Consider the following 113,440-nt stretch of genomic DNA (forward strand, 5'->3'; position numbering starts at 1 on the left):
GGTCAGCCCCCGCGACGGCGGTGTGCCCGTGATCCTCGCGGAGGCCGGCGAGGCCGAGGCCGTTCTGCCGCTGTCGCAGCTCGACCGGCTGCTCGCCCGCACCGCCGAGGCGGCCCGGGCCACGAAGGCGTACCGACGGGCCCCGCGCGTCGAGAACTACTACGAGCCGGAGAACCGGGGTTCCTACGGCATCGCCGAGGACCTCCTGTTCCTGGCACGCACGGCATAGCGCACGGCGTAGCGCACGAGGCGGTACGCGGCCCAGCGCACCACGCAGCCCGCGGCGCAGCCCGCGACGCGCCCACACGACGCAGCGCACCACGCAGCACGCGATGCCGCACGCGACGTCGCAGACGACGACGTAAACGAGAAGGTGAAGGCCACCCACCCATGCCCCCGACACAAATGAAGACCGCCATCGCACCCCCCGGCTCACTGATCACCCACGACGGGCAGATCCAGTGGGCCGGACTGCTGTTCGGCCCCGGCACCGACTACGAGATCGCCGACACCGGACTCACCGGCTGGGCCGACCTCCCCGGCCTCGACAGCGGCGACGTCCTCCGCCCCGACCAGCACGGCGCCTGGCCGGGTTCCCAGTGGTCCCAGGCCCGTACCGTCACCGCCCCCATCTGGCTGCTGCCCGCCCAGCCCGCCCAGGCGGCGGCCGTCGCCGCGCAGTTCCGCGCCGCCACCGCCGTGCACAGCGGCGAGCAGTGGCTGGCCGTACGGCTGCACGGCGAGACCCTCGCCTGCCGGGCCCGGGTCAGCCAGCGGTCCATCCCCCAGGACCGGATGTTCCTGACGCAGGGCGCGGCGAAGGCCACCGTGCAGTGGGTCTGCGCCGACCCGCGCCGCTTCTCCATCGACGAGCAGACCGTCTCCACGGGGCTGCCGACCCCGGAGAACGGCCTGAACTGGCAGACCGGCGGCCTGAGCTGGCCCCTCGACTGGGGCGCGCCCGGCGCGACCGGCCTGGTCACCGCCGTCAACGCCGGTGACGCCCCGGCCAATCCGGTGATCGAGTTCCACGGGCCCGTACGCCGCCCGTCGCTGACCCGGCTCAGCGACGGCCTGCGGATCGAGTACGACATCGCGCTCGCTCCCTCGGACGTCCTGACCGTCGACACCGGCGCGGGCACGGTCGTCCTCAACGGCACCACCTCCCGCATGCACACCGCCACCGCGTGGTCGACGCCCGAGCTGCTCTTCCAACTGGACCCGGGGACCTCGTCCTTCGCGTTCCGCTGCGAGCCCGGCTCCTTCACCGGCGGCGCCGGCAAACCGCAGCCCGCGGCCTCCATGACCTGGCGCGACGCGCACTGGTAGGCCGCGCACCGACGCAGACATGACGGCGCCGGCAGCCGTCCACACCCACACCCGCACACCACCCTGGAGAACGGTATGAACATCCGCAGCGCCTGGCTGCTCAACGGCACCCCCGACGGCGACGGCGGCCAGTCCCGCATCGACACCCGGCTCGCCCCCCTCGGCACCATGACCCCCTCCGGCGCCCTGACCTCGCGCGACGGCGTGATCCCGGGCTCGCCCAACGGAGACGAGACGGTCTCCGGCCTCCAGGTCTCCGGCGGCGCCGCAGGCATGAGCGCGACGGTCTCCCCGGGCCGCGCGGTCATCCAGAGCACCGAGTTCGCCGGCGCCTACCCCGTGTACGTACCGGAGTTCACGAGCATCACCTTCGCCGACGGCGACCCCGGCAACCCGCGCGTGGACCTCGTCGTCGTGCGCATCTACGACAACGACCAGGACGCCTCCGACAAGACGGCCGCCGTCATCGAGATCGTCCAGGGCACCCCGTCGGCCGACCCGGCCGCCCCGCCGACGCCGTCGGGTTCGCTCGCCCTGGCCGAGGTGTCGATCCCGGCGGGCGCCTCGACGGGTGCCGGCGGCATCGACTGGAAGTCCGCGGTCAAGGACCGGCGCCGGGTGACCGTCGCCGTCGGCGGCATCATCCCGCGCGGCTGGGGCCTGGGCTTCAACGGCGCCTACCCCGGCCAGTACCGCGACACCGGGGTGGGCCTGGAGCGCTGGGACGGCTCGGTGTGGAAGCCGTACCCGGACCCGGTCCCGACCTGGCAGGCCTACACGCCGAAGTGGGGCGCGGAGAACGGGCCGCAGCCCAAGACCGGCAACGGCTCGCTGACCGGCCGGTACATCAAGGTCGGCTCCGAGGTCCGCTTCTACGCCTCGCTCCGCATCGGCACCACCAGCGACTGGGGCGGGCCCAACCGCAACGGCAACTGGTACGTGACCCTGCCCGTCCCCCCGACGGTCGCCATCAGCGCGCACTTCCGCGGCCGCATCGGTCCCATCAACAACGGCGCCTACTACTTCGGCGGCTGTCAGGTCTACCGGTCGGGCCCGAACAACCGGATCAACGGCGTCGCGGACGGTACGGGCGTGGTCCGCGGCTGGTGCTGCAACGACTCGAACGGCCGCCCGTCCTCCGCGTGGGCGGACGCCGACCACCCGATCGCACCGACCCCCGACAACTGGTACGAGGTCTGGGGCACCTACGAGGTCAACGCATGAGGCGGATGACGCCGACGGCGGAGGTCGCCTACCGCGCCCTCTTCTGCGATCTGCTCACCGACCGGGTCATCGATTCGCTGCCCCTCACCGAGGTCGAGTTCGACGACTTCATCGGCAAGCCGGGGCAGTTGCGCGCCACGGTCCCGCTGCCCGACACGGCCCTCGCGCAGCGGGCCCGTACCGCGCTCCAGCCCGGCCGCACCGCGGTCTGGCTGGAGCGCGGCTCCGACATCTGGTGGGGCGGCATCCTGTGGACCTGCACCCCGGCGGGCGACGAGCGGGGCCGGCTGACCGTACAGATCCAGGCGGGCACCTTCGACTCCTACCTCGACCACCGCATCCTGGCCGAGGACCAGACGTTCTCGGCCGTCGACCAGTTCGAGATCGTCCGTGCCCTCGTCCGGCACGTCCAGTCACAGCCGGGCGGCGACCTCGGCATCACCTACGGGGACGACCTCTCCGGCGTGGTGTGGAACCGCGGCTACGGCTATACGGACCTGGCGCGGGTGCGCGAGCTGATCGACCAACTGGCCGCCATGCAGAACGGTTTCGAGTGGCGCGTCCAGTGCTTCCGGGACCCCGAGACGGGCGCACGGGTCAAGAAGCTCCAGCTCGGCCATCCGAAGATCGCGACCAGTGACGCGGACATCGTCCTCGACCGGCCCGGCCAGGTCCTCACCTACAGCCTGCCGGCCGACTCGACCGTGCAGGCCAACGTATGGGTCGCCCGGGGCGAGTCCGCCAACCGCAACCAGGCCTCCGACTCGCTCCCGGAGGTGTCCCGGCCCGCCGTCTCGACCGAGGACCTCGACGCGGGCTGGCCGCGCCTGGAGAACTCCTCGGACCACAGCGGTGTCTCGGACCAGGCGGTCCTGAACAGCGCGGCACGGGCCGAACTGGCCCGGGCCCGCAGGCCGCAGATCATCCCCGAGGTGACCATCCGCGTGGACGGGCGCATCACCCCCGCCCTCATCGGCGCGCCCGTCCGGCTGCGCATCCGCGACGGCTGGCACATGGACGGCCCGGACCTGCGCTACCGCGTCGTGGGCCTGACCGTCACCCCGCCCGCGCGCGGCAAGAGCGAGACCGCGAAGCTCTATCTGGAAGAGGCATAGATGGCCGCGATCCCCACCGACCTCCTCGACCGCATCCGCTCGCTGGAGCGGCAGGTACGGGCGCTCATGGGCAGCGCGAACACCCGCCCCGCCATGGACCGGGTCAGCGGCGGCAACGTCGTCATCAGCGACGGCGGGCAGTTGGCCGTCCGCAACCGCGACGAGCAGAAGGGCGCGGAGCTCCTCTACATCGGCCAGGTCTCCCCCGCCCGGCCCGACGGGGAGCAGCAGGGCTTCTTCGTCCGCCGCGACGACGGCTCGAAGGCGCTGTCGGTGCACGCCGAGGCCCCCGACCTCCAGCCGAGCCAGTCGGTGAAGGTCTTCGACCGCAAGGGCAACGCCCTCTTCGCGGACGACACCACGGGGGAAGGGCTCGCCCGGCCGTACATCCCGTACCCGATGCCGACTCCGGAGAACACCGGCCGCTGGGAGTCCACCGGCGCCCCGGAGTGGACGACTCTCTACAGCGGCGAAGCCATCGCCCAGCACCCGAACCTCTACTGCCTGATCGCCGCCACGGCGGGCGGCGAGGTCCGGCTGCTGGTCAACGACGCCCAGGTCGGTCCGGCCGGCCCGGGACCGCTGGAGTTCACCGTTCCCATCGGGGTCCCGTTCAACAGCCGAGTGACCTTCCAGATCCAGGCCCGCGCGGCAGCCGCCGGCGGCTCCGTCTCCTGCAGGCCGCGCGCGCTGTACGGCGTCCAGTCCTGACCTCGTCCTCAACACCCTTGGAGTTGCGCACATGTTGCCCGACAACATCCCCACCGTGACCGTCACCGCCCACTACCTCACCCCGGACGGCCTCCCCCTCACCGGGAACGTCACCTTCCAGGCGCCGACGCTGCTGACGCACCCCGACACCGACCTCATCCTCGGCGGCCCGATCGTCGCCCCGCTCGACGCGGACGGCCGGATCAAGGCCGTCCTGCCCGCCACGGACGCCCCGGGGATGAATCCGGTGAAATGGCAGTACACCGTCATCGAGCAGCTGTCCGGGCTGTCGGTGAACCGCACGTACAACATCGTGCTGCCGGCCTCCCAGCGGACCGTCGACCTCGCCGACATCGCCCCGGTCAACCCCGAAGCCCCCGAGTACGTCGCCGTCCCGGGCCCGCCCGGACCGGCCGGCGCCCCGGGCCCCGCGGGTCCGGCGGGCGCGCCGGGGCTCGTCCAGTCCGTCAACGGCAAGAGCACCGCGGAGATCACCCTCGCGGCCGCCGACGTGCAGGCGGTCCCGGCCTCCTCGGTCGGCGCAGCGAGCGGTGTCGCGGCCCTCGACGAGACCGGCAAGGTCCCGGCCGCGCAGCTGCCGCCGGGCGCGGTCGCCCCGGTGTCGTCCGTCAACGGCAAGAAGGGCGCGGTCGTCCTGAGCGCCATGGACGTGGGCGCCCTGGACCAGGCCGCCGGCGACCTGCGGTATGTGAAGCCGGCCGACGTCCCGGTCCAGTCGGTGAACGACAAGACCGGCAAGGTTGTCCTGGACGCCACGGCCGTCGGCGCGGTGCCGGAGGGCACGGCCGTCCTGCTGTCCGGTCCGCAGACGATCGACAACGCGAAGATCTTCACCTCCCCGCCCTTCTCCACCGCCGCCCCGACCAACCCCCACCACCTCACGCGCAAGGAGTACGTCGACTCGGTCTCCACCCCGGGGACCTGGTCCCCCGGCGACCTCGGCTTCAAGGCCTGGACCTTCGACCCGGCCGCCTCCTCGGGCAACCGCTCGCAGTACTGCACCGCGGGGTCCGTCTATGTGATAGGCATCCGCCTCAACACCCCCACGACCATCAACCACGTCGTCTTCTACTGCACGGGCTACACCGTTGCGACGCTCAGCGCGGCCACCTACGCGGGCCTGTACGACGCTACGGGCACCCGGGTCGGCGTGACCAACTCCCTCAAGGACGTCGTCAAGGGCGGCTCGACCGTGGTCTGCCCGCTGACCACGGCGTACGAGGCGCAGCCCGGCAACTACTGGGTCGCGCTGCTCGTCAACGGCCCCAGCGAAGTGGGCAAGGGCCCCGGCTTCGCCCTCGGTGCGGGCGACGGCGTCCGCCCGGCCGGCTCGGCCCGTATGGGCGACGCCTTCGTCCGCTACGGCCGTCTCCCCGCGACCGGCCAGGGCTCCCTCCCAGCATCCTTCGCCCCGAAGACCCTCATCATCGACGCCAACGCCACGTGGGCAGCCGTCGCCTGACCCCGTTCCGCCACACATAGGAGACCTCAATGACCACCCGATCCCTCTTCACCGGCGCCATCAAGACCATCGAGGCGCTCACGCAGACCTTTACGCTCACCAGCCCCTTTGAGCACGGCCCGTTCTCCGTGCGCATCCCCGAAGGCGGTCTGCTCCTCGGCGCAGGCCAGCGCATCACGTTGCTGACCGCAGGGGCGCACCTCGAAGGGAGCCACTGGGTCGAGGGCCAGTTGGCCGCCGACGGCCAGGGCTGGGACGTGACAGTCCCCGGCCTCGTCGTCCGCACCGACGAGCCCGGTGCCGCGTGGCAGGTCGACCTCACCGTCACCGTCACCTACGCCGTCCCCGCCTGACCCCAGCGCCACCTCCCACCCCACCCACGCGAACGCCCCGGACCGCCACGCGGTCCGGGGCGTTCGCGTCCCCCTTCCCCTGGAGCGATCCACATGGCAACCCCCCTCTCCGCAGACCAGTTCGTCGCCGCCCTGCGCGCCGAAGGCGTCACCGTTGTCGAGGTCGGCGACTGGCGCGACCACAACCGCAACCACAAGGGCGCCTGGGGCCCGGTCAACGGGGTGATCATCCACCACACCGTCACCAGCGGCACCCAGAGCAGCGTCGACCTCTGCTACGACGGGTACGACGAGCTCCCCGGCCCGCTGTGCCACGGCGTCATCGACAAGGCCGGCACCGTCCACCTCGTCGGCAACGGCCGCGCCAACCACGCCGGCAGCGGTGACAGCAGCGTCCTGAACGCCGTCGTCCGCGAGTCCGGCCTGCCGCGCCCCACCAAGAACGACACCGACGGCAACGTGCGCTTCTACGGCTTCGAGTGCATCAACCTCGGAGACGGCGACGACCCGTGGCCCGCCGCCCAGTTGGAGGCCATCGAGCGGGTCTCCGCCGCCATCTGCCGCGCGCACGGCTGGGGCTCCGGGTCCGTCATCGGCCACAAGGAGTGGACCAACACCAAGATCGACCCGGTCGGCTTCTCCATGGACGGCATGCGCGGAAAGGTCGCGAGCCGGCTCGGCTCCGCCCCCAGCAAGCCGCCCCAGCCGGCCTACGAGCCCTTCCCCGGCGCCGCCTTCTTCAAGAGCGGGCCGAATTCCTCCATCGTCACCGCCATGGGCCGCCGCCTCGTCGCGGAAGGCTGCTCCGCGTACGCCGAGGGCCCGGGCTCCCGGTGGAGCGACGCCGACCGGAACTCCTACGCGAAGTGGCAGCGCAAGCTCGGCTTCAGCGGCTCCGACGCCGACGGCTGGCCGGGCCGGAGCTCCTGGGACGCGCTCAAGGTCCCGCGCTCCTGACCGTCCAGCCCCACGCAGAAAGGCCGTCTCTTGTCCGACGCCCTTAAGCGGACTCTCCGCACCGTTCTCCAGACCGCCGTCGGCCTCGCGGTCGTCCTTCCCACGATCGTCGACGCCTCCGGCATCCCCGCGACCCTCCCCTGGGTCGCGGGGGCGCTGGCCGCCGCGGGCGGCCTCGCCCGCGTCATGGCGCTGCCGGCCGTGCAGGCCCTGCTCCCCGTCTGGCTCCGTACCGAGGGCCCGCCCTCGAACGGCGACGCCGCCCTGCGCGCCCTCGCCGCCGAGGATGACCGGGGCCGCGTATGAACGACACCGACACGGAAGCGTCCGGCACCACCGCCACCGTCGCCCTGGAGCTGGAACGGCTCCGCGGCACGATGGAGGCCGGGTTCGCCCGGGTCGACGGCGCGCTCGCGCTGCTCGTCCAGCGCAGTGATCAGACCGACAAGCAGCTCGCCGACCACGAGTCCCGGCTCTACGCCCTGGAGCGGGCCCGCTGGCCGCTGGCCAGCATCGCCGCGCTCACGGCCCTCGCGGGCCTGGTGCTCTCCGCGTGGGGGCTGACCGGCCGGTAGGGCTGTCGGCGTCATACCCCGGCCCCGCGGGCCGGGCACGCCGAAGGGCGGCCACCCCCGAACCGGGGTGACCGCCCTTCAGAACAACCGCTTTACAACCGCTTTACAACCGCTCTACAACCGCTTACTGGTTGTACGGACCGTAGTCGTAGTCCTCCAGCGGCACGGCCTGGCCCGACCCCGTCCCGAAGGGCGAGTAGTCGATGTCGTCGTAGCCGACGGCCGAGTACATCGCGGCCTTGGCCTCCTCGGTGGGCTCCACCCGGATGTTGCGGTACCGGGACAGGCCCGTACCGGCCGGGATGAGCTTACCGATGATGACGTTCTCCTTGAGGCCGATCAGGGAGTCCGACTTGGCGTTGATCGCCGCGTCGGTGAGCACCCGGGTCGTCTCCTGGAAGGACGCCGCCGACAGCCAGGACTCCGTCGCCAGCGAGGCCTTGGTGATACCCATCAGCTGCGGACGGCCGGAGGCCGGGTGGCCGCCTTCCGTCACGACGCGACGGTTCTCGCCCTCGAAGCGGGTGCGCTCCACGAGCTCGCCCGGCAGCAGCTCCGCGTCGCCGGACTCGATGATCGTCACGCGGCGCAGCATCTGCCGGATGATGATCTCGATGTGCTTGTCGTGGATCGACACGCCCTGCGAGTTGTAGACCTTCTGGACCTCGCCGACCAGGTGCACCTGGACCGCGCGCTGGCCGAGGATGCGCAGCACGTCGTGCGGGTTGGTGGCGCCCACGGTGAGCTTCTGGCCCACCTCGACGTGGTCGCCCTCGCCCACCAGCAGACGGGCGCGCTTCGAGATCGGGAAGGCCGTCTCGTCGCTGCCGTCGTCCGGGGTGACGACGATCTTCTTGGTCTTCTCGGTCTCCTCAATCCGGACGCGGCCGGCCGCCTCCGAGATCGGCGCGACGCCCTTGGGCGTACGGGCCTCGAAGAGCTCGACGACACGCGGCAGACCCTGGGTGATGTCGTCACCGGCCACACCACCGGTGTGGAAGGTACGCATCGTCAGCTGGGTGCCGGGCTCACCGATCGACTGGGCGGCGATGATGCCGACCGCCTCGCCGATGTCCACCAGCTTGCCGGTCGCCAGCGAGCGGCCGTAGCAGAAGGCACAGGTGCCGACCGCGGACTCGCAGGTGAGGACCGAGCGGGTCTTGACCGTCTGGACGCCGTGCGCGACGAGCTGCTCGATGAGCACATCGCCGAGGTCGACGTTGGCGGGCGCGATGACCTTGCCGTCGACGACGACGTCCTCGGCGAGCATGCGCGCGTACACGCTGGTCTCGACGTCCTCCGTCTTGCGGAGCACGCCGTCGGCGCCCTTGGTCGCGATGTCCAGCTTGAGGCCGCGCTCGGTGCCGCAGTCCTCCTCGCGGATGATCACGTCCTGCGAGACGTCCACCAGACGACGGGTCAGGTAACCCGAGTCGGCGGTACGCAGGGCGGTGTCCGCGAGACCCTTACGGGCGCCGTGCGTGGAGATGAAGTACTCCAGCACGGTGAGGCCCTCACGGAACGACGCCTTAATGGGTCGCGGGATGGTCTCGTTCTTCGCGTTGGACACCAGACCACGCATACCGGCGATCTGACGCATCTGCATCATGTTTCCTCGGGCGCCCGAGTCAACCATCATGAAGATGGGGTTCGTCTTGGGGAAGTTCGCGTTCATCGCCTCGGCGACCTCGTTGGTCGCCTTGGTCCAGATCGCGATGAGCTCCTGCGTGCGCTCGTCCTTGGTGATCAGACCGCGCTCGTACTGCTTCTGGACCTTCTCGTCCTGGGCCTCGTAGCCCTTGACGATGGCCTTCTTGGCCTCCGGGACGACGATGTCCGAGACGGCGACGGTGACGCCGGACCGGGTCGCCCAGTGGAAGCCGGCCGCCTTCAGGTTGTCGAGCGTCGCCGCCACGATGACCTTGGGGTAGCGCTCGGCCAGGTCGTTGACGATCTCGGAGAGCTGCTTCTTGCCCACCGAGTAGTCGACGAACGGGTAGTCCTCGGGCAGCAGCTCGTTGAAGAGCGCGCGGCCCAGGGTCGTACGCAGCCGGAAGCTGTCGCCCTGCTGCCACTCGCCGCCGTGCTCGTCGCCCTCCTCCGGGGTCGGCGGGGTCCAGCCGCGGGGCGGGACGGTGCCGATCGGGAAGCGGATGTCGACCTTCGCCTGGAGCGACAGCTCGCGGGCGTCGAACGCCATCGTGGCCTCGGCGGTCGAGCCGAACGCGCGGCCCTCGCCCTTGACCTTGCGCTCCTTCTCATCGGTCGTGAGGAAGAAGAGCCCCAGCACCATGTCCTGGGTCGGCATGGTGACCGGACGGCCGTCGGCCGGCTTGAGGATGTTGTTCGAGGACAGCATCAGGATGCGGGCCTCGGCCTGCGCCTCCGCGGAGAGCGGCAGGTGCACGGCCATCTGGTCACCGTCGAAGTCCGCGTTGAACGCGGTGCACACGAGCGGGTGGATCTGAATGGCCTTGCCCTCGACGAGCTGCGGCTCGAAGGCCTGGATGCCGAGGCGGTGCAGGGTCGGCGCACGGTTCAGCAGCACCGGGTGCTCGGCGATGACCTCTTCCAGCACGTCGTACACGACCGTGCGGCCGCGCTCGACCATGCGCTTCGCCGACTTGATGTTCTGCGCGTGGTTCAGGTCCACCAGGCGCTTCATCACGAACGGCTTGAAGAGCTCCAGCGCCATGGCCTTCGGCAGACCGCACTGGTGCAGCTTGAGCTGCGGGCCGACGACGATCACGGAACGCGCCGAGTAGTCGACTCGCTTGCCGAGCAGGTTCTGACGGAAACGGCCCTGCTTGCCCTTGAGCATGTCGCTCAGGGACTTCAGCGGACGGTTGCCGGGGCCCGTCACCGGGCGGCCGCGGCGGCCGTTGTCGAAGAGGGCGTCCACGGCCTCCTGGAGCATGCGCTTCTCGTTGTTCACGATGATCTCGGGCGCGCCGAGGTCGAGAAGCCGCTTCAGGCGGTTGTTGCGGTTGATCACACGGCGGTACAGGTCGTTCAGGTCGGAGGTCGCGAAGCGGCCACCGTCCAGCTGCACCATCGGACGCAGGTCCGGCGGGATCACCGGGATGCAGTCCAGCACCATGCCCTTGGGGCTGTTGCTGGTCTGCAGGAAGGCGGAGACGACCTTGAGGCGCTTGAGCGCACGGGTCTTCTTCTGGCCCTTGCCGGTCCGGATGATCTCGCGGAGGCGCTCGGCCTCCTCGTCGAGGTCGAAGGTCTCCAGCCGCTTCTGCAGCGCGGCGGCGCCCATCGAACCGTCGAAGTACGTGCCGAAGCGGTCGCGCAGCTCGCGGTAGAGCAGCTCGTCGCCCTCCAGGTCCTGGACCTTGAGGTTCTTGAAGCGGCTCCACACCTCGTCGAGGCGGTCGATCTCGCGCTGCGCGCGGTCGCGCAGCTGCTTCATCTCACGCTCGGCGCCCTCGCGCACCTTGCGGCGCACATCGGCCTTGGCGCCCTCGGCCTCCAGCTCGGCCAGGTCGGACTCGAGCTTCTTGGCGCGGGCCTCCAGGTCGGCGTCGCGGCGCTGCTCGATCTGCTGGCGCTCGACGGAGACGTGCGCCTCCAGCGACGGCAGGTCGCGCGTACGGCGCTCCTCGTCCACCCACGTGATCATGTAGGCGGCGAAGTAGATGACCTTCTCAAGGTCCTTCGGGGCGAGGTCGAGCAGGTAGCCCAGCCGCGACGGGACGCCCTTGAAGTACCAGATGTGGGTGACGGGAGCGGCCAGCTCGATGTGGCCCATCCGCTCACGGCGCACCTTGGCACGAGTGACCTCGACGCCGCAGCGCTCGCAGATGATGCCCTTGAAGCGGACACGCTTGTACTTGCCGCAGTAGCACTCCCAGTCCCGCGTCGGACCGAAGATCTTCTCGCAGAAGAGTCCGTCCTTCTCGGGCTTGAGGGTGCGGTAGTTGATGGTCTCCGGCTTCTTGACCTCGCCGTGGGACCAGGTCCGAATGTCGTCCGCGGTGGCCAGGCCGATCCGCAGCTCGTCGAAGAAGTTGACGTCGAGCACTGGTCGTCAATCCCTCTTTCAGGGTCGTGTCTTCATCGTGGTCTGGGGGTCCTGGGACGGCCGGGGCTCCTGGAGTGGAGCCCCGGCCAGACCCGTCAGACCTCTTCGACGCTGCTCGGCTCGCGCCGGGACAGGTCGATGCCGAGCTCCTCCGCCGCGCGGAAGACGTCCTCGTCGGTGTCGCGCATCTCGATGGACATGCCGTCCGAGGACAGCACCTCCACGTTGAGGCAGAGGGACTGCATCTCCTTGATGAGCACCTTGAAGGACTCGGGGATGCCGGGCTCAGGGATGTTCTCGCCCTTGACGATGGCCTCGTAGACCTTCACGCGGCCGGTCACGTCGTCGGACTTGATGGTCAGCAGCTCCTGGAGGGCGTACGCGGCGCCGTACGCCTCCAGCGCCCACACCTCCATCTCGCCGAAGCGCTGGCCACCGAACTGGGCCTTACCACCCAGCGGCTGCTGGGTGATCATCGAGTACGGGCCGGTCGACCGGGCGTGCAGCTTGTCGTCGACCAGGTGGTGCAGCTTGAGGATGTACATGTACCCGACCGAGATCGGGTCCGGGAACGGCTCGCCGGAGCGGCCGTCGAACATCCGGGCCTTGCCGGACGGGAGCACCATGCGCTCGCCGTCGCGGTTGGGGATCGTGGACTCGAAGAGACCGGCGATCTCGTCCTCGCGGGCGCCGTCGAAGACCGGGGTCGCGACGTTGGTGCCCGGCGCGACGTCGTCGGCGCCGATGGACTGGAGGCGCTGCATCCACTCCTCGCTGCCCTCGACCTTCCAGCCCCGGCTGGCGAGCCAGCCCAGGTGGATTTCGAGGACCTGTCCCGGGTTCATTCGGGACGGCACGCCGAGGGGGTTGAGGATGATGTCGACCGGGGTGCCGTCCTCCAGGAACGGCATGTCCTCGACCGGCAGGATCTTGGAGATGACGCCCTTGTTGCCGTGGCGGCCGGCGAGCTTGTCACCGTCGGTGATCTTGCGCTTCTGCGCGACGTAGACGCGGACCAGCTGGTTCACGCCGGGCGGCAGCTCGTCGCCCTCCTCGCGGTCGAAGACGCGGACGCCGATGACCTTGCCGATCTCGCCGTGCGGCACCTTCAGCGAGGTGTCGCGCACCTCGCGCGCCTTCTCGCCGAAGATCGCGCGGAGCAGGCGCTCCTCCGGGGTCAGCTCGGTCTCGCCCTTGGGCGTGACCTTGCCGACCAGGATGTCGCCGGCCACGACCTCGGCGCCGATGCGGATGATGCCGCGCTCGTCGAGGTCGGCGAGGACCTCCTCGGAGACGTTCGGGATGTCCCGGGTGATCTCCTCCGGGCCGAGCTTGGTGTCACGGGCGTCGACCTCGTGCTCCTCGATGTGGATCGAGGAGAGGACGTCGTCCTGCACGAGGCGCTGCGACAGGATGATCGCGTCCTCGTAGTTGTGGCCCTCCCACGGCATGAACGCCACGAGGAGGTTCTTGCCGAGCGCCATCTCGCCCTCGTCCGTGGACGGGCCGTCGGCGAGCACCTGACCGGTGATCACGCGGGCGCCCTCGTCCACGACGACCTTCTGGTTGAAGGACGTGCCCTGGTTCGAGCGGGAGAACTTCGCGACCCGGTACGTGTTGTACGTGCCGTCGTCGTTGGCGACGGTGACGTAGTCCGCGGAGACCTCCTGGACCACACCGTCCTTCTCGGCCTTGATGACGTCGCCGGCGTCGACCGCGCAGCGGTACTCCATGCCGGTGCCGACCAGCGGGGCCTCCGCCTTGATGAGCGGCACGGCCTGGCGCATCATGTTCGATCCCATGAGCGCGCGGTTGGCGTCGTCGTGCTCCAGGAAGGGGATCATGGCGGTCGCGACCGACACCATCTGGCGCGGCGAGACGTCCATGTAGTCGATGTCCGCGCCGGGGACGTAGTCGATCTCGCCGCCGCGGCGGCGGACGAGGACGCGGTCCTCGGCGTAGGTGTTCTCGTTCGTCAGCGGGGCGTTCGCCTGCGCGATGACGAAGCGGTCCTCCTCGTCGGCGGTGAGGAAGTCCACCTGGTCGGTGACGATGCCGTCGGTGACCTTGCGGTACGGGGTCTCGACGAAGCCGAACGCGTTGACCCGGCCGTACGAGGCGAGGGAGCCGATCAGGCCGATGTTCGGGCCTTCCGGCGTCTCGATCGGGCACATGCGGCCGTAGTGCGAGGGGTGCACGTCACGGACCTCGAAGCCCGCCCGCTCACGGCTCAGACCACCGGGGCCCAGCGCCGACAGGCGGCGCTTGTGGGTCAGGCCCGACAGCGGGTTGGTCTGGTCCATGAACTGGGACAGCTGGCTGGTGCCGAAGAACTCCTTGATGGAGGCGACGACCGGCCGGATGTTGATCAGGGTCTGCGGCGTGATCGCCTCGACGTCCTGGGTGGTCATCCGCTCGCGGACGACGCGCTCCATACGGGCCAGACCCGTGCGGACCTGGTTCTGGATGAGCTCGCCGACGTTGCGCAGGCGGCGGTTGCCGAAGTGGTCGATGTCGTCGGTCTCGACGACGATCGAGGTGCCGTTCTCACCGACCGTCTCGACCTCGCCGGCGTGCAGCTTGACCAGGTACTTGATGGTCGCGATGACGTCGTCGGTGGTGAGCACGCCGGCGTCCAGCGGCTGGTCCGCGCCGAGCTTCTTGTTCACCTTGTAGCGGCCGACCTTCGCGAGGTCGTAGCGCTTCGGGTTGAAGTAGAGGTTCTCCAGCAGCGTCTGCGCGGCCTCGCGCGTCGGCGGCTCGCCCGGACGCAGCTTGCGGTAGATGTCGAGCAGCGCGTCGTCCTGGCCCTGGGTGTGGTCCTTCTCCAGGGTGGCGCGCATGGACTCGTACTCGCCGAACTCCTCCAGGATCTGCTCGGTCGTCCAGCCGAGAGCCTTCAGGAGAACGGTGACGGACTGCTTGCGCTTGCGGTCGATGCGGACACCGACCATGTCGCGCTTGTCGATCTCCAGCTCCAGCCAGGCGCCGCGGGACGGGATGACCTTGGCCGAGAAGATGTCCTTGTCGGACGTCTTGTCGATGGAGGAGTCGAAGTAGACGCCCGGCGAGCGGACGAGCTGCGAGACGACGACACGCTCGGTGCCGTTGATGCAGAAGGTGCCCTTGTTGGTCATGAGCGGGAAGTCGCCCATGAAGACCGTCTGGGACTTGATCTCGCCGGTCTCGTTGTTGGTGAACTCGGCGGTGACGAAGAGCGGGGCCGCGTACGTGAAGTCGCGGTCCTTGCACTCGTCGATGGAGTTCTTGGGAGGCTCGAAGCGGTGATCGCGGAAGGTCAGGGACATCGACCCGGAGAAGTCCTCGATCGGGGAGATCTCCTCGAAGATCTCCTCCAGACCGGACTTCGTGGGGACGTCCTGACCACTGTCCAGCGCAGCCTCGACACGACCCTTCCATGCGGCGTTGCCGAGCAGCCAATCGAAGCTCTCGGTCTGCAGCGCAAGGAGGTTCGGAACCTCAAGGGGCTCTTTGATCTTCGCAAATGAGATGCGCAGCGGGGCGGTGCTGGCGCCGTTGTTCGTATTGGCAGTCGAGGCGTTGCGCGAGGCGGCCAAGAGGGGGTCCTTCCGAGGGCTCGGACTCACTACGCGCGTACCGGTCCCACTTTCTGCACACCGAGAGAAATCCCAGGTCAGGGATGTTCAATCAGCAATGCTCGACAGTGGGCATGCCCCTGGTGACGGGCAGGGAGCAGCTAACAGGCAGCGCAAAGGGTCAGTGTAGCCACTAGCCACACTGATGTCCAGCCCGGGTTTCCGGAGACCGGCAGCGCCACCCTCTCCCTCCGGGAGGGGTCTCCCCCTCGTTGTTCTGCTGTGCGTTCTTCAACGCCTGCCGCAAGACTTCCCGCTTCGCCCTCGTTCCATGCCTCGGACCTAGGACCGATGTGACGACGCGTCCTGAGAATTGCGCGCTGTGTGCCGTTCGTCAAGGCCCCCCACCCCGTTGCGATCGTCACGAGGCCGCATTGCGGGGCAACGAAGATCACCATACTCGTCCTGACCGCGCAGGCAACGCAGCCAGGGCGGCAACGCCCAAGGGCGACCACCCACATGGGTGATCGCCCTTGAGAAACAGCTCAGGAGTCAGCGGACTCCGCGGGTCACTTGACCTCGACGGAGGCGCCGGCGGCCTTGAGGGACTCGGCAGCCTTCTCGGCGGCCTCCTTCGCGACCTTCTCCAGGACCGGCTTCGGGGTGCCGTCGACGAGGTCCTTGGCCTCCTTCAGACCCAGCGAGGTCAGCTCACGCACGACCTTGATGACCTGGATCTTCTTCTCGCCGGCGCCGGTGAGGATGACGTCGAACTCGTCCTGCTCCTCGACGGCCTCGGCGGCACCGCCGGCGGCGCCGCCCACGGCGACGGCGGCGACCGGGGCGGCAGCCTCGACGTCGAACTTCTCCTCGAAGAGCTTCACAAAGCCGGAGAGCTCAAGAAGGGTCATGTCTTCGAACTGCGCCAGCAGCTCTTCCTGGGTGAGCTTCGCCATGATGGCGTCCTTCCACTAATCGGCGGGTGCCGGATGTACATTTCGGCGGGCGTACGGGCCCGCTGCGACCGTGACGGACGCGAGTGGATCGAGCGCGGAGCTCGATTACTCGGCGGCCTCGGCCTCGACGGGAGCCGGCGTACCGGCACCGCCCTGCTCGACCTTGCTGCGAAGGGCGTCCGTGGTACGGACGAACTTCGTGAGCGGGGCCTGGAAGGTCGCCGCGGCCTTGGCCATGGACGCCTTCATGCCGCCGGCCAGCTTGGCGAGCAGCACCTCGCGGGACTCGAGGTCCGCGAGCTTCTTGAACTCATCGGCGGACAGCGCCTTACCATCAAGGACACCGCCCTTGATGATGAGGTTGGGGTTCTCCTTGGCGAAGTCACGGAGACCCTTCGCCGACGTCACCGGGTCACCGGAGACGAAGGCGACCGCCGTCGGACCGTTGAACAGGTCGTCGAGCGAGCTGATCCCGGCCTCGTTGGCCGCGATCTTGGTCAGCGTGTTCTTCACCACGGCGTACTGGGCGTTCTCACCGAGCGAACGGCGCAGCTCCTTGAGCTGTGCCACGGTGAGACCGCGGTACTCGGTCAGCACGGCGGCGTTGGAGCTGCGGAACTGATCCGCGAGCTCGGCAACCGCGGCAGCCTTGTCGGGCCTCGCCATGAGCCTCGGCCTCCTTCCGGGTGATTCGGACCGCATAGACGCGAGAAGGGACCTGGGCAAAACGAAACGCCCCGGCGCGGGCGCACGGGGCGTGACTCGACCGCACGGACCTCGCGGTCACAGCGGGAGTTCGACCTGAACACCTGCGCAGGTCGCCCGCAGCTAGCGGAATCCTTCGGCCACCACACCCCCTACGGAGGCACAGCGACGACCAGCGGTCTTTGGCTTCTTCGCAAAGGTACGCGAACGGACGGCCCGCAGGCAAATCAGCCGGCCCCCGGCCCGTCTGCTTGCAGCCCGCCCGCCGCGCGTTGCCCGTGTCTACCGCTTCGGCATGAGCTCCGCGAAGTCGACCGTCTCCGAGGCCGCCGGGGGCGCCACGGAGACCTTGGTGCCGTAGTCGGAGTAGAAGACCGTGGTGTCCGTGGAGAACTTCTTCCCCTGGGCCCGCTCCTGCCGCTTCACCAGGAGGTGGTCGCTGTCGACCCACAGGTCGACCGTCTCGGTGTCCATGCCGCTCTGCTGAAGCTGCTTCTGCAACGCGTCCAGGTCCTTCTTGGAGAGGGACTTGGACTGCAGGCCCGCGATGTCGGAGACGCTGACCTTTCCGGTGTAGTGGGTCGTCTGCTTGCCGCGGACGTCCTCCTTGCCGGCCTCCTTGACCTTGCCGGAGGCGATGAGGAGGTCCACCGAACGGGTCGGGTCGTTGTTCTTCAGCTGGTCCTTGAGGAAGGTCCCGGAGGCCCCTGCCTGCGCGGCCATCGCGTCATAGCTGTACTTCACCCAGCTCTTGCCCTGCGCCTTGGGGCCGAGCGAGCCGCCCAGGTTCATGTACATCGCGTCGGGCAGGTACCGGGCCCGCATCGGCTTGTCGGCCGTCGGCGCGGCGTCCGCCATGCCGCCCTTCTGGGTCATGGTCATGTTGGCCCGTATCCCGTCGGACCAGTCCATGTCGCCCTTCATGGAGGCGTGCATCTCGCCCATCGACATCGTGCCGTCGACCTTGGCCGAGTGCTGCTCGCCCGCCTTCTTCGACACGCTCTGGAGCGCCGCGAGCGCGCCCTGGGCCGACGCCGCGTTCCCGCCGCCGGACGCCTTGCCGCTCCCCTTGGCGCCGTCCTTGTCCCCGTCGCCGCCCCCGCAGGCCGTGAGCCCGGCCATCAGCACGACACCGACCGCGGCCGTCGCCACTCGCGTGATCCTCATCGTTCCCCCTCTTTCAACGATTTCCCAGAACGGGCACCGACTCTAGTGGAGGGCTCCGACAACGCCACGAGCCGGGTCCCGCGCCTCGGCTGAGGCGCGGGACCCGGCTCGTACGTGCGTACCGCGATCTACATCGCGCTACCCGCGGCGGGCGTCTGGATCAGACGGCCGCCGGGTCCTCCTCGACGAGGAGGTTGCGGGTGCGGTTGGGGTCCAGCGGGATGCCGGGGCCCATCGTGGTGGTCAGGGTCGCCTTCTTGATGTAGCGGCCCTTCGCGGCGGACGGCTTGAGGCGGGTGACCTCTTCGAGCGCCGCGGCGTAGTTCTCGACCAGCTTGGCCTCGTCGAACGACACCTTGCCGATGATGAAGTGCAGGTTCGAGTGCTTGTCGACGCGGAACTCGATCTTGCCGCCCTTGATGTCCGTGACTGCCTTCGCCACGTCCGGGGTGACCGTGCCGGTCTTCGGGTTCGGCATCAGACCACGCGGACCGAGCACGCGGCCGAGGCGGCCGACCTTGCCCATGAGGTCCGGGGTGGCGACGACGGCGTCGAAGTCCAGACGGCCCTTCGCGACCTCGTCGATCAGTTCGTCGGAGCCGACGATGTCGGCGCCCGCGGCTTCCGCGGCCGCAGCACGGTCGCCGGTCGCGAAGACCAGGACCCGGGCGGTCTTACCGGTGCCGTGCGGAAGGTTCACGGTGCCGCGGACCATCTGGTCGGCCTTGCGCGGGTCGACGCCCAGACGCATGGCGACCTCGACAGTCGCGTCGAACTTGGTCGCAGAGGTGTCCTTGGCGAGACGGACGGCCTCAAGCGGGGCGTACAGGCGCTCCGCATCGACCTTGGCGTCCGCGCCGCGGAGAGTCTTGCTGCGCTTCACTGCTTCTCCTCAGTGCTGAGTGTGGAGTCGTGGTACGGACCAGCGCGTGGTCCTTCCACGGGGTGCTACGGGGTGATCAGCCCTCGACCGTGATGCCCATGGAACGGGCGGTGCCGGCGATGATCTTCTCGGCGGCGTCCAGGTCGTTGGCGTTCAGGTCGGGCATCTTGGTGGTGGCGATGTCGCGGACCTGATCGCGGGAGATCTTGGCGACCTTGGTCTTGTGCGGCTCGCCGGAGCCCTTCTCCACACCCGCGGCCTTGAGGATCAGCTTGGCGGCCGGCGGAGTCTTGGTGATGAAGGTGAAGGAGCGGTCTTCGTAGACCGTGATCTCCACCGGCACGACCATGCCACGCTGCGACTCGGTCGCGGCGTTGTAGGCCTTGCAGAACTCCATGATGTTGACGCCGTGCTGGCCCAGCGCGGGGCCGACCGGCGGAGCCGGGTTGGCCGCACCGGCCGAGATCTGGAGCTTGATCAGCCCCGTGACCTTCTTCTTCTTGGGAGGCATGCTCTCTCCGGGTCCTAGTGAGAGGTGTTTCGCCCCCGAATCCGGTCATCCGGATGGAGGCATACCGCACAACGATAACGGGTATAGCCGTGCGGCAGAAAACCGAGCAGGTCAGACCGTCTCCCATCGGCGGGGGACATCCCCCGCGAGAGCCGATCTGACCTGTCCGGAAGCCGGTGTTCCAGGAAGAGCGTCAGTTCTTCTGGATCTGGTCGAAGCTGAGCTCGACCGGGGTCTCGCGGCCGAAGATCTCGACGAGGCCCTTGACCTTCTTCGAGTCGGCGTTGATCTCGTTGATGGTCGCCTGGAGCGTCGCGAACGGGCCGTCGGTGACGGTGACCGAGTCGCCCACCTCGAAGTCCAGTACCTGGACCTCGACCTTGCGGGACGGCGCGGGCTTGCCCTCGGCCTCGGCGGCCTCGCGGGCGGCCTTCTCCTCGGCCTCCGGGGCGAGCATCTTGACGATCTCGTCCAGGGTCAGCGGGTACGGGTCGTAGGCGTTGCCCACGAAGCCCGTGACGCCGGGCGTGTTGCGGACGACGCCCCACGACTCGTTCGTCAGGTCCATGCGCACCAGCACGTAGCCGGGGAGCTTGTTCTGGCGGACGGTGCGGCGGTCGCCGTTCTTGATCTGGACGACCTCTTCCTGCGGCACCTCGGCCTGGAAGATGTAGTCCTCGACGTTCAGCGAGACGGCGCGCTGTTCGAGGTTGGTCTTCACGCGGTTCTCGTAGCCCGCGTAGGTGTGGATGACGTACCACTCGCCCGGCAGGACGCGCAGCTCCTGGCGCAGCGCCTCGATCGGGTCGACATCCTCCTGCTCCGCGACGGCCTCGGCGTCGGCGGCCTCGTCCTCGGCGACCTCCGCGGCGGCCTCGGCGTCGTCCTCCACCTGGAGGGCGGCCTCCTCGGCGGGCTCGCCCGCCGCGGCCTCCTCGGCGTCCAGCTCGTCAACGCCGTCGGCGTTCTGGACGATCTGCAGCTCGGTGGCGTCGCCGACCTCGTCCGCGACAGCCGGCGCGTCCACGTCGGCCGCTGCCGCCTCGGCGGGCTCGGCGGCGTCGTTCAGGTTCGGGTCAGACACTGTGGCTGCTTCTTCCTGGCTTCAAGGGGTGGAACAGGCGAAGGGCGACGCTTCGATGTGCCGTCACCCGACGCGCGGGCTCAGCCGAAGACGTACTTGACGGCGTTGTTGAACCCATAGTCAATCACGGTCACCAGGCCGATGACGATGACAACGAAGACGATCACCACAGAGGTGTACGTCGAGAGCTGGTTCCGAGTGGGCCAGACGACCTTGCGGAGTTCAGCGACGATCTGGCGGTAGAAGAGCGCGAGGCGGCCGAAGGGGCCCTTCTTCCCGCGCTTGCCGCCGCGGCGTGCCTTCTTGGCCGCCACCTCGTCCTCGGGACGACCGCTCTCAGGCGTCGCGGTGGAGCCAAGGGCTTCCGTCACTACGTCCTCACCTGAATCCGGGTCGTGTCCGTGCCGCGCCCGGTTGAGCCGCACGGCGGTGCAATTCACTACGTACGCATGCACGCACCATGGTGAAGATGCGTGTAGCAGGGCCGGAGGGACTTGAACCCCCAACCGCTGGTTTTGGAGACCAGTGCTCTACCAATTGAGCTACGACCCTTTGTGGTTCCCCCCAACGTACCGCATCCACTCGGACGCATGGAGTGCGCACGAACGTGCCGCCGCTGAGGGCCAACGACGCCTGAGTGTACGTGCTGGAGGGACCGACGTCGAACAGGAACGTCCGATCCGCCCGCCGGAGGGCGCCCCGGTCCCGGGCCCGGACCCGCTCCCACCCGCATGATCACGGGGCCCGTGCACGTTACAGAACTCACGTGCCCGGCCTGCGGCGGGTCTGGGACGATGCATGCATGACCGCTGCTACTCCTCCCGCACAGTCCCCCACCGACCGTCGGGTGTCGGCCCGCGTCGGGTCGATCTCCGAGTCCGCGACGCTCGCCGTCGACGCCAAGGCGAAGGCCCTCAAGGCCGCCGGGCGTCCGGTGATCGGCTTCGGCGCCGGCGAGCCGGACTTCCCCACGCCCGACTACATCGTCGAGGCCGCCGTGGAAGCCTGCCGCAACCCGAAGTACCACCGCTACACGCCCGCCGGCGGCCTCCCCGAGCTCAAGGCCGCGATCGCCGCGAAGACGCTGCGCGACTCCGGCTACGAGGTCGGCGCGGACCAGGTGCTGGTGACCAACGGCGGCAAGCAGGCCATCTACCAGGCGTTCGCCGCCATCCTCGACCCGGGCGACGAGGTCATCGTGCCGGCCCCGTACTGGACCACCTACCCGGAGTCGATCCGGCTCGCGGGCGGCGTCCCGGTGCCGGTCGTCGCCGACGAGACGACCGGCTACCGCGTCTCGGTGGAGCAGCTGGAGGCGGCCCGTACGGAGCGCACCAAGGTGCTGCTCTTCGTCTCCCCCTCGAACCCGACCGGCGCGGTCTACACCCGCGCGCAGGTCGAGGAGGTCGGCCGCTGGGCCGCCGAGCACGGCCTGTGGGTGCTCACCGACGAGATCTACGAGCACCTGGTCTACGGGGACGCGGAGTTCTCCTCGCTGCCCGTGGTGGTCCCGGAGCTGGCGGACAAGTGCATCGTGGTCAACGGCGTCGCCAAGACGTACGCGATGACCGGCTGGCGGGTGGGCTGGGTCGTCGGCCCGAAGGACGTGGTGAAGGCCGCGACCAACCTCCAGTCGCACGCCACCTCCAACGTCTCCAACGTCGCGCAGGTCGCCGCGCTGGCCGCCGTCTCCGGCGACCTCGCGGCCGTCGCGACGATGCGCGAGGCGTTCGACCGCCGCCGGCGCACCATCGTGCGGATGCTCAACGAGATCGACGGCGTCGAGTGCCCGGAGCCGGAGGGCGCGTTCTACGCCTACCCCTCGGTGAAGGCGCTGCTCGGCAAGGAGATCCGCGGCAAGCGCCCGGCCACCTCGGTGGAGCTGGCGGCGCTGATCCTGGACGAGGCGGAGGTCGCGGTGGTGCCGGGCGAGGCGTTCGGCACGCCGGGCTACCTGCGCCTGTCGTACGCGCTCGGCGACGACGACCTCGTCGAGGGCGTCTCGCGGATCCAGAAGCTGCTGGCGGAGGCCGCGGCCTGACGGTCGTACGCAACGCCCGATACGGGTCCTCGGCCGCCGGCCGGGGGCCCGTATCCGCTTTCGGGCCGCCGCTCGTTCAGGGACTCATTCACGCGAAGCCCCTACCGGAGGGCGGGCGGGTGCGGCAAGATCTCTGAATGGAGAGTGTTCGTACCCGTGGCGAAGCCGCCCGCCGTGATCTGCGCCTGCTGCCGAAGGCCCATCTGCATCTGCACTTCACCGGGTCGATGCGCCCGTCGACCCTGCTCGAACTGGCCGACAAGTACGGCGTGCACCTGCCCGAGGCGCTGAGCGGCGGCGAGCCGCCGAGACTGCGGGCGACGGACGAGCGCGGCTGGTTCCGCTTCCAGCGGCTGTACGACATCGCGCGCTCCTGCCTGCGCTCCCCCGACGACATCCGCCGGCTGGTGCGCGAGGCCGCCGAGGAGGACGTCCGCGACGGCTCCCGGTGGCTGGAGATCCAGGTCGACCCCACCTCGTACGCGCCCCGGCTGGGCGGCCTCATCCCCGCCCTGGAGATCATCCTCGACGCGGCCGAGTCCGCCTCGCGGGAGACCGGCGTCGGCATCCGCGTGCTGGTCGCCGCCAACCGGATGAAGCACCCGCTGGACGCCCGTACCCTCGCCCGGCTCGCGGTGCGCTACGCCGACCGCGGCGTGGTCGGCTTCGGCCTCTCCAACGACGAACGCCGCGGCCTCGCGCGCGACTTCGACCGCGCCTTCGCCATCGCCCGCGACGGCGGCCTGCTGGCCGCGCCGCACGGCGGCGAGCTGTCGGGGCCCAGCAGCGTCCGGGACTGCCTGGACGACCTGCACGCGGCCCGCGTCGGCCACGGCGTACGGGCCGCCGAGGACCCCCGCCTGCTGCGCCGCCTCGCCGACCGCGGGGTGACGTGCGAGGTGTGCCCCGCCTCGAACGTGGCCCTCGGCGTCTACGAGAAGCAGGAGGACGTCCCCTTGCGCACCCTGTACGACGCGGGCGTCCCCATGGCCCTCGGCGCCGACGACCCCCTCCTCTTCGGCGCCCGCCTGGCGGCCCAGTACGAGATCGCCCGCGAGCACCACGGCTTCACCGACCCCGAACTCGCCGAACTGGCCCGCCAGTCCGTACGCGCCTCAGCCGCCCCGGAACCCGTCCGCACCGACCTCCTGAAAGAGATCGACGAGTGGCTGACGACCACATAAGCCCGCGCCGATTCAGCCCGCCCGACGCTTGAGGACACCGGAAGCCGGGCCGAATCAGCCCGTCCGGCGTTTGAGGACCGGGGTCCGGGGCGGAGCCCCGAAACAGAGCCCGGCCCGGTGGGCGGGTCAGAGGCGGACGCCCACCGTCACCGGCTCGTTCACCAGCGTCACCCCGAACGCCTCCCGCACCCCGTCCCGCACCTCGCGGGCCAGCGCCAGCAGGTCCTCCGTCCGCGCGGCCCCCCGGTTCGTCAGCGCCAGCGTGTGCTTGGTGGAGATGCGGGCGGGCCCGGCCCCGTACCCCTTGGCGAAGCCCGCCCGGTCGATGAGCCAGGCGGCGGACGTCTTCACGTGGCCCTCGCCCGCCGGGTAGGCCGGCGCGGCGACGTCCGGCCCGAGGCGCTCGGCGACGCGGGCGAGGAACGCGGTGTGCTCGGCCTCGGTGAGGACCGGGTTGGTGAAGAAGGACCCGGCCGACCACGTGTCGTGGTCGTCGGGGTCGAGAACCATGCCCTTGCCCGCGCGCAGGGCGAGCACGGCCGCGCGGGCGGTGGCGGCGGGGACCCGGTCGCCGGGTTCGACGCCGAGGGCGCGCGCCGTCTCGGCGTACTTGACGGGCGCGGAGAGCCCGCCCGCGTCCTCCAGCTCGAACCGCACGCGCAGCACCACATAGCGCTCGGGGTCCGCCTTGAAGCGGCTGTGGCGGTAGGCGAAGCCGCACTCGGCGTTGGGTACGGTCACGACCTCGCCGGCCCGCCGGTCGTACGCGACGACCTCGGTGATCGTGGCGGAGACGTCCTGGCCGTACGCGCCGACGTTCTGGATCGGGGTCGCGCCGGCGGAGCCGGGGATGCCCGCCAGGCACTCGATGCCGGCCAGGCCCGCCGCGACGGCGTGGGCGACGGCGTCGGACCAGTTCTCGCCCGCGGCCAGCTCCAGCCGGGTGCCGTCCAGCGTGCGGCCGGCGGTGGCGATGCGCAGGGCGGTGCCCTCGAAGCCCGCGTCCGAGATGACCAGGTTGCTGCCGCCGCCGATGATCAGCAGCGGGGTGCCGGCGGCGTCGGCCTCCCGTACGGCGGCGACGACCTCGTCGTCGGTGACGGCGGTGATCAGGCGGGTCGCGGGGCCGCCGAGCCGGAAGGTGGTCAGCGGGGCGAGGGGGGCGTCATGGAGTTCCTGCACCCGCCCAAGAGTACGGGGGCGCCGCCGCGGGCCCTCGGCGGTGGTCGCCGGGGCCCGCGACGGTGCGGACCGGCCCGGGCTCAGGCGGCGACCGGGGACTTCCGCTCCGCCGGGGCCCGGCCGCCCTGCCCGTCCGGCCCCTGGCCCGTACGGCGGCGGGCGGGTATCAGGAACGCCGCCACGGCCGCGAGCGCGACGGCTCCGGCGCCCGCCCAGAGGGCCGGCTCCAGCCCGTCCACGAATCGCTGTCCGCTCTCGTAGCCGCCCTGGGAGGAGAAGACCGTGGCGAGCACGGCCACGCCGAGCGCGCCGCCCACCTCGCGCATCGCGTTGTTGGCCCCGGAGGCGATGCCCTGCTCGCTGGGGCTGACGCTGGACATCGCCAGATTGGCGGCCGGCGCGAAGTACATCCCCATGCCGATGCCGCTGACGATCAGGCCGGGCAGCTGCTCCGCGTACGAGATGTCGGGGCTGAGCACCAGCGCGAACAGGGCGAGGCCGAGGGCCTGGAGCGCGAGGCCCACGCCGACGACGGGGCGGCCGCCGATGCGGTCCGAGAGGTAGCCGGCGAGGGGCGCGACGATCATCGGCATGCCGGTCCACGGGAGCATGCGCAGCCCGGCCTCGGTGGGCGAGTAGCCGAGGACGTTCTGGAGGAACTGGCTGAGCAAGAAGATCGAGCCGAACATCCCCACGAACATCAGCATGCTGGCCGCGTTGATCGCCGAGAAGCCGCGGATGCGGAAGAGGCGCATGGGGAGCATGGGGTGGGCGGCGCGCAGTTCGTACGCGACGAAGGCGACGAGCAGCGCCGCGCCCGCTATCAGTCCGGTGAGGACCGGACCGCTGGTCCAGCCGTCCGGGTTGGCGCGGACCAGGGCGTAGACGATGCCGAACAGACCGGCGCTGGCGAGCGCGGTGCCGGGGATGTCGAGCCGGGCGTCGGCGCGGCGGCTCTCGTTCAGGCGCAGCCGGGCGAGCGGGAGCAGGGCGACGCCGATCGGGACGTTCAGCCAGAAGATCCACTGCCAGGAGATGTGTTCGGTGAGGGTGCCGCCGATGAGCGGGCCGGAGGCGACGGCGAGCCCGTTGACCGCGCCCCAGATGCCGTACGCCATGCCGCGGCGGGCGGCGGGCACGGCGGCGGTGAGCAGGGTCAGCGTGAGCGGCATCATGACGGCGGCGCCGACGCCCTGCACGGCGCGGGCGGCGATCAGGCCGTCGATGCCGGGGGCGAGGGCCGCGGCGGCGGAGGCGGCGGTGAAGAGGGCGGTGCCGGCGATGAAGAGGCGGCGGCGGCCGAAGCGGTCGCCGAGCGCGGCGCCGGACATGAGCAGGACGGCGAAGGTGAGGGTGTAGGCGCTGACGGTCCATTCGAGGTCGGCCAGCTCGCCTCCGAGGTCCTCGCGGATGGAGGGCAGGGCGGTGGTGACGACGAGGTTGTCGAGGGCCGCCATGAAGCCGGCGGCGCTGGTGATGATCAGGGCCCAGACGGTGATGGAGCGGCTGCTCCGGGCCGGTTTCGCTGGATGGGTCACTTCTCTCCCCCAGTTGATTAGTTATTGATTACTAAGTTTCGCGGGCATAAAAAAGCGGACGCGGAAAAGGACACCGGCCCCCGGGGCCCGCTCAGGCTCGCGGCTTGCAGGGCACCGTCTCGTGAATGCCCTCCCACAGGCGGTGTTCCGGCGGGAAGCCCAGCGACACAAAGACGTTGATGAGCATCCCGTGCGCCAGGAACGACGTGGTCTCCGCCACGTCTCCCCCGACAGCCAGCCGGATCGCGTCCCACAGCTCCTGCCAGCCGGCCCGCACCGAGTCGCCGAACTCGCGGTCGCCCGCGGCCTCGGCCGAGGCCACCGCGACGTACACCTGCATCTGTAGGAGCAGCTTGTCCGGGTCGCTGCCGATGAGCTCCTGGTACGCCGAGCCCATGGCGCTCAGCGCCTCGTCCCCCTCCAGCCCTTCGGCCGCCTTCCGGAAGACCTCGATGTTCTCCTGGATGCAGCGGTCGGCGGCGGCGAGGAAGATGGCCTGCTTGTTCGGGAAGAGGCGGAAGAGATACGGCTGCGAGACGCCCACACGCTTGGCGATGGCCTCGGTGGACGTCCCCTTGTAACCGCCGCGCGCGAATTCCGCCATCGCCGCGCGGATGACGCTCTCGCGCCGCTCCTCCGCACTCATCCTGACCATGCGGTTAAGTTAGTGCTCGATCACTAACCAGGTCAAGCCCGGGGGCGAGACGCGAAAAGTAAGGGGCGACCGCCATGGACGGTCGCCCCTTACACCCGCCGCGGTCCGCACGGCTCAGGCGAGCCGTACCACCGCGCGGGACATCCCCAGCACCTTCTGGCCCGCGCTCATCGCGGTGAGGTCGACCCGGACCGTACGGGCCTCGTCGTCGAGCTTGGCCGCGACCTTGGCACTGACCTCGATGACCGCACCTTCGTCGTCATCGGCGACCACGACGGGCTTGGTGAACCGCACGCCGTACTCGACGACCGCCGCCGGGTCGCCGGCCCAGTCGGTGACCACGCGGATCGCCTCGGCCATGGTGAACATGCCGTGCGCGATGACGTCCGGCAGCCCGACCTCCTTGGCGAACCTCTCGTTCCAGTGGATCGGGTTGAAGTCGCCGGAGGCGCCCGCGTACCGCACGAGCGTGGCGCGGGTCACCGGGAAGGACTGGGCCGGGAGTTCGGCGCCCACCTCGACGGCGTCGTACGAGACCTTCGCTGCCATCTGCCTCACTCCCCCTCGGCGGCGCGCGCCACCAGCATCGTGTGCGCGGTCACCACGTGCTCGCCGTCCGCGTCGTGCACCTCGCCGCGCACGGACAGGACGTCATTGCCGGCCAGCGACTTGACCGACTCGATGGTCGAGGTGACGGTGAGCCGGTCCCCCGCCCGTACGGGCCGCGTGTAGGCGAACTTCTGGTCGCCGTGCACCACCCGGCTGTAGTCCAGGCCCAGCTGAGGGTCCTCGATGACCTGCCCGGCGGCCTTGAAGGTGATCGCGAAGACGAAGGTCGGCGGGGCGATCACATCGGGGTGCCCGAGGGCCCGAGCGGCCTCGGCATCGACGTACGCCGGATTCGCGTCGCCGACCGCCTCGGCGAACTCACGGATCTTCTCCCGGCCGACCTCGTACGGTGCGGTGGGCGGATAGGTCCGTCCGACGAAGGACTGGTCGAGCGCCATCGGCTCGGCACCTCCTGTTGTTTGCGTGCGGATGGGTACAGGTACCACAGGCGCGTACAGGTATCTCGGACAGGTGCGGGTAACCCGGGCGGATCTCCCGGGCCGCCATCTCACCCGCCGCCTCGCCCGGCCGCCTCGGGCAGCCGTCCCGGACGGCCGCCGCGAACGCGTCCCGCGCACAGCCGCGCATACCAACGCCGCGAGGCCGCCCCCAAAAATGGGGACGGCCTCGCAGACGAGCCTTTGTTATCGCGTTTCGCGGTGCGCGGTGTGCGCGTTGCAACGCGGGCAGTGCTTCTTCATCTCAAGACGGTCCGGGTTGTTACGCCGGTTCTTCTTGGTGATGTAGTTCCGCTCCTTGCACTCCACGCAGGCCAGCGTGATCTTCGGGCGGACGTCGGTGGCAGCCACGTGAGTGCTCCTTGACGGATGGAAGGGTTAACGCATAAAAGAGTAGCCGACCGGAGGACCGACCCCACAATCGGCTACTGTGTGTAGCGGTGACCGGACTTGAACCGGTGACACAGCGATTATGAGCCGCTTGCTCTACCGACTGAGCTACACCGCTGTGATGCGAGAGAGACCCTCGCCCGAAGGCGAGGAACTTCACACACCAGAGCCCCAATACGGAATCGAACCGTAGACCTTCTCCTTACCATGGAGACGCTCTGCCGACTGAGCTATTGGGGCGAGCGATGAAGACATTACACGCTCGGCCGCCGATCGTGAAATCCGTATCCGTGCCCCGTCGCCCTCCGCCCCAATCGCCTCTCGAACCACACCGGTACGACTATTCGGCGCTTGCTCGAAGCCGCCCCGGCCGCGCCCTAGGCTCGGACCACGCTGCGTGATCATGCACGCCCCGGCCCTTCGAGGAGCGCGATGCCCGACAGCCAGTCGCAGCCCCCCAAGAACCCCGACGGCGAGGCTGCCGACGCCACCGCCGGGCCCGCCGCCCCCGACTGGACCGCCCTCGTCCTGTGCGGCGCCCGGCTCGCCGACGGCCGCACCGTGGACGTACGGCTGAGCGGCGGGACCATCGAGGCCGTCGGCACCCCGGGCAGCCTCGTCCCCGGCACCCGCGTCGACCTGCACGGCTATCTGCTGCTGCCCGCCCCCGCCGAGCCGCACGCGCACACCGACACCGCCCTCACCGCCGACGCGGACGCCGCCGGCCCCGTCCCGCACACCCTGGAAGACGTGCAGCGCCGCACCACCGAGGCCGCCCTCCTGCACCTGGGCCACGGCGCCACGGCGCTCCGCAGCCATGTGCGGATCGGCGACGTACAGGGGCTGCGCTCGCTGGAGGCCGTGCTGCTGGCCCGGCGGGCGCTGCGCGGGCTCACCGACCTCACCGCCGTCGCCGTGCCCCGGCTGCTGACCGGCGCGGCCGGGGCGGACGGCCTCGCCATGCTGCGGGACGCCGTGAAGATGGGCGCGACCGTGATCGGCGGCTGCCCGGACCTCGACCCCGACCCGACCGGGTACACCGAGGCCGTCCTGGAGATCGCCGCCGAGCACGGCTGCGCCGTGGACCTGCATACGGACGGTGACGACCCGGCGCGGCTGGCGCGGCTCGCGGCGATGGCCGGCCGGCTGCGGCCCGGCGTCACCCTGGGCCCGTGCGGCGGTCTCGCCCGGCTCCCGCACGACCTGGCCGTACGGGCGGCCGAGCAGCTGGCGGCGGCGGGCGTCGGCGTGGTCTGTCTGCCGCAGGGCGACTGCTGCGCGCTGGAGCAGCGCGAGGCGCGCGTCTCGCGGTGCGCGCCGGTGCGGCTGCTGCGCGCGGCCGGCGTCGCGGTGGCGGCCGGGAGCGGCGCGCTGCGGGACGCGGCCAACCCGGTGGGGCGCGGCGATCCGCTGGAGGCCGCCTATCTGCTGGCGTCGCGCGGTGAACTGCGGCCGCACGAGGCGTACGAGGCGGTGAGCACGGCGGCGCGGGCCGCGCTGGGGCTGCCGCTGGTCCGGGTGGAGGCGGGGTTCCCGGCGGAGCTGCTGGCCGTGCGCGGCGAGAGCGTCGCGGGCGTCCTGTCGCTCGCGTACAGCCGGACGGTGGTGCACCGGGGGCGGGTGGTGGCCCGTACGAGCGCGGTGCGGGAGTACTGCGACTCGGCGGCGGTGATCGCCCTCGACCTGCCCCGGCAGTCGGCGCGCGGCGGCGGGGGCGGGACTGCGTAAGGGGCGGGCCTCATAGTGGCCTGCCCCTTACGCGGGGTTGTCAGCCCGTGTAGAGGGAGCTGTTGGCGCCGTGGGCGCCGCCGCCACCGACGGTGCCGCGGGCGTTCGCGGCCATGGACATCATTCCGGCGATCATCTTCTCGGGGTCGACCGCCGTGGCGTTCTCGGGGGCGGTGACCTTGGCGTCGCCGTCGCCGAACGTCATCCGCAGCGGCACCTCACCCTTGACCTTCGCCTTCTCCGCGAGCGGCGCGAGGTCCACGGAGGCGGCGGAGAGCTTGCCCTTCTTGAGGGCGAAGTCGACGGACACCTTCGTGTTCGGGATGTCCTTGAAGTCCTTCTCCTTGGGCATGTTGGCGGCGCCGCCGGGCGACATCTCGTCGGCGAACGGCCGCAGCTTGTCGAAGACGCTCTTGAGGACCGTACGGAAGGGCGCGGTGGCGACCACGTGGTCGGCGCCGTCGCGCTTGCCGCCGTCCTTGACCGTGACCTCGTTCTTCACGACGCCCTTGATCTCGTCCAGGATCTTCTTCTGCGTCTTCTCGCTGAGCGTGGGCTCCGCGGAGGGCTTCTTGCCGCCCTTGGCCTCCGACTGCTTCTCGGCGACCTTCTTCAGTTCCTTGGTGTTGACCTTGACCCACTGGCCGTCGAGGACCTTGTCGACGAATTCGAGGCCCTTGGGGAGCTTCGCGTGGAGCTCCTCCTTGGACGGCGCGGGCGAACCGGTCATCTTCGCGAAGGCCTTCACGTCGACGCGGTAGTACACGTTGTCGCCGACGAAGCGGCCCTCCACCAGGTCGCCCTCGGCGCCCGAGACCTTCATCAGGGAACCGGTGACGTCCCCCTCCTCCGAGTCCGCCAGGGCCTTCTTCGACTCGGCGGAGAAGGTGACCTTCAGCTTGGACAACGCCTTGGCCATGGCCGGCGGCATCGGTTCGTCGCCGCCCTTGGTCAGCGCGACGAGCTGATCCGGGGCGGCGTCGAAGCCCATCTCGACCGAGAGCGAGTGCTGCTTGCCCATCGTGTCGAAGGCGTTCGACAGCTGCTTCCCCGGGGACAGCTGCTGCTCCGTACCGCAGGCGACGGCGCCGGCGGTCAGGGCCGCGACGCAGCCGACAGCGGTCATGGTCTTGCGTATGGCGGTGATGACTGACTCCCTCGTATCCAGCGCGCGGCAGATTTTCAGCCACGTGTTGATCAACAACAGAGACTCTTGAGTGGCAAAGAAGGTTGCACGGCGTACGGTCGGAAATATGCGCATTGTCATCGCTGGTGGACACGGTCAGATCGCACTCCGTCTCGAACGCCTGCTCGCCGAGCGCGGCGACGAGGTCGCGGGCATCATCCGCAGGCCCGAGCAGGCCGGAGACCTCCTCGCCGCGGGCGCGGAACCGGTCGTCTGCGACCTGGAATCGGCGTCCGTAGAGGACGTCACCCGACACCTGGAGGGCGCGGACGCCGCCGTCTTCGCGGCGGGCGCGGGACCGGGCAGCGGCGCGGACCGCAAGGACACCGTGGACCGGGGCGCGGCCGCCCTCTTCGCCGACGCCGCCGAGCGCGCGGGCGTACGCCGCTTCCTGATCGTCTCCTCCATGGGCGCCTCCGACAGCCCGCCGCCCGGCACGGACCCCGTCTTCGCCGCCTACCTCCGCGCCAAGGGCGCCGCGGACGACGACGTACGGGCCCGCTTCGGCCTCGACTGGACCGTCCTGCGACCGGGCCGGCTGACCGACGACGCGGGAACGGGCCTGGTGACCCTCGCCGAGTCCACCGGGCGGTCCGACGTCACCCGCGACGACGTGGCGGCGACCCTGGCCGCCCTCCTGTACGCACCGGCCACTGCGGGCCGCACCCTGGAACTGATCGGGGGCGACACGCCGGTGGCGGAGGCGGTCGAGGCGGTCGCCGGGGGCTGACGCGAGGCGGGGGCCGGCTGCCCGTACCCCGCTGCCGCCGCCGCTGTCACTGTCATACGAAAACGGCCCCCGATCTGCGCTTCGCAGATCGGGGGCCGTTCCTTTAACCGTGGCGGCGCCAGGGTTCGAACCTGGGTAGGCTGAGCCGGCAGATTTACAGTCTGCTCCCTTTGGCCACTCGGGCACACCGCCAAGGATTGCTGCCCGCGACCGCTGGCTCGCAGCGCTCTGTGGCAACGACGTAAACCATACCCGATGACCAGGGGTGGTCCGCCACTCGATTCGACGCCGCCGGATCGGGCGGGGGTGACTAGGCTGGCAGGGCGGTCCGTGGGCCGTACCCCCTGATGGATCTACGTACGAGGAGCCAACTCAATATGGCCGACTCCAGTTTCGACATCGTCTCGAAGGTCGAGCGGCAGGAGGTCGACAACGCCCTCAACCAGGCGGCGAAGGAGATCTCGCAGCGTTACGACTTCAAGGGCGTCGGCGCTTCGATCGACTGGTCCGGCGAGAAGATCGAGATGCGCGCCAACTCCGAGGAGCGCGTGAAGGCGGTCCTCGACATCTTCCAGTCCAAGCTGGTCAAGCGGGGCATCTCGCTGAAGTCGCTGGACGCGGGCGAGCCGCAGGCGTCCGGCAAGGAGTACAAGATCTTCGCCTCGGTCGAGGAGGGGATCTCGCAGGAGAACGCGAAGAAGGTCGCCAAGATCATCCGTGACGAGGGCCCCAAGGGCGTCAAGGCGCAGGTGCAGGGCGACGAGCTGCGGGTGACCTCGAAGAGCAGGGACGACCTCCAGTCCGTCCAGCAGCTGCTCAAGGGCAAGGACCTGGACTTCGCGATCCAGTTCGTGAACTACCGCTGACCTTCCGATCGAGCCCGCGCTGAGCGCCGGGCCGGGCGAGCGGGGCGCAAGGGGGCACGTCGGCGAGGACCGTCTCGACGACTGCCCTCGCCGCGTCGCTCCGGCCGGCCCTGCCGTAGGCACGGCCAGGCGCCGAGCGTGATCGACGACTCGGCGTCACCGAACTGTTGCCGCGCCGTCTTGGTGCGCCGCGGGTGCTCGACCAGCGGCGACGCGCGGGAGCGCAAAGGGAACAAGCGCCATCCACCGCAAGCAGGTGCCGCGCGCCCACCCGCCTCGTTCACGCTCTGTACGCCACCGCCGCCCAGCAGTAGCGTCCAGGCCATGAGGGGGATTTGGACGTACTGGGGTTATGTGGCGGCAGCTGCCCTGATCGTGGCGTGGGGAAGCGGAGCCGCGTCCGCGGTCATCGTGGTGTTGTCCCTGGCCGTCGCCGCATACGCCGCCTTCCAGATTCCGGTGTGGTGCGGGGCCGTGAACCGCAACGGCACATACTGTCGGCGCAACGCCATGGGCATCTTGATGGGGTGCGGCCTTCGTCAGCACCGGTGGCAGAAGATGAAGATGATCGTCCTGCGCAGCAAGGCGGGGGATTTCTCGAGAGCGGTCTTCCCCACGGCGAAGGAGAAGTTCGGCGCGTTCATCGCGGTCGCCAGTCTCGCGTCTGCCATCGCCGCCGTAGTGGCACCCCTGGTAGCCGGTTCGGGCTGAGAATCCCGTCTTCGATTCCCCTCCTCCGCCTCCGCTTCGCCCCCCACAACCGTCGGTCAGCGCGTTCACCAAGTGGGCTCGCTCGGCCGGGGAGCGTTCCTGGAGGGCGGGGTCTCGACGATGAGGAGGGCGGTGGGGGCGGCGGGGCTCCATGCTCCTGGCAGCCGGGGGTCTGCCGGGGGTCTGCCGGGGGTCAGGGTACGAGCACGATGCGGGTGCCGGTGGGGGTGTTGGTGTCCCAGGCGGTTTCCGCGTCGTGCAAGGGCATGGTGACGGTGTCGATGGTGAGGCCGGCGGTGGGCAGGCGGTCGGCGAGTTCCTGGTGGGCGGTGCGCATGTCGGCGGGCGAGACGGAGCCCTGGCCGCTGCCGCGGAAGTCGACGTCGGTCTTGCGCAGGGTGGCGCCGGGCAGGGTGATGTCGGGACCGGCCATGGCGCCGACGTGCACCCAGCGCAGCCGGTGGGCGGCGTCGGCGCGGGCCGCGGTGATCGCGGCGAGCGCGACTTCGGTGGGGTGGCCCCACAGGTAGTCGACGACGACGTCGACGTTCGCGGCCGCCTCGCCCAGGCGCCGGGCGACCGTGTCGTCGTCGGCGTCGAGGGAGACGGTGTGGTCGGCGCCGAGGCCGGGGAGCTTGGCCAGGGCCTGCGGGTCGCGTCCGGCGGCGGTGATGGCCGTGGCGCCGAGGAGGCGGGCGAGCTGGACGGCCATCTGTCCGGCGTTGCCGGTGGCGCCCAGGACCAGCACGCTCTCGCCGGGCTGGATCCGCGCGCGGTGGGTCAGGGCGAGCCAGGCCGACATCGCCGGGTTCATGGCTCCGGCCACGGTGACGTCGTCGACGCCGTCCGGCAGTTCGACCAGGGTCTTGGCCGGGACGGCGACGTAGTCGGCCATGCTGCCGTTCGGGGCCTTGAGGCCGCCGAAGAAGACGCGGGTTCCGTCCGGGGTGCGGCCCACGCCGTCGAAGCCGGGGACCAGCGGCAGGGTGTCGTCGCTGGTGTAGTGGGTGCCGGCCGCGCCGGAACGGACCCGGGGGTGCAGCCCCGCGGCCAGGACCTTCACGAGGACCTCCCCCGCGGCCGGGACGGGGTCGGGGAAGGACTGGTAGCGGGGCGGGCGGCCGAAGGCGGTGACAACTGCTGCGTACATGGAGGCCCTCCTGATGGTGGGGGTGGTCTGGTCTTGGATGGTCTGGCTCGGACCATAATACTTCGTGGCCCATAATATATGTGCCGCTAACCATTCGCCACGGAGCCGCCGGGCGCGCCGCACTAAGGAGGACCCCATGGGCAAGGGCAAGGGCGAGGTCGGAGACGAGAGCCAGAGCCTGCCGCTGACGGACGCGCTGGTGCAGCTGTCCTTCCTGGTGCAGTCCGTCGTCGAGGACGCGTGCGCCGAGCACGACACCTCCCCGGGGCAGGCCCGTCTCCTCGGCGCGCTGGAGGGCCGCAGCCCCGCCATGACCGAGCTGGCCGCCCTGCTCGGCGTCGAACGCGCCAGCGTGACCGGCCTGGTGGACCGGGCCGAGCGGCGCGGCCTGGTGCGGCGCGCCCCGGACCCCGGCGACCGGCGCGCCTCCCGCGTCCACCTCACCGACCAGGGCCGACAGACCGAGGCGGCCTTCCGCACGTCGGTGGCCCGCCGGATCGAGGGCCTGGCCTCGGGCCTGCCGCAGACCGAGCGGGCCCGCCTCGCCCACTCCGCGACCCGTCTCCTCGGTGTGAACGAGCAGGTGGACGAGGAGAAGGAAACGCCGCCGGGGGCCTCCGGCTCTGCCTCCGACGCGAGCTGACGCGCAAAGGGGCCCCGCCGCGCGTACGAGAACCGCGTCACCCCGCCCGCGACCGGCCCACGGCGCCGAAGGGCTGCCGGGGCCGGGGCCGAAGCCGGAGCACTACGCCGCGGGGCTACTCGCCGCCCGGCCGCGGCCGCACCGGAACAGCGCCCAGGTGGGTGCGGTACCAAGGGGCCGCGGAGGCGAAGGACTCGGGGAAAGGCGGGCCCGGGGGCAGGGACAGGCGGCGCCAGATCGGGGTGCTGTCGAACCAGTGGTCCACGCCGAAGACGGACAGGGCGTGGAGGTCCTTCGGGGAGTCGGCCAGGCGCGCTCGGGCCTGCTCGTAGGTGAGGTCCGTACGTGCGCGAGGCAGGCCCAGGTGGGTGACGAGGGCGGCGGTCAGGTCGGCGCCGGAGACCGGGTCGGGGTGGTTGACCGCGTAGGCGCCCGGGATCGGGTGCGGGGTCAGGGCCGTGGCGAGGATGACGTCGGCCAGGGCGTCGGCGTGGATGGCGGACTGCTGTACGCGACCGCCGGCCACCCCGGCGCGGAGCGCGGTGTACAGGCTCAGCAGGGCGGGCACGACCCAGCGGTCCCCCGCCCCGTACACGAGGTGCGGGCGGAGCACGGTGCCGCCGGCGGCGAGGACGGCGCGTTCGGCGTCGGCGCGGCTGCGGCTGGTGGCCGAGGCCGGGGCGATGGGCAGGCGCGCGCTGTCCGCCCGCGAGAACGGGCCGCGGCCGTGCACCGCCGCCGTGCTCAGGCAGACGATGCGCCCTACGCCCGCCCGTACCGCCTCCTCCACCAGCGCCTCGGTGCCGCGGGCGTTGACCAGTCGGCTCTCCGCCTCGTCGGCTCCGATCCGCGACGCGCAGTGGATGACCGTGTCGATGCCCTCGCAGGAATCGCGGAGGGTGGCCCTGTCCGCCAGGTCGGCCCGCCAGTGTTCGGCCCGGCGGCCGGCCCGTTGGTCGCGGGGGGCGGTCCCGGTTTCGGGTGGGCGCCTCGTCAGCAGGCGTACGCGCAGGTCCGGCACGGCCATGGCCGACTCCGCCACCCGGCCGCCTATGAAGCCGTTCGCGCCGGTGATCAGTACGGCGCGGCCGGCCCCGGAGCCTTGCGATGCGTGAACTCCTTGCATCTTCTTCCCCCTGTCTCCCCTGTCTCCCCCGCCGCAGCCTAGAGAGCCGCCGCGGCCTCCGCGACCTCCCCGCAGTGGAGCCGGTCGCGTACCGGCTCCGTGGCGAGCCGGGGCAGGAGCAGCGACCAGAACGCGGTGAGGGACGGGGCCGAGAGCCATCTGCGGTCGTACCGCCCGAGGAGCTCGAAGCCGGTGGTGGCCGCCACGATCGCCTGGCCCGCCTCGCGGGCGCTGACCGTGTGCGCGAGGGAGCCCTCCGCGTCGGCGCGTTCGAGCATCCGGGCGACGAACCGCTCCCACTGCGCGTACGGGCCCTCGGCCGGGGGGTGGGTCCGTTCGCAGCAGAGGCGGAATCCCGCTCGTACGACCACGTCCTCGCGGAGCAGCGCGGCGAGCGCGTGGGTGGCGTCGACCAGGCGCTGGAGCGTGGGCGGCGCGCCGGTCAGGGCCTTGCCGGTGATGGCCCGCAGGACCGTCGCGGCCTCCTTCTCCACCGCCTTGGCCAGGCCGGCCTTGTTGGTGAAGTGGAAGTGCAGCGCGCCCTTGCTGACCCCCGCCCGGTCGCTGATCCCGGTGAGCGCCGACGGTATGAACCCCTCCCGGTCGAACGTCTCGGCGGCCGCCCGGAGCAGCGCCTCCCGAGTGCGCGCCGCCCGTTCCTGCTGCACCATCTCTTCTCCTGACGTCGGCCCCGTGAGACGAACCTTAGCAATTAACAAACCGCCTACCAGGTTTGTTTTTAGCCTTGGAGAGGAACCCTGGCGATGGGGCTGAAGCCCTACCCAGGGCGCTGCTTACACCTCATCCCCGACGGCAAACACCCGTTAAAAACAAACCGGGCAGTTTGATTGTTACTGAACTCCGCACTACCGTCGGGGACATGACCGCCGCAGCGGTGGCCGTGCGGTGGCCTTACCGAAGGCGAAGGTAGGAGCTGCGATGCTGTACGTAGACGACAGTCCCCACACGCAAGACCGGCGCACCCTGGCACGCGAAGTGCACGACCGCATCGGCAGCGGCCTGTGCCTGGCCCTGCGTCAGCTGGAACTGCTGGAGGCCGACTCCGCGCCGATGGGCGAGCGGCCGGCCCGCCGCCTGGACGCGGCCCGCACCGCCCTGCTGAGCACTCTCACCGCCACCCGCGCGCTCGCCAGCGGCCTGCGCGCCCCGGCCCCCGCCGTCGCCCCGGCCCCCGCCGTCGGCCCGGCCCCCGCCGCCGGTCCGGACTTCCCCTCCGGTCCGGACTTCCCCTCCGATACGGCCTTCCCCGGCGGCCCGGTCCTCTCCGGCGGCTCGCTGGAATCCGCCCTGCGCTCCTTCGTACGGTCCATGCGCATCCCCGGCCCCCGCGACGCGCACGTACGCGTCCAAGTGCTCGGCGACGCCTCGCGGCTGCCGCCCGCCACCGTCGACGAACTCTTCGTCATCGTCCGGGAGTCGCTGCGCAACGCGCTCGCCCACGCGCACGCCCGCCGCGTGACGGCCGTCCTGCGGCTCACGCCGTACGCGGCCCACGCCAGCGTCGCCGACGACGGCCGGGGGTTCGACCTCGCCGCCACGCTCGCCGGCGGCCGGACCAACGGGCTGCTCGCCATGGCCGAACGCGCCCAGGCGCTGGGCGGCGCGGCCGAGGTCGCCACCGCGCCCGGCGAGGGCACCACCGTCTCCGTACGCATCCCCGTACGCGCACCCGCCGGCACGACCGCCGGCACGACTGTCAGCACGCCCGTCCGCACGCCCCTCCGAGAACGGAGCGATCGCCATGACCACGCCTGAGCCCGCAGCCGTCGCCCGGCCGATCCGCATCCTCGTCGCCGACGACCACGTGCTGTTACGCGAGGCGCTGTGCGATCTGCTGCGCGCGGAGGCCGACTTCGAGGTCTGCGGCGAGGCGGGCGACGGCGAGGAGGTGCTGCGGCTGGCCGCCCGGCACCGGCCCGACGCCGTCCTCCTCGACATCGAGATGCCGCGCAACGAGGACCCCGCCGCCACTGTTCGCGGGCTGCTCCGGCATCAGCCGGATCTGCGCGTCGTCGTGCTGTCCATGCACGACGACGCGCGGCTGATCCAGGAGCTCCTCGCCGAGGGGGCCAGCGGCTATCTGCACAAGGGCTCCGACCGCGAGACGCTCACCGCCGCGCTCCGGTCCCGTTCCGACCTCGGCCGCCGCGTCGTGACGATCTCGGTGTCCGACCGCACGCTGTACGCGGGCGAGGCCGCCGAGGCGGGCCCGGCCGCGCGGCTGTCGCCGCGCGAACGCGAGGTCCTGGACCTGGTCGCCACCGCGCTCAGCAACCGGCAGATCGGGGCGCGGCTCGGCATCACCGAAGGCACCATCAAGCGCCACCTGCGCAACATCTTCGACAAGCTCGACGCGGTGTCCCGGCTGGACGCCGTGAACAAGGCGCTGGGTGGAGCCGGAGCCGGCGCCGGGATCGGGGCCGGGAGCGGGACTGGTGCTCGACCGTGGGCGTCCTCGCCGGAAGCCGCTTCGCGAACCGTCGCGCGCCCGGCCCCGGCCCCGGCCCCGATCCTGGCCCGACGCCACGCACCGGCCCCGGCCGCAGCCGCAGCCCCACACCGTACGGACCCGTCGGCCCGTTCCCCTTACGTCCCCTATTCCCCGGCGCGCTTCCCCGCGAACGCGGCGGCCCGACGCGGCGGCGACACGCGGCGCGAGTACACCGGGCACGCCGAGTACACCGAGCACGCCGAGTACGCGGAGCACTCCAAGTACGCCGACAGAGAGCGGTGATGGGGGAAGGCCACGGGGAGCGGCGGGCCGGGTTCGGGCGCGGGCCCGGGAAGGCCGCGGGTCCTGGCCCGCGGAGGGCTCCACCGGCCCGGTTCGCCGGCCGGGCGGGTTTACGGCATGCGCAGGTCACCGGGGTGCCCCGCCGAGCGGCAGCACCCCCATGCCTGTCATGTGGCAGACGACGAACAGCGGGCGGGCCCGCGGGTCGGCCGCGGATCAGCCGTGCGTCAGCCGCACATCTCAACGGAGACCGTGGCCTCGAAGACCGTCTCCCCGTTCTGCTCCGCCCGGACCCGTACCTGCGCGTCCCTCCCCCGCCCGACCGGCGTGCGCGTGGCCGTGATCCAGCAGGGGGCGGCCAGTTCCACGTACTTGTAGTACTTACTGTCGACGCCGACCGGCAGCACGCGGCCCGGCGACAGCGCCTGAGCGGCCTGGCGGGCGGCTTCCAGGAGCGCCATGCCCGGTACGTGGTCCACGGGGTGGTCGAAGAGGACCGGGTGGCCGCGGTCGATTCGGAGCTGCCAACTCCCGTACGCCCATTCGCCGTTGAGCCCCTCGGCGCCGACCGGTCTCTCCTCGCCGGGCGTGCCGAGGACCACGTCGCGCGGGTCGCGCCGGCCGACGAGGCGGGCCGGAACGGCGGCGGGGCGGGGCGGGAGTTCGTCGGGCGGGGTCGCGTACGGGCCGCGCAGCCGCCGGTAGACGGCCGGGGACATGATCTGGAGCGGCATCCGGCCGGTCCCCATGAGCCTGCCGTCCCGCAGCAGGGCCGCGTCCAGACACATGGCGGCCAGGTGCCGGCCGCGCCGCTGGACGTCGCGGCACTCGATCCGCAGCTCGACGTCGGCCGGGCCGGGCCCCACCACCAACGGCGCGGGCGCCGTCTGGAAGTCGAGGGCGCTCATGAGGGAGGGATGGCCGGCCGGTACGCCGTAGAACTCGTGCCCCAGCAGTACCGACGCCTGCCGTACGGTCTCGGCGATGAGCAGCGGATCGTGCCAGACGCGGCCCACCGGGCCGTAGAAGCTGTGCCCGCGGGGCCACTGGGCCGCGAGGTGGAACGTGTCCTCGCCCAGCTGCCGCCAGTCGGTGAGCAGGACCTCGGCGACCGCGGTGCGGTGCACGAGGTGGCGGGGGGCCGTACGGGTGTAGCTCAGCGCGGCCGGGTCGGTCTGCTTGGTCCGTTCGGTCCGTTCAGCCCGTTCAGCCCGTTCGGTTCGTTCAACCCGCTCGGTTCGTTCCGTCCGTTCGGTCCGGTCGGTCCGTTCGGTCCGCTGCTGCGGCACGGTCGCGGGAAGCACATCGATGACATCGATCAGAGACACTCGCCGTCGCCCTTCGTGGGGTTGGTCGTAGCTTCCGACGTGAGTAAAATACGGACCACCCGGTTTTATTCTCAAGCAAGATCACCACTTTTACCCCGCTCTTTACCCTGCGCCCCAGGGATACGGGCATCGAACGGGACGAACCGAGTTGGAGGACCCCTTGGCGAAGCAGGAGCGCGCGGTACGGACCCGGCGCAAGGTGCTGGAGGCCGCCGCCACGGTCTTCGACGAGCACGGATACGCCGCGGCCAACATCTCGGACATCCTCAAGGCGGCCGGCGTGACGAAGGGCGCCCTCTACTTCCACTTCGCCTCGAAGGAGGAGCTCGCCCGCGGGGTGATGGCCTCCCAGATGGAGGAGACCGCCGTCCCCGAGTCGGGCTCACCGCTCCAGGACATCATCGACCTCACCCAGCAGCTGGCCGTACGGCTGCGACTGGGCAACGACCCGCTGCTGCGCGCCAGCATCCGGCTCACCATCGAGCACGGCTCCTTCGACGCCAGGGACACCGCCCCCTACGAGTGGTGGCTGGAGATCTTCACCCGCCGCTTCATCCTCGCCATGGGCGCCGACGAACTGCGCGAGGGAACCGTCCCCGAGGACGCCGCCGCCACCGTCGTCGGCTCCTTCTCCGGCATCCAGCTCCTCTCCCACGTCACCACCGACCGCGAGGACATCACCCGCCGGATCACCACCTGGTGGCAGCAACTGCTGCCGGGCTTGGCCGCCCCCGACGTCCTCCCCCGGCTCCACCCGGAGGGGTCCGCGCCGCACGCGCGGGAGTGACCCCCGACCCGGAGCCGTACGTACCGCGGCACGCCCCCGAGCTCCCCGAAAGTGGCAGGCCGCAGCGGCCGTTGGGCACATACGCCCACCTCGTACGGGCGGCTAGGGTCCCCCCGAGAGCGCCATCGCGCCATTCATCCACTGTCTGTTGGGGGTAGCGGCAGAAGATGACCAGTCACATACATTTCTCGGTGCTCGGCACGCTGCGGATGACCGTGAACGGCACCGTCCACGTCCCGCGCGGCCCGAAGGTCAGCAAGCTGCTGGCCCTCCTGCTGCTGCGGGCCGGGCACGTCGTCGAAACCGGCACGCTGGTCGACGAGTTGTGGGCCGAGAGGCCGCCGCGCGGCGCGGTCAGCACGGTGCGTACGCACATCTACCACCTGCGCCGCCAACTGGAGGAGCGGCTCGGCGCACCGGCCGGCCCGCTGCTGGCCACCCGTCCGCCCGGCTATCTGATGCAGCTCGGCCCCGACCACCAGCTGGACGCCACCCTGTTCGCCCGGCTCACCGCCGAGGGGCGCGCCCTGCTGGCGCGGGGCCTGCCCGCCGAGGCGGCCGCGGCGTGCCGCACGGGGCTCCGGCTGTGGGAGGGGCGCGCGCTGACCGGTGTGCACGCCGGCCAGCATCTGGAAGTCCACCTCCAGCGCCTCGACGAGCTGCGCATCCAGGCGGTCGGCACGCGCGTCGAGGCCGAGATGCGGCTCGGTATGCACGCCGAACTCATGCCGGAGCTACGGTCGTTGGTGGCCGCCTACCCATACCACGAGCGGTTCCACGCCTGCCTCATCGAGGCGCTGCGCCTGTCGGGCCGGCGCCGGGAGGCGCTCGACGCGTACGACGACCTGCGCAGGGTGCTCACCGACGAACTGGGGCTGGGGCCTTCGGCGCACCCGCACGCCCTGCTGCGGAGCATCCTCACGGACGCGCCGCCGCCGGAGCCCTCTCGTATGCCTGCTCTCGCCGGGGCGGCGGCTGCGACAGCGACGGCGGCTTTCGCAAATGCGAGTGCGGCTGTGGCTGCGGCGACAGCAGCTCAGACGCCCATGCCGATGCCGCCGCCCACCGGCAGCACCGTGCCCGTGATGTAACCCGCCTCCTCACTCGCCAGGAAGCGGACCGCCGCCGCCACTTCGGCCACGGTGCCCGGCCGGCCGAGCGGCGTCATCTTCATGGTGTCCCGCATCCGGCGGTCCGTCAGCTGCTTGGTCATGTCGGTGTCGATGATGCCGGGGGCCACCAGGTTGACGGTGATGTCCCGCGAACCCAGCTCCCAGGCCAGCGACCGGGCCAGGCCGACCAGCGCCGTCTTGGTGGCGGCGTAGTTGGTCTGCCCCGGAGCGCCGAGGAACGCCAGGGCCGAGGAGAGCAGCACGATCCGGCCCCGGCGCGCGGCCAGCATCGGCCCGGCCGCCGCCCGTACGGTCCGGAACACCCCGCGCAGATTGGTGTCCAGCACCTCGTCGAACACCTTCTCCGACATCCGCGGCAGGAGGGTGTCGCGGGTGATGCCGGCGTTGGCGACCAGCACCTCGGCGGGCCCCTGTTCCCGCGCGACCGTGTCGAATGCCGCCTCGACCGAGGCCGCGTCGGTCACCTCGCAGCGCACCCCGAACAGCCCCTCGGGCGGCTCGCCGGACCGGTAGCCGACCGCCACGCGGTCGCCGTCGGCGGCCAGCGCGCGGGCCGTCGCCAGGCCGATGCCCCGGTTTCCTCCGGTGATGAACACGGACCTCGACATGTCTTTCCGCCTTCCCTTCGATGGTGTGCTGCGTTTGGCCGTGCGCCTGGTCGTGCGTTTGGCCGTGCCCTTGGTCTTGCGCTCGGTCGCGCCCTTGGTCTTGCGCTCGGTCGCGCGCTTGGTCTTGCGCTCGTTCAGGCGTTCCGGACCGGTGCCTGGACCAGCAGGCAGGACCAGGTGAAACCCGCCCCCGCGCTGAACACCAGGGCCGACTCCCCGGGCGCCAGCGCGCGCCGCCGCACCAGGTCCGCCAGGCCGGCCGCTGCGTCTCCCGCGCCCAGGTGGCCCGTCGTACGGCCGAAGTCCACGGGTTCGGCGCGGGTGTGCCCGGCGAGCTCCGCGACCCACGACTCGGCGAGGGTCTTGGCGCCGAATCGGGGCAGCACCGCGTATCGCAGCCGGGGGTCCCAGGGGTCCAGGCCGGTGCCGTCCAGCGCCTCGGCCACGACCGCGCCGATCGCGTGCCGGTTGGCGCGCGCGAACGGCTCGTTCCCGTGTTCGTGCAGGTAGGCCCGTTTGGTGGCGCGCATGTCCACGCACGGCCGGTGGCCGCGCGGTACGGGCGCGAAGGGGTCGGCGCCGCGGTGCATGACCTCCAGTTCCGGGGCGGCGACGCTCGCCACGGACCGGAGCAGCAGGGCGTCCGAGGGGGCGGCGGGCAGGCGCAGCAGTACGGCCGTACCGGCGTCCGCGTAGGCGACGCCGTAGTCGCTCGCCCACCGGTCGAAGCCCGGTTCGGCGAAGCGGTCGGCCGTGGTGACCAGGGCCCAGTCGGGGGTGGGGGTGGGGTCGGTCGCGGGGACGGGGCCTGTCGCGGTCGCGGAGGCGAAGGTGTCGCGGGGCGGCTTCGCGACCGCGCCCGCGGCGAGCCGGGCCGCCGCCAGTTCGACGGCGGCGCTGCCGCCGTTGCACACCTGCTGGACGCCGACCGGCACGGCCCGCAGCGCGCCGAGCCGGTGGGCGATGTAGTGGGCGGGCGACCACAGGTCGTGCCCCTGGTAGTACATCCACGCATGGCACGTCAGGCCGATGTCGCCGGGCGCCACGCCGGCCGTCGCGAGGGCCGTACGGGCCGCCCGCACCGCCATGTCCGGCGGCGCCACGTCCTCGGCGACCGGGATCTCCTCGTGGCCGAGGTCCCCGGCCTGCCGCCTGCGCAACCGCCCCTCGCGTACCGCGTCATCCGCCCGGGACCGGCCCTCCGGCAGCCACAGCGCGGCGGCCGCGATTCCCGCGGGCTCCACCAGCCTCATATCCGAACCGCCTCCCGTGAGTTACCGGAAAGCACAGTGCGAGGGCGCGATGAAAGCTGGATGAAAGCCAGCTGAAAGACGACTGGAAGGCGCGAAAAAGAAGATCAGGAAGACGTCATGGACTACCGGCTATGGCCCTCTACACCCGCCCTCACCTGCACTTATATCGAAGATGCCGAATTGTGAGCAGCTACCCCTACCCCTTTGGAGAGAGTTGCCGAGGCCGCCGGCATCAGTGTTCCATTCATGCCGTCGGCCGAAAACCGGCCGCGAATTATTCCGAAGCGGATATTCCGTATCCACGACATAGCCAGGAGAATGCGATGCGCCACGACAACATTTCCGACGAGCTCCGGCAGCAGATCCGGGAGATCGTCGCCGACGTCCTGGAGGCCGAGCTCGCCGACCTCACGGACGGCAGCAGCTTCGTCGACGACTTCGACGCCGACTCCCTGCTCGTGATCGAGATCTTCTCCCGCTTCGAGCGCGACCTCGGCATCCGCATCCCGCAGGAGGACCTGACGGAGCTGGACGACCTGCCCGCCGCGTACGCCCTTGTGGCGCGCCATCACGCCCGTACGGCCGTCGGTGCGTAGGCCCGGCGCTTCGGCGCGCAAACCGGGGGAACGCAGGGTCGTCGTCACCGGCATGGGCGCGGTGAGCAGTCTGGGCACCGGCGTCCGGCCGTTCATCGAGGGCATCCGGGCGGGGCGCAGCGGCATCGGCCCCGCCGCGGAGTTCGACACCGCCGGGTTCGAGCACACCCGCGCCGGGGAGGTGCGGGACTTCTCGCCCGGCTCCCTGCTGCGGGGCACCGACCCGGCGCGGTGGGGGCGCAGCGGGCAGTTCGCGGCCGTCGCGGCGCGGCTGGCGTTCGAGGACGCGGCCATCGACCCGACCTCGCCGCACTCGCCGGCCCTGGAGCGCACCGCGGCGTGCTTCGGCACGACCAACGGCGAGTCCCAGGTGCTGGAGCGGCTGGTGGCGCAGTGGGCCACGGACGGCCTCGATGGACCTGACGGCCTCGGTAGCCCCGATGGTCTCGACACCACCGTTAGCACCGATAGCACCGACGATCTCTATGGCCTCGGCGGCATCTCGCCGCGGCTCGTCGGGCAGGCGGACGCCGGACGCATCGCGGCCGCCGCCGCGAGCGAACTCGGCCTGGGCGGCGAGGTGCTGACCTTCGGCACGGCCTGCGCGGCCGGCAACTACGCCATCGGCTACGCCTGCGACCTGATCCGCGGCGGCGCGGCGGACGCCGCGCTGTGCGGCGGGGCGGACGCCTCCAACCGGGCCACGCACGCCGGATTCCACCGGCTCGGCGCCCTCGCCGAGGGCGAGCCCCGGCCGTTCGACGCCCACCGCGACGGCATCGTCACCGCGGAGGGCGGGGCGGCCCTGCTCCTCGAACCGCTTGACGCGGCGCTCGCCCGCGGCGCCCGTATCTACGCCGAGGTGCTCGGCTACGGCGTCACCTGCGACGCGCGGCACATGACCAACCCCGACGCGTCCTCCATCGCCGACTGCGTCCGCGCCGCCCACGCCGACGCCGGGGTGAAGCCCGGCGACGTCGGCTACATCTGCGCGCACGGCACGGGCACCCGCGCCAACGAGGCGGCCGAAGTGCGCGCGGTACGGGCGGTGTTCGGGGACCGCGTCCCGCCGATCAGCTCCATCAAGTCGATGCTCGGCCACACGATGGGCGCGGCGTCGGCGTTCGGCGCGGTCGTGTCCTGCGCGGCCCTGTACGAGGGGTTCCTGCCGCCGAACGCGACGCTGCGCGAGGTCGATCCGGAACTCGGTCCCGGACTGGACTGCGTACCGGGCCGGGCCAGGGCCGCCCGGCCGGGTGTGGTGCAGAACCACGGCTTCGCCTTCGGCGGCAACAACGCCATCACGGTCTTCGGGGAGGTCACGCAGTGAGCGCCGCAGTGGTCGGCCTGCCGAACGGGCGAACGGTGCCGCCATCGCGGGTGGCGCCGCCATCGCGAGTGGTGCCGCCGTCGCGGGTGGTGCCGGTGGACATCGTCGGCTGCTCGGTGCTCAGCCCGGCCGGGTCCGGCCTGGCCGCGCTCGCCGACGCCTTAGCGAACGTTCAGGGCCCAGCAGCCGAAGACAAAGCCGGTGGGGCCAGTGCGGTCGGTGAGGCCGCAGGGGGCCTTCCGCCCCTGGCCGTACGCCCCGTGGCGGACTTCGACCCCGCCGCGGTCCTCGGCTCCAAGGGGCTGAGCCGCCTCACCCGTACCGATCGACTCGCCATGTCCGCCTGCACGACGGCGCTCGCCGAAGCGGGGGCGGGGGCCGCTCCGGAACGCACCGGCGTGGTGCTCGGCACCGCCCTGGGAAGCTCCGGCGCGCAGTCGGCGTTCCTGCGCGACACCTTCGTGCAGGACCTCCCGTACCTGGTCAACCCGTCGGCCTTTCCGGGCACCCTGATGAACTCGGCGGCCGGGAAGACGGCCATCAAACACGGGCTCACCGGCGTCAACGCGACCGTGTCCGGCGGGCCGCCGGCCGCCCTGCACGCGCTGCGCTACGCCCGTACCGCCCTCACGGACGGCCGGGCGGCCCGGCTGCTCGCGGGCGGCGTGGAAGAGGTGTCGCAGCAGAGCGCCTTGGCCTGGCGCCTCAGCGGCGCGCTGCGACCGGGAACCCCGCTCGCGGAGGGGTGCGCGGTCTTCGCCCTGCAACTGGCGGGCCAGGACGTGGAGTCGGCCCCGGAGTCGTACGCGGCCCCGGGCCCGGGTTCAGACGCGGACCCGAGCACGCACGGGGACTCGTACGGGGACTCGTACGAGGAAGCTGCTGGCCGCCGCCGGCCCCTCGGGAGGCTGCTGGCCTGCGAGACCGGTTACGCCGACCCGTTCCAGGACGTCCTGGGCGTATCCCGTCGTCTCGCCTCCTGCGTACGTACCGCCCTGGCCCGCAGCGGCCTCGCGCCCGAGGACGTGGCGGTCGTCGCCACGGGCGCGGGCGGGCGGCGCGGCTGGGCGGCCGTCGAGGAACGCGCCCTGCGCGGCGTCTTCCCGGCACCCGGCGCGCCCGCCGCGCCCCGGCGGCTCCGCGTGGACCAGGCCCTCGGCGAGACGTACGGCGCGAGCGCGGCGCTACAGCTCGCGGCCGTACTGGCGCACTGGCAGGACCCGGCGACGCCCGCCCGCGGCGACCGCGTCGCGGTGCTGACGTCCGTCGGCATGGACGGGTGCGTCGGCTGCCTCGTCGTGGTCCGCCCCTGACCCATCGGCCCCCGCCGCCCTCCATCGACCCTCATCGACCCCCATCGCCCTTGACCACCCTTCATCGCCCTTCACCGACCGGAGAAAGCATGCAATCCATCGTCTCCCCCACCACCCACGCCCCGGAGGCCGCCCCGCCGCAGGAACTGCCCCAGGGACCGCCGCAAGAACTGCCGCAGGAGTTGTCAGAAGACCTGGCAGAGGACCTGACGCGGGAGCTGTCGCGCGAACGGACCGTCCCCCGCGGCCTCGTGCACCGTTGGTCGCTGTCCGAGGTGTTCCTGACCGACTCGCGGGCCGCGGACGGCCGCGACTTCGTCGCAGCGGCCCAACTCCCGCTCTCCCACGCCTATTTCAGAGACCATCCCGGCCGCCGAGCCTTCCACGATCCCCTCCTGGTCCTGGAGGCGTGCCGCCAGTCCGTGACCTACGCCGCCCACTGCCACCAGGGCGTTCCCGAGGCCACCACCTTCATGGTCACCTCCTGGGCGCTGGAGGTGACCGGCCCGGACGCCCTCGACTGCGGCGAGCGCCCCGGCGAACTCACCGTGCACGGCACCGTCACCGACCGCGTCGAACGCGGCGGCCGGCTGCGCCGCCTGGTCTTCGCGATGCGGCTCACCCTCGACGGGCGGCCGCTGGGAACCCTCTCGATGGACGTGAGCTGCACCCCGACCGAGCAGTACCACGCGCTGCGCCGGATGCAGCGCGGCAGCGAGGTGCCGACCGCCTTCCTGCTCCCCGCCGATCCGCACGGCGAACCGGCCGACCCCGCTCGGGCCGGCCGCCTCGACCCGCTGAACGTCGTGCTCGACGACGCCCGGCACGCCTCCGGCGCCCTGGAGTCGGTCCTCAGCGCCCGTACGTTCCGCAACCGCAGCATGTACGACCACCCGTACGACCACGTGCCCGCGATGGTGTTCAGCGAGGCCGCGCGGCAGGGCGCGCTGCTGCTCACCGCGGATGACGGGGCGGCGATCGGTGCGGGCCGGGTGCTGCGGCTGCGCGGCTCCTTCGAGAAGTTCGCCGAACTCGACGACACGGTGCGCCTGACCACCCGGCCGGACCCGGAGCGCGGCCCCGGCTCGTACCTCATGACCGCGGTCCAGAGCGGCGCGACGGTCGCCGAAGTCACCGTCACCCTCGGCTGAACCCGCCCCCGCCCCCGTCGCCCCGCCCCCCGCATCCCGACTCGCCCGCCTGGAGCCCCAGATGGAACCACGCCCCGCCGGCCTCGCCTTCTTCGACGCCGACGAGACCCTCATCACCGTCAAGAGCATGTTCGACTTCTACGACTTCTTCCTCGACGCCGTCGGCCACACCCCGCAGGAACAGGAGCGCCTCCACCAGGAAGCCCGCGACCTGCTGCGTCCGGGGCTCCCCCGCGCCCAGGGCAACCGCCTCTTCTACCGGCGCTTCGCCGGATACCGGGCGGCCGACGTCGCGCGGGTCGGCCGCGCCTGGTTCGACCGGCGGCTGGCCCGTGGCGGCTTCTTCCACCAGGACGTGCTCGCGGCGCTGCGCGCGCACCGGGCGGCGGGGCGTACGACCGTGGTGCTCTCCGGCTCCTTCCCGGCCCCCCTCGACCCGGTGGTCGCGTACGCCGGCGCCGACGTCCTCGTCAGCACCCGCCTGGAGGTGCGGGACGGCGTCTATACGGGCGAGGTGCTGCGCACGATGATCGGCGACGCGAAGGCCGAGACCGCACGGCAGCTGATCGCCGACGCGGGCGCCGCCGCCGCGGACTGCCACGCGTACGGCGACCACGGCTCCGACCTGGGCCTGCTCAGCCTCGTGGGCCACCCCGTCGTGGTGGGCGCCAACCCGGAGCTGACGGCCGCGGCCAACGCGCACGGCTGGCACCGGCTGGCGGGGGTCGCCGCCGCCTGACCGGCGGCGTTTCAAGAACCCCCTGATTCGTCAGAAGAGCCGCCGCGCCACCCGGCCCGGCGGCCTTTCGCCGCGCCCCATTCCTTCTCTCCCCCGCTTACCGAAAGGCGGACCCATGAACGAACAAGTGGTGATCGTCGGAGCCGGCCCGGTCGGCATGCTGCTGGCCTGCGAACTGCTCCAACAGCACATTCCCGTACGGCTGGTGGACGCCGCCCGCGAGCACTCGGCCCACTCGCGGGCCACGATCGTGTGGCCCCGGCTCCTCGAACTCATGCGCCGTACCGATATGACCGAGCGCCTGGCGGCGAACGGCCATCGCATCGACGGCGTCGCGTACTTCTCCAGCGGCCGCAGGCTCGGCACCGCGTGGATGAACCGGCTGACGGACACCCCGTACCCCTTCGCGGTGGCCATCGCCCAGAGCGAGACGGAACGGCTCCTGGAGGACCGGCTCACGGAACTGGGCGGAAAGATCGAACGCGGGGTGCGGCTGACCGGCGTCCGGAACCCGCGCGGCCCCCGGCCTACGGCCGTCCTCACGACGGCGGACGGCGGGACGGAGGAGGTCGATACCGACTGGCTGATCGGCGCGGACGGCGCGCACAGCGTGGTGCGCGGGCTGCTCGACGCGGGCTTCGAGGGCGAGCAGTTCGACGTCAGCTTCGCCATCACGGACGCCGAGGTGCACGGCGACGCGCCCATGAACGTCGTGAGCTACTGCTACACCCCCGACGGCAGCCTCGCCCTGGGACCGCTGGGGAGCGATGTGACGCGGGTGGCGGTCAGCGTGCCGCACCCCGAGGACGACACCCCGCCCTCGCGCGAGTTCTTCCAGCGGATACTCGACGAGCGCGGGCCCGGCCGCAACGCGATAGGCGAGCTGCGCTTCAGTACGACCTTCCGCATCCACGCCCGTACCGCCGGGCGGTTCCGCTCCGGGCACTGCCTGCTGGCCGGGGACGCGGCCCACATCATGAGCCCGGCGGGCGCCCAGGGCATGAACACCGGACTCCAGGACGCGGTCAACCTCGGCTGGCGGCTGGGCGGGATCATCAACGGCCTGCTGCCCGAGTCCGCCATCACCGGCTACGACCGCGAGCGGCGGTCCGCCGCGCACGCGGTCGCCCGGAACACCTCCCGGCAGACCCGCTGGGGGCTGCTCCGCAAGGGCTCCCAGATCGCGGTGCGCGATGCCGCCCTGCGCACCGCGGCCGCCACCGGGCTCCTCCAGCGCTCCATCGCCCCGCTGGTCGCCCAGACGGCGGTGCGCTATCCGGCCGCGGACGGCCGGCCGGCCGGACACCGCCTTCCCGGCGCCCGGACCCGCACGGGCGACCGGCTGCCGGTACTCCCCACGGGGCCCATCGGGGCCAGTGGCGCCGCCAAGACCACCGGTGCCGCCGGGATCACCGACACTGCCGACAACTCCCTCCGCATCGGCGGCCGGCTGTGGGCCCGTACCGCCGACGACACCCTGACCGTCCTGCTCTGGCCCGGCAGGCGCCCCGGCGCCCGGTGGGCCGAGACCGTACGGCGGGTGACCGCCGCCGCGGCCCCGCACGCCGCGGTCGTGACGCCCGCCGCCGCGCCGGGCCCGCTGGCCGATGCGCTGGGCCACCGGGCCACGATCGCGGTCGTACGGCCGGACGGCCATCTGCTCACCGCCCTCGCCCCGGACCGCGTCGCCGAGCTGCCGGCCGTACTGGCGGCAGCGCACGCGCACCCCGACCCGGCCCCGTACCCCTCCTGAACTCTCCTGAACCACCCCGCCCGCACGCCGCTGCGCCCCGCCGGTCCCGGCCCGAGCCGAGGACCGGCGGGGCGCAGCGCTGTTCGCGTCCGCCCGCGCACACGAAACGGGGCGGAGCACGGTCGTCCGTGCTCCGCCCCTGGCGGCTCGGCGCTCAGCGACGCGCCGCTCGTACTCCTCGCGCCCGCTGACGTCCCGTCACGTCGCCTGTACGGGCACAGGCTCGGCCCCGGCCCCGGACCCGGACTCGGCTTCCGCATCGGCTGCAACGTCCGACGTGTCAGCCACATCAGGGACATCAGCCACACCGGCCTCCGCTCCCCACTCCCCTCGCCCCCGCCGCTCCCGCAGCAGTACCGCGATCAGCACCGCCGCGATCACTCCGACCACCGCGAGCACCCACAGCATCGTGTGCAGCGCCCCGGTGTACGCGGACGAGGCCGTCGCGGCGAACGCGTCGTGCGCGGCCTTCGGCCGCACGGTGTCCGCGGCGGTCGCCAGGTCGCCCTGGTTGAGCAGGTCGGCGACCCGGTCCGGCTGGTTCGCGTACGGGGTGTCGTACGAGCCGAGCCGTCCCGCCAGGCCGCTCTGGGTGAACGTCACCAGCAGCGAGCCGACCACGGCGATCGCGGCGGCCTCCCCCGCGAGCCGCATGGTGTTGAACATCCCCGCGGCCATCCCGGCGCGCTCCGCCTCCACGCTGCTCACCGCCGCGCCGTCCAGCAGGCCGAACGAGATGCCCACCGCGGCGCCGATCAGCATCAGCGGGCCGAGGATGGGCAGGGCGCCGCCGCCGGGCGCGATGACCGTCAGCCACGCGTAGCCGACCGCGGCGATCAGTACGGCCGCCACGAGCTGCACCCGGACCGGCACCCACCGCGTGAGCGCGGCGGCGATCGCCGGGAAGACGAGCGTCGGACCGGTGAGCATCATGATCGTCAGGCCCGCCTGCTGGGCGCTGAGCCCGTCGACGGCGGAGAAGTAGGAGGGCAGGTAGACGACGAGGGGGCTGAAGCCGAGCACGATGACGACCACGGTCAGGCACAGGCCCAGGAACTTCGGGCGGGCCAGCAGCCCCAGGTCGAACATCGGCTGCCGCTGCCGCCGCTCCACCTGGACGAACACGGCCAGCAGGACCACCGCCCCGGCCAGCGAACCGAGCGTGACGGGGGCGGTCCAGCCGGCCTGCGGCGCCTCGACCAGGCCGAGTACGAACAGGACCAGCGAACCCGTGAACGTCACGGTGCCGGCCTTGTCGACCCTGCCCGCGCTCTCATTGCGCGACTCGGGCACGAACGGGATCAGCAGCAGCACGGCGAAGGCCAGGGCCGCGGGGACGAGGAAGACGGACCGCCAGCCGAGGGCGGTCACGAGCACGCCCGAGACGCTCGGGCCGAGGGCCAGGCCGAGCCCGACCGTCGTGCCGAACAGGCCGAACGCCCGCGCCCGCGCCTTCCCTTCGAAGACCTGGGCGAGCAGGGCGCTGCCGCTGGGGAGAGCGGCCGCGGCCCCCACCCCCGCGACGGCGCGCGCGAGGTCGAGGAGCACGATGTTCCCGGCCAGCGCGGCGACCAGCGCGCCCGCGCCGAAGAGCGCCGTGCCCGAGAAGAACACGCGCTTGCGTCCCACCAGGTCGGCCAGCGATCCGGCGGCGAGGATGAAGCCCGCGAACGTGAGGTTGTAGCCGTTCACCGCCCATTGCAGGGCGGACAGGCCGCTGTGCAGGTCGCCGCCGATGCTGGGCAGGGCGACCGAGGTGCCGGTGATGGAGAGCGGGAACAGCACCGATGCCAGGCACACCGCGACGAGCGTGAGCACCGGTGGCCGGGGCCGGCCGGTTCGCGGCGCGGCGACGGAACGGGACATAGGAATACTTCCTCCACGGAGTGGCCGATTCCCATGGGAGAAACGCCGGACGGCGCCGGAAGGCTTGATAGGGGACGCGCACCGCGGGAATCGAGGAGTGCACGGCGATGTCGTGTGCCCGCCACGCTAGGCAGCCGCCTGACGCCCCCTCAATGATCCTGCTGCGCAGGGCACAGGGGAATGTCTCCTAAGTGGCATGCCGGCCGCTCCCGCCGGGGAATACCGGGCCGGCGGCGGGCCGATTAGCGTTCCCGGCGAAACGCCCGAGCCAGCATTCCAGCCTTATGACCTTCCAGCCTTATGGCCTTATGACCTTATGGCCGAGGCTCTCAAAGCTCTGATAATTCAGGCTCTAAGGAGAATTCCGTGCAGCTGCGCATTCACACCGAGCCCTCCGAGCGCGGCGCCCCGTACGCGACGGTGCTGCGCGCCGCGCGAGCCGCCGAGGAGCTGGGCTTCGACGCGTTCTTCCGCTCGGACCACTACCTCCAGGTGGGCGCCGACGCCGAGGAGCCGGGGCCCAGCGACGCCTGGCTCACCCTGGCCGCGCTCGCCCGCGACACCCGCCGCGTCAGGCTGGGCACCCTGGTCAGCCCCGCCACCTTCCGGTCGCCCGGCCAGCTGGCCATCCAGGTCGCCCAGGTCGACGACATGTCCGGCGGCCGGGCGGAACTCGGCCTGGGCGCGGGCTGGTTCGAGGCCGAGCACGAGGCGTACGCGATCCCGTACCCGGGGAAGCGGTTCGCTCGTCTGGAGGAGCAGCTGCGGATCGTACGCGGGCTGTGGACCACCGGCCGCGCCGAGCGCTTCGACTTCGAGGGCGAGCACTTCCGGCTCGTCGGGGCCCAGCCCACGCTGGCGCCGGTCCAGCGCCCGCATCCGCCGATCATCGTCGGCGGCACGGGCGCCGTCCGCACCCCGGCGCTGGCCGCCGCCTACGCGGACGAGTACAACGCGGCGTTCGTCTCGCCGGAGCAGGCCGGTATCCAGTACGACCGCATCCGCAAGGCGCTGGCCGAGAACGGCCGGGGCGAGGACTCGATGCGGTTCTCGGTGATCCAGACCGTGTGCTGCGGCCGTACGGACGCCGAGCTGCGGCGCCGGGAGCAGGCCCTGCGCGAGCCGCTCCCCGAACACGCCTTCCGCGGCACCCCGGACCGGATCGCGGACCTCATCGGGCAGTACGAGCGGGCCGGCGCGGACCGCGTCTATCTGCGCACCCTCGACCTCACGGACCTGGACCACCTGGAACTGGTCGCGGACCGGGTGCTGCCGCAGTGCGCTCCGGCCTGAGCGGAGCATAGGCGCTGAGCCGGGCGGGCGCTGTCGACAGCGCCCGCCCGCGGCTCATCCGGTACTACGGGCGTCCGCCGCCCGCCGCTCCCCGGCCCGTACGCCGTCGTCCGCGGTGACCAGCACCGTGGTCCACACGTACGGGCCGTCGAAGTGCGCCTGCCCCGCTATCCGGTGCCCGGCCGGGAGCAGCCCGCGCGCCGGCTCGACGCGGAGCCGGGAGCCCGCGATCCGTATCTCCACGCTGTGGAAGACCAGGTCGCGCGCGGCGGCCAGCCCGAAGAGGGCCTTGTAGGCGGCTTCCTTCGCCGAGAAGGCCACGGTGAGCAGCGCGGCGTCGGCGGGTTCGCGCAGCAGTCCGGCGCGTTCCCGGCGGGTCAGGACCAGCCCGGCCGTACGGCGGTCCAGCCGCCCCAGCCGCTCCACGTCCACCCCGACGCCGACGATCTCCGGCCCGACGCAGGCCACCGCGGCGGCCGCCCCGCCCTGGCAGTGGCTGACCGATCCCCGCACGCCCGCCGGAAACCGCGGGCGGGCGCCGTCGCGCAGCACCGGTCCCGAGCGCCCGAGCAGCCGCATCGCGTCGGCGGCGGCGTGCCGTCCGGCGATGAAGTCCCGGCGGCGGGCGCCGTCGAGCGCGTCGGCCAGCTCCCGTTCCGCCGGGTGCAGCCCGGCGGCGGCCCGCCGGTCCGCCCTGCGCAGCACTCCGGCGACGCCGGGCGCCGGACGGACGACGGACACGCTGGGCACCGGGTACGCGCTCGCCATGACGGCCCCCCATCTCGGATCACTCGGATCTCTTGGATCTCTTGGATCGCTTGGATCGCTCGGACCACTTGGATCGCTCGGATCGCTCGGGCCGCCATCGTCCGTCACCGCGCCGCGCCCATGGCGGGAAGTGCCACGGAAGAACGGGCGCGCTCCCCCTTAGGAAGACCTCCGGGGCCTCCCCTCCCCGCCCGCTATCGGCTCAGCGCGTCGCGAACGGCTGGTCCGTCGGGACGATCTCGCGGCCCAGCGGGGTCAGGGAGATCGGGATCAGCTTGAAGTTGGCGATGCCCAGCGGGATGCCGATGATCGTGACGCACAGCGCGATGCCGGTGATCACGTGGCCGAGCGCCAGCCACCAGCCGGCGAAGACGAGCCAGATGACGTTGCCGACGCAGGAGGCGGCCCCCGCGTCCCGCCGTTCGACCGTGGTCCGTCCGAAGGGCCATAGGGCGAAGCCGGCGATGCGGAAGCTGGCGATGCCGAAGGGGATGGTGACGATGAGGACGCAGCAGATGATGCCGGCGACGACGTACCCGACGGCCATCCAGAAGCCGCAGAGGACCAGCCAGATGATGTTCAGGATGAGCCTCATGGTGCGAACAGCCTCCTACGTTTTCCTGCGTGCGAACCCTCTTCCAGCAGGCAGGACGCACGCACGCCGCGGCGTGGTTGCGAGCGGCCGGGCCGCGGTCACGGGCGGTACCCCGCGAGCTGCTCCAGGCGTGCGATGCGCTCCGCCATCGGCGGGTGGGTGGAGAAGAGCTTCGACATGCCCTCGCCGGGCCGGAAGGGGTTCGCGATCATCAGATGGCTCGCGGTCTCCAGGCGGGGCTCGGGCGGCAGCGGCAGCTGCTTGGTGCCGGCGTCGAGCTTGCGCAGGGCGGCGGCGAGGGCGAGCGGGTCGCCGGTGAGCTTGGCTCCGGAGGCGTCGGCCTCGTACTCGCGGGAGCGGCTGACGGCGAGCTGGATGAGGGAGGCGGCGATGGGGCCGAGCAGCATGATCATGATCATGCCGATGAAGCCGGGCCCCTCGTCGTCGTCGGATCGGCCTATGGGAATCAGCCAGGCGAAGTTCACCAGGAACATCACGATGGAGGCGAGCGCACCGGCCACCGAGGAGATCAGGATGTCACGGTTGTAGACGTGACTGAGCTCGTGGCCGATGACGCCGCGCAGCTCGCGCTCGTCGAGGAGGCGCATGATGCCGTCGGTGCAGCAGACGGCGGCGTTGCGCGGGTTGCGGCCGGTGGCGAAGGCGTTGGGCGCGTCGGTGGGCGAGATGTAGAGCCGGGGCATGGGCTGGCGCGCGGCCGTCGAGAGCTCGCGGACCATGCGGTACAGCTGCGGGGCCTCGAACTCGCTGACCGGGCGGGCGCGCATGGCGCGCAGCGCCAGCTTGTCGCTGTTCCAGTAGGCGTACGCGTTGGTGCCGAGCGCCACGAGGACGGCCACGATCAGGCCAGTACGCCCGAAGAGGCTGCCGATGACGATGATGAGGGCCGAGAGTCCGCCGAGGAGTACGGCGGTCTTGAGCCCGTTGTGCCGGCGGTGCACGGTACGCCCTCCAAGTGGTGCGGCAGGGGAACCCTTTGCTTGGTGTCTCCACCCTCCAGTGGACCCTTCCGAACTGGTCAACGCCAGATGAAGGCCGCTAGTTCCCTTGTGCACCGAGCCGCTCGTACGTCCGTACGGGTGAGCGGCGGTGTTACAGGAGCACTCCGGAGGCGAAGCGGAGGACCAGCTGCGGCGCGCCGGACAGGGCGATGCCCAGGACCGCGGCGAGGCCGATGGCGGCGGTGAGCGTGGCCGGGATCTTCGGGTTGGCCGGTTCGGGCTCTTGCGCGGCGCCCGCTGCGGGCTCCTGATCCCCTTCTCGTACGGGCGTGGGGGCCCCTTCCGCCGCAGCTGTCCCCTCCGGCGCAGCCGCCCCCTCCGGTGCGCGGAAGAGGACCGCCGTCCACTGGAGGTAGTAGTAGAGCGCGATCACCACGTTGACGGCCATGACGGCGGCCAGCCAGCCCAGCCCGGCGTTCACGGCCGCCGAGAACACCGTGACCTTGGCGAACAGGCCGATGATCCCCGGCGGCAGCCCGGCCAGGCAGAGCAGGAAGAAGCCCAGCGCGAGGGCGGCGAGCGGGCGGCGGGCGTAGAGGCCCCGGTAGTCGGCGACGCGGTTGGCGGGGCTCGTGCGGGCGACGAGGGCGGCGACGGCGAACGCGCCGAGGTTCACGGCGGCGTACATCAGGGCGTACGCGACGGTGGAGCCGACCGCGTGGGCCGCGCCGCCGTCGGAGCCGGCGGTGTACGCGGCGGAAGCGATCGGGACCAGCAGATAGCCGGCCTGCGCCACGGAGGACCAGGCGAGCAGGCGCACGGCGCTGTGCGTACGGTCCGGGCGCTGGCGCAGCGCGGCGACGTTGCCCGCCGTCATCGTGAGGGCGGCGAGCACGGCCAGCGCCGGGCCCCAGACCCGTCCGTAGGACGGGAAGGCGACGACGGTCACCAGGATGAGCCCGGAGAAGCCGACGGCCTTCCCGACCACCGAGAGGTAGGCGGCCACGGGCAGCGGCGCGCCCACATAGGTGTCGGGCACCCAGAAGTGGAAGGGGACGGCCGCGGTCTTGAAGGCGAAGCCCACCAGGGTCAGGGCCACGCCCGCCTGCGCCAGCGTGTCGAGGCGCGGGTCCACGTGTGTGAGCCCCTCGGCGATCCGCGTCAGGTGCAGGCTGCCGGTGGCCGCGTACACGAAGCTGACGCCGAGCAGCATGACGGCGGTCGCGGTGACCGAGGACAGGAAGAACTTCAGGGCGGCCTCGGAGGAGAGCCGGTCCCCGCGCCTCAGGCCCACCAGCGCGAACGCGGGCAGCGAGGCCACTTCGAGGGCGATCACCAGGGTCGCGAGGTCACGGGCGGCGGGCAGCAGCGCCGCGCCCGCCGCGGAGGACAGCAGCAGGAACCAGAACTCGCCTGCGGGGAGTTTGAGATCGGTGATCGAGTTAATGGAGAGCAGCGCCGTCAGCAGGGCGCCGCCGAGCACCAGGAACTGGATGACGAGGGCGAAATGGTCCGCCGTATAGCTGCACGCCTCGGCGCCCGAGGTGAGGCAGAAGGTGGACCGGTCGCCGGCCAGGAGCGGCAGCAGCGACAGCCCGGCCAGCACCAGCCCGCCGATCGCGATCCAGCCGAGCGCCCCCTTCTTCCCTTCGGGAAGGAAGAGGTCGGCGACCAGGACGGCGAGCGCCACCACGGCGGTGATGACGGGCGGGGCGATGGCGAGCCAGTCGACGGACTGGACCAGGGAGCTCATCAGGCGCCTCCGCGCAGGAGCTGCTGAACGGCCGGGTCGGTGAGGCCGAGAAGGGCCGCGGGCCAGAGCCCGGCGAGGACGGTGAGGGCGACGAGCGGGGTCCAGGCCGCGAACTCGTAGGTGTGGACGTCGGGCACGGCGAGGAGCGGCGGCGCGCCCCCGGAGCCCGCCGCTGGTTCCGGCCGCCGCTCGCCCATGCACACCCGGCGCACGACGATCAGCATGTACGCGGCGGTCAGCAGGGTGCCGACGGCGGCGACGGCCATGAAGACGAGGAAGGCGGGGCGGCTGAGGCCGTCGGCGGGCCGGAAAGCGCCGAACATCGCGAGCATCTCGCCCCAGAACCCGGCCAGGCCCGGCAGCCCCAGCGAGGCGACCGCGCCGAACGCGAGCAGCCCGCCGAGCCGGGGGGCCCGCCCGTACAGCGCCGCGCCGCCCTTCCCCGCGAGCTGGTCGAGGTCGCTGGTGCCGTACCGGTCCTTGACCGCGCCGACCAGGAAGAAGAGCAGGCCGGTGATGAGTCCGTGGGCGATGTTGGCGAACAGCGCGCCGTTCACGCCGGTCGGGGTGAGGGTGGCGATGCCCAGCAGGACGAAGCCCATGTGCCCGACCGAGGAGTAGGCGATCAGCCGCTTGAGGTCGCCGCCCGCGCCCGTACGGGCCAGGGCCAGGCAGGCCAGCGATCCGTAGACGATGCCGACGACCGCGAAGGCGGCGAGGTAGGGCGCGAAGGTGCGCGCCCCGTCGGGGGCGACGGGCAGCACGATGCGGACGAACCCGTACGTGCCCATCTTCAGCAGCACCCCGGCCAGCAGCACGGAGCCCGCGGTCGGGGCGGCGGTGTGCGCGTCCGGCAGCCAGCTGTGCAGCGGCCACATCGGGGCCTTCACCGCCAGCCCGACGCCGATGGCGAGAACCGCCAGGAGCTGCGTGGTGTGGCTGAGCTTCGAGCCGTTGTCAGTGGCGAGTGCCACCATGTCGAACGTGCCGCCCTTGACCCCGATGAGGAGGAGGCCGAGCAGCATCACGACGGAGCCGAGCAGCGTGTAGAGGATGAACTTCCAGGCGGCGCGCTCCTTCTGGCCGCCGCCCCAGCGGGCGATCAGGAAGTACATCGGGATGAGCACCATCTCGAACGCCAGGAAGAACAGCACCAGGTCGAGCACGGCGAAGGTCGCCAGGGTGCCGGACTCCAGGACGAGGATCAGCGCGACGAACGCCTTCGGCGACGGGCCGGCGGGCATGTGCGAGTAGCTGTAGAGGGCGCAGAGGAAGGTCAGCAGCGCGGTCAGCACGAGAAGGGGGAGCGAGACGCCGTCCACGCCGAGGTGGAGGCGGACGCCGAGGGCCGGGATCCAGCCGACGTCGGTGGTCGCCTGCATCCGGGCGGGGCGGTCGTGGTCGAAGCCGGCGGCCAGGGCGACGGCCAGCACGAGGATCACGCCGCTGACGGTGACGCCGTGGCGGAGCACGGCCTGGTCGGGGTTGCTGCCCCTCAGTCCGGGCGGGGCGGGGAGCAGGGCGGCGACGGCTCCGAGGAGGGGGACGACGACGATCGCGGCGAGGAGGACCTGCATGACGGTGTGGCTCACGGTCAGCCTCCGGTGGCTGCGAGTACGGCGGCGACGGCCAGGATGACGGAGCCGGCGAGCAGGGCGCTGAGGTAGGTCTGCACATTGCCGGTCTGGGCGCGGCGGACGGCGGCGCCCAGCAGGCGGGGCACGCCGGACGCGCCGCTGACGTAGGCGTCGACGACCTCGCGGTCGAGGAAGCGCACGAGCCGCGCGGCGCCGCGCACGGGCCGCACGAACACGGCGGCGTACAGGGCGTCGAGGTGGAACCCGGCGGCCGCGTGGCGGTGCAGGGGGCCGAGCAGGAGGCGGCCGGGGTCGGCGGGGTCGGGCGCGCTCGCGATGGACCCGTACGCGCTCGTGTGCGTGGCGATGGCCTCCTCCTCGGAGACCGCGGGGTCGGCGCCCGGGTCGGCGGCGACGGCGCCGATGGGGACGCGCGCGGTCAGCGTGGAGGTGTGGCGCCAGGCCGCGTAGGTGACGAGGACGCCGACGAGGGCGAAACCGGTGCCGATGATGGAGGTGGACAGGGTCGGCTTGAGGGAGCGGCCGTCGAACCAGTCGGGGAGGGCCGCGACGGCGAGGCCGAGCGCCAGGGTGGGGACGAACAGCACCCACAGGACGGCGTTCATGACGACGGGGGTCCGGGCGGGGTGGCCTCCGGGCGCGGTGGCGGCAGCGGCGGCGGCGTCGGCCGACGCCGGGCCCGGCTCCACCCGGTCGGCGGCGGAGAGCGCGGGGCCCTTGCGGCCGCCGCGCAGCAGCGCGGGCGAGCCGGCGAGCAGCCACAGCCGGGTGGCGTAGCCGGCGGTGAGGAGGGCGGTGAGCAGCCCGGCGACCAGGACGGTCCAGCCCGCCGCGGCGGGGATGCCGGCCGTGTGCCCGGTGGCGGCGTGCTCGGCCGCGCCGAGCACGGCCTCCTTGGAGAAGAAGCCGCTGAACGGCGGGATGGCGGCGAGCGCCAGCAGGGCGACGGTCATGGTCCAGAAGGCGTCGGGGGCCCGCCCCCACAGGCCCTTCATCCGGGCCATGGCGGCCAGCGAGTTGGTGCCGGCGGTGTGGATGATCACGCCGGCGCAGAGGAAGAGGAGCGCCTTGAACGCGCCGTGGGACAGGAGGTGGAAGACGGCCGCGCCCCGGTCGCCGGAGGCGAGCGCCCCGGTCATATAGCCGAGCTGGCCGACGGTCGAGTAGGCGAGCACGCGCTTGATGTCGTCCTGGGCGAGCGCGGCGAGCGCCGAGCCGACCATGGTGATCGCCGCGAGCGCGGCGAGCACGACCATGGCCGCGGCGGAGGCGGCGAAGACGGGCAGCAGCCGGGCGACGAAGTAGACGCCCGCCGCGACCATCGTGGCGGCGTGGATCAGCGCCGATACGGGCGTGGGGCCGGCCATCGCGTCGGGCAGCCAGGTGTGCAGCGGGAACTGCGCGGACTTGCCCGCGACCCCGGCGATCAGGAGCAGCGCGACGAGGGTGGGGTGGTCGAGACCGCCGGACGCGGCGGCGCCGACGATGCCGCTGATCCGGAACGTGCCGGCGTCGGCGGCCAGCGCGAAGATGCCGATCAGGAAGGGGACGTCACCGGCCTTGGTGACCAGGAACGCCTTGAGGGACGCGGCGCGGGCGGCCTCGGTCTCCCAGTAGTGGCCGACCAGGAAGTACGAGCAGATGCCCATGATCTCCCAGCCGACCAGCAGCACCATCAGGTCGCCGGTGTAGACGACCAGCAGCATCGCGGCGGTGAAGAGGGAGACGAGGGCGGCGTAGGAGGGGTAGCGGGGGTCGTCGCGCAGATACCCCGTGGAGTAGAGCTGCACGCAGGACGCCACGACGGTGACGAGGACCGCGACGAGCGCCGCGAAGCCGTCGAGGTGCAGGGCGAGGTCGATGGGGACGGAGCCGGTGGGGGTCAGCCGGGTCGCCGCGTCGACGGCGTCCCCGCCGCCCTGCCGCCAGGCCACGACGGCGGCGAGCACGGCGGCGGCCACGGTCGGCAGCACGGCCAGCGGCCGTACGAAGCCGGGGGCGCGGCGCCCGAGCAGCAGCCCCGCCACGGCGCCGAGGAAGGGCAGCAGGGGGACGAGGACGGCGGTGGTCGTGATCGTCACGCGGCGGCCTCCGCCTTCTCGTCCTTCTCGTGGCGGTCTGTCGGTTGTTCGGGGCCGTCCGCCCGCTCGCCGAGGTCGCGCATCCTGTCGACGCCGGCGGTGCCGCTGTTGCGGTACACGAGCAGCACGATGGCCAGGCCGATGCCGATCTCGGCGGCGGCGACGGCGATGGTGAAGAGGGTGAGCGCCTGCCCGGCGTGCAGCTCGTCGCGGAGCCACACGTCGAAGGCGACGAGGTTGAGGTTGACCGCGTTGAGCATCAGCTCGACGGAGATCAGCACCAGGATCGCGTTGCGCCGGGCCAGCACGCCGTACAGGCCGACGCAGAAGAGGAGGACGGCGAGCACGGCGGGATAGGCGAGATGCATCAGCGCGCCCCGTTCTGTCGGCTGTCGGGGCGGTCGGGGCTCGTGCGGGCGGCGGGGCCGACGGCGTCCGCCCGGCCGTCCTTGTGCCGGGAGAGGACGATCGCGCCGACGAGGGCGGCGAGCAGCAGCACGGAGAGCGCCTCGAACGGCAGCACCCAGTGCCGGAAGAGGAACTCCCCGGAGACCTTGGTGGAGCCCTGCGCGACGCCGTCGAGGTCGATCCAGGTCGTACGGAAGGCGTCCACCACGACCCAGACGAGGGCGGCGGCGGAGGCGATCGCCACGGCGAGCGCGGCCCACCGGTTGCCGGAGTCCGCGTCCGGGGAGCGGCCGATGGGCGCCTTGGTGAGCATCAGCCCGAAGAGGAGCAGCACCACGACGGACCCGACGTAGATCAGGACCTGCACCCAGGCGATGAACTCCGCGGTCAGCAGCAGGTACTCCACGGCGAGCCCGCCGAGCGCCACGACCAGCCACAGCGCGGCGTGCACGAGCTGCTTGGTGGTGACGGCGACGAGGGCCGCGCCGAGCGTCGCGATGCCGACCAGCAGGAAGGCGATCTCCACGCCGGTCGGGGACAGGAAGCCGTGTCCGGCGGCGGCGAGCGTCACGCGTCCCCCTCGACCTGGGTTCCAGCCGCCTCAGCGGCTTCGGCCTCGGCCTTCGCCGCCTGGGCCGCGAGCTTCTCGGCCGCCTTGCGGGCCGCCGCGATCTCCTTCGGCTCCTCGGCCGCGGGGTCCAGCGCGGGCGGCGCCGGCACCGTCCACATCCACTCGCGGAGCTTGTCCCGCTCGTGGGTCAGCTCATGGATGTCGGTCTCCGCGTACTCGAACTCCGGGGACCAGAAGAGCGCGTCGAACGGGCACACCTCGATGCAGATCCCGCAGTACATGCAGAGCGAGAAGTCGATGGCGAAGCGGTCCAGGACGTTGCGGCTGCGCTCGCGCCCGCCGGGGGCGGCGGGCGGCACCGTCTCCTTGTGGGAGTCGATGTAGATGCACCAGTCCGGGCATTCGCGCGCGCACAGCATGCAGACCGTGCAGTTCTCCTCGAACAGGCCGATCACACCGCGGGTGCGGGGCGGCAGTTCGGGCTGCGCGTCCGGGTACTGCGCGGTGACCGAGCGCCGGGTCATCGTGCGCAGGGTGACGGCGAGGCCCTTGGCGAGGCCGCTGCCGGGGATGCGGGACCGGGCGGGCTGTCCGGGAGCCCCCGGCGTCACGGGCGGCTGCGGCAGGTGCGGCTGCTGCTGCGGCTCGGCCATTACTGGATCACCACCTTGACGATGCCGGTGAGCGCGATCTGCGCGAGGGCGAGCGGGATGAGCACGGTCCAGGCGAGCTTCTGCAACTGGTCCTCGCGCAGCCTCGGATAGCTGACGCGCAGCCAGATGACGACGAAGGCGAGGACGGCCGTCTTGAGCAGGGTCCACAGCCAGCCGAGGCCGTCGGCCCCGAACGGGCCGTGCCAGCCGCCGAGGAAAAGCACGGTGGTCAGGCCGCAGAGCACGACGATCCCGGCGTACTCGGAGAGCAGGAAGAGCGCGAAGCGCAGCCCCGTGTACTCGGTGTACGCGCCGAAGATGATCTCGGAGTCCGCGACCGGCATGTCGAACGGCGGCCGCTGGAGCTCCGCGAGCCCCGCCGTGAAGAAGACGAGCCCGCCGACGATCTGCCACGGCACCCACCACCAGTGGAAGGCGTCGAGGACGCCGACCAGTGAGACCGTGCCCGCCGCCATCGCCACGGAGGCGGCGGCGAGCACCATCGGGAGCTCGTACGCCAGCAGCTGCGCGGCCGTGCGCAAGCCGCCGAGCAGGGAGAACTTATTGGCGGACGCCCAGCCCGCCATCATCGAGCCGAGGACGCCGACGCCCATCACGGCGAGTACGAAGAAGATGCCCGCGTCGATGGACTGGCCGACCTGGTTGCCCGGCCCGATCGGGATCGCGACGAGCACCAGCAGATACGGGAGCAGGGCCACGGCCGGGGCGAGCTGGAAGATCCGCCGGTCCGCGCCCGCCGGGACGACGTCCTCCTTCTGCGCGAACTTCACGCCGTCCGCCACCAGCTGGGCCCAGCCGTGGAAGCCGCCGGCGTACATCGGGCCGAGGCGGCCCTGCATGTGCGCCATCACCTTGTGCTCGGTCTGGCCGACGACGAGCGGAAGCACGAGGAAGGCGACGAAGACGGCGAGCAGGCGCACGACCACGTCGAGGGTGCCGCTCACTGCTCCTCACCTCCCCCTTCATCCGGCGCCTTCGGTTCCTGTGGTTCCTTCGATTCCTGCGGTTCCTTGGGTCCCTTCGGTTCCTGGCGGCCCTTCGGTTCCTGGCGGCCCTCCGGCTCGTCGCGGTTCTCGCTCACGGGCTCCTCGAAGGCCGGGCGGGCGTTGTGCCAGGGCGCGTCGGAGGCGCTCGCGGAGGAACCTTCCGGCGCCTCGGCCGGTACGGGCGCGGCCGCCGCCTCCGCCTGCTGACTGGCCGAGCCCTCGGAAGCGGACCGCGAACGCCGTACGGGCCGCGTGGGCCGCGTGGGCCGCGCGGGCCCGTCGACAGCCGGGCTCCCGGACGCCTCCGTCGCCTCCGGCGCCTCAGCCTGCTGACTCGCCGAACCCTCCGACGCCGACCGCGCACGCCGTACGGGCCGCGCGGCCCCTTCGGCAGCCGGACTCCCGGACGCCTCCGCCGCCTCCGTCGCCGCAGCCTGCTGACTCGCCGAGCCCGCGCTCGCGCTACGGGTACGCCGGGCCGGACGCTCGGCACCGGCGCCAGCACCGGTTGCGGCACTGGCACCGGCTGCGGCACCGCCCCTCGCCCCGGCCCCGGCCGCGCGGGCGCCGCGCGCCGGGCGGGCGGGAGCGGGCGGCAGCTGACCCTTGAGGGGGCCCCACTCGTTGGGGTCGGGCACCCCCGGCGGCAGCATCTGCCGCCGCTTCGGCCCGCCGTGCTCCGACTCCCCCGGCTCCTTGGCCCCCGGCCACGCCTTCGCGACCCGCGCCGCGAGCACGAAGTCCTTGCGCAGCGGGTGCCCCTCGAAGCCGTCGGGCAGCAGCAGGGGTACGAGGTGGGGGTGGCCGGTGAAGTCCACGCCGAACATCTCGTGCGTCTCCCGCTCGTGCCACGCCGCTCCGGCGTACACACCGACAGCGGTCGGCAGCGCGGGAGCCTCATGCGGCACGGTGGTCCGTACGAGCAGCCGCCGCAACGACGGCCCTCCGGACACAGCCCCGGACCCAGCCCCGGACGCCGCCCCCAGCGCCACCACATGCGCGCAGATCCGGAAGCCCGTACCCGGTTCGTCGACCGCGCTGAGCCAGTCGAAGTACGTACAGCCGAGGGCGTTCCGCGCCGTTTCGAGCGCGGCGAGCCAGGCGGCCGACGGCACGTCGACGGTCAGCAGCCCGTACGCCTCCTCGGCGGCGGCGCCCGCGCCGAACAGCTCCTCCGCCGGCCCCGGCAGCCAGCCCACGGGCGGCGCCGCGGCCGGTTCCGCGTCCGGCTCCGGGCCGCCGTCGGAGGTGTTGTCGGGCTCGCGCTCGGGCTCGGCCTCGGGGCCTGTCATCTCTCGTCTTCCCCGGTCGGTGGAGTGGCTTCCGGACCGGCGGGGCCCGGCGGGTCGTCGGCGGGCGCGGCGGAATCCGGCGAGGCGGCGTCCGTGCCGACGGAACCCGGCGAGCCGGCCTCCGGGCCGGCGGAAGCCGACGGAGTGGCGGAAACCGCAGCAGCCCCCGGCGAGCCGGCGTCCGGCACGGCAGAGGCCGAATCGGCGCCCGGCGCGGCGGCGGCCCCCGGCGGAGCCGGCGGTGCCACAAGGCCGCTGCGGAGAGCGGCCCCGGATGGGGCGACCGCGGCCTGGGAGGGGGCGACCGCGCCGTAGCGCTCGCTCAGCGACTCCCGCGCGATCTTCTCCTGGAGCTTGAGGATGCCCTGGAGCAGCGCCTCCGGCCGCGGCGGGCAGCCCGGTACGTACACGTCGACCGGGATGATCTGGTCGACGCCCTTGGTGACGGAGTACGAGTCCCAGTACGGGCCGCCGCAGTTGGAGCAGGCGCCGAAGGAGATGACGTACTTGGGCTCGGGCATCTGCTCGTAGAGCCGCTTGACGGCCGGGGCCATCTTGTCCGTGACCGTGCCCGAGACGATCATGAGGTCGGCCTGCCGGGGGCCCGGCGCGAAGGGGATCACGCCCAGCCGGATGAAGTCGTGGCGCGCCATGGAGGCCGCGATGAACTCGATCGCGCAGCAGGCCAGCCCGAAGTTGAAGACCCACAGGCTGTAGCGGCGGCCCCAGTTGAGGACCACCTTCATGGGCTCGGGGGCGAGGCGGGACAGCGTCCCGAGCCGGCGCGGCTCGGGGAGGTCCACCGGTGCGGGTGTCACGTCCATTCGAGGACGCCCTTCTTCCATGCGTACAACAGGCCGACGGCGAGGAAGCCGAGGAAGACGAACATCTCCACGAGTGTGGTGCCGCCGTACCCCGGCGCGGCGAAGACCGTCGCCCACGGGAACAGGAAGATCGAATCGACGGCGAAGATCACATACAGGAACGCGTAAACGTAGTAGCGGACCTGGGTGTGCGCCCAGCCCTCGCCGACCGGGTCCACCCCGCACTCGTACGTCAGCATCTTCTCGCGGGTCGGCACGACGGGCCGCAGCAGCCGCCCGGACGCGAAGGCCACCGCGACGAAGAGCACGCCGACCACGGCCAGCAGACCGACGACCGAATAGCTGTGGAAGTAGCCGGCCGCGAGCCGGACCCCGGCGTCGGCGGTGCGTACGGTCGTCTCCGGCACGTCCGCCCCTCGCTCCCTTTGCTGCTGCGCATCCGCATTTCGACGATCTGTACGCACGGGATTCTAGGCCCTGGCCCCTGTACCGCGAGCCGCCCCGTCGTCGTGAAGGTGGGGTTATCCCTACTTCCGGTCGCGGATGAACCCCATGGCGCGGGGCCGGGCGGCCCGGCAGGCTTGGCGGTATGACCGCCAGTAGTAGAGCGCGTGACGCCGGGGCCCTCGACGACACCGCCTCCGAGGAGGACCGGCCGCCGCCCGCGTTCCTCGCCTTCAACCGGCAGACGTGGCGCGAAGTCGCGCATCTGCTCATCAACCTGCCCATGGCCCTCGTCGGCTTCGTCTACGTCTCCATGTGGCTGTACGCGGGCGTCGCGCTGTCCGTCACCGTGATCGGGCTGCCGCTGCTCGCACTGGGGCTGTCGGGCTCGCGCGGGCTGGGCCGCGCCGAGCGGTCGCGGGCGCGGGCGCTGCTGGGGCTGGCGATCGAGGAGCCGAGCCCGCTGCGCCGGCACCGCCGGAACCGGGGGTTCTTCACCTGGCTGTGGACGGCGCTGAAGGACCCGGTGGGCTGGCGGTCCACGCTGTATTTGTTCATACGATTGCCATGGGGGATCTTCACGTTCGCCGTCATCCTCGTCACGCTGATCATCGGCTGGCCGGTGCTGGGCTTCGTGGCGCGCGGGCTGACCAACGCGGACCGGGCGATGGTGCGGGGGCTGCTCTCCCCCTCCGGCGAGCTGGAGCAGCGGATCGAGGAGCTGGAGTCGGACCGCGGGGTGGTCTTCGACACCGCCGCCGCCGACCTGCGCCGCATCGAGCGCGATCTGCACGACGGCGCGCAGGCCCGGCTCGTGGCGCTCGCCATGGATCTCGGCCTGGCGAAGGAGAAGCTGCTGGAGGACCCGGCGGCGGCGGCCCGCATGGTCGACGAGGCCCACGGCGAGGTGAAGACCGCCCTCCAGGAGCTGCGCGATCTCGCGCGCGGCATCCATCCGGCGATCCTCACCGACCGCGGCCTCGGCCCGGCCCTGTCGTCGGTCGCGGGGCGGTGCACGGTGCCCGTGGACGTATCGGTGGATCTAGCGGCGCGCCCGGCCCCGGCCATCGAGGGCATCGCCTACTTCACCGTCTCCGAGCTGCTTCAGAACATCAGCAAGCACAGCAGCGCGCGCACCGCGGGCGTCGAGCTGTGGCGGGCGCAGAGCCGGCTGATGCTCCAGGTGCGGGACGACGGCCGGGGCGGCGCGTCCCTGGACAAGGGCAGCGGACTGGCGGGGCTCGCCGAGCGGCTGGGCTCGGTGGACGGGCTGTTCGTGGTGGAATCGCCGGTCGGCGGCCCCACGGTCGTCACGGCCGAGCTGCCCTGGCGGGAGCGCGCGGCAGGCTGAGCGACACCGGCGGCCGGCTGAGCGGGAGCGCGCGGCCGACTGAGCGGGAGCGGCGGACGGCTTCCGGGCCCGTGGTAGGGCCAGCCCCACCATCCGGACGCCGACACGCTCCATGGCCGCCGGCGCGGCGATCGGGGAGCGTGGAACCACAACGGTGAACCACGGACGGCCACCAGCGAACAGCCATGAAGACCTTGGAGATCGGACAGACAGATGGCCATCGATCACGGCGAGTACGTCGGTCAGGGCGGTCGCGGCGGCCGCGGCGGGTATCGCGACCCCGACGCCTACGGCCACGCCTACGGCCACGGCCCCGACGGCTACGGGCCTGACGGCTACGGGCCGCCGGAGCGCGCCTCCCGGGTGCCCGCCGTGCTCCGCGCGCCCCTGGAGGGCCGGACCTGGCGCGAGTTCCTCTACCTCGTGCTGAGCCTGCCGATAGCCCTCGTCGGCTTCACCTACGCGGTCGTGATGGTCAGCGCGGGCGCGGGCCTGCTGATCACCTTCATCGGCGTCCCGGTGCTCGCCGCCGGGCTCGCCGGGTGCCGGGCGCTGGGCGCCGTCGAGCGGACCCGCGCCCGCGTCCTGCTGCGCCTGGACGTCGGCTCCCCGGAGCCGGTGCGCCCGGCGCGCGGCCGCACCGGCCCGATGGCCTGGATCGGCGCCCTGTTCAAGAGCGGCGTCTCCTGGCGCCATCTGCTCTACGCGCTGCTGCACCTGCCCTGGGCCATGGCCTCGTCCTTCACGTCGCTGCTGCTGTGGTCGATGGGCTGGGCGGTCTTCCTCTACCCGGCGTACCAGTGGATGTACCCGCACTACTGGGGCCAGCCGGGCATGCAGCTGTACGGGGAGAGCGGCGGCGCCTCGTTCTACCTCGACAACCCCTTCGAGATCGCCGTCACCAGCGCCGTCGGGCTCGTCGTGGTCCTCGGCACCCCGTGGGTGATCCGCGGCCTGGCGCAGGTGGACCGGCTGCTGGTGCTGGGGCTGCTGGGCCCGTCCAGGATGGCTTCCCGCGTGACGGAACTGGAGTCGGACCGCGTCGTGGTCTTCGACACCGCCGCCGCCGACCTGCGCCGCATCGAGCGCGATCTGCACGACGGCGCGCAGGCCCGGCTCGTGGCCCTCGCCATGGACCTCGGCCTCGCCAAGGAGAAGCTGGAGGAGGACCCGGAGGCGGCGGCCCGAATGGTCGACGACGCCCACGGCGAGGTGAAGATCGCCCTCCAGGAGCTGCGCGACCTGGCCCGCGGCATCCATCCGGCGATCCTGACCGACCGCGGCCTGGGCCCGGCTCTCTCGGCGCTGGCCGCGCGGTGCACGGTGCCGGTGGCCGTCGACGTGGACCTGGACTCCCGGCCCGCGGCGGCCATCGAGGGCAGCGCGTACTTCACCGTCTCCGAGCTGCTCCAGAACATCAGCAAGCACAGCGGCGCACACACCGCGACCGTGGACGTGTGGCGCTCGGAGAGCCGGCTGATGCTCCAGGTGCGGGACGACGGCCGGGGTGGCGCGTCCCTGGACAAGGGCAGCGGACTGGCGGGGCTCGCCGAGCGGCTCGACGCGGTGGACGGCCTGCTGGTGGTGGACTCGCCGGTCGGCGGCCCCACGACCGTCACGGCCGAACTGCCCTGGCGCGGCTGACACCGGCCGCCGGGCGCCGCTGGGCGCCGGGCCCGCCTCCCCTTGCGCGCCCATGCCCTCACTTCCCCGGATTCCGCCCCGGAGCGTCCCGTTCCGGGACGGAATCCTGAGATGCTTGAGGGGTCATGCCAAGCGTGGGGGGACGTACATCGTGGAGGACAGGGTGCGGGTGGTCATCGCCGAGGATTCGGTGCTGCTTCGGGAGGGCCTGACCCGGTTGCTGACCGACCGCGGGCATGACGTCGTAGCCGGGGTGGGCGACGCGGAGGCGCTGCTCAAGGCCATCGCGGAGTTCGCGGCCGACGGCGAGCTGCCGGATGTCGTGGTCGCCGACGTCCGGATGCCGCCCACCCACACCGACGAGGGCGTACGGGCCGCGGTGCGGCTGCGCCGGGACCATCCGGGCTTGGGCGTGCTGGTGCTGTCGCAGTACGTCGAGGAGCAGTACGCGACGGAGTTGCTGGCCGGATCCAGCCGCGGCGTCGGCTACCTCCTCAAGGACCGGGTAGCCGAAGTACGTGAGTTCGTGGACGCGGTGGTGCGGGTGGCGGAGGGCGGCACCGCGCTGGACCCGGAGGTCGTCGCGCAGTTGCTGGGCCGCAGCCGGAAGCAGGACGTGCTGGCCGGGCTCACGCCGCGGGAGCGCGAGGTGCTGGGTCTGATGGCCGAGGGGCGTACGAACTCGGCCATAGCCCGCCAGTTGGTGGTCAGCGACGGCGCGGTGGAGAAGCACGTCTCCAACATCTTCCTGAAGCTGGGGCTGTCGCCGAGTGACGGGGATCACCGCCGGGTGCTGGCGGTGCTGACCTATCTCAAGAACTGACGCCCCGGCAGCCGCCCGCGGGCCGCGGCGGGCGGCGGGCCGGCGGCGCGCGGGCCGAGGACCAAGGTCGTAGAACCAAAGACCGAGCGGGGAGCGTCTCTAGGGAAGGGGCCGGGGGGGCGAGCAGAGCATGGCAAACCATGACAGAGCGGTATCTCGCACCGGTAATCAGCAGGTGATCCGTCCAGGGAAGGTCACCCTTACGCCCGTACGATGGCAGTGGGAACACCGGTCGACACCACCGCGTGCAGCCGCCGCCTCTAGGGAGGTCCGAAGCAGTGACCAGCCAGGTCAGTAGCCCGGCCGAGCAGGCCGAACCAGCCGAACAGCAGAGCGAGTCGCAGTACGTCTCCGGGCAGCGCAAACCCGGCGGTCCAGGCGACAAAGAGGTGCGCCGACTCGACCGAGTGATCATCCGGTTCGCGGGGGACTCGGGTGACGGCATGCAGCTCACGGGCGACCGGTTCACCTCCGAGACCGCGTCGTTCGGCAACGACCTGTCCACGCTGCCGAACTTCCCCGCCGAGATCCGGGCGCCCGCCGGCACCCTGCCCGGCGTCTCCAGCTTCCAGCTGCACTTCGCGGACCACGACATCCTCACGCCGGGCGACGCGCCCAACGTGCTGGTGGCCATGAACCCGGCCGCGCTGAAGGCCAACCTCGCGGACGTGCCGCGCGGCTCCGAGATCATCGTCAACACCGACGAGTTCACCAAGCGCCCGATGGCGAAGGTCGGGTACGAGACCAGTCCGCTGGAGGACGGCTCGCTGGAGGCGTACAACGTCCACCCGGTGCCGCTGACGACGCTGACGATCGAGGCGCTCAAGGAGTTCGGGCTCTCCCGCAAGGAGGCGGAGCGCTCGAAGAACATGTTCGCGCTCGGCCTGCTCTCGTGGATGTACCACCGGCCGACCGAGGGCACCGAATCCTTCCTCCGCAAGAAGTTCGCGAAGAAGCCGCAGATCGCGGAGGCCAACGTCGCCGCGTATCGGGCGGGCTGGAACTTCGGCGAGACCACCGAGGACTTCGCCGTCTCCTACGAGGTGGCCCCCGCCACCTCTGCCTTCCCGGCCGGCACCTACCGCAACATCTCCGGCAACCTGGCGCTCGCCTACGGGCTGATCGCCGCGTCCCGCCAGGCGGACCTGCCGCTCTACCTCGGCTCGTACCCGATCACCCCGGCCTCGGACATCCTGCACGAGCTGTCCCGGCACAAGAACTTCGGCGTGCGCACCTTCCAGGCCGAGGACGAGATCGCCGGCATCGGCGCGGCGCTCGGCGCGGCCTTCGGCGGCTCGCTGGCCGTCACCACCACCTCCGGCCCCGGAGTGGCGCTCAAGTCCGAGACCATCGGGCTCGCCGTCTCCCTCGAACTGCCGCTGCTGGTCGTCGACATCCAGCGCGGCGGCCCGTCCACCGGGCTGCCCACCAAGACCGAGCAGGCCGACCTGCTCCAGGCGATGTACGGGCGCAACGGCGAGGCCCCGGTGCCGATCGTGGCCCCGAAGACCCCGGCGGACTGCTTCGACGCGGCGCTCGACGCGGCCCGTATCGCGCTCGCCTACCGCACCCCCGTCTTCCTGCTCTCCGACGGCTACCTGGCCAACGGCTCCGAGCCGTGGCGGGTGCCGGACGTCGGCGAACTGCCGGACCTGCGGGTGCGGTTCGCGCACGGGCCCAACCACGAGCTGGCGGACGGCACCGAGGTCTTCTGGCCGTACAAGCGCGACCCCGAGACGCTGGCCCGGCCGTGGGCCGTGCCCGGCACGCCCGGCCTCGAACACCGCATCGGCGGCATCGAGAAGCAGGACGGCACCGGCAACATCTCCTACGACCCCGCCAACCACGACTTCATGGTCCGCACCCGGCAGGCCAAGATCGACGGCGTCGTGGTCGCGGACCTCGACGTGGACGACCCGACCGGCGACGCCGACACCCTGGTGCTCGGCTGGGGCTCCACGTACGGGCCGATCACCGCGGCGGTCCGGCGGGTGCGCGGCGAGGGCCACGCCATCGCCCAGGCCCATCTGCGCCACCTCAACCCCTTCCCGGCCAACCTCGGCGAGGTGCTGAAGCGCTACGACAAGGTCGTCGTGCCGGAGATGAACCTCGGCCAGCTCGCCACCCTGCTGCGAGCGAGGTTCCTGATCGAAACCCGTTCCTTCACCCAGGTCAGCGGGATGCCCTTCAAGGCCGAGCAGCTCGCCGATGTGTTCAAGGAGGCCATCAATGACTGAGACGCTGTCGGAGGGCTCAACGACGACGGACGCGCTCACCCTGGTGCCCAAGGCCGAGGCCAAGCAGTCCATGAAGGACTTCAAGTCCGACCAGGAAGTGCGCTGGTGCCCCGGCTGCGGCGACTACGCGATCCTCGCCGCTGTGCAGGGCTTCATGCCCGAGCTCGGCCTGGCGAAGGAGAACATCGTCTTCGTCTCGGGCATCGGCTGCTCCTCCCGCTTCCCGTACTACATGAACACCTACGGGATGCACTCCATCCACGGGCGCGCCCCGGCCATCGCCACGGGCCTCGCCTCCTCCCGCCGCGACCTCTCCGTCTGGGTCGTCACCGGTGACGGGGACGCGCTGTCCATCGGCGGCAACCACCTCATCCACGCGCTGCGCCGCAATGTGAACCTCAAGATCCTGCTCTTCAACAACCGGATCTACGGGCTCACCAAGGGCCAGTACAGCCCGACCTCCGAGGTCGGCAAGATCACCAAGTCGACGCCGATGGGCTCCCTCGACGCGCCCTTCAACCCGGTCTCGCTGGCGATCGGCGCCGAAGCGTCCTTCGTGGCCCGTACGGTCGACTCGGACCGCAAGCACCTCACCTCGGTACTGCGCGAGGCCGCCGCCCACCCCGGCACCGCGCTGGTGGAGATCTACCAGAACTGCAACATCTTCAACGACGGCGCCTTCGAGGTGCTCAAGGACAAGCAGCAGGCCGAGGAGGCCGTGATCCGGCTGGAGCACGGGCAGCCGATCCGCTTCGGCGCCGACGGCGCCAAGGGCGTCGTCCGCGACCCGGCCACCGGCGACCTGAAGGTCGTCGAGGTCACGCCGGAGAACGAGTTCCAGGTCCTGGTCCACGACGCACACGCCGCGTCCCCGACCACCGCCTTCGCCCTCTCCCGCCTCGCCGACCCCGACACCCTGCACCACACGCCGATCGGCGTACTGCGCAGCGTCGACCGGCCGGTCTACGACACCCAGATGTCCGACCAGCTGGAGGCCGCCGTCGTACAGAACGGCAAGGGCGACCTGGCCACCCTCCTCGCCGGCAACGACACCTGGACGGTCGTCGGCTGACAGCCGCCCACTGACCGTACGGGCTCTCACGGGTGCCGGTGCGGGACGTCCCTCGACGCCCCGCACCGGCACCCGCTTGTCATGGGGGCGGACCGCCCACCCGCGGTAACGGCTGTGACACAGAACGCACCTGACAGGCGATCTCCGCGGCGCTACCGTCGACAGGTCACCACGTCCACGGGGAGGACCTCTTGACGTCGCGTTCCACCACCAGCACCGGCCTCGTCTACGGCCTCGCCGCCTACGGCATGTGGGGGCTGCTGCCGCTCTACTGGCATCTGCTCCAGTCCTCCGGCGCGATCGAGATCCTCGCCCACCGCATGGCCTGGTCGATGGTCGCCGTGGGGCTGGGCCTGCTCGCGCTGCGCCGCTGGTCCTGGGTGCGCCCGTTGCTGCGCCGGCCGAAGAAGCTCGCGCTCATCACGGTCGCGGCGGCCGTCATCTCCGTGAACTGGGGGCTGTACATCTGGAGCGTCAACAGCGGCCATGTCGTCGAGGCGGCCCTCGGCTACTTCATCAACCCGCTGGTCTCCATAGCCTTCGGCGTGCTCGTGCTGCGCGAGCGGCTGCGGCGCGCGCAGTGGGCGGCCGTCGGCGTCGGCGTGCTCGCCGTCGCGGTGCTGACCGCCGGCTACGGCAAGCTGCCCTGGATCGCGCTCACGCTGGCGCTCTCCTTCGGTACGTACAGCCTGGTCAAGAAGCAGATCGGGCTGGACGGGCTGGAGTCGCTGGCCGCCGAGTCCACCATCCAGTTCCTGCCCGCGCTCGGCTTCCTGGTCTTCCTGGGCGCGCGCGGCGAGTCGACCTTCGCCTCCGACGGGGTCGGGCACGCGCTGCTCCTGGCGGGGTGCGGCATCGCGACCGCGCTGCCGCTGATCTGCTTCGGGGCGTCGGCGGTGCGGCTGCCGCTGTCCACGCTGGGGATGCTCCAGTACCTGGCGCCGACGCTTCAGTTCCTGCTCGGGCTCTTCGTCTTCCACGAGTCGATGCCGCCCGAGCGGTGGGCCGGGTTCGCGCTGGTCTGGCTGGCGCTGGCACTGCTGAGCTGGGATGCGTTGCGTACGGCCCGCACGGCGCGGGCGGAGCTGGCGGCGGCGCGGGCGGGGCATGCCGCGCGCACCGCTACCGAGGGGCTCTCGGACGGACCCTCGGCCAAACCTTCCGACGGGCCTTCCGGCGGCCCCTCCGGTGGACCCTCCGACGGGCCCGATATCCGGGAATCACTGTCCGAATCCCGCCCTTGACGGTGGCATGGGGCGCCCCCAGCATCATGCCCACGTCAAACGAGTTGGGAGCCCCCCATGCCTCACCGCACCGGACAGCCCCTGCACCGAAGATGCCGCAGCCTCGCCCTGTTCACCGCCGGGGCCGCGGCGACCGCGGCCCTCCTCGGCACCGCCCCCGCATCGGCCGTCGGCCCGTCGGCGCCCGCGACGCCCACCGTCGCGGCCCCCGACATCCCGGTCGCCAACGTCAAGGCGCACCTGTCCCAGCTCCAGTCGATAGCGACCTCCAACGGCGGCAACCGCGCCCACGGCCGGCCCGGCTACCGGGCGTCCCTCGACTATGTGAAGGGCAAGCTGGACGCCGCCGGATTCACCACCACCGTGCAGCAGTTCTCCTCCAGCGGCGCCACCGGCTACAACCTCATCGCCGACTGGCCCGGCGGCGACGCCAACCACGTGATCTTCGCGGGCTCGCACCTGGACTCCGTGAACGCGGGCCCCGGCATCAACGACAACGGCTCCGGCTCGGCGGCCATACTCGAAGTCGCCCTCGCCGCCGCCCGCGAGGGCTACAAGCCCGACAAGCACCTGCGGTTCGCCTGGTGGGGCGCCGAGGAGCTGGGCATGGTCGGCTCCCGGTACTACGTCAACAACCTGCCGGGCGCCGAGCGCTCCAAGATCGACGGCTATCTGAACTTCGACATGGTCGGCTCGCCCAACCCCGGCTACTTCGTCTACGACGACGACGCGCAGCTGGAGAAGGTCTTCAAGGACTTCTACGCGAGCAAGAACATCCCCACCGAGATCGAGACCGAGGGCGACGGCCGCTCCGACCACGCGCCCTTCAAGAACGCGGGCATCCGCGTCGGCGGCCTGTTCAGCGGCGCCGACTACATCAAGACCGCGGCCCAGGCCCAGAAGTGGGGCGGCACCTCCGGCCGCGCCTTCGACGCCTGCTACCACCGGTCCTGCGACACCTCGGCGAACATCAACGACGCCGCCCTGAACAACAACAGCGACGCCATCGCGAGCGCCATATGGTCCCTGAGCGGCGGCTCCACCAACCCGCCCGACGGCAAGAGCTTCGAGAACGCCGCCGACGTCCAGATCCCCGACGCCGGCCCGGCCGTGGAATCGCCCGTCACCGTGACCGGCGTCGCCGGCAACGCGCCCGCCGCCCTCAAGGTCGGCGTCGACATCAAGCACACCTGGCGCGGCGACCTCACCGTCGCCCTGGTCGGCCCGAGCGGCCGTACGTTCAGCCTCAAGACCGCCAGCGGCAACGACTCCGCGGACAACGTCATCGCCACCTACACCGTCGACGCCTCGTCCGAGACGGCGAACGGCACCTGGAAACTCCGCGTACAGGACACCGGCGCCCAGGACACCGGCTATATCGACAGCTGGAAGCTGACCTTCTAGAACCACCGGGGCCGGAGGCTGCTCGCCCCCGGCCCCTCCGCGAAAGCGCTACACCGTGATGTCGCGCGTCGTGAAGCGCGCCCAGGCCGCCGACCCGAAGACCGCCGCGTACAGGGCCTGGAGCCCCAGGTTCCGCCGCAGCTCGTCCCAGTAGACGGGGTCCCGCAGGAGGTCGGCGAAGGAGAGCCAGTAGTGCGGGAAGAGATAGGGCTGCACGGCGTGCAGCTGGGGGATCTGATCGAGGATCTGGACGGTGATCAGCAGCCCCACGGTGGCCGCCATCGCCGCGATGCCGCTGTTGGTGAGGGTGGAGATGAACAGGCCGACGGCCGCGACGCCCACCAGTGACGCCGCCACGACGACCGCGATCACCCCGGCCCGCAGCAGGCCGTCCGCGAAGGAGACCGTCGTCCCGGAGATCAGGGTGACGTCGCCCAGCGGGAACAGCAGCGCCCCCACCACGAGCGCCGAGACGGCCACCACCAGGGTCGCGGCCAGGCAGAACGTGATCACGGTCGCGTACTTGGCGAGCAGCAGGCGCGTCCGGCCGGCCGGGGCGACCAGCAGATAGCGCAGCGTGCCGGAGCTCGCCTCGCCCGCGATCGCGTCGCCCGCCACCACGCCGATCGCCATCGGCAGGAAGAACGGCAGGGTCGCGGCGAGCGAGGTGAAGACCAGGAAGAGCCCGTTGTTGGTGACCTGCGCGATGAACGCGGGCCCGCCCGCGCCGCCCCCGCCCGACGAGCCGTCGTCCGTCTGGATCTTCACGGCGATGCCGACCAGGACCGGTACGGCCGCGAGCACGGCCAGCAGCGCCAGCGTCCGCCAGCGGCGGAAGGTCGTACCGATCTCGCTGCGTACGAGCCCCAGCCGCCACAGCGGGCTGGGCGCGCGCGCCGCCCCGGCCCGTTCCCGCGCGTCAACCCGCGACATCGAAGCCCTCCCCCGTGAGCGCGACGAAGGCGTCCTCCAGCGAGGCCCGCTCCGTGCCGAAGCCGCGCACCCGCACGTCGGCCCGTACGAGCGCGGCGTTGAGGTCGGCGAGGTCGAGAGGGCCGCTGGGGCCGAGGGGGCCACCGGGATCGAGAGGGCCGCCGGGATCGAGGGGGCCACCGGGGTCGAGAGGGTCGCCGAGGCCGAGGGGGTCGCCGGGGCCGAGGGGGTCGCCGGGGCCGAGGGGGCCGCCGGGATCCGCCGTCGGCAGTTCGCCGGTGATCCGGTCCTCGGCGACGACGAGGTCGCTCACGCCGTGCTCCTTGAGGACGCGCACCGCGTCCGCCGTGTCGGGGGTGGTGACGACCAGCCGGCCGCGGGCGGCCCCGGCCAGCTCGGCGACCGTGCCCTGGGTGAGCAGCCGGCCCCGCGCCATGACCGCGGTGTGCGTGCAGACCTGCTCGATCTCGTCGAGGAGGTGGGAGGAGAGGAAGACGGTGGTGCCCTCGGCGGCCAGCTCGCGCACCAGGGTGCGGATCTCGCGCATGCCCTGCGGGTCGAGGCCGTTGGTCGGCTCGTCGAGTACGAGCAGTTCGCGCGGCTGGAGCAGGGCCGCGGCCAGCCCGAGCCGCTGCTTCATGCCGAGCGAGTACGCACGCGCCTTCTTGCCCGCGGCGGCGGCCAGGCCGACGCGCTCCAGGGCGGCGGAGACCCGCGCGGAGCGGGTGCGGGGGTCGGCGGCCGGGTCGGCGGCGTCGTACCGGGCGAGGTTGTCGCGGCCGCTCAGGAACGCGTAGAGGGCGGGGCCCTCGATGAGCGCCCCCACCCTCGGCAGCACCCGCCGCCCCGCCCGCGGCATGGGCTCGCCCAGGACGCGGGCGACGCCGGACGTCGGCTCGATCAGCCCGACGAGCATCCGGATCGTGGTCGTCTTCCCGGAGCCGTTGGGCCCGAGGAAGCCGAAGACGCTGCCGCGCGGCACGGTGAGGTCCAGCCCGTCGACGGCGAGCTGCCCGCCGCGGTACCGCTTGCTGAGCCCGCGCGTCGCGATGACGGCGTCATCGTCACGGGGCGCCGGGCCCGCGGCCGGTCGGGGCGCGTCGTTCACCGGATCCACCTTCACCTCCCGGCCGGGCGGCCGACGGGTCTGCCTGAGCACGTCTGCCCCGGCCGACGGACGGCCGGGGCAGGGTGGCGAGTACTCGCCTACTTGGCGTTGTTCGCCGCGTCGACCAGCGCTTCCTTGTCGACCGCGCCGACGTAGAGCTTGCCGTCGTCCGTCAGCAGGGCGTTGACCAGCCGGGTGCTGAAGACATGGCCGGAGCCGAACTTCCCGGACACCTTCTTGCCGAAGGAGTCCATCAGGCCCGACGCGTCGTCGCCGCTGCCCTTGCCGCCCTTCGCGGTCGCGCCGTCCTTGCCGCCGGGCACGCTGCCCTTGGGCATCGAGATCTCGGCGATCGAGGCCCAGCCCTTGCCGGTGACGTTGACCTCGGAGCCGTCCTTGGCGCCGCCGAAGTCCTTGGCCCAGTCCTCGGCCTTGTCCGCGCCCTTGCCGGTGAAGAGGCCGGAACCGCCCTTGCGCCCGGCGTCGGCCTTGGCGTCCTTGGCGTCCTTCGCCTCCGTGACCTTCGTGCCCTTCGGCGGCGTGAAGTCGAACGTACTGGCGGCCGGCTTGCCGAAGTCCACCTTCGTGAAGCCCGCGTCGACGACCGGCTTGCCGCCGCCCTTCGGGTTGACCGTGACCTTCAGCGGCACGCCGTTCTTCGCGTCCACCGAGATCCGGACCGACTCGACCGTCGAACCACTCTGCTTGGGCTTGATCGACAGCTGGTACGCGTCCCGCCCGGCGACCTTGGCGGTGCCGTCCACGGAGACCGAGGTGGAGTCGTCCACGGCGGCCAGCGCCTGCTTGGCGAGCTCCTGCGGGGAGGCGCTGCGCAGCCCCTTCGCCGCGTCGGAGCCCTTGCCCTTGCCGGAGGCGTCCTTCGGGACGGTCGCGTGGTAGGCGGAGTTGCTGGCGCTGTCGTAGCCCCAGAGCTGGTCGCCGTTGTGGATGAGGCTGTACTCGGCGGCCTTCTCCTCGATCGACAGCCGCTGCTTGCCGGGCCCGTCGGCGGCCACCCGCAGCGTGTGCGTACCGGCGGCGAGCTCGGTGAGCTTGGACTGCGGGGAGGCGTCGGAGCCGCCGCCCTTGCCGCTGTTCCCGCCGCCCCCGCCGCTCCCGCCGAACGACATGCCGGACGGCAGCGAGGGCAGCCCCAGGTCGGTCGAGATCTTCACCGAACCGGACAGTTGCTGGGTGTCGGAGGCAGCGACCTTGGCTATCAGGTCCTGGGCGGTGATCGTCGGAAGGTCGGGGTCGCCGCTGCTGGCGAGCGCCGGGACCAGCCCGATCGTCGCTGCCGCCACCCCCGCCACCGCGACCGGTACCCCGTACCGGACGGCCTTGCGACGGCCCGGACGGCGGCCCTCGGGCTCACCCGCGTCGTCGGCCTCGTATGTCGGTCGGATCAGTGGCATCTGCTCTACCTCCGTCGTCGGCGGCGGTCTTTCGCGTCCTGCACTCGTCCACCCTCGGGCCATTGTCGCCCGACCGCCCTGTGGTGGCGCTAGCAATCCCACCAAAACGGCCGGTAAGAAACGTCAGCCCCGGGGATCAACTCCATGTCAGCCTCCGGTATGACGGCCGCTCGCCGCCGGACCGCCGGGATACGCCTGGCAGCGCACTGTCCGCGCCCGATCCCTTAGGGGGCGCCCCGGCTCCGCTGCGGCGCGTACAAGCGCGGATACGACGCCCCGCCACGTACGACCGAACGGGGCGGCGGCCCGTACGACCACGGAGGCCCGTACGACCGCGGCGGCTGAAGTCCGGGCCCCAGCCGAGGGGCCGGAGGACACGGACCGGAGGACGCGGGCCGGAGGACACAGGCCGACGCGCCCGCGCCGTCAGCCCGCCCGGTGCACCACCGCGTCGCAGAGCTCCTCAAGAGCCGACTTCGCGAACCCGTCCGGCAGCGGGGCCAGGCACGTACGGGCGTCTTGCGCGTAGCGGACCGTGTCGCGGCGGGCCTGCTCCAGGGCCGGGTGGACCCGGAGCCGGCCGAGTACGTGCGCGAGCCGGGCGTCGTCCGTGAGGTCGCCCTTGAGGAGCTCGACCAGTTCGCGGTCGTCCGCCGAGCCGCTCGCCGCGGCCTGCTCGCGCAGCCGCAGCACCGGCAGCGTGGGGATGCCCTCGCGCAGGTCCGTACCCGGCGTCTTGCCCGATTCGTGGCCCTCGCTCGCGATGTCGAGGACGTCGTCGGCGAGCTGGAAGGCGATGCCGAGCCGCTCGCAGTACTGGGTGAGGATGTCGACGGTGCCCTCGTCCGCCCCGGCCATCATCGCGCCGAACCGCCCCGCGACGGCGATCAGCGAGCCGGTCTTGCCCGCCAGGACGTCGAGGTAGTGCTCGACCTCGTCGCGGCCGTCGCTCGGGCCGGCGGTCTCCAGGATCTGGCCGGTGACCAGCCGCTCGAACGCCTCGGCCTGGATACGGACCGCCTCCGGGCCCAGGTCGGCCAGTATGTGCGAGGCGCGCGCGAAGAGGAAGTCGCCGGTCAGGACGGCGACGGAGTTGCCCCAGCGGGCGTTGGCGCTGTCCACGCCGCGCCGCACCTCGGCCTCGTCCATGACGTCGTCGTGGTAGAGCGTCGCGAGGTGGGTGAGCTCCACGACGACGGCCGACGGCACGACGCCCGGCGCGTACGGGTCGCCGAACTGGGCGGCGAGCATCACCAGCAGCGGCCGGAACCGCTTGCCGCCCGCCCGCACCAGATGCTGCGCGGCCTCGGTGATGAACGGCACTTCGCTTTTGGTGGCCTCCAGGAGGCCCTCCTCGACGGCGGCCAGCCCGGCCTGGACATCGGCTTCAAGAGCCTGGTCCCGCACGCTCAGCCCGAAGGGCCCTACGACGGTCACGAGGGTTACTCCTGTCTGCCTGCGATCACGAGGTTTGTCGATGTATCGCTGTCTCCACCGAAAGTCAGCGTATCCGGTCCCGTATGGATCACCGTGGCCGCCCGCCCGGCGAAGTGCCGGGGCGACCCCCGGGTGACCCCGGGGCGACCGCTCCACACGGCATCCGGTCGGCGACCGTTCGGCGTCCACGCTCGGCGACCGTTCGGCGTCCACGCGCCGTCCGGGCGACATCCGGTCGCCGTCGGAACGGCATCCGGTCGCCGTTCGGGCGGCAGCCCGTCGGCGTTCGGCCGGTGCCCGGGCGGCAGCCCGTCGGCGTCCGCCGCCGCGCAGCCCGCTTTTCGGCCCGGTATGTTCTTGATCACCCGGAGCATCGGGTTTTGCCCGGAAAGGAAGGGGCAGCAGCGGCAGTCGGACCACTGATGACCTTGGAGCCAGCACCTTGACCGAGACCGCGCCGGTCGACGAGAGACCCCCGACCGCAGCCGACCACTCCTTCTTCGGGCACCCCCGCGGCCTGCTCACGCTCTTCGGCCTGGAGATGTGGGAGCGGTTCTCGTTCCTCGGCATGCAGGCGATCCTCGTCCTGTACTTCGCGGACACCCTGGCCCACGGCGGCCTCGACATGCCCTCGAACACGGCCGCCTCCGTCACCGCCGCCTACGGCACCCTGGTCTATCTCGTCTCGGTCGCGGGCGGCTGGCTCGCGGACCGCGTCCTCGGCACGTACCGCGCCGTCCTGTGGGGCGGCGTCCTCATCGCCTGCGGGCACTATTCGATGGCCGTGCCCGCCGGCGCCATGACCTGGGTCGGCCTAGGGCTGATCATCGCCGGTACGGGGCTGCTCAAACCCAATGTCTCCACCATGGTCGGCAAGCTCTACGCGACCGACGACGAGCGGCGCGACGCCGGGTTCGCGCTGTACTACATGGGCATCAACATCGGCGCGTTCCTCGGCCCGCTGATCACCGGCTGGCTCGGCCAGAAGGTCGGCTGGCACTGGGGGTTCTCCGCCGCCGCGATCGGCATGACCTTCGGCCTCGCCCAGTACGTGCTCGGCCGCCGCGGACTGGCGGGCCGCAAGCACAGCGCCGAGTTCGCGCTGCCGCCCACGGCCATGCGCCGCGCCGGGCTGCTGATCGCCGGGGGCCTGGTCGCGCTCGTCGCCGTCGCGCTCGCGCTGCACGCCGCGGGCTGGCTGACCATGGACCGTACGGTCGACGCCGTCACCGTCATCTCCGTGGTCGCGCCGGTCGTCTACTTCACCGTCATGTTCCGCAGCCCGCGGGTGACCGCGCCCGAACGCGGCAGGCTGCGCCCGTACATGGTGCTGTTCGCGGCGTCCGTGGTCTTCAACTTCATCCTCTTCCAGTCGTATTCGACGATGACGCTGCTGGCCGCGGACCACGCGCGGACCTCCGTCCTCGGCTTCGACTTCCCCTCCACCTGGTACAACTCCGTGCTCGGCGTGGTGGAGGTGGTGCTCGCGCCGTTCGTCGCCGCGCTCTGGGTCAGGATGGGCCGCCGCCAGCCGCACGCCTCCCACAAGATCGCCTACGGGGTGATCCTCGGCGGCCTGTCCTTCCTCGTGATGGTGCCCGCCACCACCGGCCGCGCCGGCGACTGGAAGATGGCTGCCTGGTGGCTGGTCGTCTCGTACGTACTCCTCGGCCTCGGCGACATCCTGCTGGAGACCACCGGCATGTCCGCGACCACCAAGCTCGCCCCGGCCGCCTTCGCCAGCCAGACGATGGCCCTGTGGTTCCTCTCGCTGGCCCTCGCCAACGGCATCCAGGCGCAGACCGTGAAGCTCTTCGGCGAGATCTCCAACGCGCTGTACTTCGGCGCGAACGGGGCCGTCGCCGTCATCGCGGGCGTCGCGGTGATCGCCGTCGGCCCCTGGCTGCGCCGCACCATGCACCCCGTCCACTGAGGCTGTTGGGATCACGCCATGCAGAACACCCCGCACATCCGCACCGACTTCCCGCACCGCACGTTCCGCGAGGACGTCCGCATCCCCATGGCGGACGGCACCGAGCTGTACGCCCGGATCTGGCGCCCGTACGGCTCCGAGCCCGTACCCGCCCTCCTGGAGTACCTGCCCTACCGGCTCGGCGACTGGACCGCGCCGCGCGACGAGCAGAGACACCCCTGGTACGCGGGGCACGGCTACGCCTCCGTACGGGTCGACGTGCGCGGCCACGGCAACTCGCAGGGCATGCCGGGCGACGAGTACGACGAGCAGGAGCTCGCCGACGGCGTCGCGGTGGTGGAGTGGCTCGCCGCCCAGCCCTGGTGCAGCGGGCGGGTCGGGATGTTCGGCATCTCCTGGGGCGGCTTCAACAGCCTCCAGATCGCCGCCCGCGCCCCCGAGGCGCTCAAGGCGATCATCACGGTCTGCTCGGCGGACGACCGCTACGACAACGACGTGCACTACATGGGCGGCTCCGTGCTCGCCGTCGACATGCACGCCTGGGCCGCCACCATGCTGGCCTTCGTCTCCCGGCCGCCGGACCCCGCCCATGTGGGGGACGCCTGGCGGCAGATGTGGCTGGACCGGCTGGAGACCGTCGCCCCCTTCATCCACACCTGGCTGGCCCACCAGTCGCGCGACGACTACTGGCGGCACGGCAGCGTCAGCGAGGACTACACGGCGATCAATGCGGCCGTGCTCGCGGTCGGCGGCTGGCACGACCCGTACCGGGACACCGTGCTGCGCCTCGTCGAACACCTCTCGGGCGACGGCGGCGCGCCCGTACGCGGCCTGATCGGACCCTGGTCCCACCAGTACCCGGACCGCGGCCTGCCGCCCGGCCCGGCCATCGGCTTCCTCCAGGAGACCCTGCGCTGGTGGGACCACTGGCTCAAGGACGCCGACACCGGGGTCATGGACGACCCGCTGCTACGGGCCTGGATCAGCGAATCCCACCCGCCGGCCACGGTCTACACCGAGCTGCCCGGCCGCTGGGTCGGCGAGGACGCCTGGCCCTCCCCCGCGATCCGCACGACCGCCTACGCGCTCCCCGGCGACGCCCCGGTCGAGGTCGCCTCCCCGCAGCACACGGGCGTGGACGCGGGCCGCTTCTTCCCGTTCGGCAACGACGCGGACCTCCCGCCCGACCAGCGCGAGGAGGACGGCCGCTCGGTCTCCTTCGACTCCGCCCCCCTCACCGACCGCGTCGAGATCCTCGGCCGCCCCCGCGTCCGGCTCCGCCTCACCTCGCAGGCGCGGCGCGGCCAGGTCATCGCACGCATCTGCGACGTGGCCCCGGACGGCTCCTCCACGCTGGTCACCCGAGGCGTCCTCAACCTGGCGTCGAGGCACGGCCGCGACCGCAGCGTGGAATGGGAACCGGGCGCCACGGAAGACGTGGCCTTCGACCTGAACGGCATCGGCCACGCCTTCCCGCCCGGCCACCGCATCCGGCTCTCGCTCTCCTCGGCGTACTGGCCGTGGATCTGGCCCCAGCCGGACGGCGACGGCTGGACGGTGCACCCGTCGCACAGCACGATGGACCTGCCGGTAAGAGACGCGTCGGGGGACGCCGCCAGGCCCTCGATCGCCTTCGAGGAGCCGGAGCAGTCGGAACCGCTGGCAGTCGACTACCCCGATGCGGAATCCCCCCGCCCGGAACGCCGGGTCATCCGCGACGTGGCCACCGCCGACTGGACCCTGGAAGTCGACCCCCGTTACGGCGGCACGCGCGTCTATCCCGACGGCCTCCAGTTCACCGAAGACGCCCTGGAGACCTACCGCATCCGCACCTACGACCCCCTCAGCGCCCGCACCCGCTCCGACTGGCACATCCGCCTGCACCGCCCGGACATCGGCTGGGACGTGAAGGTCGACACGGAATCGGAGATCACGGCGGACGAGACCGACTTCCTCACGTACAACAAGGTGACGTGCCGGGAAGGCGAAAACATCGTCTTCGAACGCGAATGGCGAAACCGTCTGCCCCGCACGGCGGGCTGAGCCCTTCAGACAGGCCAGGCGGCAGCCTGGGCCCCGTCCAACCAGGCGGCGGCCGGGCCCTCCGAGCGGACGGTGAGACCGAACCGCTCGGGGCCGGGCCGCCCGTGCCGGTCCCACCAGCGGAAAGCGCCCTCCACCTCGTCCCAGAGCCGCCGGGGCCCGGCCTGGTACACCTTGGCGCGCTCGGGGCCGTCCCGGAAAACCACGACAGCCCAGGACCGGTCCGTCAGCCCGTAGAACCAGACGGCGCGCCGGCCGTCGCGCTCACGGTCGGCGTTATGGGCGAGGTGCCGCACCCGGAGCCCGATGGCGAACCCGGCGCTCCGGAAGGGGGCTTCCGGCACGTCGGTGAACGAGATCTCCGCGGCATCCATGGCCTCGGGCCCCGGCACGTACGAGTCGTGCCGGGGCCATACGAACCGCTGCGACCGCATCCGCATGAACGCCACGGGGCGCGTGAAAGCTCCGGAGGCGCTCAGCCCGTCACGGTCGACGACAAGCCGGGCGGTGGCCTCGTCCGCGCCGTAGTAGGTCCCCCAGGGCAGCAGGACGATCCCGCCGGGACGGGTCTGCTCAATCCACGCGCCAGGGATCTGACGCACCCCGCAGGTGACGATGACCCGATCGAACGGGGCCAGCTCCGGACACCCCAGGGCCCCGTCCCCGTGCACCACCTCCACGGGCAGCCCGAACCGCTCCAGACCGGCCCGCCCCCGCGCGGCCACCGCCCCGTCGACTTCCACCGTGACGACGTTCGCGGCCCCGAGCCGATACGCCAGCAGCGCGGCGTTCCACCCCGTGCCCGTACCGATCTCCAACACGCGCTGCCCTGGCCGTACATCGAGATCCCGAAGCATCGAGAACACCAGGCTCGGCATGGAGGAGGACGAACTGAACGAGGCTCCCGGCCGGGTCCCCTCATGCGCCCCGTCATCCCACTGCGTGACGATGGGATCGTCCGACGCCGCCCACCGCTCCCAGCCCCCCGGGTCCAGCTCCCTGTCGACCGCGACACTCCGCCCGGTGCCCATGTCATGCGGCCACATCACCCCGGGCAGAAAAGCCGCCCGAGGCACAGCCTCGTAAGCCGAAACCCAATCGGGAGACAGCGCCCCGGAATCCAGAAGCGACCGCTTCAGCTCACCGGAGCCCGTCACTTACGGTGCGTTCCGTCCCCTGGGGGTGTGGAGCCGTCAGGGGTGGGCTCATCAGTCGGCGTCCAAGGCTGCCCGGGATGCCCGTCCCCCTGCTCGTCGTCCCGCCCGTTCCCGCCGCCGCTCACATGGGCGCTCTGTCGCATGTCCACCGCTTCCCCCTCAACTCAACGAGATCAGGGCTCCATCGTGGCCTCAGCCGCCCTCCGGGGGAACACCATTACTACGACGCAACCCGAACGAGCGACTCACGCCGCTACCGCGATCAGGGCGGGGCCGTCGGCCCTGAGCGGAATTCACGCGGGCGGCGTCACAGTTGGGTGCCGCCGCCGTCCACCGTGAGTTCGGCGCCGGTGGTGAATGTCGCGTCGAAGGCGAGGAAAGCGGCGGCGCGTGCGACTTCCTCCGGGATTCCTACGCGTCGCATGGGAATCAGGGCGGCGAATTCCTCTCGCATTGCGTCCACTACCTCGGCGGGCAGGGACTTGTACAGAATTCCCGTATCGATCGGCCCCGGGCTCACCGCGTTGACCCGTACGCCGCGCGGTTGCAGCTCGCGGGCCCAGCTGCGGGCCATCGAGCGGAGGGCCGCCTTGCTCGCCGAGTAGACGCTGTGGTCCGGCAGGCCCAGTTCGTTCGCGATGGAGGTGGTCAGCACCACGCCGCTGCCCTCGGCGAGCAGCGGGAGCAGCCGCTGCAATGTGAAGTAGGGGCCCTTGGTGTTGGCGGTGAAGACGGTGTCGTACATGTCCTCGGTCACCGCGTCGAACGGCGCCTGGCTGCTGACGCCGGAATTCAGGAATACCGCGTCCAGCCGGCCGAACGCCTCCTCTGCTTTCCCGGCCAGGGCATCCCGGTCGGCCTGTGAGGTGGCGTCGCTGCGGACCGCGAGCAGGCCCTCATTCCTCGCCTTTTCCAGTGCGGCTTCCTTGCGCCCCGTGATCATTACCTGAGCGCCCTCGGCCGCCAGCAGGCGTGCGATCGACAGACCTATTCCCTCGCTGCCGCCGGTGACAAGGGCGCGCTTTCCTTCGTACTTTCCCATGCCTCGATGAAATACCGGCCCCGCGAACGGCGTCCAAGACCTGAATGGCAACCCGTCATGCGCGCACCGCATGGAGGTAGGCTCGCAGCGTGCGCGTTCCCGGCTCGGACCTCGATCTTCGGCTCGTCGGCTACTTCACGGCGGTCGCGGAACACGCCAACTTCGGCCGGGCCGCCGCGGTGCTGCACGTCGCGCAGCCGTCCCTGAGCCGCCAGATCCAGCGCCTTGAGGAGCACCTGGGCGTGCGCCTCTTCGACCGCACGCCGCAGGGCAGCCGGCTCACGGAAGCCGGGCGCGCCTTTCTGCCGCAGGCCCAGGCGCTGCTCCAGGCCGCGCACCGGGCCGAGCTCACCGCGCGCGACGCCGGCGCCCCGCGCGAGTTCACCATCGGGTACGTCGAGGACCTGGTCATCACGCACGCCGTGCGGCGGCTGCGGCAGCAGCACCCCGCGGCCCGCATCCGCACGCGTTACCTGGAGTGGAACGACGCCCGCGCCCTGACCGACCGCCGCGTGGACGCCCTGGTCGCCCGCGCCCCGCTGCCCTTCCCCACCGACCGCCTGCGCCTCGCCGAGCTGTGGTCCGAGCCGCGGGTCCTGGTCGTCCCCGCGGACCACCGCCTGGCGGGCCGGGGATCGGTGACCGTCGACGACCTCGGCGAAGAGGTCTTCCCCCAGTGCCCGAACGCCGTCCCGCAGTGGAGCGACTTCGCCCGCCTGGAGCCCCGGCCGGACGGGGCCCCGGCGCGCAGCGCTCCGATCGACTACGAGGCGTTCGAGGACAAACTCGACCTGGCCGCCGAGGGCCGGATGGTGCTGATTCTGGCCGCCGGCGACCGGCGGCCCCAACTGCGCCCCGGCCTGACCACCGTGCCCATCGAGGGCATCGACCCGATCCGCGTCGTCCTGGCGACCCGCGCCGCCGACACCAATCCCCTGATCGGGGATTTCCTGAGCACCTGGCCGTCCGGCGGTGCCGCTCCCCGCAGTCGCTGAGCGGCCCGCCCCGCCCCTACCGGCCCCCCGGCCCCGTCACAGCCCGAGCCGGCTAACCGTGCCGCTCAGCGGCGAAATCCACGAACGCGGCCCACGCGGCAGGGGCCAGGACGAGCACTGGCCCGTGTGGAACCTTGCTGTCCCGGACAGCTACAACGCCGTACGTCGCCACAGCGGAAGGCGACCACTCGACGCAGTTGCCGCCGTCTTGGTTGCTGTAGCTCGACTTGACCCATTGGACGTGCGGGATCAGAGTCACGTTTCCTCCATGAGCTCGCGGATCATACGTGCGGACGCCTCAGGGGAGAGAGCTGCGGCGGTGACGACATCGTATGACCGGGAGAGGTGCCTGACCGCTGCTGATTCACTGATGATCGCACCGGACTTGATGCCCTCCGTATAGACCACCGTTGCCCCATCCGTGCCGGTGAGAATCGACATGGAGCCGTCCACGAGGCCGTGCGTCTCCGCGGTGAACGGCAGCACCTGCAAGACATTGGTGTGCTGGGCACCGGCTGCCAGCAGGGACGCCAACTGATCGCGCATCACGGCGCGTCCGCCGATGTTTCGCCTGATGACCGACTCGCACATGATGGCCGAGAAGTCCGGTGGCGAGCTCCCCCGCAACACGTCCTGCCGCGCCAGTCGGGCGCCCACCTTCAGCGCCAGTTCTTGATCACTCGCCCTTGGAGCGCCGGCCCTGAACAGGGCGTGGGCGTACCCCGCCGTCTGGAGGAGCCCCGGTACAACTGTCGGCGACCATTCGGCGATGGCAACGGCTTTGGGCTCGGCTTCCATGCGCTGCCTGTACTGCACCGGGAAGGCGTCCGCGCGAATCTCGTCGTACAGCCGCTTGAACGTGCCATCCGTCCCGAAGATTTCATCCAGCAAGGCCGGCAGACCGCTGGGAATCGGCGGCACCGCCCGTTCAATACGCGAGATGGCGGACTTCGACATGCGCGTCCTGCGCGCCAAGTCGCTCTGCGTCATCCGGCACTCCGGCCACAGCTCGCGGTGTTCGCGTACGGCGTCACCGAATCGCTCCCTCGGTGTACGGCCGTCAACTTCACGTTCCTCAGCCATAAGCGCGCCCCTTGACCAACCGTCTGAGACTTCAGCTGCGCATTTCTGTCTGCACAGCTCAGAGACTCGTGCATATGCCGCCGCAGCCAGACCGCAGGTTGGACGACGAAGCTCTTCCCACCCTATCCAGCCTCATCGCAGTCTGAGTCCACTCACTTACGGAGAGTGGGCAGGAGAATTCGCGATGCCCCACCCGTCCCAGGAAAAACACCCACCAACCAACGGTGCAGCCGTAGTTGAGTGCTCCCACAGCACCGGAGGCTGCTACGGCATGGCGTCTGTGAGCTGGCCACACCAGTACGTGAATACGAAGGACGCGGCGCTGCATGGACGGCGCGGGCTGATGCGGCTCAGGTGGTTGTGCTCATGAGGAGTACTGCGCGGGCGCAATTGGCCTGGCTCATCGCGGAGATGGGAGTGGACGGAGTCCTCCTCCTTCTCAAAGGCGTACGCGGCGACGTGCCCAAAAAAGCGGCGGGCGGCGATCCGCGCATCCCGTTCGGTTCTCCCGCCTACCCGCCCTGCCAGTGCGCGCAGCACCGGGCCGGGGAAGGTCGGCCGGACTCGTCCGTGCGCCTGAGCGTTCATGACGTGCCGCCGCCCCGCCCGCCCGGGCCAGTCGGTGCACCACCCGCCAACGCCCCCGACGAACCCTGAAGCCCCTGAGCGCCACGAGGAGGTGGAACCACTCAACCGGCGGTGTGAGGGCGTGGCCGGGCCGGAGCGGGCCCCCGCCCAGCCCTGGCCCTACCTCCCCGCCACCGCCCGCGCCACCCGCGGCGACGCGTACTCCGTCCCGCATACGAATCGCATCACCGGGCCGAAGCTCGCCGCCGCCGGGAGGCCCGTGAAGTGCAGGCCCGGTATCGAGGAGCCGTAGCCGGCGTCCAGGCGGGGGCCGCCCGCGGAGACCGCCAGGCGGGCGCGGAGGCCGTGTCCGAGGAAGCCCAGGGCGGCCAGGTCCACGCGGTAGCCCGTGGCGGCCAGGACGTGGTCGGCGGTCAGTTCGGACGTGAGGCCGCCGGCGCCGACGAGGGTCAGGACCGGGCGGCCGTCCGCGACCCGCGCCCGTACGACCCGCTTGCCCTCGGTGACCTGCACCCGGCCGATGAAGCGGTCCCGCAGCCACCACGCGCCGAGCGGCCCCAGCACCCGCTTGACCAGGAACTTCCGCGTCGGCGGCGGAAGGTGGCGGAAGCCTTCGGCGTAGTACGACAGGGCGTACAGCGACCAGGCGCGGCCGAACGGCGTCTCCGGGCGCAGCGGCGGCTGGCCGTCCGGGGCCGTGCCGAACCGCACCGCGCCCCGGCCGCGCGCCACCACCCGCACCGACGCGGCCCCGGCGTCGGCGAGCAGCACGGCGCTCTCCAGCGCCGACTGGCCGGCCCCGACCACGACGACATGGGCCCCGGCGAACCGGGACAGGTCGCGGTGCTGGGAGCTGTGCGAGAGCAGGCCGGTCGCGGAGGGTCCGTCCGGCGCGGCGGGGGCCAGCTCGGGCGGCAGGTACGCGAGCCCGGACAGCCCGGTGGCCACGACCACGGCGCGCGCCGTGAACTGTTCTCCGGAGTCGAGCTTCAGCTCGAAACCGGAGCCTTGGGCACCGCCGGGTCGGTCCTTCGCCCGCCGGTCGACGGACACCACCCGCACCTGCTCCAACTCCGGCACCAGCCGTTTCTGGAACCACTCCCCGTACCGGGCGAAGGTCTCGACGGGGATGATGTCCCAGTCCGACTCGTACCGCCGTTCCCCCGCCTCCTGGCAGTAGTCGAGCAGCGTATGGCCCGGCTGCGGAGCGTCGATGTTCGAGGCGGCCGGCGTCGATTTGAGCAGCATCCCGGCGGGCATGTGCTCCCGCCAGCTCACCATCGGCGCGCCGAACACGCGGACGGGCACTCCGCGCGCCCGCAGATGGGCGGCGGTCGAGAGACCGTACGGACCGGCCCCGATGACTGCTACCGGATGTGTCACGAGTCCCCTCCCCAGGGCATTACTCAGCGATGGCGCGGCGGCGCGAGCGACGCGTGCGCCACAGTTGCAGCAGGTGCCGCGCGCCCGGCCGGACGAAGCGGACGAGCATCGTGAAGAACGGCTTCATGTCGTCGCGAGCGATCCAGGCCAGCTCCGTGGAGCTGGCCCGCGCGGGCGCGTGCGGCGTGGTGTACCCGCTGCGGCGGTACGCGGCGTACGCGGGCAGGTCGATGTTCTCGACGATGAAGCGGCGCCCCGCGAGCTGCTCGCCCTCGGGGACCTTGCGGCCGGTGAGGTCGAGGTGCTGGGCGCGTACGACGTCGATCCCCCACTCGTTCTCGAACAGCCGGAACTGGGCGCCCATCCGGGGGTTGAAGTCCAGCAGCTTGTACAGGCCGTCGCGCCGGTCGTACCGCCAGTCGAGGTCGACGATCCCGGAGAAGCCGATCCGCTTGATGAACTGCGCGGTCATCTCGGCGAGTTCGGGGTTGTCGACGACGTACGCGTTGGCCGTCATCCCGGCGTGCGGCGGCCAGGAGCGGACCTTGACGCCCGTGAACATGGAGAGCGCGGTGGACTCCGCGTCGAAGTAGGCGTGGACGATCCAGTCCTCGGCCTCCTCGCGCGGCAGGTACTCCTGGATGATCACGCCGGGCCGCGGGCCCCATTCCCGCGCCAGTTGCAGCAGTTCGCGGGGGCCGGAGATACGCGTCGTGCCGTGCACGACCGGCTTGCGGCGCCGCTCGAACGCCTCGCGGTTCTTGGCGACCACGGGAAAGCGCGCGGCGGCCGCGAACCGCGCGATCTCCTCGTACGAGTCGGGGAACGCGGCGGCTGGGGAGGGCACGCCGTGCTCCACGCAGAGCTGGTGCAGGCCCTGCTTGCTGGCGAGGCGGCGGGGTAACTCCGGCTCCACGCGAGGGAAGAGGAAGCGCTCGCGGAGCGCGTCCGCCTGCTCGGCGATCAGCACGGCCGCCTCCTCGTCGGTGGGGATCAGCAGCGTCGGCCGGCCGATCCGGCGGCCGATCCCCAGCAGCCCCTCGACGAGGCGCTCGGGGCGCTCGGTGCCGGTCGTCGGCCAGACGAAGCCGCGGCTGAGGTAGCGGGAGGCGGCTGCGGGGGTCCAGCGGTCCTCCGTGACGGCGAACATGGGGACGCCGAGCCGGCCGAGGCTGCGGATCGCGCCGACCCCGCCGTGGTGCAGCGGGTAGTCGCCGAACTTCACGATCAATCCGGGAACGGACCGGTCCGCCGCGATGGGCGTGCTTCTGCTCGCCACCAGCTCCCCCTCGGCCACCGCAGCGCAGCGGCCCCCCCACTGTGCGTGACCCGACTTGGAACGCTACTTCGGAATCATCCGTTCCAGCAAGGCGTTTCGGGACATTGCGAACGCTTTAAGGATCGTCTCAAGGCCGCGCCGCGGGCCGCTTCCGGATCACTCGGAAAGACCCTTCGGCGGCCGGTGCGAGGGTCGGCCGGAATGGTCCCCACCGGGGCGGCTGCGACCGGTTGCCCCGCGGGCGACAGGCCGTAATCTGGTCCGAGCCAATCGGCGACGAGGAAGGCGAGGCAGCACCCCATGCCCCAGCAAGACCCCTTCGGTCCGGACACCCTCCCGTACGGCGTGTTCACCACCGCCGACGCCCCCGAACAGCGGCGGATCGGCGTCCGTTACGGCGAGCGCGTACTGGACGCCGGCGCGATCGCCACCGTACGCGGCTCCGCCCACGCCGAGCTGCTGGTCGCCCCCGACCTGGGCCCGCTGCTGGCCGCGGGCCGCCCCGTCTGGCAGGCGGTACGGGCCGAGGTACGCGACTGGATCAGCGAGGAACCGTTCCTCCTGCCGCTGGCCGACGTCACCCTCCACCTCCCCTTCGAGGTGGCCGACTACGTCGACTTCTACGCGAGCGAGCACCACGCCACCAACGTCGGCCGGATCTTCCGCCCCGACGGCGACGCGCTCACCCCGAACTGGAAGCACCTGCCCATCGGCTACCACGGCCGCGCGGGCACCGTCGTCGTCACCGGCACCGAGGTCGTACGCCCCAGCGGCCAGCGCAAGACCCCCGCCGACGACGCCCCGACCTTCGGGCCGTCCCGCCGCCTGGACATCGAGGCCGAGGTCGGCTTCGTCGTCGGAACCCCCTCCTCCGCCCCCGTGCCGCTGGACGGCTTCCGCGACCACGTCTTCGGCGTCTGCCTCGTCAACGACTGGTCCGCGCGCGACCTCCAGGCGTGGGAGTACGTGCCGCTCGGCCCGTTCCTCGGCAAGTCCTTCGCGACCTCCGTCTCCGCCTGGATCACCCCACTCGACGCCTTCGACGACGCCCGTACGGCCCCGCCGGAGCGCACCCACCCCCTCCTCCCCTACCTCGACGACTCGGCCGCCGAGCCCGCCGGGCTCGACATCCGCATCGACGTCGCCCTCAACGGCGAGCCGCTCACCTCCCCACCCTTCTCCACCATGTACTGGACGGCCGCGCAGCAGCTCGCGCACATGACGGTCAACGGCGCGACGCTGCGCACCGGCGACCTCTTCGCCTCCGGCACGGTCAGCGGCCCCGAGGAGCACCAGCTCGGCTGCCTCCTCGAACTCACCAAGGGGAAGGGCCCGTTCCTCCAGGACGGCGACGAGGTCACCATCACCGCCTGGGCCCCGGGACCGGACGGCTCGCGCATCGGACTCGGCGAGGTCACCGGCCGCATCGCCCCCGCGGCCCCGGCAGCGGACACCGCCACGGACGCCGGCGCGCCATGACGTTCGCCGCGCCCGACCTCACGCTCCCCGAGGAACTGCTGCTCCTCGCCCACCACCCCACCGCGGGGCGGCGGCTGTGCCGGTCGCGGTTCCTCCAGTACGGCGTGGCCGGCGCCGTACTCGCCGAACTCCAGCTCTCCGGGCACATCGTGGAGCAGGGCGGCCGCATCACGGTGGTCAAGCCGCTGCGGCCCGAGGACCCGCTGCTGGCCGCCGCGATGGCCACCCTGCCCGCGCCGGGCAAGGGCCGCGGCGACCGCGGCCCCCGCCCCCGCGGCTGGGTGCGCCGCTCGGGCCGGCACCTCCAGGGGCCGTGGCTGGCGCGGCTGGTGGAGCGCGGCGCGCTGCGGCCGGAGGAGCGCCGCTTCCTCGGCCTGATCCGCTACCGCCTCTACCCCGCGGGCAGCGTCGACTGGACCACCCCGGCCCGGCACCGCTTCGAGGCGGCGCTGCGCGCCGGCTTCCCCGGCCAGCGCGCCCGCGCCCTGGGCTCGCTGGCCACCGCCACGGGCGTCACCAGCCATCTCGTACCGGGCTTCGCCGCCCGCCACCTGCGGCGTTCCGCGCGCCGCCTGGTACGGGAGGAGTGGCCGGCGCTCGCCGTGCACCGCAATGTGCAGCGGGACAAGTCCGCGGAATCCAGCGGCTGACCGCCCTCGGGCACCGGGCCCCGTACACACGCCGCCGCCCGCCCCCTCCTGATCTCCGAGGGGGCGGGCGGCGGCCGTGATCCGGAAGAGCGCTACCTGATGAACGTCCCCGCCTGTCCCGCGAGGTCCAGGAAGTACTGCGGCGCGACGCCCAGCCCGATGGTGACGACCACGCCCACCGCGATGGCCGCCGACGTCAGCGCGCTCGGCACCGCCACCGTCGGCCCCTCCGGCGTCGGCTCGCTGAAGAACATCAGCACGATCACCCGGATGTAGAAGAACGCCGCGATCGCCGAGGACAGCACGCCGACGACGACCAGCGCGCCCGCGCCGCCCTCCGCCGCCGCCTTGAAGACCGCGAACTTCCCCGCGAAGCCGCTGGTCAGCGGGATGCCCGCGAAGGCCAGCAGGAAGACCGCGAAGACCGCCGCGACCAGCGGCGAACGCCGCCCCAGCCCGGCCCACTTGGCCAGCGCCGTCGCCTCGCCGCCCGCGTCCCGCACCAGGGTGACGACCGCGAAGGCCCCGAGCGTCACGAAGGAGTACGCGGCCAGGTAGAAGAGGACGGAGGAGACGCCGTCCGGGGTGACCGCGATGACGCCCGCGAGGATGAAGCCCGCGTGCGCGATGGACGAGTACGCCAGCAGCCGCTTCACGTCGGTCTGGGTGACCGCGACGATCGCGCCGATCAGCATCGTGACGATCGCGACGCCCCACATCACCGGCCGCCAGTCCCAGCGCAGCCCCGGCAGCACCACATACAGCAGCCGCAGCAGCGCGCCGAAGCCCGCGACCTTGGTGGCCGCCGCCATGAACCCGGTGACCGGCGTGGGCGCGCCCTGGTACACGTCCGGGGTCCACATATGGAACGGCACCGCGCCCACCTTGAACAGCAGCCCCATCAGCACCATCGCGCCGCCGATCAGCAGCAGCGCGTCATTGCCCATGGTCCCGGCCAGCGCCGGGTCCACCGTCTTGACCGTGCCGTCGACGACGTCGGCGATCCCGGAGTACGTGACCGTGCCCGCGTACCCGTACAGCAGCGCCACCCCGAAGAGCAGGAACGCCGACGAGAACGCGCCCAGCAGGAAGTACTTGACGGCCGACTCCTGCGAGAGCAGCCGCTGCCGGCGGGCCAGCGCGCACAGCACGTACAGCGGGAGGGAGAAGACCTCCAGCGCGATGAAGAGCGTCAGCAGGTCGTTGGCGGCGGGGAAGACGAGCATGCCCGCCACCGCGAAGAGCACGATCGGGAAGACCTCGGTGGTGGTGAACCCGGCCTTCACGGCCGCCTGCTCGGACTCGCTGCCCGGCACGGACGCGGCCTGCGCGGCGAAGGAGTCCACCCGGTTGCCGTGCGCCGCCGGGTCGAGCCGCCGCTCGGCGAAGGTGAAGACGGCGACCAGCGAGACCAGCAGGATCGTGCCCTGGAGGAAGAGCGCGGGGCCGTCGACGGCGATGGCGCCCATCGCCGCGATATGCGCCTTGTCGGTGCCGTATCCCCCGGCGGCGAGGCCGATGACGGCGGCGAAGGCCGCCGCCAACCCCACGACAGTGAGCATGAGTTGGGCGTAGTAGCGGCTGCGGCGCGGCAGGAACGCCTCGACCAGCACGCCCAGCACCGCCGCGCCCAGCACGATCAGCGTCGGCGACAGCTGCCCGTACTCGATATGGGGCGCGGGGATCTTGTCCTCCACGCCGGCCGCCATTGTCCACAGGGTGTGGACAGTTGCCACGTCAGTCACTTCGCGGCCTCCGCCTCTTCATGGGACGCGTCCTTGTCGGTCGCGGCCCGGACCGGCACATCGGGCTTGGGATCGGTCTTGTCCACCTGGCTCATCGTGTGCTTCACCGCCGGGTTCACGATCTCGGTGAGCGGCTTCGGATAGACCCCGAGGAAGACCAGCAGCGCGATCAGCGGCACGACGACGACCAGTTCACGGACCTTGAGGTCCGGCATGGCCCGCACCTCGGCCTTCACCGGCCCCGTCATCGTGCGCTGATAGAGCACCAGGACGTACAGCGCGGCGAGCACGATGCCGACCGTCGCGATGATCCCGAGCGCCGGATACCGGCTGAACGTGCCGACCAGGACCAGGAATTCGCTGACGAACGGCGCCAGCCCCGGCAGCGACAGGGTGGCGAGCCCGCCGATCAGGAAGGTGCCGGCGAGCACCGGGGCGACCTTCTGCACCCCGCCGTAGTCGGCGATGAGCCGCGACCCGCGCCGCGAGATCAGGAACCCGGCCACCAGCATCAGCGCCGCCGTGGAGATGCCGTGGTTGACCATGTAGAGCGTCGCGCCGCTCTGGCCCTGGGTGGTCATCGCGAAGATGCCCAGGATGATGAAGCCGAAGTGCGAGATCGAGGCGTACGCGACCAGCCGCTTGATGTCCCGCTGGGCGACGGCGAGCAGCGCCCCGTACAGGATGCTGACCACCGCCAGCACCATGATCACCGGGGTCGCCCACTTCGACGCCTCCGGGAAGAGCTGGATGCAGAAGCGGAGCATCGCGAACGTGCCGACCTTGTCGACGACCGCGGTGATCAGCACGGCGACGGGCGCGGTGGACTCGCCCATCGCGTTCGGCAGCCAGGTGTGCAGCGGCCACAGCGGGGCCTTCACCGCGAAGGCGAAGAAGAACCCCAGGAACAGCAGGCGCTCCGTGCTCGCCGCCATGTCCAGCTTGCCGGCCGCCCGCGCCTGGATGATCTCCTGGAGGGAGAACGTGCCGTCGCCCGTCTGGTGCGCGGTGACCACATACAGCCCGATCACCGCGGCCAGCATGATCAACCCGCCGGCCAGGTTGTAGAGCAGGAACTTCACCGCGGCGTTCGATCGCTGGGCGGCCGTCCGCTCCTCCCCGTGCTCCCCGGCCCGGTCGCCGAAGCCGCCGATGAGGAAGTACATCGGGATCAGCATGGCTTCGAAGAAGATGTAGAACAGGAAGACGTCGGTGGCCTCGAAGGAGATCACCACCATCGCCTCGACCATCAGGATCAGCGCGAAGAACCCCTGGGTCGGCCGCCAGCGGCGGTTGGGCCGCTCCTCCTCCAGAGGGTCGGCGTCATGCCACCCCGCCAGGATCACGAAGGGGATCAGCAGGGCGGTCAGCGCGATGAGCACCACCGCGATGCCGTCCACGCCGAGTTCGTACCGCACCCCGAAGTCCTTGATCCAGGCGTGCGACTCGGTGAGCTGGAACGGGCCGGACGCGTCGGGGTCGAAGCGCACCAGCTGGACGGCGGCGAGCGCCAGCGTCACGAGCGAGAAGAGCAGGGCGAGCCACTTGGCGACCGTGCGCTGCGCGGCCGGGACCGCGGCGGTCGCCACCGCGCCGAGCGCGGGCACCGCGGCCGTGACTGTCAGCAGAGGAAATGACATCGATCAGACCGCCCTCATCAGCAGGGTCGCGGCGATGAGGACCGCCGCGCCGCCGAACATCGAGACCGCGTACGAGCGGGCGTAGCCGTTCTGGAACCTGCGCAGCCGCCCGGAGAGGCCGCCGACCGAGGCCGCCGTGCCGTTCACCGCCCCGTCGACCACGGAGTCGTCGATGCGGACGAGGCCGCGGGTCAGCTGCTCGCCGCCCCGGACGAGCACGACGTGGTTGAAGTCGTCCTGGAGCAGGTCGCGCCGGGCCGCCCGGGTCAGCAGCGAGCCGCGCGGCGCGACGGCGGGCACCGGCCGGCGCCCGTACTGGGACCAGGCGATCGCGACGCCGACGACCAGCACGACCATCGTGGAGATGGTGACGGTCAGGGCGCTGACGGGCGAGTGCCCCTCGGCGTGCCCGGTGACCGGCTCCAGCCACTTCAGGAAGGTGTCGTTGATGCTGAAGACCGCGCCGGCGCCGAGCGAGCCGAGGGCGAGGATGATCATCGGGATGGTCATCGTCTTGGGCGACTCGTGCGGGTGCGGTTCGTTGCCGTCCGCGTCGGGGACCCAGCGCTTCTCGCCGAAGAACGTCATCAGCATCACGCGCGTCATGTAGTACGCGGTGATGGCCGCGCCCAGCAGCGCCGCGCCGCCCAGGATCCACCCCTCGGTCCCGCCCTTGGCGAACGCCGCCTCGATGATCTTGTCCTTGGAGAAGAAGCCGGACAGCCCGGGGAAGCCGATGATCGCCAGATAGCCGAGCCCGAAGGTGACGAAGGTGACCGGCATGTACTTCCGCAGGCCGCCGTACTTCCTCATGTCCACCTCGTCGTTCATGCCGTGCATGACCGAACCGGCCCCGAGGAAGAGCCCGGCCTTGAAGAAGCCGTGCGTCACCAGGTGCATGATCGCGAAGACGTAGCCGATCGGGCCGAGCCCGGCGGCCAGGATCATGTAGCCGATCTGCGACATCGTCGACCCGGCCAGGGCCTTCTTGATGTCGTCCTTCGCGCAACCGACGATGGCGCCGAAGAGCAGCGTCACCGCGCCGACCGTGACCACGGCCGTCTGCGCGTCCGGCGCGGCGTTGAAGATCGCGCCGGACCGGGTGATCAGATACACGCCGGCCGTCACCATCGTCGCCGCGTGGATCAGGGCCGATACCGGGGTCGGGCCCTCCATCGCGTCGCCGAGCCAGCTCTGCAGCGGCACCTGCGCGGACTTGCCGCACGCGGCGAGCAGCAGCATCAGCCCGATCGCCGTCAGCTTGCCCTGGCTCGCGTCCCCGGCCGTGGCGAGCACCGGCCCGAACGCGAACGTCCCGAACGTCGTGAACATCAGCATGATCGCGATCGACAGCCCCATGTCGCCGACGCGGTTGACGATGAACGCCTTCTTCGCGGCCGTGGCGGCGCTGGGCCTGTCCTGCCAGAACCCGATCAGGAGGTACGAGGCGAGGCCCACGCCCTCCCAGCCCACGTACAGCAGCAGGTAGTTGTCGGCGATCACCAGCAGCACCATCGCCGCCAGGAACAGGTTCAGATATCCGAAGAAGCGCCGCCGCCGCTCGTCGTGCTCCATATAGCCGACCGAGTAGAGGTGGATCAGCGTGCCGACACCCGTGATCAGCAGGACGAAGGTCATCGACAGCTGGTCGAGCTGGAAGGCCACGTCGGCGCGGAAGGCGCCGACCGGCACCCAGCTGAACAGGTGCGAGTGCAGGGCGCGGTGCTCCCCGCTCCTGCCGAGCATGTCGGCGAAGAGCACCGCGCCGATGACGAAGGACGCCGCGGCGAGGAGCGTGCCGAGCCAGTGCCCGACACGGTCCAGCCGCTTGCCGCCGCACAACAGCACGGCGGCGCCCAGCAGCGGGGCCGCGACGAGCAATCCGATGAGGTTCTCCACGTCAGCGTCCCCTTACAGCTTCAGCAGGCTGGCGTCGTCGACCGAGGCCGAGTGGCGGGAGCGGAAGATCGTCACGATGATGGCGAGGCCCACCACGACCTCGGCAGCGGCCACGACCATCGTGAAGAAGGCGATGATCTGGCCGTCGAGATTGCCGTGCAGCCGGGAGAAGGCGACGAACGCCAGGTTGCAGGCGTTCAGCATCAGCTCGACGCACATGAAGACGACGATCGCGTTCCGCCGGATCAGGACTCCGGCGGCGCCGATGGTGAACAACAGGGCGGCCAGATAGAGGTAGTTGACGGGGTTCATTTCTTGGCCTCCTCCTCGGTGCGCTCCAGCCAGTCCTGCGAGCGCTGCTCCAGCGCCTTCAGCTCGCCGAGCGCCTCGCCCGAGACGTCCCGGATCTGGCCGCGGGCCCGCAGCGTCGGGTTGACGGTCAGCTCGGACGGCGTGCCGTCGGGCAGCAGCCCCGGGATGTCCACCGCGTTGTGCCGGGCGTAGACGCCGGGGGCGGGCAGCGGCGGGAGCTGCTTGCCGCCGCGCACCCGCGCCTCGGCCAGCTCGCGCTGGGTGGCCGCCCGCTCGGTGCGCTCGCGGTGCGTGAGCACCATCGCGCCGACCGCCGCGGTGATCAGCAGCGCGCCGGTGATCTCGAAGGCGAAGACGTACTTGGTGAAGATGAGGGCCGCCAGCCCCTGTACGTTGCCGCCGGAGTTGGCCTTGCCGAGCCCGTTGAAGTGCTTCAGGGAGGCGTTGCCGATGCCCGCGATGAGCAGGATGCCGAAGCCGAGGCCGCAGGCCGCCGCGAGCCACCGCTGGCCCTTGATCGTCTCCTTCAGGGAGTCGGCCGCGGTGACGCCGACCAGCATGACGACGAAGAGGAAGAGCATCATGATCGCGCCGGTGTAGACGACGACCTGGACGATGCCGAGGAAGTACGCGCCGTTGGCGAGGTAGAAGACCGCCAGGATGATCATCGTGCCCGCCAGGCACAGCGCGCTGTGGACGGCCCTGCGCAGCAGGATCGTGCCCAGCGCGCCGAGCACGGCGACCGTGCCGAGCACCCAGAACTGGACCGCCTCGCCCGTGGAGGTCGCGGACGCGGCGGCGGCGAGCTGGCTCATGCCCGCACCTCCTCGTCCGCCGCGGCGTCCGCCGGCCCCGAAGTGCCCGCCGGTTCGGCCGACTCGCCCTTGGAGAGCGCCACTTGGCGCACGGTGCCGGGCGCGGCCTCCGTGACCAGCCCCCGGTAGTAGTCCTGCTCGTCCGTGCCCGGGAAGATCGAGTGCGGCGAGTCGACCATGCCCTCCTCCAGGCCCGCGAGCAGCTCCTCCTTGGTGTAGATCAGCGATGTGCGGCTGGTGTTGGCCAGCTCGTACTCATTGGTCATGGTCAGCGCCCGCGTCGGGCACGCCTCGACGCACAGCCCGCACAGGATGCAGCGCAGGTAGTTGATCTGGTAGACGCGGCCGTACCGCTCGCCCGGGGAGTACCGCTCCTCCTCGGTGTTCTCCGCGCCCTCCACATAGATGGCGTCGGCCGGGCAGGCCCACGCGCACAGCTCGCAGCCGATGCACTTCTCCAGCCCGTCCGGGTGCCGGTTGAGCTGGTGACGGCCGTGGAAGCGGGGGGCCGTGGGCTTCTTCTGCTCGGGGTACTGCTCGGTGAGCCGCTTCTTGAACATGGCCTTGAAGGTCACGCCGAAGCCGGCCACGGGGTTCTGGAACTCAGACACCACCAGCCTCCTTTCCGTCACTGTCAGTATCGACCCCACCACTGACAATCAGCTCGCGCTCGCGGCGCGGCCGTCGCCGGGGCACGGGCGGCAGGCTCTGTCCGGGCAGCGGCGGCACGGGGAATCCGCCCGCCATCGGGTCGAAGGCGGGCTCTGCGGCCTCCTCCTTCGCGCCGCGCCGGTCCCGGAAGATGTCGGCGACGAACGACAGCAGCAGGATCACCAGGACCGCGCCGCCGACGTAGAGCACCACGTCCTGGAAGCCGTAGTTCTCGTTGCGCAGCGCCCGTACGGTCGCGACCAGCATCAGCCAGACCATCGAGACCGGGATGAGGACCTTCCAGCCCAGCTTCATGAACTGGTCGTAGCGCAGCCGCGGCAGCGTGCCGCGCAGCCAGATGAAGAAGAAGAGCAGCAGCTGGAGCTTGATGACGAACCAGAGCATCGGCCACCAGCCGTGGTTCGCGCCCTCCCAGAACGCCGAGATCGGGTACGGGGCCCGCCAGCCGCCCAGGAAGAGGGTGACCGCGACCGCCGAGACCGTGACCATGTTGACGTACTCGGCCAGCATGAACATCGCGAACTTGATGGACGAGTACTCGGTGTTGAAGCCGCCGACCAGGTCGCCCTCGGACTCCGGCAGGTCGAACGGCGCCCGGTTGGTCTCGCCGACCATCGCCACGATGTAGATGAGGAAGGAGACCGGCAGCAGCAGCGCGAACCACCGGTCGTGCTGCGACTCGACGATCGAGGACGTCGACATCGACCCCGAGTAGAGGAAGACGGCGGCGAAGGAGACGCCCATCGCGATCTCGTACGAGATCATCTGCGCGCACGAGCGCAACCCGCCGAGCAGCGGATACGTCGACCCGGACGACCAGCCCGCCAGCACGATGCCGTAGATGCCGACGGAGGCGGTGGCGAGGATGTAGAGGACGCCGATCGGCAGGTCGGTAAGTTGCATCGTGGTGCGCTGGCCGAAGATCGAGACCTCGTTGCCGGACGGGCCGAACGGGATCACCGCGATCGCCATGAAGGCCGGCACGGCCGCGACGATCGGCGCGAGGATGTACACCGCCTTGTCCGCGCGCTTGACGACCACGTCCTCCTTCAGCATCAGCTTGATGCCGTCGGCGAGGGACTGGAGCATCCCCCAGGGGCCGTGCCGGTTGGGGCCGATGCGCAGCTGCATCCACGCGACGACCTTGCGCTCCCAGACGATCGAGAAGAGCACGGTGAGCATCACGAAGGCGAAGCAGAAGACCGCCTTGACGACGACGAGCCACCATGTGTCGCGGCCGAACACGGAGAGGTTCTCCGCGGCGAGCGAGCCGGCGAGGGAGTTCATGCCGTCACCTCCGCTTCAGGGGCGTCCGGCGCGGGCGCGCCGACCTTCACCAACTGGCCGGGCACCGCGCCCAGATCCGCGTGGACGCCGCCGCCCACGGAGTTCAGCGGCAGCCATACGACCCGGTCCGGCATGTCCGTGACGCGCAGCGGCAGCCGCACCGACCCGGCCGGGCCGGACACCGCCAGCTCCGCGCCGTCCGCGACCCCCGCCTCCGCGGCGGTGGCCGCCGACAGCAGCGCCACGGCCGCGTGCCGGGTGCCGGCCAGCGCCTCGTCGCCGTCCTGGAGCCGCCCCTGGTCGAGCAGCAGCCGGTGACCGGCGAGCACCGCCTCGCCGGGCTCCGGCCGGGGCAGCGGCCGGGCCGCCTCCTGCGGCTCCGCCGCGTGCGCCCCCTCCCACGGCCCGAGCCGGTCCAGCTCGGCCCGTACGGCCCGTACGTCCGGCAGCGCGAAGTGCACGTCCATGGCGTCGGCCAGCATGTGCAGCACCCGCGCGTCCGGCAGCAGATGACGGCGCGCCATCTGGTCGGGTTTGAGCGCGGCTTCGAAGGGGCGGGCCCGGCCTTCCCAGTCGAGGAACGTCCCGGACTTCTCGGGCGCCGCCGCGACGGGCAGCACCACGTCCGCCCGCTCGGTCACCGCCGAGGGCCGCTGCTCCAGGCTCACCAGGAACCCGATCTCCTCCAGCGCCCGTTCGGCCCGCGCCGGGTCGGGCAGGTCGCGCACCTCGACCCCGGCGACGAGCAGCGCGCCCAGCTCGCCGGTGGCCGCGGCCGCGGCTTCGATGATCTGCCCCGTGTCGCGCCCCGGGCTGCGCGGCAGTTGCGCCACGCCCCACACGGCGGCGGTCTCCTCGCGGGCCCGCGGGTCGGTGGCCGGCCGCCCGCCGGGCAGCAGCCCCGGCAGCGCGCCCGCCTCGACGGCTCCCCGCTCCCCGGCCCGGCGCGGAATCCACACCAGGTGCGCGCCGGTCGCGGCGGCGGTCCGTACGGCCGCGGTGAGCGCGCCCGGCACCGCGGCCAGCCGCTCGCCGACGATGATCACCGCGTCGTCGGCGCGCAGCGCGTCGTACGCCTCCCGGCCGCCGCCGCTCACCTCCGTGCCGGACGTCAGCGCGTTCAGCCACTCCGTCTCGGTGCCGGGCGCGGCCGGCAGCAGCGTGCCGCCCGCCTTCAGAAGCCCCCGGCTCGCGTGGGTGGCCAGCGCGAACGTCCGCTGGCCGCGGTTGCGGTGCGCCTTGCGCAGCCGCAGGAAGACGCCGGGCGCCTCCTCCTCGGCCTCGAACCCGGCGAGCAGCACCGCCGGCGCCTTCTCCAGCGCCGCGTAGTCGATGCCGCTGCCGTCCAGGTCGCGGCCGCGCCCCGCGACCCGCGCCGCGAGGAAGTCGGCCTCCTCCGCGCTGTGCACGCGGGCCCGGAAGTCGATGTCGTTGGTGTCCAGGGCGACGCGCGCGAACTTGGCGTAGGCGTACGCGTCCTCGACGGTCAGCCGGCCGCCGGTCAGCACGCCCGTACGGCCGCGGGCCGCCGCCAGTCCGCGGGCCGCGGCCTCCAGTGCCTCGGGCCAGCTCGCCGCCTTCAGCTCACCGCTGTCGGCGTCCCGTACGAGCGGGGTGGTGAGCCGGTCCGGCCGCTGCGCGTAGCGGAAGCCGAACCGCCCCTTGTCGCAGATCCACTCCTCGTTGACCTCGGGGTCGTCCGCCGCGAGCCGCCGCATGACCTTGCCGCGCCGGTGGTCGGTGCGGGTCGCGCAGCCGCCCGCGCAGTGCTCGCACACGGTCGGCGAGGAGACCAGGTCGAAGGGGCGGGAGCGGAATCGGTACGCCGCCGAGGTGAGCGCGCCCACCGGGCAGATCTGGATGGTGTTGCCGGAGAAGTACGACTCGAAGGGGTCGCCCTCGCCCGTGCCGACCTGCTGGAGCGCGCCGCGCTCGATCAGCTCGATCATCGGGTCGCCCGCGATCTGGTTCGAGAAGCGGGTGCAGCGTGCGCACAGCACGCACCGCTCGCGGTCCAGCAGCACCTGCGCGGAGATCGGCACGGGCTTCGCGTAGGTCCGCTTCTGCCCCTCGAACCGCGAGTCGGGGTCGCCGACCTGCATGGCCTGGTTCTGCAGCGGGCACTCGCCGCCCTTGTCGCAGACCGGGCAGTCCAGCGGGTGGTTGATGAGCAGCAGCTCCATCACGCCGCGCTGGGCCTTCTCGGCGACGGGCGAGGTGAGCTGCGACTTGACGACCATGCCGTCGGTGCAGGTGATGGTGCAGGACGCCATCGGCTTGCGCTGGCCCTCGACCTCGACGATGCACTGCCGGCAGGCGCCGGCCGGGTCGAGGAGCGGGTGGTCGCAGAACCGCGGGATCTCGATGCCGAGCAGTTCGGCGGCCCGGATGACCAGCGTGCCCTTGGGCACGGAGATCTCGATGCCGTCGATGGTCAGCGAGACGAGGTCTTCGGGCGGCACCGCCGCCGCTCCACCACCGCCGGGGCCGGTAGTTGTGACGGTCACGCGTTCACCCCCAGGTGAGCGTTCTTCGGGCCGTCGGCCCATACGGTCGACTTGGCCGGGTCGAAGGGGCAGCCCCGCCCGGTGATGTGCTGCTCGTACTCCGCGCGGAAGTACTTGAGCGAGGAGAAGATCGGGGCCGCCGCGCCGTCCCCGAGCGCGCAGAACGACTTGCCGTTGATGTTGTCGGCGATGTCGTTCAGCTTCTCCAGGTCGGCCATCCGCCCCTTGCCCGCCTCGATGTCGCGGAGCAACTGGACGAGCCAGTACGTGCCTTCGCGGCAGGGGGTGCACTTGCCGCAGGACTCGTGCGCGTAGAACTCGGTCCAGCGGGTGACGGCCCGCACCACGCAGGTCGTCTCGTCGAAGCACTGGAGCGCCTTCGTGCCGAGCATCGAGCCGGCCGCGCCCACGCCCTCGTAGTCGAGGGGCACGTCGAGGTGCTCGTCGGTGAACATCGGCGTGGAGGAGCCGCCCGGCGTCCAGAACTTGAGCCGGTGGCCGGGGCGCATGCCGCCGCTCATCTCCAGGAGCTGGCGCAGCGTGATGCCGAGCGGGGCCTCGTACTGGCCGGGGCCCGCGACATGGCCGCTCAGCGAGTACAGCGTGAAGCCCGGGGACTTCTCGCTGCCCATCGAGCGGAACCAGTCCTTGCCCTTGTTCATGATGGCGGGAACCGAGGCGATGGACTCGACGTTGTTCACCACAGTGGGGCACGCGTACAGGCCCGCGACGGCGGGGAAGGGGGGCCGCAGCCGGGGCTGGCCGCGGCGCCCTTCGAGCGAGTCGAGCAGCGCGGTCTCCTCGCCGCAGATGTACGCGCCGGCCCCCGCGTGCACGGTGATGTCGAGGTCGAGGCCGCTGCCGAGGATGTCCGTGCCGAGGTAGCCCGCCGCGTACGCCTCGCGCACGGCCTCGTGCAGCCGGCGCAGCACGGGGACGGCCTCGCCGCGCAGATAGATGAAGGCGTGGCTGGAGCGGATCGCGTGACAGGCGATCAGCATGCCCTCGATGAGCGCGTGCGGATTGGCGAAGAGGAGGGGGATGTCCTTGCAGGTGCCGGGCTCGGACTCGTCGGCGTTGACGACGAGGTAGTGCGGCTTGCCGTCGCCCTGCGGGATGAACTGCCACTTCATGCCGGTGGGGAAGCCCGCGCCGCCGCGGCCGCGCAGCCCCGAGTCCTTGACGTACGCGATGACGTCGTCCGGGGCCATCGCGAGGGCCTTGCGCGCGCCCTCGTACCCCTCGTGCCGGTGGTAGGTCTCCAGCGTCCAGGAACCGGGCTGGTCCCAGAAGGCGGACAGCACAGGCGCCAGCACCTTCTCGGGACTGGTCTCGTCGACTTCTGCTGCCAAGGTCATCACTCCCCCTCCTCGGCGACCGGTCCGGCCGGGTTGCTGGGGTCGGAGGCCGAGGTCTGCTGCGGCGCGTCATGCGAACTCGGGTGGGTCGCGGGCGCCTCGTCGGTGGTGGGACGGCCGCCGGCCGCGGGCCGGGCGGCGGCGCGCGGGGCCACGACGCGGCCGGGCGCGCTCTCGCCCTTGGCCAGCCGCAGCCCGGCGAGCGAGGCCGGCCCGGCCCCGCCGGTGGCCTCGACGGCGCCGGGGCGCTCGTCGGGGAACCCCGCGAGGATGCGGGCCGTCTCCTTATATGTGCACAGGGGCGCGCCGCGCGTCGGCTCCACGGCGCGGCCGGCCCGCAGGTCGTCGACGAGGGCGGTGGCGCTCTCGACGGTCTGGTTGTCGAAGAACTCCCAGTTGACCATCACGACGGGCGCGAAGTCGCAGGCCGCGTTGCACTCGATGTGTTCGAGGGTGACCTTGCCGTCGGGCGTCGTCTCGCTGTTGCCGACGCCGAGGTGCTCCTTGAGCGCGTCGAAGATCGCGTCGCCGCCCATGACCGCGCACAGGGTGTTGGTGCAGACCCCGACCTGGTAGTCGCCGGAGGGTTTGCGCCGGTACATGGTGTAGAAGGTGGCCACGGCGGTTACCTCGGCGGTGGTCAGGCCGAGCTGTTCGGCGCAGAACCGGACGCCGGTGCGGGTGACGTGCCCCTCCTCGGACTGCACGAGGTGGAGCAGCGGCAGCAGCGCGGAGCGCGAATCGGGGTAGCGGGAGATCACCTCCCGCGCGTCCGCGTCGAGCCGCTCCCGTACGTCGGCGGGGTAGTCGGGCGCGGGGAGCTGAGGCATCCCCAGCTGGACGTCGCTCACCGGTCGACGCCTCCCATCACGGGGTCGATGGACGCGACGGCGACGATGACGTCGGCGACCTGGCCGCCCTCGCACATCGCCGCCATGGCCTGGAGGTTGGTGAAGGACGGGTCGCGGAAGTGGACCCGGTAGGGGCGGGTGCCCCCGTCGCTGACGAGGTGCACGCCGAGTTCGCCCTTGGGCGACTCCACGGCCGCGTACGCCTGGCCGGGCGGGACCCGGAACCCCTCGGTCACCAGCTTGAAGTGGTGGATCAGGGCCTCCATCGAGGTGCCCATGATCTTCTTGATGTGGTCGAGGGAGTTGCCGAGGCCGTCCGGGCCGAGCGCCAGCTGCGCGGGCCAGGCGATCTTCTTGTCGGCGACCATGACCGGGCCGGGCTCCAGCCGGTCGAGGCACTGCTCGACGATGCGCAGCGACTGCCGCATCTCCTCCAGCCGGATCAGGAAGCGGCCGTAGCTGTCGCAGGTCTCGGCGGTGGGGATGTCGAAGTCGTAGTTCTCGTAGCCGCAGTAGGGCTGCGCCTTGCGCAGGTCGTGCGGGAGTCCGGCGGAGCGCAGCACCGGGCCGGTCGCGCCGAGCGCCATGCAGCCGGACAGGTCCAGATAGCCGACGTCCTGCATGCGGCCCTTGAAGATCGGGTTGCCGGTGGCGAGCTTGTCGTACTCGGGCAGGTTCTTGCGCATCTTCTTCACGTACGCGCGGACCTGGTCGACGGCGCCGGGCGGCAGGTCCTGGGCGAGCCCGCCGGGGCGTACGTACGCGTGGTTCATCCGGAGCCCGGTGATCAGCTCGTACAGGTCCAGGACCAGCTCGCGGTCGCGGAAGCCGTAGATCATGATCGTGGTGGCGCCGAGCTCCATGCCGCCGGTGGCGATGGCCACCAGGTGCGAGGAGATGCGGTTCAGCTCCATCAGCATCACGCGGATGACGGAGGCGCGGTCCGGGATGTGCTCCTCGATGCCGAGCAGCTTCTCGACGCCCAGGCAGTACGCCGTCTCGTTGAAGAACGGCGTCAGGTAGTCCATGCGCGTCACGAACGTGGTGCCCTGGGTCCACGTCCGGAATTCGAGGTTCTTCTCGATCCCCGTGTGCAGATAGCCGATGCCGCAGCGGGCCTCGGTGACCGTCTCGCCGTCGATCTCCAGGATCAGCCGGAGCACGCCGTGGGTGGACGGGTGCTGGGGGCCCATGTTGACGATGATCCGCTCGTCGTCGGCCCGCTTGGCGGCCTCGGCGATCTCGTCCCAGTCGCCGCCGGTGACGGTGTAGACGGTGCCTTCGGTGGTCTCGCGCGCGGCGCTCGCGTGGGAGGCGCTCGCATTCGACGTGCTCATCAGGTGTACGACCTCCGCTGGTCCGGAGCCGGGATCTGGGCGCCCTTGTACTCGACGGGGATGCCGCCGAGCGGGTAGTCCTTGCGCTGCGGGAAGCCCTGCCAGTCGTCCGGCATCATGATTCGGGTGAGCGCCGGGTGGCCGTCGAAGACCAGGCCGAAGAAGTCGTACGTCTCGCGCTCGTGCCAGTCGTTGGTCGGATAGACGTCCACGAGGGAGGGCACGCGGGGGTCGCTGTCGGGCGCGGAGACCTCCAGCCGGATCAGCCGGTTGTGGGTGATCGAGCGCAGGTGGTAGACCGCGTGCAGCTCGCGCCCCTTGTCCTCCAGGAAGTGCACGCCGCTGACGCCGGTGCACAGCTCGAAGCGGAGCGCCGGGTCGTCGCGGAGCGTGCGGGCGACGCGCGGCAGGTGCTCCCGCTCGATGTGGAAGGTCAGCTCGTCGCGGTCGACGACGGTCTTCTCGATGACGTTCTCCGGGACCAGCCCCTGTTCGTCGAGGGCCCCCTCCAGCTCGTCGGCGACCTCGTCGAACCACCCGCCGTACGGGCGCGAGGACGCGCCGGGCAGCCGTACGGTCCGTACGAGGCCGCCGTAGCCGGAGGTGTCGGAGCCGTCCGCGGCGCCGAACATGCCGCGGCGGGTGGCGATCGCCTCGCCCTGGTCGCCGCGCTGGCCGGGCAGGTTGGCGGCGTCGATGTCCCGGTCGGGGTTGACCCCGTCCGCCTGGGCGTCGCTCATCGCAGCAGCCCCTTCATCTCGATCAGCGGGAGGGCGCCGAGCGCCGCTTCCTCCGCCTCGCGGGCCGCTTCCTCGCGATTGACCCCGAGCTTCTCGTTCTGGATCTTGTGGTGCAGCTTGAGGATCGCGTCGAGGAGCATCTCGGGGCGGGGCGGGCAGCCGGGCAAATAGATATCTACCGGGACAATGTGATCAACACCCTGCACGATCGCGTAGTTGTTGAACATCCCGCCGGAGGACGCGCAGACGCCCATGGAGATGACCCACTTCGGGTTCGGCATCTGGTCGTAGACCTGCCGCAGCACCGGGGCCATCTTCTGGCTCACCCGGCCCGCCACGATCATCAGGTCCGCCTGCCGGGGCGAGCCGCGGAAGACCTCCATCCCGAAGCGGGCGAGGTCGTAGCGGCCCGCGCCGGTCGTCATCATCTCGATGGCGCAGCAGGCGAGGCCGAAGGTGGCCGGGAAGACGGACGATTTGCGGACCCAGCCCGCGGCCTGCTCGACGGTGGTGAGCAGAAATCCGCTCGGCAGCTTCTCTTCAAGTCCCATTGGTTGGCCCCTAGTCCCATTCCAGGCCGCCACGACGCCATACATAGGCGTAGGCGACGAAGACGGTCAGCACGAAGAGGAGCATCTCGACGAGCCCGAACAGCCCCAGGGAGTCGAAGGTGACCGCCCAGGGATAGAGGAAGACGATCTCGATATCGAAGACGATGAAGAGCATCGCCGTGAGGTAGTACTTGATGGGAAAGCGCCCGCCGCCGGCCGGCTGCGGGGTCGGCTCGATGCCGCACTCGTATGCCTCTAGCTTGGCGCGGTTGTAGCGCTTGGGGCCGATGATCGAGGCCATGACCACGGAGAAGATCGCGAAGCCTGCCCCGAGGGCTCCCAGTACGAGGATGGGCGCGTAAGCGTTCACCGCTCCTCGCTCCTTCCAGTCGACGATGACTGCTGGCAGACGGGACCGGGTGTGTGGACCGCCCCGCGAAATCCCCCACGCATTCCGTGCGAGTTCCACACGACCCCCAGGAAGATCGCGCGTATGTGAGGCAGTTCACAAGCCCGAGTCGCCTGCATCTTATGCCCGCCGGTCTGTGATCTGCGACACGGGGTACGACAACGCCTTTGTGATCTCCACCACCTGACGAAGGATCATGAAGTCGGATGAGCGGTGATCTTCATACGCGAAGCGGCAGAGTGATCACGAGAGGTGACATTCGAGGGCTGCATCGCTGGTGGGATGGGTAGTTGCACTATCAAGCGATGGCCGATGCAAGCAAATTGGCACTGGACGGGGTCAACTGCTAGTGCACGATCCCCCGGAGGAGGCACGCGCCCGCCGAAAGATCGCCCGCCGACGACGCCCCCACTCCGCCGACCCGCCCGCACCTCCGCCCCGAGGGGTGCATTTCGACCACGGCGGGCGTGAGCTATCCCACGCGGTTGCACGTTCAAGGATCACTTTTTCCGGGCAGCCTCGACTCGGGAGCCACAGAAGTGATAGGCGACCCCGGGGGTCTCATCCGGCGTCAAATGCCATGCGTATCCGCATGATCGCGCAAATCGGACACCCCGGCCGCGGCTCACCTGAAGATCGACAACTCCGAATTCTCGGCGTGTACACGGCAGGTGTGGCGCATGCCACTTTTGTTGATCTCGGGCATCGGCGCTTGATAGCCGTTAGTGCCATGTCCCCTGTCGCTCACATACCCAGCCGCCGGAAGCCCCGCCGTACCGCCTCTTCGTGGGCGCTGCGCACGGGAGTTGCCGGCGGCGTTCTCAGCACCCTCGCGGTGACCGGCGCGGCCGCCCCGGCGAGCGCCGCCGAGAAGCCCGCGGAGTCCACTCTCGAGATGCCGACGGTCGACGCGACCCTCGCCGCCTCCATCACGCAGAGCGTGGACGCCACCCAGCAGACGGCCCACGACTACCAGGTCCGGGCCGAGCAGGACGCGGCCGCGCACCAGGCCAAGGTCCAGGCCAAGAAGGTCAAGGACGAGGCCGACCGCAAGGCCGAGGCCGAGAAGAAGGCCGAAGCGGCGAAGAAGGCCAAGGCCGAGAAGGAGGCCAAGGCCGCCGACGAGGCCGCCCGCGCCTCCCGGTCCGCCGAGCGCACCCAGCTCTCGACCGCCTCCGCCCCCTCGTCGTCCACGTCGTCCGCCCCCTCGTCGTCCCACGCCACGGGCAGCGCCGCGACGCTGATCTCGTTCCTCCAGGCGCAGATCGGCAAGCCGTACGTGATGGGCGCGACCGGCTCCTCCTCGTACGACTGCT

At 71.5% G+C, this 113,440-nt stretch carries 101 protein-coding genes and 4 tRNA genes (2 of these 105 only partly in view); 41 read left to right on the forward strand and 64 right to left on the reverse strand.

The window, feature by feature from the left end; all coding sequences use genetic code 11:
• The 10 genes from AB0I49_RS06090 to AB0I49_RS06135 form a co-directional block, all read left to right on the forward strand.
• Positions 1–229, forward strand: the final stretch of a protein-coding gene (locus AB0I49_RS06090) for a hypothetical protein (protein ID WP_363225616.1). 950 nt of this gene lie to the left of the window's left edge; only the last 229 of its 1,179 coding nucleotides appear in the window; the start codon falls outside the window, past its left edge; its stop codon occupies positions 227–229.
• 161 nt (positions 230–390) lie between these two features.
• Positions 391–1,329 (forward strand): phage tail protein, encoded by a 939-nt coding sequence (locus tag AB0I49_RS06095; RefSeq protein WP_363225617.1) that lies wholly within the window; start codon positions 391–393, stop codon positions 1,327–1,329.
• 75 nt (positions 1,330–1,404) lie between these two features.
• Positions 1,405–2,553, forward strand: a complete 1,149-nt coding sequence (locus AB0I49_RS06100) for a hypothetical protein (RefSeq protein WP_363225618.1) — start codon at positions 1,405–1,407, stop codon at positions 2,551–2,553.
• Positions 2,550–3,668, forward strand: a complete 1,119-nt coding sequence (locus AB0I49_RS06105) for a hypothetical protein (protein ID WP_363225619.1) — start codon at positions 2,550–2,552, stop codon at positions 3,666–3,668. The genes AB0I49_RS06100 and AB0I49_RS06105 overlap by 4 nt, the downstream gene beginning before the upstream one ends.
• On the forward strand, positions 3,669–4,379 hold the full coding sequence (locus tag AB0I49_RS06110; protein WP_363225620.1) for a hypothetical protein: 711 nt from the start codon (positions 3,669–3,671) through the stop codon (positions 4,377–4,379). It abuts the gene before it with no gap.
• Positions 4,380–4,410: 31 nt separating this feature from the next.
• The gene (locus AB0I49_RS06115; protein ID WP_363225621.1) at positions 4,411–5,862 is read left to right on the forward strand and encodes a phage tail protein; all 1,452 of its coding nucleotides are present in this window, start codon (positions 4,411–4,413) and stop codon (positions 5,860–5,862) included.
• Positions 5,863–5,891: 29 nt separating this feature from the next.
• Positions 5,892–6,215 (forward strand): hypothetical protein, encoded by a 324-nt coding sequence (locus AB0I49_RS06120; RefSeq protein WP_363134884.1) that lies wholly within the window; start codon positions 5,892–5,894, stop codon positions 6,213–6,215.
• Between the two features lie 93 nt (positions 6,216–6,308).
• Entirely contained in the window at positions 6,309–7,172 is an 864-nt protein-coding gene (locus tag AB0I49_RS06125) for a peptidoglycan-binding protein (protein WP_363225622.1), read from the forward strand.
• 30 nt (positions 7,173–7,202) lie between these two features.
• Entirely contained in the window at positions 7,203–7,478 is a 276-nt protein-coding gene (locus AB0I49_RS06130) for a hypothetical protein (RefSeq protein WP_363225623.1), read from the forward strand.
• Positions 7,475–7,747, forward strand: a complete 273-nt coding sequence (locus AB0I49_RS06135) for a hypothetical protein (RefSeq protein WP_363225624.1) — start codon at positions 7,475–7,477, stop codon at positions 7,745–7,747. Before AB0I49_RS06130 ends, AB0I49_RS06135 begins: the two co-directional genes overlap by 4 nt.
• 124 nt (positions 7,748–7,871) lie before the next feature.
• On the opposite strand, the gene AB0I49_RS06140 is transcribed toward AB0I49_RS06135, so the two are convergent.
• The 10 genes from AB0I49_RS06140 to AB0I49_RS06185 form a co-directional block, all read right to left on the reverse strand.
• The gene (locus tag AB0I49_RS06140) at positions 7,872–11,780 is read right to left on the reverse strand and encodes a DNA-directed RNA polymerase subunit beta' (RefSeq protein WP_363225625.1); all 3,909 of its coding nucleotides are present in this window, start codon (positions 11,778–11,780) and stop codon (positions 7,872–7,874) included.
• 95 nt (positions 11,781–11,875) lie between these two features.
• Positions 11,876–15,358, reverse strand: coding sequence for a DNA-directed RNA polymerase subunit beta (rpoB, locus tag AB0I49_RS06145; protein ID WP_363225626.1), 3,483 nt, complete (start codon positions 15,356–15,358; stop codon positions 11,876–11,878).
• A gap of 548 nt (positions 15,359–15,906) precedes the next feature.
• A complete protein-coding gene (rplL, locus tag AB0I49_RS06150; RefSeq protein ID WP_363134878.1) occupies positions 15,907–16,293 on the reverse strand; it encodes a 50S ribosomal protein L7/L12 in 387 nt (128 codons plus the stop codon).
• 105 nt (positions 16,294–16,398) lie between these two features.
• A complete protein-coding gene (gene rplJ, locus AB0I49_RS06155) occupies positions 16,399–16,959 on the reverse strand; it encodes a 50S ribosomal protein L10 (RefSeq protein WP_363225627.1) in 561 nt (186 codons plus the stop codon).
• A 321-nt stretch (positions 16,960–17,280) separates the two neighbouring features.
• Positions 17,281–18,165 carry a hypothetical protein gene (locus AB0I49_RS06160; protein ID WP_363225628.1) on the reverse strand — a complete coding sequence of 295 codons (885 nt, stop codon included), beginning with the start codon at positions 18,163–18,165 and terminating at the stop codon, positions 17,281–17,283.
• A 160-nt stretch (positions 18,166–18,325) separates the two neighbouring features.
• Positions 18,326–19,048, reverse strand: a complete 723-nt coding sequence (rplA, locus tag AB0I49_RS06165; RefSeq protein WP_363225629.1) for a 50S ribosomal protein L1 — start codon at positions 19,046–19,048, stop codon at positions 18,326–18,328.
• A 76-nt stretch (positions 19,049–19,124) separates the two neighbouring features.
• Positions 19,125–19,559, reverse strand: coding sequence for a 50S ribosomal protein L11 (gene rplK / locus AB0I49_RS06170; RefSeq protein WP_030883153.1), 435 nt, complete (start codon positions 19,557–19,559; stop codon positions 19,125–19,127).
• Positions 19,560–19,752: 193 nt separating this feature from the next.
• Positions 19,753–20,643, reverse strand: a complete 891-nt coding sequence (gene nusG, locus AB0I49_RS06175; protein ID WP_363225630.1) for a transcription termination/antitermination protein NusG — start codon at positions 20,641–20,643, stop codon at positions 19,753–19,755.
• Between the two features lie 80 nt (positions 20,644–20,723).
• On the reverse strand, positions 20,724–21,014 hold the full coding sequence (secE, locus tag AB0I49_RS06180; RefSeq protein WP_030883158.1) for a preprotein translocase subunit SecE: 291 nt from the start codon (positions 21,012–21,014) through the stop codon (positions 20,724–20,726).
• Positions 21,015–21,122: 108 nt separating this feature from the next.
• Positions 21,123–21,195: transfer RNA gene (locus AB0I49_RS06185), tRNA-Trp, on the reverse strand.
• Positions 21,196–21,445: 250 nt separating this feature from the next.
• On the opposite strand from AB0I49_RS06185, the gene AB0I49_RS06190 reads away from it, so the two are divergent.
• Both AB0I49_RS06190 and AB0I49_RS06195 read left to right on the forward strand, forming a co-directional pair.
• Entirely contained in the window at positions 21,446–22,684 is a 1,239-nt protein-coding gene (locus AB0I49_RS06190) for a pyridoxal phosphate-dependent aminotransferase (protein ID WP_363225631.1), read from the forward strand.
• 137 nt (positions 22,685–22,821) lie between these two features.
• Positions 22,822–23,868, forward strand: coding sequence for an adenosine deaminase (locus tag AB0I49_RS06195; RefSeq protein WP_363225632.1), 1,047 nt, complete (start codon positions 22,822–22,824; stop codon positions 23,866–23,868).
• A 126-nt stretch (positions 23,869–23,994) separates the two neighbouring features.
• Here AB0I49_RS06195 and AB0I49_RS06200 read toward each other — a convergent pair whose 3' ends face one another.
• The 8 genes from AB0I49_RS06200 to AB0I49_RS06235 form a co-directional block, all read right to left on the reverse strand.
• Positions 23,995–25,050: a UDP-N-acetylmuramate dehydrogenase gene (locus AB0I49_RS06200; protein WP_363225633.1), complete on the reverse strand. Its 1,056-nt coding sequence runs from the start codon at positions 25,048–25,050 to the stop codon at positions 23,995–23,997.
• Positions 25,051–25,130: 80 nt separating this feature from the next.
• Complete coding sequence (locus tag AB0I49_RS06205) at positions 25,131–26,588, reverse strand: DHA2 family efflux MFS transporter permease subunit (RefSeq protein WP_363225634.1); 1,458 nt, start codon at positions 26,586–26,588, stop codon at positions 25,131–25,133.
• Between the two features lie 91 nt (positions 26,589–26,679).
• Positions 26,680–27,243 carry a TetR/AcrR family transcriptional regulator gene (locus tag AB0I49_RS06210; protein ID WP_363225635.1) on the reverse strand — a complete coding sequence of 188 codons (564 nt, stop codon included), beginning with the start codon at positions 27,241–27,243 and terminating at the stop codon, positions 26,680–26,682.
• 114 nt (positions 27,244–27,357) lie between these two features.
• Positions 27,358–27,792 (reverse strand): MaoC family dehydratase, encoded by a 435-nt coding sequence (locus tag AB0I49_RS06215; protein WP_363225636.1) that lies wholly within the window; start codon positions 27,790–27,792, stop codon positions 27,358–27,360.
• Positions 27,793–27,797: 5 nt separating this feature from the next.
• On the reverse strand, positions 27,798–28,250 hold the full coding sequence (locus tag AB0I49_RS06220; RefSeq protein WP_363225637.1) for a MaoC family dehydratase N-terminal domain-containing protein: 453 nt from the start codon (positions 28,248–28,250) through the stop codon (positions 27,798–27,800).
• 246 nt (positions 28,251–28,496) lie between these two features.
• Positions 28,497–28,661: a 50S ribosomal protein L33 gene (gene rpmG, locus AB0I49_RS06225; RefSeq protein ID WP_003948671.1), complete on the reverse strand. Its 165-nt coding sequence runs from the start codon at positions 28,659–28,661 to the stop codon at positions 28,497–28,499.
• Between the two features lie 84 nt (positions 28,662–28,745).
• Positions 28,746–28,818: transfer RNA gene (locus tag AB0I49_RS06230), tRNA-Met, on the reverse strand.
• A 49-nt stretch (positions 28,819–28,867) separates the two neighbouring features.
• Positions 28,868–28,940, reverse strand: a tRNA-Thr gene (locus AB0I49_RS06235).
• A 192-nt stretch (positions 28,941–29,132) separates the two neighbouring features.
• On the opposite strand from AB0I49_RS06235, the gene AB0I49_RS06240 reads away from it, so the two are divergent.
• Positions 29,133–30,428, forward strand: coding sequence for an amidohydrolase family protein (locus AB0I49_RS06240; protein WP_363225638.1), 1,296 nt, complete (start codon positions 29,133–29,135; stop codon positions 30,426–30,428).
• Positions 30,429–30,468: 40 nt separating this feature from the next.
• Here the strand turns inward: AB0I49_RS06240 and AB0I49_RS06245 are convergent, their stop codons facing one another.
• Complete coding sequence (locus AB0I49_RS06245) at positions 30,469–31,554, reverse strand: hypothetical protein (protein ID WP_363225639.1); 1,086 nt, start codon at positions 31,552–31,554, stop codon at positions 30,469–30,471.
• A gap of 127 nt (positions 31,555–31,681) precedes the next feature.
• Between AB0I49_RS06245 and AB0I49_RS06250 the strand changes: the two genes are divergently transcribed.
• Positions 31,682–32,344 (forward strand): NAD(P)H-binding protein, encoded by a 663-nt coding sequence (locus tag AB0I49_RS06250; RefSeq protein ID WP_363225640.1) that lies wholly within the window; start codon positions 31,682–31,684, stop codon positions 32,342–32,344.
• Between the two features lie 110 nt (positions 32,345–32,454).
• Here the strand turns inward: AB0I49_RS06250 and AB0I49_RS06255 are convergent.
• Positions 32,455–32,536 (reverse strand) — tRNA-Tyr (locus tag AB0I49_RS06255).
• Positions 32,537–32,721: 185 nt separating this feature from the next.
• Here AB0I49_RS06255 and AB0I49_RS06260 point away from each other — a divergent pair.
• Positions 32,722–33,210, forward strand: a complete 489-nt coding sequence (locus tag AB0I49_RS06260; RefSeq protein ID WP_363225641.1) for a YajQ family cyclic di-GMP-binding protein — start codon at positions 32,722–32,724, stop codon at positions 33,208–33,210.
• Positions 33,211–33,534: 324 nt separating this feature from the next.
• Positions 33,535–33,921 carry a hypothetical protein gene (locus AB0I49_RS06265; RefSeq protein WP_363225642.1) on the forward strand — a complete coding sequence of 129 codons (387 nt, stop codon included), beginning with the start codon at positions 33,535–33,537 and terminating at the stop codon, positions 33,919–33,921.
• A gap of 193 nt (positions 33,922–34,114) precedes the next feature.
• On the opposite strand, the gene AB0I49_RS06270 is transcribed toward AB0I49_RS06265, so the two are convergent.
• A complete protein-coding gene (locus tag AB0I49_RS06270; protein WP_363225643.1) occupies positions 34,115–35,071 on the reverse strand; it encodes a zinc-binding alcohol dehydrogenase family protein in 957 nt (318 codons plus the stop codon).
• Between the two features lie 136 nt (positions 35,072–35,207).
• On the opposite strand from AB0I49_RS06270, the gene AB0I49_RS06275 reads away from it, so the two are divergent.
• The gene (locus tag AB0I49_RS06275; RefSeq protein ID WP_363225644.1) at positions 35,208–35,714 is read left to right on the forward strand and encodes a MarR family transcriptional regulator; all 507 of its coding nucleotides are present in this window, start codon (positions 35,208–35,210) and stop codon (positions 35,712–35,714) included.
• 115 nt (positions 35,715–35,829) lie between these two features.
• On the opposite strand, the gene AB0I49_RS06280 is transcribed toward AB0I49_RS06275, so the two are convergent.
• Entirely contained in the window at positions 35,830–36,840 is a 1,011-nt protein-coding gene (locus AB0I49_RS06280; RefSeq protein WP_363225645.1) for an NAD-dependent epimerase/dehydratase family protein, read from the reverse strand.
• Positions 36,841–36,878: 38 nt separating this feature from the next.
• Positions 36,879–37,511, reverse strand: a complete 633-nt coding sequence (locus tag AB0I49_RS06285; protein WP_363225646.1) for a ScbR family autoregulator-binding transcription factor — start codon at positions 37,509–37,511, stop codon at positions 36,879–36,881.
• Between the two features lie 268 nt (positions 37,512–37,779).
• Between AB0I49_RS06285 and AB0I49_RS06290 the strand changes: the two genes are divergently transcribed.
• Complete coding sequence (locus AB0I49_RS06290) at positions 37,780–38,616, forward strand: ATP-binding protein (RefSeq protein ID WP_363225647.1); 837 nt, start codon at positions 37,780–37,782, stop codon at positions 38,614–38,616.
• Positions 38,603–39,595: a response regulator transcription factor gene (locus tag AB0I49_RS06295; RefSeq protein WP_363225648.1), complete on the forward strand. Its 993-nt coding sequence runs from the start codon at positions 38,603–38,605 to the stop codon at positions 39,593–39,595. Before AB0I49_RS06290 ends, AB0I49_RS06295 begins: the two co-directional genes overlap by 14 nt.
• 227 nt (positions 39,596–39,822) lie before the next feature.
• On the opposite strand, the gene AB0I49_RS06300 is transcribed toward AB0I49_RS06295, so the two are convergent.
• On the reverse strand, positions 39,823–40,923 hold the full coding sequence (locus tag AB0I49_RS06300; protein WP_363225649.1) for a ScbA/BarX family gamma-butyrolactone biosynthesis protein: 1,101 nt from the start codon (positions 40,921–40,923) through the stop codon (positions 39,823–39,825).
• 160 nt (positions 40,924–41,083) lie between these two features.
• Between AB0I49_RS06300 and AB0I49_RS06305 the strand changes: the two genes are divergently transcribed.
• Both AB0I49_RS06305 and AB0I49_RS06310 read left to right on the forward strand, forming a co-directional pair.
• The gene (locus AB0I49_RS06305) at positions 41,084–41,710 is read left to right on the forward strand and encodes a ScbR family autoregulator-binding transcription factor (protein ID WP_363225650.1); all 627 of its coding nucleotides are present in this window, start codon (positions 41,084–41,086) and stop codon (positions 41,708–41,710) included.
• 167 nt (positions 41,711–41,877) lie between these two features.
• The gene (locus AB0I49_RS06310; RefSeq protein WP_363225651.1) at positions 41,878–42,801 is read left to right on the forward strand and encodes an AfsR/SARP family transcriptional regulator; all 924 of its coding nucleotides are present in this window, start codon (positions 41,878–41,880) and stop codon (positions 42,799–42,801) included.
• Here AB0I49_RS06310 and AB0I49_RS06315 read toward each other — a convergent pair.
• Together AB0I49_RS06315 and AB0I49_RS06320 are read right to left on the reverse strand one after the other, a co-directional pair.
• On the reverse strand, positions 42,747–43,451 hold the full coding sequence (locus tag AB0I49_RS06315) for an SDR family oxidoreductase (RefSeq protein WP_363225652.1): 705 nt from the start codon (positions 43,449–43,451) through the stop codon (positions 42,747–42,749). The genes AB0I49_RS06310 and AB0I49_RS06315 overlap by 55 nt on opposite strands.
• Before the next feature lie 134 nt (positions 43,452–43,585).
• Positions 43,586–44,704, reverse strand: coding sequence for a 3-oxoacyl-[acyl-carrier-protein] synthase III C-terminal domain-containing protein (locus AB0I49_RS06320; RefSeq protein ID WP_363225653.1), 1,119 nt, complete (start codon positions 44,702–44,704; stop codon positions 43,586–43,588).
• 323 nt (positions 44,705–45,027) lie between these two features.
• On the opposite strand from AB0I49_RS06320, the gene AB0I49_RS06325 reads away from it, so the two are divergent.
• The 6 genes from AB0I49_RS06325 (at position 45,028) to AB0I49_RS06350 (ending at position 51,586) form a co-directional block, all read left to right on the forward strand.
• A complete protein-coding gene (locus AB0I49_RS06325; protein WP_363225654.1) occupies positions 45,028–45,300 on the forward strand; it encodes a phosphopantetheine-binding protein in 273 nt (90 codons plus the stop codon).
• Positions 45,293–46,630, forward strand: a complete 1,338-nt coding sequence (locus AB0I49_RS06330) for a beta-ketoacyl-[acyl-carrier-protein] synthase family protein (protein WP_363225655.1) — start codon at positions 45,293–45,295, stop codon at positions 46,628–46,630. Before AB0I49_RS06325 ends, AB0I49_RS06330 begins: the two co-directional genes overlap by 8 nt.
• Complete coding sequence (locus AB0I49_RS06335) at positions 46,627–47,943, forward strand: beta-ketoacyl synthase N-terminal-like domain-containing protein (RefSeq protein WP_363225656.1); 1,317 nt, start codon at positions 46,627–46,629, stop codon at positions 47,941–47,943. Before AB0I49_RS06330 ends, AB0I49_RS06335 begins: the two co-directional genes overlap by 4 nt.
• A gap of 89 nt (positions 47,944–48,032) precedes the next feature.
• Entirely contained in the window at positions 48,033–49,094 is a 1,062-nt protein-coding gene (locus tag AB0I49_RS06340; RefSeq protein ID WP_363225657.1) for an AfsA-related hotdog domain-containing protein, read from the forward strand.
• 61 nt (positions 49,095–49,155) lie between these two features.
• Positions 49,156–49,833 (forward strand): HAD-IB family hydrolase, encoded by a 678-nt coding sequence (locus AB0I49_RS06345; RefSeq protein ID WP_363225658.1) that lies wholly within the window; start codon positions 49,156–49,158, stop codon positions 49,831–49,833.
• A 115-nt stretch (positions 49,834–49,948) separates the two neighbouring features.
• Positions 49,949–51,586, forward strand: coding sequence for an FAD-dependent monooxygenase (locus AB0I49_RS06350; RefSeq protein WP_363225659.1), 1,638 nt, complete (start codon positions 49,949–49,951; stop codon positions 51,584–51,586).
• 198 nt (positions 51,587–51,784) lie between these two features.
• On the opposite strand, the gene AB0I49_RS06355 is transcribed toward AB0I49_RS06350, so the two are convergent.
• Positions 51,785–53,452, reverse strand: a complete 1,668-nt coding sequence (locus AB0I49_RS06355; protein ID WP_363225660.1) for an MFS transporter — start codon at positions 53,450–53,452, stop codon at positions 51,785–51,787.
• 366 nt (positions 53,453–53,818) lie between these two features.
• On the opposite strand from AB0I49_RS06355, the gene AB0I49_RS06360 reads away from it, so the two are divergent.
• The gene (locus AB0I49_RS06360; protein WP_363225661.1) at positions 53,819–54,745 is read left to right on the forward strand and encodes a TIGR03560 family F420-dependent LLM class oxidoreductase; all 927 of its coding nucleotides are present in this window, start codon (positions 53,819–53,821) and stop codon (positions 54,743–54,745) included.
• A 54-nt stretch (positions 54,746–54,799) separates the two neighbouring features.
• Here AB0I49_RS06360 and AB0I49_RS06365 read toward each other — a convergent pair whose 3' ends face one another.
• The 13 genes from AB0I49_RS06365 to AB0I49_RS06425 all read right to left on the reverse strand — a co-directional run bounded on the left by AB0I49_RS06365 (position 54,800) and on the right by AB0I49_RS06425 (position 67,664).
• Entirely contained in the window at positions 54,800–55,513 is a 714-nt protein-coding gene (locus AB0I49_RS06365) for a 4'-phosphopantetheinyl transferase superfamily protein (protein WP_363225662.1), read from the reverse strand.
• 202 nt (positions 55,514–55,715) lie between these two features.
• Positions 55,716–56,108 (reverse strand): YccF domain-containing protein, encoded by a 393-nt coding sequence (locus AB0I49_RS06370; protein WP_363225663.1) that lies wholly within the window; start codon positions 56,106–56,108, stop codon positions 55,716–55,718.
• Between the two features lie 98 nt (positions 56,109–56,206).
• Positions 56,207–57,070, reverse strand: coding sequence for a zinc metalloprotease HtpX (gene htpX / locus AB0I49_RS06375; RefSeq protein WP_363225664.1), 864 nt, complete (start codon positions 57,068–57,070; stop codon positions 56,207–56,209).
• A 151-nt stretch (positions 57,071–57,221) separates the two neighbouring features.
• Positions 57,222–58,823, reverse strand: a complete 1,602-nt coding sequence (locus AB0I49_RS06380) for an NADH-quinone oxidoreductase subunit N (RefSeq protein ID WP_363225665.1) — start codon at positions 58,821–58,823, stop codon at positions 57,222–57,224.
• Positions 58,823–60,400 (reverse strand): NADH-quinone oxidoreductase subunit M, encoded by a 1,578-nt coding sequence (locus AB0I49_RS06385; RefSeq protein WP_363225752.1) that lies wholly within the window; start codon positions 60,398–60,400, stop codon positions 58,823–58,825. Before AB0I49_RS06385 ends, AB0I49_RS06380 begins: the two co-directional genes overlap by 1 nt.
• Positions 60,401–60,417: 17 nt before the next feature.
• Positions 60,418–62,502 carry an NADH-quinone oxidoreductase subunit L gene (locus tag AB0I49_RS06390; protein ID WP_363225666.1) on the reverse strand — a complete coding sequence of 695 codons (2,085 nt, stop codon included), beginning with the start codon at positions 62,500–62,502 and terminating at the stop codon, positions 60,418–60,420.
• Positions 62,499–62,870, reverse strand: a complete 372-nt coding sequence (gene nuoK, locus AB0I49_RS06395) for an NADH-quinone oxidoreductase subunit NuoK (RefSeq protein ID WP_363225667.1) — start codon at positions 62,868–62,870, stop codon at positions 62,499–62,501. The genes AB0I49_RS06390 and nuoK (AB0I49_RS06395) overlap by 4 nt, the downstream gene beginning before the upstream one ends.
• Entirely contained in the window at positions 62,870–63,481 is a 612-nt protein-coding gene (locus tag AB0I49_RS06400; protein ID WP_363225668.1) for an NADH-quinone oxidoreductase subunit J, read from the reverse strand. The genes nuoK (AB0I49_RS06395) and AB0I49_RS06400 overlap by 1 nt, the downstream gene beginning before the upstream one ends.
• Entirely contained in the window at positions 63,478–64,005 is a 528-nt protein-coding gene (locus tag AB0I49_RS06405) for a 4Fe-4S binding protein (RefSeq protein ID WP_363225753.1), read from the reverse strand. Before AB0I49_RS06405 ends, AB0I49_RS06400 begins: the two co-directional genes overlap by 4 nt.
• 128 nt (positions 64,006–64,133) lie before the next feature.
• Positions 64,134–65,099, reverse strand: coding sequence for a complex I subunit 1 family protein (locus AB0I49_RS06410; RefSeq protein ID WP_363225669.1), 966 nt, complete (start codon positions 65,097–65,099; stop codon positions 64,134–64,136).
• A complete protein-coding gene (locus AB0I49_RS06415; RefSeq protein WP_363225670.1) occupies positions 65,096–66,433 on the reverse strand; it encodes an NADH-quinone oxidoreductase subunit C in 1,338 nt (445 codons plus the stop codon). Before AB0I49_RS06415 ends, AB0I49_RS06410 begins: the two co-directional genes overlap by 4 nt.
• The gene (locus AB0I49_RS06420) at positions 66,430–67,257 is read right to left on the reverse strand and encodes an NADH-quinone oxidoreductase subunit B family protein (protein ID WP_363225671.1); all 828 of its coding nucleotides are present in this window, start codon (positions 67,255–67,257) and stop codon (positions 66,430–66,432) included. The genes AB0I49_RS06415 and AB0I49_RS06420 overlap by 4 nt, the downstream gene beginning before the upstream one ends.
• Entirely contained in the window at positions 67,248–67,664 is a 417-nt protein-coding gene (locus AB0I49_RS06425; protein ID WP_363225672.1) for an NADH-quinone oxidoreductase subunit A, read from the reverse strand. Before AB0I49_RS06425 ends, AB0I49_RS06420 begins: the two co-directional genes overlap by 10 nt.
• A 182-nt stretch (positions 67,665–67,846) precedes the next feature.
• On the opposite strand from AB0I49_RS06425, the gene AB0I49_RS06430 reads away from it, so the two are divergent.
• The 7 genes from AB0I49_RS06430 (at position 67,847) to AB0I49_RS06460 (ending at position 77,476) form a co-directional block, all read left to right on the forward strand.
• Positions 67,847–69,052 (forward strand): sensor domain-containing protein, encoded by a 1,206-nt coding sequence (locus AB0I49_RS06430; protein WP_363225673.1) that lies wholly within the window; start codon positions 67,847–67,849, stop codon positions 69,050–69,052.
• A gap of 213 nt (positions 69,053–69,265) precedes the next feature.
• Positions 69,266–70,696 (forward strand): sensor domain-containing protein, encoded by a 1,431-nt coding sequence (locus AB0I49_RS06435; RefSeq protein ID WP_363225674.1) that lies wholly within the window; start codon positions 69,266–69,268, stop codon positions 70,694–70,696.
• Between the two features lie 151 nt (positions 70,697–70,847).
• Positions 70,848–71,519 (forward strand): response regulator transcription factor, encoded by a 672-nt coding sequence (locus tag AB0I49_RS06440; protein ID WP_363132975.1) that lies wholly within the window; start codon positions 70,848–70,850, stop codon positions 71,517–71,519.
• A gap of 278 nt (positions 71,520–71,797) precedes the next feature.
• Positions 71,798–73,756: a 2-oxoacid:acceptor oxidoreductase subunit alpha gene (locus tag AB0I49_RS06445; RefSeq protein WP_363225675.1), complete on the forward strand. Its 1,959-nt coding sequence runs from the start codon at positions 71,798–71,800 to the stop codon at positions 73,754–73,756.
• Positions 73,749–74,828 carry a 2-oxoacid:ferredoxin oxidoreductase subunit beta gene (locus AB0I49_RS06450; RefSeq protein ID WP_363225676.1) on the forward strand — a complete coding sequence of 360 codons (1,080 nt, stop codon included), beginning with the start codon at positions 73,749–73,751 and terminating at the stop codon, positions 74,826–74,828. Before AB0I49_RS06445 ends, AB0I49_RS06450 begins: the two co-directional genes overlap by 8 nt.
• Positions 74,829–75,019: 191 nt before the next feature.
• Positions 75,020–76,072 carry an EamA family transporter RarD gene (gene rarD / locus AB0I49_RS06455; RefSeq protein WP_363225677.1) on the forward strand — a complete coding sequence of 351 codons (1,053 nt, stop codon included), beginning with the start codon at positions 75,020–75,022 and terminating at the stop codon, positions 76,070–76,072.
• A gap of 57 nt (positions 76,073–76,129) precedes the next feature.
• On the forward strand, positions 76,130–77,476 hold the full coding sequence (locus AB0I49_RS06460; RefSeq protein ID WP_363225678.1) for a M28 family metallopeptidase: 1,347 nt from the start codon (positions 76,130–76,132) through the stop codon (positions 77,474–77,476).
• 48 nt (positions 77,477–77,524) lie between these two features.
• Here the strand turns inward: AB0I49_RS06460 and AB0I49_RS06465 are convergent, their stop codons facing one another.
• The 4 genes from AB0I49_RS06465 to AB0I49_RS06480 form a co-directional block, all read right to left on the reverse strand.
• Complete coding sequence (locus AB0I49_RS06465; RefSeq protein ID WP_363225679.1) at positions 77,525–78,409, reverse strand: ABC transporter permease; 885 nt, start codon at positions 78,407–78,409, stop codon at positions 77,525–77,527.
• Positions 78,396–79,517, reverse strand: coding sequence for an ABC transporter ATP-binding protein (locus tag AB0I49_RS06470; RefSeq protein ID WP_363225680.1), 1,122 nt, complete (start codon positions 79,515–79,517; stop codon positions 78,396–78,398). Before AB0I49_RS06470 ends, AB0I49_RS06465 begins: the two co-directional genes overlap by 14 nt.
• 98 nt (positions 79,518–79,615) lie before the next feature.
• Positions 79,616–80,932: a DUF2092 domain-containing protein gene (locus AB0I49_RS06475; RefSeq protein ID WP_363225681.1), complete on the reverse strand. Its 1,317-nt coding sequence runs from the start codon at positions 80,930–80,932 to the stop codon at positions 79,616–79,618.
• A 426-nt stretch (positions 80,933–81,358) separates the two neighbouring features.
• Positions 81,359–82,369: a polyprenyl synthetase family protein gene (locus tag AB0I49_RS06480; protein WP_363225682.1), complete on the reverse strand. Its 1,011-nt coding sequence runs from the start codon at positions 82,367–82,369 to the stop codon at positions 81,359–81,361.
• A gap of 442 nt (positions 82,370–82,811) precedes the next feature.
• Here AB0I49_RS06480 and AB0I49_RS06485 point away from each other — a divergent pair, with 442 nt between their 5' ends.
• Both AB0I49_RS06485 and AB0I49_RS06490 read left to right on the forward strand, forming a co-directional pair.
• Positions 82,812–84,302 carry a peptide MFS transporter gene (locus AB0I49_RS06485; protein ID WP_363225683.1) on the forward strand — a complete coding sequence of 497 codons (1,491 nt, stop codon included), beginning with the start codon at positions 82,812–82,814 and terminating at the stop codon, positions 84,300–84,302.
• 18 nt (positions 84,303–84,320) lie between these two features.
• The gene (locus AB0I49_RS06490) at positions 84,321–86,345 is read left to right on the forward strand and encodes a CocE/NonD family hydrolase (RefSeq protein ID WP_363225684.1); all 2,025 of its coding nucleotides are present in this window, start codon (positions 84,321–84,323) and stop codon (positions 86,343–86,345) included.
• Positions 86,346–86,350: 5 nt separating this feature from the next.
• Here the strand turns inward: AB0I49_RS06490 and AB0I49_RS06495 are convergent, their stop codons facing one another.
• Positions 86,351–87,391, reverse strand: coding sequence for a methyltransferase domain-containing protein (locus AB0I49_RS06495; RefSeq protein ID WP_363225754.1), 1,041 nt, complete (start codon positions 87,389–87,391; stop codon positions 86,351–86,353).
• Between the two features lie 418 nt (positions 87,392–87,809).
• On the reverse strand, positions 87,810–88,544 hold the full coding sequence (locus AB0I49_RS06500) for an SDR family oxidoreductase (RefSeq protein WP_363225685.1): 735 nt from the start codon (positions 88,542–88,544) through the stop codon (positions 87,810–87,812).
• An 89-nt stretch (positions 88,545–88,633) separates the two neighbouring features.
• Here AB0I49_RS06500 and AB0I49_RS06505 point away from each other — a divergent pair, with 89 nt between their 5' ends.
• Positions 88,634–89,539 (forward strand): LysR family transcriptional regulator, encoded by a 906-nt coding sequence (locus tag AB0I49_RS06505; protein ID WP_363225686.1) that lies wholly within the window; start codon positions 88,634–88,636, stop codon positions 89,537–89,539.
• 52 nt (positions 89,540–89,591) lie between these two features.
• Here the strand turns inward: AB0I49_RS06505 and AB0I49_RS06510 are convergent, their stop codons facing one another.
• From AB0I49_RS06510 to AB0I49_RS06525, 4 genes are all read right to left on the reverse strand, one after another.
• Complete coding sequence (locus AB0I49_RS06510) at positions 89,592–89,798, reverse strand: DUF397 domain-containing protein (RefSeq protein ID WP_363225687.1); 207 nt, start codon at positions 89,796–89,798, stop codon at positions 89,592–89,594.
• Positions 89,795–90,622 carry a helix-turn-helix transcriptional regulator gene (locus AB0I49_RS06515; RefSeq protein WP_363225688.1) on the reverse strand — a complete coding sequence of 276 codons (828 nt, stop codon included), beginning with the start codon at positions 90,620–90,622 and terminating at the stop codon, positions 89,795–89,797. Before AB0I49_RS06515 ends, AB0I49_RS06510 begins: the two co-directional genes overlap by 4 nt.
• 747 nt (positions 90,623–91,369) lie before the next feature.
• A complete protein-coding gene (locus tag AB0I49_RS06520) occupies positions 91,370–92,593 on the reverse strand; it encodes an FAD-dependent oxidoreductase (RefSeq protein ID WP_363225689.1) in 1,224 nt (407 codons plus the stop codon).
• 19 nt (positions 92,594–92,612) lie between these two features.
• Positions 92,613–93,872, reverse strand: a complete 1,260-nt coding sequence (locus tag AB0I49_RS06525; protein WP_363225690.1) for an ATP-grasp domain-containing protein — start codon at positions 93,870–93,872, stop codon at positions 92,613–92,615.
• Positions 93,873–94,172: 300 nt separating this feature from the next.
• Here AB0I49_RS06525 and fahA point away from each other — a divergent pair, with 300 nt between their 5' ends.
• Positions 94,173–95,351, forward strand: coding sequence for a fumarylacetoacetase (fahA, locus tag AB0I49_RS06530; RefSeq protein WP_363225691.1), 1,179 nt, complete (start codon positions 94,173–94,175; stop codon positions 95,349–95,351).
• Positions 95,348–96,001, forward strand: a complete 654-nt coding sequence (locus tag AB0I49_RS06535) for a GPP34 family phosphoprotein (RefSeq protein WP_363225692.1) — start codon at positions 95,348–95,350, stop codon at positions 95,999–96,001. Before fahA ends, AB0I49_RS06535 begins: the two co-directional genes overlap by 4 nt.
• Before the next feature lie 92 nt (positions 96,002–96,093).
• On the opposite strand, the gene nuoN is transcribed toward AB0I49_RS06535, so the two are convergent.
• Genes nuoN through AB0I49_RS06605 form a run of 14 tightly spaced genes read right to left on the reverse strand, consistent with a single transcriptional unit; the run spans position 96,094 to position 112,085 of the window.
• On the reverse strand, positions 96,094–97,710 hold the full coding sequence (gene nuoN, locus AB0I49_RS06540; RefSeq protein ID WP_363225755.1) for an NADH-quinone oxidoreductase subunit NuoN: 1,617 nt from the start codon (positions 97,708–97,710) through the stop codon (positions 96,094–96,096).
• Positions 97,711–97,742: 32 nt separating this feature from the next.
• Positions 97,743–99,386: an NADH-quinone oxidoreductase subunit M gene (locus AB0I49_RS06545; protein ID WP_363225693.1), complete on the reverse strand. Its 1,644-nt coding sequence runs from the start codon at positions 99,384–99,386 to the stop codon at positions 97,743–97,745.
• Between the two features lie 3 nt (positions 99,387–99,389).
• Positions 99,390–101,285, reverse strand: a complete 1,896-nt coding sequence (gene nuoL, locus AB0I49_RS06550; protein WP_363225694.1) for an NADH-quinone oxidoreductase subunit L — start codon at positions 101,283–101,285, stop codon at positions 99,390–99,392.
• A gap of 12 nt (positions 101,286–101,297) precedes the next feature.
• On the reverse strand, positions 101,298–101,597 hold the full coding sequence (gene nuoK / locus AB0I49_RS06555; RefSeq protein ID WP_030883239.1) for an NADH-quinone oxidoreductase subunit NuoK: 300 nt from the start codon (positions 101,595–101,597) through the stop codon (positions 101,298–101,300).
• Positions 101,594–102,412 carry an NADH-quinone oxidoreductase subunit J gene (locus AB0I49_RS06560; RefSeq protein ID WP_363225695.1) on the reverse strand — a complete coding sequence of 273 codons (819 nt, stop codon included), beginning with the start codon at positions 102,410–102,412 and terminating at the stop codon, positions 101,594–101,596. The genes nuoK (AB0I49_RS06555) and AB0I49_RS06560 overlap by 4 nt, the downstream gene beginning before the upstream one ends.
• Positions 102,409–103,023 (reverse strand): NADH-quinone oxidoreductase subunit NuoI, encoded by a 615-nt coding sequence (gene nuoI / locus AB0I49_RS06565; RefSeq protein WP_363225696.1) that lies wholly within the window; start codon positions 103,021–103,023, stop codon positions 102,409–102,411. Before nuoI ends, AB0I49_RS06560 begins: the two co-directional genes overlap by 4 nt.
• On the reverse strand, positions 103,016–104,371 hold the full coding sequence (gene nuoH, locus AB0I49_RS06570) for an NADH-quinone oxidoreductase subunit NuoH (protein WP_363225697.1): 1,356 nt from the start codon (positions 104,369–104,371) through the stop codon (positions 103,016–103,018). The genes nuoI and nuoH overlap by 8 nt, the downstream gene beginning before the upstream one ends.
• Complete coding sequence (locus AB0I49_RS06575; RefSeq protein WP_363225698.1) at positions 104,368–106,878, reverse strand: NADH-quinone oxidoreductase subunit G; 2,511 nt, start codon at positions 106,876–106,878, stop codon at positions 104,368–104,370. Before AB0I49_RS06575 ends, nuoH begins: the two co-directional genes overlap by 4 nt.
• The gene (gene nuoF / locus AB0I49_RS06580) at positions 106,875–108,236 is read right to left on the reverse strand and encodes an NADH-quinone oxidoreductase subunit NuoF (RefSeq protein ID WP_363225699.1); all 1,362 of its coding nucleotides are present in this window, start codon (positions 108,234–108,236) and stop codon (positions 106,875–106,877) included. The genes AB0I49_RS06575 and nuoF overlap by 4 nt, the downstream gene beginning before the upstream one ends.
• On the reverse strand, positions 108,236–109,066 hold the full coding sequence (gene nuoE / locus AB0I49_RS06585) for an NADH-quinone oxidoreductase subunit NuoE (protein WP_363225756.1): 831 nt from the start codon (positions 109,064–109,066) through the stop codon (positions 108,236–108,238). Before nuoE ends, nuoF begins: the two co-directional genes overlap by 1 nt.
• Positions 109,067–109,083: 17 nt before the next feature.
• A complete protein-coding gene (locus AB0I49_RS06590) occupies positions 109,084–110,424 on the reverse strand; it encodes an NADH-quinone oxidoreductase subunit D (RefSeq protein ID WP_363225700.1) in 1,341 nt (446 codons plus the stop codon).
• Complete coding sequence (locus AB0I49_RS06595) at positions 110,424–111,164, reverse strand: NADH-quinone oxidoreductase subunit C (protein WP_363225701.1); 741 nt, start codon at positions 111,162–111,164, stop codon at positions 110,424–110,426. Before AB0I49_RS06595 ends, AB0I49_RS06590 begins: the two co-directional genes overlap by 1 nt.
• The gene (locus tag AB0I49_RS06600) at positions 111,161–111,715 is read right to left on the reverse strand and encodes an NADH-quinone oxidoreductase subunit B family protein (protein ID WP_363132938.1); all 555 of its coding nucleotides are present in this window, start codon (positions 111,713–111,715) and stop codon (positions 111,161–111,163) included. The genes AB0I49_RS06595 and AB0I49_RS06600 overlap by 4 nt, the downstream gene beginning before the upstream one ends.
• A gap of 10 nt (positions 111,716–111,725) precedes the next feature.
• A complete protein-coding gene (locus tag AB0I49_RS06605) occupies positions 111,726–112,085 on the reverse strand; it encodes an NADH-quinone oxidoreductase subunit A (protein WP_363132937.1) in 360 nt (119 codons plus the stop codon).
• Between the two features lie 769 nt (positions 112,086–112,854).
• Here AB0I49_RS06605 and AB0I49_RS06610 point away from each other — a divergent pair.
• On the forward strand, positions 112,855–113,440 hold the 5' portion of the coding sequence (locus AB0I49_RS06610) for a C40 family peptidase (protein WP_363225702.1). It continues 263 nt past the right edge of the window; 586 of the gene's 849 nt are visible here — the first part of the coding sequence; its start codon is at positions 112,855–112,857; its stop codon lies beyond the right edge, outside the window.

Origin of the sequence: Streptomyces sp. NPDC050617 (assembly GCF_040654795.1) — a bacterium.
Taxonomy (GTDB): Bacteria; Actinomycetota; Actinomycetes; order Streptomycetales; family Streptomycetaceae; genus Streptomyces.

Excerpts from the sequence above, each read along its gene's own strand:
- AB0I49_RS06095 (WP_363225617.1), top strand. The coding sequence starts at position 391 with ATGCCCCCGACACAAATGAAGACCGCCATCGCACCCCCCGGCTCACTG.
- AB0I49_RS06100 (WP_363225618.1), top strand. The coding sequence starts at position 1,405 with ATGAACATCCGCAGCGCCTGGCTGCTCAACGGCACCCCCGACGGCGAC.
- AB0I49_RS06105 (WP_363225619.1), top strand. The coding sequence starts at position 2,550 with ATGAGGCGGATGACGCCGACGGCGGAGGTCGCCTACCGCGCCCTCTTC.
- AB0I49_RS06110 (WP_363225620.1), top strand. The coding sequence starts at position 3,669 with ATGGCCGCGATCCCCACCGACCTCCTCGACCGCATCCGCTCGCTGGAG.
- AB0I49_RS06115 (WP_363225621.1), top strand. The coding sequence starts at position 4,411 with ATGTTGCCCGACAACATCCCCACCGTGACCGTCACCGCCCACTACCTC.
- AB0I49_RS06120 (WP_363134884.1), top strand. The coding sequence starts at position 5,892 with ATGACCACCCGATCCCTCTTCACCGGCGCCATCAAGACCATCGAGGCG.
- AB0I49_RS06125 (WP_363225622.1), top strand. The coding sequence starts at position 6,309 with ATGGCAACCCCCCTCTCCGCAGACCAGTTCGTCGCCGCCCTGCGCGCC.
- AB0I49_RS06135 (WP_363225624.1), top strand. The coding sequence starts at position 7,475 with ATGAACGACACCGACACGGAAGCGTCCGGCACCACCGCCACCGTCGCC.
- rplL (WP_363134878.1), bottom strand. The coding sequence starts at position 16,293 with ATGGCGAAGCTCACCCAGGAAGAGCTGCTGGCGCAGTTCGAAGACATG.
- rplJ (WP_363225627.1), bottom strand. The coding sequence starts at position 16,959 with ATGGCGAGGCCCGACAAGGCTGCCGCGGTTGCCGAGCTCGCGGATCAG.
- AB0I49_RS06160 (WP_363225628.1), bottom strand. The coding sequence starts at position 18,165 with ATGAGGATCACGCGAGTGGCGACGGCCGCGGTCGGTGTCGTGCTGATG.
- rplK (WP_030883153.1), bottom strand. The coding sequence starts at position 19,559 with ATGCCTCCCAAGAAGAAGAAGGTCACGGGGCTGATCAAGCTCCAGATC.
- AB0I49_RS06190 (WP_363225631.1), top strand. The coding sequence starts at position 21,446 with ATGACCGCTGCTACTCCTCCCGCACAGTCCCCCACCGACCGTCGGGTG.
- AB0I49_RS06195 (WP_363225632.1), top strand. The coding sequence starts at position 22,822 with ATGGAGAGTGTTCGTACCCGTGGCGAAGCCGCCCGCCGTGATCTGCGC.
- AB0I49_RS06210 (WP_363225635.1), bottom strand. The coding sequence starts at position 27,243 with ATGGTCAGGATGAGTGCGGAGGAGCGGCGCGAGAGCGTCATCCGCGCG.
- AB0I49_RS06215 (WP_363225636.1), bottom strand. The coding sequence starts at position 27,792 with ATGGCAGCGAAGGTCTCGTACGACGCCGTCGAGGTGGGCGCCGAACTC.
- AB0I49_RS06220 (WP_363225637.1), bottom strand. The coding sequence starts at position 28,250 with ATGGCGCTCGACCAGTCCTTCGTCGGACGGACCTATCCGCCCACCGCA.
- AB0I49_RS06240 (WP_363225638.1), top strand. The coding sequence starts at position 29,133 with ATGCCCGACAGCCAGTCGCAGCCCCCCAAGAACCCCGACGGCGAGGCT.
- AB0I49_RS06245 (WP_363225639.1), bottom strand. The coding sequence starts at position 31,554 with ATGACCGCTGTCGGCTGCGTCGCGGCCCTGACCGCCGGCGCCGTCGCC.
- AB0I49_RS06250 (WP_363225640.1), top strand. The coding sequence starts at position 31,682 with ATGCGCATTGTCATCGCTGGTGGACACGGTCAGATCGCACTCCGTCTC.
- AB0I49_RS06260 (WP_363225641.1), top strand. The coding sequence starts at position 32,722 with ATGGCCGACTCCAGTTTCGACATCGTCTCGAAGGTCGAGCGGCAGGAG.
- AB0I49_RS06265 (WP_363225642.1), top strand. The coding sequence starts at position 33,535 with ATGAGGGGGATTTGGACGTACTGGGGTTATGTGGCGGCAGCTGCCCTG.
- AB0I49_RS06270 (WP_363225643.1), bottom strand. The coding sequence starts at position 35,071 with ATGTACGCAGCAGTTGTCACCGCCTTCGGCCGCCCGCCCCGCTACCAG.
- AB0I49_RS06275 (WP_363225644.1), top strand. The coding sequence starts at position 35,208 with ATGGGCAAGGGCAAGGGCGAGGTCGGAGACGAGAGCCAGAGCCTGCCG.
- AB0I49_RS06280 (WP_363225645.1), bottom strand. The coding sequence starts at position 36,840 with ATGCAAGGAGTTCACGCATCGCAAGGCTCCGGGGCCGGCCGCGCCGTA.
- AB0I49_RS06285 (WP_363225646.1), bottom strand. The coding sequence starts at position 37,511 with ATGGTGCAGCAGGAACGGGCGGCGCGCACTCGGGAGGCGCTGCTCCGG.
- AB0I49_RS06290 (WP_363225647.1), top strand. The coding sequence starts at position 37,780 with ATGCTGTACGTAGACGACAGTCCCCACACGCAAGACCGGCGCACCCTG.
- AB0I49_RS06295 (WP_363225648.1), top strand. The coding sequence starts at position 38,603 with ATGACCACGCCTGAGCCCGCAGCCGTCGCCCGGCCGATCCGCATCCTC.
- AB0I49_RS06310 (WP_363225651.1), top strand. The coding sequence starts at position 41,878 with ATGACCAGTCACATACATTTCTCGGTGCTCGGCACGCTGCGGATGACC.
- AB0I49_RS06315 (WP_363225652.1), bottom strand. The coding sequence starts at position 43,451 with ATGTCGAGGTCCGTGTTCATCACCGGAGGAAACCGGGGCATCGGCCTG.
- AB0I49_RS06320 (WP_363225653.1), bottom strand. The coding sequence starts at position 44,704 with ATGAGGCTGGTGGAGCCCGCGGGAATCGCGGCCGCCGCGCTGTGGCTG.
- AB0I49_RS06325 (WP_363225654.1), top strand. The coding sequence starts at position 45,028 with ATGCGCCACGACAACATTTCCGACGAGCTCCGGCAGCAGATCCGGGAG.
- AB0I49_RS06340 (WP_363225657.1), top strand. The coding sequence starts at position 48,033 with ATGCAATCCATCGTCTCCCCCACCACCCACGCCCCGGAGGCCGCCCCG.
- AB0I49_RS06345 (WP_363225658.1), top strand. The coding sequence starts at position 49,156 with ATGGAACCACGCCCCGCCGGCCTCGCCTTCTTCGACGCCGACGAGACC.
- AB0I49_RS06350 (WP_363225659.1), top strand. The coding sequence starts at position 49,949 with ATGAACGAACAAGTGGTGATCGTCGGAGCCGGCCCGGTCGGCATGCTG.
- AB0I49_RS06355 (WP_363225660.1), bottom strand. The coding sequence starts at position 53,452 with ATGTCCCGTTCCGTCGCCGCGCCGCGAACCGGCCGGCCCCGGCCACCG.
- AB0I49_RS06365 (WP_363225662.1), bottom strand. The coding sequence starts at position 55,513 with ATGGCGAGCGCGTACCCGGTGCCCAGCGTGTCCGTCGTCCGTCCGGCG.
- AB0I49_RS06370 (WP_363225663.1), bottom strand. The coding sequence starts at position 56,108 with ATGAGGCTCATCCTGAACATCATCTGGCTGGTCCTCTGCGGCTTCTGG.
- AB0I49_RS06380 (WP_363225665.1), bottom strand. The coding sequence starts at position 58,823 with ATGAGCTCCCTGGTCCAGTCCGTCGACTGGCTCGCCATCGCCCCGCCC.
- AB0I49_RS06385 (WP_363225752.1), bottom strand. The coding sequence starts at position 60,400 with ATGCAGGTCCTCCTCGCCGCGATCGTCGTCGTCCCCCTCCTCGGAGCC.
- nuoK (WP_363225667.1), bottom strand. The coding sequence starts at position 62,870 with ATGCATCTCGCCTATCCCGCCGTGCTCGCCGTCCTCCTCTTCTGCGTC.
- AB0I49_RS06405 (WP_363225753.1), bottom strand. The coding sequence starts at position 64,005 with ATGACCCGGCGCTCGGTCACCGCGCAGTACCCGGACGCGCAGCCCGAA.
- AB0I49_RS06415 (WP_363225670.1), bottom strand. The coding sequence starts at position 66,433 with ATGACAGGCCCCGAGGCCGAGCCCGAGCGCGAGCCCGACAACACCTCC.
- AB0I49_RS06420 (WP_363225671.1), bottom strand. The coding sequence starts at position 67,257 with ATGGACGTGACACCCGCACCGGTGGACCTCCCCGAGCCGCGCCGGCTC.
- AB0I49_RS06430 (WP_363225673.1), top strand. The coding sequence starts at position 67,847 with ATGACCGCCAGTAGTAGAGCGCGTGACGCCGGGGCCCTCGACGACACC.
- AB0I49_RS06435 (WP_363225674.1), top strand. The coding sequence starts at position 69,266 with ATGGCCATCGATCACGGCGAGTACGTCGGTCAGGGCGGTCGCGGCGGC.
- AB0I49_RS06450 (WP_363225676.1), top strand. The coding sequence starts at position 73,749 with ATGACTGAGACGCTGTCGGAGGGCTCAACGACGACGGACGCGCTCACC.
- AB0I49_RS06460 (WP_363225678.1), top strand. The coding sequence starts at position 76,130 with ATGCCTCACCGCACCGGACAGCCCCTGCACCGAAGATGCCGCAGCCTC.
- AB0I49_RS06465 (WP_363225679.1), bottom strand. The coding sequence starts at position 78,409 with ATGTCGCGGGTTGACGCGCGGGAACGGGCCGGGGCGGCGCGCGCGCCC.
- AB0I49_RS06475 (WP_363225681.1), bottom strand. The coding sequence starts at position 80,932 with ATGCCACTGATCCGACCGACATACGAGGCCGACGACGCGGGTGAGCCC.
- AB0I49_RS06490 (WP_363225684.1), top strand. The coding sequence starts at position 84,321 with ATGCAGAACACCCCGCACATCCGCACCGACTTCCCGCACCGCACGTTC.
- AB0I49_RS06495 (WP_363225754.1), bottom strand. The coding sequence starts at position 87,391 with ATGTGGCCGCATGACATGGGCACCGGGCGGAGTGTCGCGGTCGACAGG.
- AB0I49_RS06500 (WP_363225685.1), bottom strand. The coding sequence starts at position 88,544 with ATGGGAAAGTACGAAGGAAAGCGCGCCCTTGTCACCGGCGGCAGCGAG.
- AB0I49_RS06515 (WP_363225688.1), bottom strand. The coding sequence starts at position 90,622 with ATGGCTGAGGAACGTGAAGTTGACGGCCGTACACCGAGGGAGCGATTC.
- fahA (WP_363225691.1), top strand. The coding sequence starts at position 94,173 with ATGCCCCAGCAAGACCCCTTCGGTCCGGACACCCTCCCGTACGGCGTG.
- AB0I49_RS06535 (WP_363225692.1), top strand. The coding sequence starts at position 95,348 with ATGACGTTCGCCGCGCCCGACCTCACGCTCCCCGAGGAACTGCTGCTC.
- nuoN (WP_363225755.1), bottom strand. The coding sequence starts at position 97,710 with ATGGCGGCCGGCGTGGAGGACAAGATCCCCGCGCCCCATATCGAGTAC.
- AB0I49_RS06545 (WP_363225693.1), bottom strand. The coding sequence starts at position 99,386 with ATGTCATTTCCTCTGCTGACAGTCACGGCCGCGGTGCCCGCGCTCGGC.
- nuoK (WP_030883239.1), bottom strand. The coding sequence starts at position 101,597 with ATGAACCCCGTCAACTACCTCTATCTGGCCGCCCTGTTGTTCACCATC.
- AB0I49_RS06560 (WP_363225695.1), bottom strand. The coding sequence starts at position 102,412 with ATGAGCCAGCTCGCCGCCGCCGCGTCCGCGACCTCCACGGGCGAGGCG.
- nuoH (WP_363225697.1), bottom strand. The coding sequence starts at position 104,371 with ATGAACTCCCTCGCCGGCTCGCTCGCCGCGGAGAACCTCTCCGTGTTC.
- nuoF (WP_363225699.1), bottom strand. The coding sequence starts at position 108,236 with ATGACCTTGGCAGCAGAAGTCGACGAGACCAGTCCCGAGAAGGTGCTG.
- nuoE (WP_363225756.1), bottom strand. The coding sequence starts at position 109,066 with ATGCCTCAGCTCCCCGCGCCCGACTACCCCGCCGACGTACGGGAGCGG.
- AB0I49_RS06590 (WP_363225700.1), bottom strand. The coding sequence starts at position 110,424 with ATGAGCACGTCGAATGCGAGCGCCTCCCACGCGAGCGCCGCGCGCGAG.
- AB0I49_RS06595 (WP_363225701.1), bottom strand. The coding sequence starts at position 111,164 with ATGAGCGACGCCCAGGCGGACGGGGTCAACCCCGACCGGGACATCGAC.
- AB0I49_RS06600 (WP_363132938.1), bottom strand. The coding sequence starts at position 111,715 with ATGGGACTTGAAGAGAAGCTGCCGAGCGGATTTCTGCTCACCACCGTC.